90 protein-coding genes, 1 tRNA gene, 1 rRNA gene and 1 pseudogene (1 of these 93 running past the window's edge) are annotated in these 115,343 nt (G+C 72.9%); 32 read left to right on the top strand and 61 right to left on the bottom strand.

Annotated elements, in window-relative coordinates; translation table 11 throughout:
• Window positions 1-952, bottom strand: the 5' portion of a protein-coding gene (locus ABZZ17_RS10940; protein WP_356874312.1) for a citrate synthase/methylcitrate synthase. The gene continues 200 nt to the left of window position 1, outside the view; 952 of the gene's 1,152 nt are visible here — the first part of the coding sequence; its start codon is at window positions 950-952; its stop codon lies off the left edge, out of view.
• Between the two features lie 70 nt (window positions 953-1,022).
• On the opposite strand from ABZZ17_RS10940, the gene ABZZ17_RS10935 reads away from it, so the two are divergent.
• The 3 genes from ABZZ17_RS10935 (at window position 1,023) to ABZZ17_RS10925 (ending at window position 4,753) form a co-directional block, all read left to right on the top strand.
• A complete protein-coding gene (locus ABZZ17_RS10935) occupies window positions 1,023-2,258 on the top strand; it encodes a citrate synthase (protein WP_356874310.1) in 1,236 nt (411 codons plus the stop codon).
• A 183-nt stretch (window positions 2,259-2,441) separates the two neighbouring features.
• The gene (locus tag ABZZ17_RS10930) at window positions 2,442-4,058 is read left to right on the top strand and encodes a sensor histidine kinase (RefSeq protein ID WP_356874308.1); all 1,617 of its coding nucleotides are present in this window, start codon (window positions 2,442-2,444) and stop codon (window positions 4,056-4,058) included.
• 11 nt (window positions 4,059-4,069) lie between these two features.
• On the top strand, window positions 4,070-4,753 hold the full coding sequence (locus tag ABZZ17_RS10925) for a response regulator (protein ID WP_356874408.1): 684 nt from the start codon (window positions 4,070-4,072) through the stop codon (window positions 4,751-4,753).
• A gap of 6 nt (window positions 4,754-4,759) precedes the next feature.
• Here ABZZ17_RS10925 and ABZZ17_RS10920 read toward each other — a convergent pair whose 3' ends face one another.
• From ABZZ17_RS10920 to ABZZ17_RS10910, 3 genes are all read right to left on the bottom strand, one after another.
• On the bottom strand, window positions 4,760-6,352 hold the full coding sequence (locus ABZZ17_RS10920) for a cation acetate symporter (RefSeq protein ID WP_356874306.1): 1,593 nt from the start codon (window positions 6,350-6,352) through the stop codon (window positions 4,760-4,762).
• Window positions 6,349-6,834 (bottom strand): DUF485 domain-containing protein, encoded by a 486-nt coding sequence (locus ABZZ17_RS10915; protein WP_356874304.1) that lies wholly within the window; start codon window positions 6,832-6,834, stop codon window positions 6,349-6,351. The genes ABZZ17_RS10920 and ABZZ17_RS10915 overlap by 4 nt, the downstream gene beginning before the upstream one ends.
• A gap of 152 nt (window positions 6,835-6,986) precedes the next feature.
• Window positions 6,987-9,107 carry a DNA topoisomerase IV subunit B gene (locus ABZZ17_RS10910; protein WP_356874302.1) on the bottom strand — a complete coding sequence of 707 codons (2,121 nt, stop codon included), beginning with the start codon at window positions 9,105-9,107 and terminating at the stop codon, window positions 6,987-6,989.
• A 446-nt stretch (window positions 9,108-9,553) separates the two neighbouring features.
• Between ABZZ17_RS10910 and ABZZ17_RS10905 the strand changes: the two genes are divergently transcribed.
• Window positions 9,554-9,790: a hypothetical protein gene (locus ABZZ17_RS10905; protein ID WP_266573543.1), complete on the top strand. Its 237-nt coding sequence runs from the start codon at window positions 9,554-9,556 to the stop codon at window positions 9,788-9,790.
• 217 nt (window positions 9,791-10,007) lie between these two features.
• On the opposite strand, the gene ABZZ17_RS10900 is transcribed toward ABZZ17_RS10905, so the two are convergent.
• The 8 genes from ABZZ17_RS10900 to ABZZ17_RS10865 all read right to left on the bottom strand — a co-directional run bounded on the left by ABZZ17_RS10900 (window position 10,008) and on the right by ABZZ17_RS10865 (window position 22,756).
• Window positions 10,008-10,862, bottom strand: a complete 855-nt coding sequence (locus ABZZ17_RS10900; RefSeq protein ID WP_356874299.1) for a serine protease — start codon at window positions 10,860-10,862, stop codon at window positions 10,008-10,010.
• Window positions 10,863-10,967: 105 nt separating this feature from the next.
• Window positions 10,968-12,545, bottom strand: a complete 1,578-nt coding sequence (locus tag ABZZ17_RS10895; protein ID WP_356874297.1) for an RNA polymerase sigma factor — start codon at window positions 12,543-12,545, stop codon at window positions 10,968-10,970.
• Window positions 12,546-12,902: 357 nt separating this feature from the next.
• A complete protein-coding gene (locus ABZZ17_RS10890) occupies window positions 12,903-13,844 on the bottom strand; it encodes a FadR/GntR family transcriptional regulator (RefSeq protein ID WP_356874295.1) in 942 nt (313 codons plus the stop codon).
• Window positions 13,845-13,991: 147 nt separating this feature from the next.
• Window positions 13,992-16,121, bottom strand: a complete 2,130-nt coding sequence (locus ABZZ17_RS10885) for an ATP-binding cassette domain-containing protein (RefSeq protein ID WP_356874293.1) — start codon at window positions 16,119-16,121, stop codon at window positions 13,992-13,994.
• Window positions 16,122-16,243: 122 nt separating this feature from the next.
• Window positions 16,244-16,990 carry an NUDIX domain-containing protein gene (locus ABZZ17_RS10880; protein ID WP_356874291.1) on the bottom strand — a complete coding sequence of 249 codons (747 nt, stop codon included), beginning with the start codon at window positions 16,988-16,990 and terminating at the stop codon, window positions 16,244-16,246.
• A gap of 288 nt (window positions 16,991-17,278) precedes the next feature.
• Window positions 17,279-19,234, bottom strand: a complete 1,956-nt coding sequence (locus tag ABZZ17_RS10875) for a glycogen debranching N-terminal domain-containing protein (RefSeq protein WP_356874406.1) — start codon at window positions 19,232-19,234, stop codon at window positions 17,279-17,281.
• 647 nt (window positions 19,235-19,881) lie between these two features.
• Entirely contained in the window at window positions 19,882-21,327 is a 1,446-nt protein-coding gene (locus ABZZ17_RS10870; RefSeq protein WP_356874289.1) for a DUF4192 domain-containing protein, read from the bottom strand.
• Window positions 21,328-21,550: 223 nt separating this feature from the next.
• The gene (locus ABZZ17_RS10865; RefSeq protein WP_356874287.1) at window positions 21,551-22,756 is read right to left on the bottom strand and encodes an MFS transporter; all 1,206 of its coding nucleotides are present in this window, start codon (window positions 22,754-22,756) and stop codon (window positions 21,551-21,553) included.
• Between the two features lie 134 nt (window positions 22,757-22,890).
• Here ABZZ17_RS10865 and ABZZ17_RS10860 point away from each other — a divergent pair, with 134 nt between their 5' ends.
• Entirely contained in the window at window positions 22,891-23,793 is a 903-nt protein-coding gene (locus ABZZ17_RS10860) for a LysR family transcriptional regulator (protein WP_356874285.1), read from the top strand.
• A 120-nt stretch (window positions 23,794-23,913) separates the two neighbouring features.
• Here the strand turns inward: ABZZ17_RS10860 and ABZZ17_RS10855 are convergent, their stop codons facing one another.
• On the bottom strand, window positions 23,914-26,073 hold the full coding sequence (locus ABZZ17_RS10855; protein WP_356874283.1) for a RecQ family ATP-dependent DNA helicase: 2,160 nt from the start codon (window positions 26,071-26,073) through the stop codon (window positions 23,914-23,916).
• 484 nt (window positions 26,074-26,557) lie between these two features.
• Here ABZZ17_RS10855 and ABZZ17_RS10850 point away from each other — a divergent pair, with 484 nt between their 5' ends.
• On the top strand, window positions 26,558-27,187 hold the full coding sequence (locus tag ABZZ17_RS10850) for a hypothetical protein (protein WP_356874281.1): 630 nt from the start codon (window positions 26,558-26,560) through the stop codon (window positions 27,185-27,187).
• Window positions 27,188-27,446: 259 nt separating this feature from the next.
• Here ABZZ17_RS10850 and ABZZ17_RS10845 read toward each other — a convergent pair whose 3' ends face one another.
• From ABZZ17_RS10845 to ABZZ17_RS10835, 3 genes are all read right to left on the bottom strand, one after another.
• Window positions 27,447-28,079 carry a hypothetical protein gene (locus ABZZ17_RS10845; RefSeq protein ID WP_356874279.1) on the bottom strand — a complete coding sequence of 211 codons (633 nt, stop codon included), beginning with the start codon at window positions 28,077-28,079 and terminating at the stop codon, window positions 27,447-27,449.
• Between the two features lie 59 nt (window positions 28,080-28,138).
• Entirely contained in the window at window positions 28,139-28,849 is a 711-nt protein-coding gene (locus ABZZ17_RS10840) for a ribonuclease HII (protein WP_356874277.1), read from the bottom strand.
• 152 nt (window positions 28,850-29,001) lie between these two features.
• Window positions 29,002-29,616, bottom strand: coding sequence for a TetR/AcrR family transcriptional regulator (locus ABZZ17_RS10835; RefSeq protein ID WP_356874275.1), 615 nt, complete (start codon window positions 29,614-29,616; stop codon window positions 29,002-29,004).
• Window positions 29,617-29,758: 142 nt separating this feature from the next.
• Between ABZZ17_RS10835 and ABZZ17_RS10830 the strand changes: the two genes are divergently transcribed.
• Window positions 29,759-31,312 carry an MFS transporter gene (locus ABZZ17_RS10830; RefSeq protein WP_356874273.1) on the top strand — a complete coding sequence of 518 codons (1,554 nt, stop codon included), beginning with the start codon at window positions 29,759-29,761 and terminating at the stop codon, window positions 31,310-31,312.
• A 122-nt stretch (window positions 31,313-31,434) separates the two neighbouring features.
• Here ABZZ17_RS10830 and ABZZ17_RS10825 read toward each other — a convergent pair whose 3' ends face one another.
• From ABZZ17_RS10825 to ABZZ17_RS10810, 4 genes are all read right to left on the bottom strand, one after another.
• Window positions 31,435-32,349: an ADP-ribosylglycohydrolase family protein gene (locus tag ABZZ17_RS10825; RefSeq protein ID WP_356874271.1), complete on the bottom strand. Its 915-nt coding sequence runs from the start codon at window positions 32,347-32,349 to the stop codon at window positions 31,435-31,437.
• Between the two features lie 11 nt (window positions 32,350-32,360).
• Window positions 32,361-33,020 carry a histidine phosphatase family protein gene (locus tag ABZZ17_RS10820; protein ID WP_356874269.1) on the bottom strand — a complete coding sequence of 220 codons (660 nt, stop codon included), beginning with the start codon at window positions 33,018-33,020 and terminating at the stop codon, window positions 32,361-32,363.
• A gap of 82 nt (window positions 33,021-33,102) precedes the next feature.
• A complete protein-coding gene (locus ABZZ17_RS10815; RefSeq protein WP_356874267.1) occupies window positions 33,103-33,708 on the bottom strand; it encodes a YdbC family protein in 606 nt (201 codons plus the stop codon).
• A 32-nt stretch (window positions 33,709-33,740) separates the two neighbouring features.
• Window positions 33,741-34,625 (bottom strand): arylamine N-acetyltransferase, encoded by an 885-nt coding sequence (locus ABZZ17_RS10810; protein ID WP_356874265.1) that lies wholly within the window; start codon window positions 34,623-34,625, stop codon window positions 33,741-33,743.
• Between the two features lie 67 nt (window positions 34,626-34,692).
• On the opposite strand from ABZZ17_RS10810, the gene ABZZ17_RS10805 reads away from it, so the two are divergent.
• Window positions 34,693-35,652, top strand: a complete 960-nt coding sequence (locus ABZZ17_RS10805) for a DUF1152 domain-containing protein (protein WP_356874264.1) — start codon at window positions 34,693-34,695, stop codon at window positions 35,650-35,652.
• A gap of 116 nt (window positions 35,653-35,768) precedes the next feature.
• On the opposite strand, the gene ABZZ17_RS10800 is transcribed toward ABZZ17_RS10805, so the two are convergent.
• Together ABZZ17_RS10800 and nrdR are read right to left on the bottom strand one after the other, a co-directional pair.
• Window positions 35,769-38,660 carry a vitamin B12-dependent ribonucleotide reductase gene (locus tag ABZZ17_RS10800; protein WP_356874262.1) on the bottom strand — a complete coding sequence of 964 codons (2,892 nt, stop codon included), beginning with the start codon at window positions 38,658-38,660 and terminating at the stop codon, window positions 35,769-35,771.
• A 135-nt stretch (window positions 38,661-38,795) separates the two neighbouring features.
• The gene (gene nrdR, locus ABZZ17_RS10795) at window positions 38,796-39,308 is read right to left on the bottom strand and encodes a transcriptional regulator NrdR (RefSeq protein WP_356874404.1); all 513 of its coding nucleotides are present in this window, start codon (window positions 39,306-39,308) and stop codon (window positions 38,796-38,798) included.
• Window positions 39,309-39,799: 491 nt separating this feature from the next.
• Between nrdR and lexA the strand changes: the two genes are divergently transcribed.
• The gene (lexA, locus tag ABZZ17_RS10790; RefSeq protein WP_356874260.1) at window positions 39,800-40,591 is read left to right on the top strand and encodes a transcriptional repressor LexA; all 792 of its coding nucleotides are present in this window, start codon (window positions 39,800-39,802) and stop codon (window positions 40,589-40,591) included.
• A 68-nt stretch (window positions 40,592-40,659) separates the two neighbouring features.
• Here the strand turns inward: lexA and ABZZ17_RS10785 are convergent, their stop codons facing one another.
• The 5 genes from ABZZ17_RS10785 to ABZZ17_RS10765 form a co-directional block, all read right to left on the bottom strand.
• Complete coding sequence (locus tag ABZZ17_RS10785; protein ID WP_356874258.1) at window positions 40,660-42,630, bottom strand: ATP-dependent DNA helicase; 1,971 nt, start codon at window positions 42,628-42,630, stop codon at window positions 40,660-40,662.
• 52 nt (window positions 42,631-42,682) lie between these two features.
• Window positions 42,683-44,539, bottom strand: a complete 1,857-nt coding sequence (locus ABZZ17_RS10780; RefSeq protein ID WP_356874256.1) for an IucA/IucC family siderophore biosynthesis protein — start codon at window positions 44,537-44,539, stop codon at window positions 42,683-42,685.
• 98 nt (window positions 44,540-44,637) lie between these two features.
• Window positions 44,638-45,306 carry a GNAT family N-acetyltransferase gene (locus tag ABZZ17_RS10775; protein WP_356874254.1) on the bottom strand — a complete coding sequence of 223 codons (669 nt, stop codon included), beginning with the start codon at window positions 45,304-45,306 and terminating at the stop codon, window positions 44,638-44,640.
• 31 nt (window positions 45,307-45,337) lie between these two features.
• Window positions 45,338-47,134 carry an IucA/IucC family protein gene (locus ABZZ17_RS10770; RefSeq protein ID WP_356874402.1) on the bottom strand — a complete coding sequence of 599 codons (1,797 nt, stop codon included), beginning with the start codon at window positions 47,132-47,134 and terminating at the stop codon, window positions 45,338-45,340.
• A 2,312-nt stretch (window positions 47,135-49,446) separates the two neighbouring features.
• Entirely contained in the window at window positions 49,447-50,766 is a 1,320-nt protein-coding gene (locus ABZZ17_RS10765) for a diaminobutyrate--2-oxoglutarate transaminase family protein (RefSeq protein WP_356874400.1), read from the bottom strand.
• A gap of 343 nt (window positions 50,767-51,109) precedes the next feature.
• On the opposite strand from ABZZ17_RS10765, the gene ABZZ17_RS10760 reads away from it, so the two are divergent.
• Window positions 51,110-52,285, top strand: coding sequence for a hypothetical protein (locus tag ABZZ17_RS10760; protein ID WP_356874252.1), 1,176 nt, complete (start codon window positions 51,110-51,112; stop codon window positions 52,283-52,285).
• A gap of 195 nt (window positions 52,286-52,480) precedes the next feature.
• On the opposite strand, the gene hflX is transcribed toward ABZZ17_RS10760, so the two are convergent.
• The 6 genes from hflX to miaA all read right to left on the bottom strand — a co-directional run bounded on the left by hflX (window position 52,481) and on the right by miaA (window position 60,668).
• Window positions 52,481-53,986 (bottom strand): GTPase HflX, encoded by a 1,506-nt coding sequence (hflX, locus tag ABZZ17_RS10755; protein WP_356874250.1) that lies wholly within the window; start codon window positions 53,984-53,986, stop codon window positions 52,481-52,483.
• Between the two features lie 212 nt (window positions 53,987-54,198).
• Complete coding sequence (locus ABZZ17_RS10750) at window positions 54,199-55,659, bottom strand: M1 family metallopeptidase (RefSeq protein WP_356874248.1); 1,461 nt, start codon at window positions 55,657-55,659, stop codon at window positions 54,199-54,201.
• A 184-nt stretch (window positions 55,660-55,843) separates the two neighbouring features.
• Window positions 55,844-57,925, bottom strand: coding sequence for an HD domain-containing protein (locus tag ABZZ17_RS10745; protein ID WP_356874246.1), 2,082 nt, complete (start codon window positions 57,923-57,925; stop codon window positions 55,844-55,846).
• 140 nt (window positions 57,926-58,065) lie between these two features.
• Complete coding sequence (gene dapF / locus ABZZ17_RS10740) at window positions 58,066-58,941, bottom strand: diaminopimelate epimerase (RefSeq protein WP_356874244.1); 876 nt, start codon at window positions 58,939-58,941, stop codon at window positions 58,066-58,068.
• Between the two features lie 122 nt (window positions 58,942-59,063).
• On the bottom strand, window positions 59,064-59,561 hold the full coding sequence (locus ABZZ17_RS10735; RefSeq protein ID WP_356874242.1) for a hypothetical protein: 498 nt from the start codon (window positions 59,559-59,561) through the stop codon (window positions 59,064-59,066).
• Between the two features lie 168 nt (window positions 59,562-59,729).
• Complete coding sequence (gene miaA, locus ABZZ17_RS10730) at window positions 59,730-60,668, bottom strand: tRNA (adenosine(37)-N6)-dimethylallyltransferase MiaA (protein ID WP_356874240.1); 939 nt, start codon at window positions 60,666-60,668, stop codon at window positions 59,730-59,732.
• 186 nt (window positions 60,669-60,854) lie between these two features.
• Between miaA and ABZZ17_RS10725 the strand changes: the two genes are divergently transcribed.
• Together ABZZ17_RS10725 and ABZZ17_RS10720 are read left to right on the top strand one after the other, a co-directional pair.
• A complete protein-coding gene (locus tag ABZZ17_RS10725) occupies window positions 60,855-61,085 on the top strand; it encodes a hypothetical protein (RefSeq protein WP_356874238.1) in 231 nt (76 codons plus the stop codon).
• A gap of 24 nt (window positions 61,086-61,109) precedes the next feature.
• Window positions 61,110-61,355: an antitoxin gene (locus ABZZ17_RS10720; protein ID WP_356874236.1), complete on the top strand. Its 246-nt coding sequence runs from the start codon at window positions 61,110-61,112 to the stop codon at window positions 61,353-61,355.
• 70 nt (window positions 61,356-61,425) lie between these two features.
• On the opposite strand, the gene ABZZ17_RS10715 is transcribed toward ABZZ17_RS10720, so the two are convergent.
• Both ABZZ17_RS10715 and miaB read right to left on the bottom strand, forming a co-directional pair.
• The gene (locus ABZZ17_RS10715; RefSeq protein WP_356874234.1) at window positions 61,426-62,133 is read right to left on the bottom strand and encodes a hypothetical protein; all 708 of its coding nucleotides are present in this window, start codon (window positions 62,131-62,133) and stop codon (window positions 61,426-61,428) included.
• A gap of 74 nt (window positions 62,134-62,207) precedes the next feature.
• Window positions 62,208-63,713 (bottom strand): tRNA (N6-isopentenyl adenosine(37)-C2)-methylthiotransferase MiaB, encoded by a 1,506-nt coding sequence (gene miaB, locus ABZZ17_RS10710; protein WP_356874232.1) that lies wholly within the window; start codon window positions 63,711-63,713, stop codon window positions 62,208-62,210.
• A gap of 121 nt (window positions 63,714-63,834) precedes the next feature.
• Between miaB and ABZZ17_RS10705 the strand changes: the two genes are divergently transcribed.
• Window positions 63,835-64,830, top strand: a complete 996-nt coding sequence (locus ABZZ17_RS10705; RefSeq protein WP_356874230.1) for a TAXI family TRAP transporter solute-binding subunit — start codon at window positions 63,835-63,837, stop codon at window positions 64,828-64,830.
• Between the two features lie 15 nt (window positions 64,831-64,845).
• Here the strand turns inward: ABZZ17_RS10705 and ABZZ17_RS10700 are convergent, their stop codons facing one another.
• Entirely contained in the window at window positions 64,846-65,769 is a 924-nt protein-coding gene (locus ABZZ17_RS10700) for an ROK family protein (RefSeq protein ID WP_356874398.1), read from the bottom strand.
• 90 nt (window positions 65,770-65,859) lie between these two features.
• Window positions 65,860-66,888 (bottom strand): LacI family DNA-binding transcriptional regulator, encoded by a 1,029-nt coding sequence (locus tag ABZZ17_RS10695; RefSeq protein WP_356874228.1) that lies wholly within the window; start codon window positions 66,886-66,888, stop codon window positions 65,860-65,862.
• 380 nt (window positions 66,889-67,268) lie between these two features.
• On the opposite strand from ABZZ17_RS10695, the gene ABZZ17_RS10690 reads away from it, so the two are divergent.
• Window positions 67,269-68,528 (top strand): glycosyl hydrolase, encoded by a 1,260-nt coding sequence (locus ABZZ17_RS10690; RefSeq protein ID WP_356874226.1) that lies wholly within the window; start codon window positions 67,269-67,271, stop codon window positions 68,526-68,528.
• Window positions 68,529-68,551: 23 nt separating this feature from the next.
• On the top strand, window positions 68,552-70,708 hold the full coding sequence (locus ABZZ17_RS10685) for an endo-beta-N-acetylglucosaminidase (RefSeq protein WP_356874224.1): 2,157 nt from the start codon (window positions 68,552-68,554) through the stop codon (window positions 70,706-70,708).
• A gap of 16 nt (window positions 70,709-70,724) precedes the next feature.
• Here the strand turns inward: ABZZ17_RS10685 and ABZZ17_RS10680 are convergent, their stop codons facing one another.
• Window positions 70,725-72,137 carry a HAMP domain-containing sensor histidine kinase gene (locus tag ABZZ17_RS10680; protein ID WP_356874222.1) on the bottom strand — a complete coding sequence of 471 codons (1,413 nt, stop codon included), beginning with the start codon at window positions 72,135-72,137 and terminating at the stop codon, window positions 70,725-70,727.
• A 12-nt stretch (window positions 72,138-72,149) separates the two neighbouring features.
• Window positions 72,150-72,866: a response regulator transcription factor gene (locus tag ABZZ17_RS10675; protein ID WP_356874221.1), complete on the bottom strand. Its 717-nt coding sequence runs from the start codon at window positions 72,864-72,866 to the stop codon at window positions 72,150-72,152.
• Window positions 72,867-73,151: 285 nt separating this feature from the next.
• On the opposite strand from ABZZ17_RS10675, the gene ABZZ17_RS10670 reads away from it, so the two are divergent.
• From ABZZ17_RS10670 to ABZZ17_RS10635, 8 genes are all read left to right on the top strand, one after another.
• Window positions 73,152-73,937: an amino acid ABC transporter ATP-binding protein gene (locus ABZZ17_RS10670; RefSeq protein ID WP_356874219.1), complete on the top strand. Its 786-nt coding sequence runs from the start codon at window positions 73,152-73,154 to the stop codon at window positions 73,935-73,937.
• Window positions 73,938-74,021: 84 nt separating this feature from the next.
• Window positions 74,022-74,876, top strand: a complete 855-nt coding sequence (locus ABZZ17_RS10665; RefSeq protein ID WP_356874217.1) for a glutamate ABC transporter substrate-binding protein — start codon at window positions 74,022-74,024, stop codon at window positions 74,874-74,876.
• A gap of 84 nt (window positions 74,877-74,960) precedes the next feature.
• Complete coding sequence (locus ABZZ17_RS10660; RefSeq protein WP_356874215.1) at window positions 74,961-75,635, top strand: amino acid ABC transporter permease; 675 nt, start codon at window positions 74,961-74,963, stop codon at window positions 75,633-75,635.
• On the top strand, window positions 75,632-76,510 hold the full coding sequence (locus ABZZ17_RS10655) for an amino acid ABC transporter permease (protein WP_356874213.1): 879 nt from the start codon (window positions 75,632-75,634) through the stop codon (window positions 76,508-76,510). The genes ABZZ17_RS10660 and ABZZ17_RS10655 overlap by 4 nt, the downstream gene beginning before the upstream one ends.
• A 174-nt stretch (window positions 76,511-76,684) precedes the next feature.
• A complete protein-coding gene (locus ABZZ17_RS10650) occupies window positions 76,685-78,265 on the top strand; it encodes an FAD-dependent monooxygenase (RefSeq protein ID WP_356874211.1) in 1,581 nt (526 codons plus the stop codon).
• Between the two features lie 33 nt (window positions 78,266-78,298).
• On the top strand, window positions 78,299-78,385 hold the full coding sequence (locus ABZZ17_RS10645) for a putative leader peptide (RefSeq protein ID WP_311318651.1): 87 nt from the start codon (window positions 78,299-78,301) through the stop codon (window positions 78,383-78,385).
• Between the two features lie 78 nt (window positions 78,386-78,463).
• Complete coding sequence (locus ABZZ17_RS10640; protein WP_356874210.1) at window positions 78,464-79,009, top strand: cysteine dioxygenase; 546 nt, start codon at window positions 78,464-78,466, stop codon at window positions 79,007-79,009.
• Window positions 79,000-79,395 carry a rhodanese-like domain-containing protein gene (locus ABZZ17_RS10635; RefSeq protein ID WP_356874396.1) on the top strand — a complete coding sequence of 132 codons (396 nt, stop codon included), beginning with the start codon at window positions 79,000-79,002 and terminating at the stop codon, window positions 79,393-79,395. The genes ABZZ17_RS10640 and ABZZ17_RS10635 overlap by 10 nt, the downstream gene beginning before the upstream one ends.
• Window positions 79,396-79,473: 78 nt before the next feature.
• On the opposite strand, the gene ABZZ17_RS10630 is transcribed toward ABZZ17_RS10635, so the two are convergent.
• The 5 genes and pseudogenes from ABZZ17_RS10630 to ABZZ17_RS10610 form a co-directional block, all read right to left on the bottom strand.
• Entirely contained in the window at window positions 79,474-79,623 is a 150-nt protein-coding gene (locus tag ABZZ17_RS10630) for a hypothetical protein (protein WP_356874208.1), read from the bottom strand.
• A gap of 107 nt (window positions 79,624-79,730) precedes the next feature.
• Window positions 79,731-79,961 (bottom strand): annotated as a pseudogene (locus ABZZ17_RS10625) (hypothetical protein); the annotation flags it as partial.
• 122 nt (window positions 79,962-80,083) lie between these two features.
• Window positions 80,084-80,644 (bottom strand): recombination regulator RecX, encoded by a 561-nt coding sequence (recX, locus tag ABZZ17_RS10620; RefSeq protein WP_356874206.1) that lies wholly within the window; start codon window positions 80,642-80,644, stop codon window positions 80,084-80,086.
• Window positions 80,645-80,647: 3 nt separating this feature from the next.
• Window positions 80,648-81,760 (bottom strand): recombinase RecA, encoded by a 1,113-nt coding sequence (recA, locus tag ABZZ17_RS10615; protein WP_356874205.1) that lies wholly within the window; start codon window positions 81,758-81,760, stop codon window positions 80,648-80,650.
• Between the two features lie 255 nt (window positions 81,761-82,015).
• Window positions 82,016-82,609: an MBL fold metallo-hydrolase gene (locus ABZZ17_RS10610; protein ID WP_356874204.1), complete on the bottom strand. Its 594-nt coding sequence runs from the start codon at window positions 82,607-82,609 to the stop codon at window positions 82,016-82,018.
• 150 nt (window positions 82,610-82,759) lie between these two features.
• Between ABZZ17_RS10610 and ABZZ17_RS10605 the strand changes: the two genes are divergently transcribed.
• Entirely contained in the window at window positions 82,760-83,668 is a 909-nt protein-coding gene (locus tag ABZZ17_RS10605) for a helix-turn-helix domain-containing protein (protein ID WP_356874394.1), read from the top strand.
• A 7-nt stretch (window positions 83,669-83,675) separates the two neighbouring features.
• Here ABZZ17_RS10605 and ABZZ17_RS10600 read toward each other — a convergent pair whose 3' ends face one another.
• On the bottom strand, window positions 83,676-84,521 hold the full coding sequence (locus ABZZ17_RS10600) for a serine protease (RefSeq protein WP_356874202.1): 846 nt from the start codon (window positions 84,519-84,521) through the stop codon (window positions 83,676-83,678).
• Window positions 84,522-84,823: 302 nt separating this feature from the next.
• On the opposite strand from ABZZ17_RS10600, the gene ABZZ17_RS10595 reads away from it, so the two are divergent.
• Together ABZZ17_RS10595 and ABZZ17_RS10590 are read left to right on the top strand one after the other, a co-directional pair.
• Window positions 84,824-85,252 (top strand): hypothetical protein, encoded by a 429-nt coding sequence (locus ABZZ17_RS10595; RefSeq protein ID WP_356874200.1) that lies wholly within the window; start codon window positions 84,824-84,826, stop codon window positions 85,250-85,252.
• A gap of 64 nt (window positions 85,253-85,316) precedes the next feature.
• A complete protein-coding gene (locus ABZZ17_RS10590) occupies window positions 85,317-86,078 on the top strand; it encodes a Clp protease N-terminal domain-containing protein (protein ID WP_356874198.1) in 762 nt (253 codons plus the stop codon).
• Here the strand turns inward: ABZZ17_RS10590 and ABZZ17_RS10585 are convergent.
• Complete coding sequence (locus ABZZ17_RS10585) at window positions 86,026-87,120, bottom strand: AI-2E family transporter (RefSeq protein ID WP_356874392.1); 1,095 nt, start codon at window positions 87,118-87,120, stop codon at window positions 86,026-86,028. The genes ABZZ17_RS10590 and ABZZ17_RS10585 overlap by 53 nt on opposite strands.
• 231 nt (window positions 87,121-87,351) lie before the next feature.
• Window positions 87,352-87,546 (bottom strand): DUF3046 domain-containing protein, encoded by a 195-nt coding sequence (locus ABZZ17_RS10580; protein ID WP_073777283.1) that lies wholly within the window; start codon window positions 87,544-87,546, stop codon window positions 87,352-87,354.
• Window positions 87,547-87,627: 81 nt separating this feature from the next.
• On the opposite strand from ABZZ17_RS10580, the gene ABZZ17_RS10575 reads away from it, so the two are divergent.
• The gene (locus ABZZ17_RS10575) at window positions 87,628-88,719 is read left to right on the top strand and encodes a hypothetical protein (RefSeq protein ID WP_356874196.1); all 1,092 of its coding nucleotides are present in this window, start codon (window positions 87,628-87,630) and stop codon (window positions 88,717-88,719) included.
• On the opposite strand, the gene ABZZ17_RS10570 is transcribed toward ABZZ17_RS10575, so the two are convergent.
• From ABZZ17_RS10570 to ABZZ17_RS10560, 3 genes are all read right to left on the bottom strand, one after another.
• A complete protein-coding gene (locus ABZZ17_RS10570) occupies window positions 88,688-88,996 on the bottom strand; it encodes an AzlD domain-containing protein (protein ID WP_356874194.1) in 309 nt (102 codons plus the stop codon). The genes ABZZ17_RS10575 and ABZZ17_RS10570 overlap by 32 nt on opposite strands.
• Window positions 88,993-89,694, bottom strand: coding sequence for an AzlC family ABC transporter permease (locus ABZZ17_RS10565; RefSeq protein ID WP_356874390.1), 702 nt, complete (start codon window positions 89,692-89,694; stop codon window positions 88,993-88,995). Before ABZZ17_RS10565 ends, ABZZ17_RS10570 begins: the two co-directional genes overlap by 4 nt.
• A gap of 88 nt (window positions 89,695-89,782) precedes the next feature.
• A complete protein-coding gene (locus tag ABZZ17_RS10560; protein WP_356874192.1) occupies window positions 89,783-90,619 on the bottom strand; it encodes an AraC family transcriptional regulator in 837 nt (278 codons plus the stop codon).
• A gap of 80 nt (window positions 90,620-90,699) precedes the next feature.
• Here ABZZ17_RS10560 and ABZZ17_RS10555 point away from each other — a divergent pair, with 80 nt between their 5' ends.
• The 4 genes from ABZZ17_RS10555 (at window position 90,700) to ABZZ17_RS10540 (ending at window position 98,032) form a co-directional block, all read left to right on the top strand.
• The gene (locus ABZZ17_RS10555) at window positions 90,700-95,304 is read left to right on the top strand and encodes an ATP-dependent helicase (protein WP_356874190.1); all 4,605 of its coding nucleotides are present in this window, start codon (window positions 90,700-90,702) and stop codon (window positions 95,302-95,304) included.
• A gap of 154 nt (window positions 95,305-95,458) precedes the next feature.
• The gene (locus ABZZ17_RS10550) at window positions 95,459-96,157 is read left to right on the top strand and encodes a hypothetical protein (protein WP_356874188.1); all 699 of its coding nucleotides are present in this window, start codon (window positions 95,459-95,461) and stop codon (window positions 96,155-96,157) included.
• A 235-nt stretch (window positions 96,158-96,392) separates the two neighbouring features.
• Window positions 96,393-97,229 carry a DNA-formamidopyrimidine glycosylase family protein gene (locus ABZZ17_RS10545; RefSeq protein ID WP_356874186.1) on the top strand — a complete coding sequence of 279 codons (837 nt, stop codon included), beginning with the start codon at window positions 96,393-96,395 and terminating at the stop codon, window positions 97,227-97,229.
• A 32-nt stretch (window positions 97,230-97,261) separates the two neighbouring features.
• Window positions 97,262-98,032, top strand: a complete 771-nt coding sequence (locus ABZZ17_RS10540) for an SDR family NAD(P)-dependent oxidoreductase (RefSeq protein WP_356874184.1) — start codon at window positions 97,262-97,264, stop codon at window positions 98,030-98,032.
• Here the strand turns inward: ABZZ17_RS10540 and ABZZ17_RS10535 are convergent.
• The 9 genes from ABZZ17_RS10535 to ABZZ17_RS10495 form a co-directional block, all read right to left on the bottom strand.
• Window positions 97,980-98,204, bottom strand: a complete 225-nt coding sequence (locus ABZZ17_RS10535) for a hypothetical protein (protein ID WP_356874388.1) — start codon at window positions 98,202-98,204, stop codon at window positions 97,980-97,982. The two genes, ABZZ17_RS10540 and ABZZ17_RS10535, sit on opposite strands and share 53 nt — an antisense overlap.
• 210 nt (window positions 98,205-98,414) lie before the next feature.
• Window positions 98,415-98,792: a helix-turn-helix transcriptional regulator gene (locus tag ABZZ17_RS10530; RefSeq protein ID WP_281208997.1), complete on the bottom strand. Its 378-nt coding sequence runs from the start codon at window positions 98,790-98,792 to the stop codon at window positions 98,415-98,417.
• A gap of 90 nt (window positions 98,793-98,882) precedes the next feature.
• Window positions 98,883-99,401: a CinA family protein gene (locus ABZZ17_RS10525; protein WP_356874386.1), complete on the bottom strand. Its 519-nt coding sequence runs from the start codon at window positions 99,399-99,401 to the stop codon at window positions 98,883-98,885.
• Window positions 99,402-99,457: 56 nt separating this feature from the next.
• The gene (pgsA, locus tag ABZZ17_RS10520) at window positions 99,458-100,114 is read right to left on the bottom strand and encodes a CDP-diacylglycerol--glycerol-3-phosphate 3-phosphatidyltransferase (RefSeq protein ID WP_356874182.1); all 657 of its coding nucleotides are present in this window, start codon (window positions 100,112-100,114) and stop codon (window positions 99,458-99,460) included.
• Window positions 100,111-101,607 carry a 30S ribosomal protein S12 methylthiotransferase RimO gene (rimO, locus tag ABZZ17_RS10515; RefSeq protein ID WP_356874180.1) on the bottom strand — a complete coding sequence of 499 codons (1,497 nt, stop codon included), beginning with the start codon at window positions 101,605-101,607 and terminating at the stop codon, window positions 100,111-100,113. The genes pgsA and rimO overlap by 4 nt, the downstream gene beginning before the upstream one ends.
• 125 nt (window positions 101,608-101,732) lie before the next feature.
• The gene (locus ABZZ17_RS10510) at window positions 101,733-102,629 is read right to left on the bottom strand and encodes a RodZ domain-containing protein (protein ID WP_356874384.1); all 897 of its coding nucleotides are present in this window, start codon (window positions 102,627-102,629) and stop codon (window positions 101,733-101,735) included.
• Between the two features lie 226 nt (window positions 102,630-102,855).
• Window positions 102,856-105,615, bottom strand: coding sequence for a DNA translocase FtsK (locus tag ABZZ17_RS10505; protein ID WP_356874178.1), 2,760 nt, complete (start codon window positions 105,613-105,615; stop codon window positions 102,856-102,858).
• Window positions 105,616-105,853: 238 nt separating this feature from the next.
• A complete protein-coding gene (locus ABZZ17_RS10500) occupies window positions 105,854-106,537 on the bottom strand; it encodes a response regulator (protein ID WP_356874176.1) in 684 nt (227 codons plus the stop codon).
• Between the two features lie 242 nt (window positions 106,538-106,779).
• A complete protein-coding gene (locus ABZZ17_RS10495) occupies window positions 106,780-112,272 on the bottom strand; it encodes a HAMP domain-containing protein (protein WP_356874174.1) in 5,493 nt (1,830 codons plus the stop codon).
• A gap of 228 nt (window positions 112,273-112,500) precedes the next feature.
• On the opposite strand from ABZZ17_RS10495, the gene ABZZ17_RS10490 reads away from it, so the two are divergent.
• On the top strand, window positions 112,501-115,023 hold the full coding sequence (locus ABZZ17_RS10490; protein ID WP_356874172.1) for a SpoIIE family protein phosphatase: 2,523 nt from the start codon (window positions 112,501-112,503) through the stop codon (window positions 115,021-115,023).
• Between the two features lie 149 nt (window positions 115,024-115,172).
• Here the strand turns inward: ABZZ17_RS10490 and ABZZ17_RS10485 are convergent.
• Both ABZZ17_RS10485 and rrf read right to left on the bottom strand, forming a co-directional pair.
• Window positions 115,173-115,245: transfer RNA gene (locus ABZZ17_RS10485), tRNA-Thr, on the bottom strand.
• Window positions 115,246-115,250: 5 nt separating this feature from the next.
• Window positions 115,251-115,343, bottom strand: a 5S ribosomal RNA gene (rrf, locus tag ABZZ17_RS10480); the annotation flags it as partial.

The raw sequence follows: 115,343 nt of genomic DNA, 5'->3' as shown, positions 1-115,343 counted from the left end.
TGTGCAGTTCGCGGCCCGGCTTGAGCTCGGCGAGGATCTCCTCCACCTGCCGTTCGACCTCGACGGCGAACTCCACGAGCGGTCCGCCGAACTGCCCGGCGATCTCGCGGAGCATCCGTGAGCGCGGGTCCTCGGTGCGGTAGACGGGGTGTCCGAAGCCCATGATGCGGTCCCCGGCGAGGACCCGTTCGCGGATCCACGGCCCGATGCGGTCGACGGTGCCGATGGCATCGAGGGTGTCCAGGGCCCGGCTGGGGGCGCCGCCGTGCAGCGGGCCGGAAAGGGCTCCGATCGCGCCGGTGAGGCAGGCGGCGACGTCGGCTCCGGTGGAGGCGATCACGCGGGCGGTGAAGGTGGAGGCGTTGAAGCCGTGGTCGACGGTGGAGATCAGGTACCGCTCGACAGCGCGGGTCCGCACGGGGTCGGGTTCCCGCCCGGTCAGCATCCAGAGGTAGTTGGCGGCGTAGGGGAGGTCGTCGCGCGGGTCCACGGGTTGCAGGCCCTGGCCGAGCCGGTGGAGCGCGGTGAGCAGGGTGGGCACCGCGGCGGAGGCGGCGAGGGCGTCGGTGGTGCGGCGTTCCCCGTCGAGGTCGAAGACGGGACGGAATCCGGCGGAGGCTCCGAGGAGCGAGAGCGCGGTGCGCAGTCCGGCGAGCGGTCCGGAGGCGGCGGTGGCGCGGGCGAGCGCGGGCAGGGCCTCGCGGACCTCGGCGGGCAGGTGCCGCAGCGGGGCGATCCGTGCGGTGAAGGCGGCCCGTTCGGCGGCGTCCGCGGGCAGTGCGCCGTGGAACATCAGGTGCCACACGTCCTCGAAGGTGCGGCTCGCGGCGAGCTCGACGGCCGAGTACTGGCGGTAGTGGTAGAAGCCCTCCAGGCCGCGGACGTCACCGAGCCGGGTTTCGGTGACCACGACTCCGGCGAGGCCACGGGGTACTGCGACGGTGGTGTTCATGGATCGACCATCCATGCTTGAATCATTCCTTGTCAATATTGATCGAATCAACATATGTAGGCTGTGCATCATGACCGAACAGCCAGCCGCCGACGGCACACGCCGGCTCACCACCCAGGAGGCCGCGCTCACCCTCGGGGTGAAACCGGCGACCGTGTACGCGTACGTCAGCCGGGGCCAGCTCAGCAGCCGCCGCGACCCCGTCGGCCGCGGCAGCACCTTCGACGCGGGCGAGGTGGAGGCGCTGGCCCGGCGCAGCCGGCGCGAGGCGGCGGCTCCCGCCGGGGAACTCTCCGTACGCACCTCGCTCACGCTCATCGAGGCCGACCGGTACTACTTCCGGGGCGTGGACGCCGTCGAGCTGGCGTCCCGGCACCCGTACGAGGAGGTCGCCGAGTGGCTCTGGACCGGCGGCCTGCCGCGCGGGGCCCGCTTCACCGCTCCGCCCGAGGCGCTCGCGGCGGCCCGCCGGTCGGTGGCCGCGCTCCCCGAGCACAGCGGGCCGGTCGACCGGCTGCGGGTGGCCGTGGCGGCCGCCGCGGTGACGGACCCGCTGCGCTTCGACCTGTCCGAGGAGGCCGTACTGGGCTCCGCGCGCTGCCTGGTCCCGACGCTGGCCGGCGCCCTGCCCGGGCTGGGCCCGGCCCCCGGGGACGGCGCCACGGTCGCCCGGGAACTGTGGTCCCGGCTGACCGAGGCGGATCCGGAGCCGCGGGCCCTGGAGGTGCTGGACCTCGCCCTGGCCCTGCTGGCCGACCACGACCTGGCGGCCTCCACCCTGGCCGTACGGGTGGCGGCGTCGGCGCGGGCCCATCCCTACGCGGCGGTCTCGGCGGGGCTCGGCGCGCTGGAGGGGCCGCTGCACGGCGCCGCCGGGCGGCTTGCCCACCGGATGCTGGTGGAGGTGCTGGAGCGGGGTGGGGCGGCGCCGGTGGTGGCGGAGTACCTGCGCGCGGGGCGGCGGGTGCCCGGGCTCGGCCACCGGCTGTACCGGGGCGAGGACCCGCGGGCCCGGGCGCTGTTCGGGCGGCTGGACGGCCTGGCCCAGGCGGGTCCGGCGCTGGACGCGGCGCGGGACGTGGCGGCGGTGATGGCCCGGCACGGGCTGCACCCCAACGTGGACCTCGCGCTGGCGGTGTTCACCGTGTCCTGCGGGATGCGGGCGGAAGCCGGGGAGACGGTGTTCGCGGTGGCCCGGACGGCGGGCTGGATCGCGCACGCCCTGGAGGAGTACCAGGAACGGCCGCTGCGGATGCGGCCGAGCGGGCAGTACCAGGGCCCCCGCCCACCACAGCCGGTGCCGTGACGGGCGAGCCCTCCGGCCGGGGGCGGTCCGGCGGCGGCGTCAGATCCGCAGCCAGACCGCCGTGTCCTGCGCCGGTACGGGCAGCCACCGGAGCCCGGCGGATGCCCAGCGCCAGGCGGACGCAGGCCTTTTGCGTAGACGAGGGAATTCCGCTCAGGCCGAAGCCGACCTACGGTGCTAGTCATGCGGTTCCTCCCCACCAGCGCTCGGCGCCTCGGGCTGCCCAGACGGGCCGTCTCCCAGATCCTGCTGACCCAGCTGGCCATCGCCGCCGGGGTCCTGGCGCTGGCCACCGGGCTGTTCCTGGCACCGCTCAGCGCCCAGCTGGACGACCAGGCGATGCGCCGCGCCCTGGCCATCGCCCAGAGCGCGGCGGCCGACCCGTCCCTGGCCGCCGACCTCCTGAGGTCCGGCCCCACGGCGGACTCCGCCGTGCAGTCCGCGGCCGAGCGGATCCGCCGGGCGACCGGAGCCGAGTACGTGGTCGTCCTCGACCTGGACGGCATCCGGCGCTCCCATCCGAGCACCGACCGGATCGGGCTTCCCGTCTCCACCGACCCCAGCGACGCCCTGGCCGGCCGCGAGGTCATGGAGATCGACGAGGGCACTTTGGGGCGCTCCGCCCGGGGCAAGGTCCCGCTCGTCGCCGCCGACGGGGAGATCGTCGGAGCCGTGTCGGTGGGCATCGCCTACGACAACGTCCGGGACCGGCTCCTCGGAGCCATCCCCGGCCTGCTCGCCTACGCCGGCGGCGCCCTGGCCGCCGGGGCGCTCGCCGCCTACCTGCTGTCCCGCAGGATCCAGCGGCAGACCCGGGACCTGGCCTTCTCCGACATCGCCGGGCTCCTCGCGGAACGCGAGGCGATGCTGCACTCCATCCGGGAAGGCGTCATCGCCCTCGACGGGAACGGCCGGATCCGGCTGGTCAACGACGAGGCCGCCCGGCTGCTCGGACTCACCCCGGACACCGCGCACACCCTCGCCGGCCTCCCCCTGGACGAGGTCCTCGGCTCCGGCCGCACCACCGACGTCCTCTCCGGCCGCGTCACCGGGCGCGACCTCCTCGCCGTCCAGGGTCCCCGGGTCCTGGTGGCCAACCGGATGCCCACCGCGGACGGCGGCGCCGTCGCCACCCTGCGCGACCGCACCGAACTGGAGCACCTCGGCCGCGAGCTGGACTCCACCAAGGGACTGATCGACGCCCTGCGCGCGCAGGACCACGAGCACGCCAACCGCCTGCACACCCTCCTCGGCCTGCTCGAACTGGGCCTGCACGAGGAAGCCGTCGAGTTCGTCACCGAGGTCGTGGGGGTGCACCGCACCACGGCCGAGCAGGTCACCGAACGGGTCCAGGACCCCCTGCTGGCGGCCCTGCTGGTGGGCAAGGCCACCGTGGCGGCCGAGCGCGGCGTCCCTCTTCGGCTCGCCCCGACGGCCCTGCTCCCCGACCGGCTGGTGGACCCGGGCGGCCTCGTGACCATCCTCGGCAACCTGGTCGACAACGCCCTGGACGCGGCGGCGGGCTCGCCCGCGCCCCTGATCGAGGTCGACATCCGCGCGGAAGGCCGCACCGCCGTCCTGCGGGTGCGCGACAGCGGCCCCGGCATCCCCGCCGGACGCCGCGAGGAGATCTTCACGGAGGGCTGGTCCACCAAGCAGCCCAGGGCCCACCGCGAGCGCGGTCTGGGCCTCGCCCTCGTACGCCGCCTCGCGGAACGGCAGGGCGGCAGCGCCCGGGCCGGGGAAGCAGCGGACGGAGGGGCGGAGTTCTCCGTCGTACTCCCGGAGGCCCTGCGGTGAACGAGACCCCGATGCACGTATTGGTCGTCGACGACGACGTGCGTGTTGCCCTGATCAACGCGGCGTACGTGGCGAAGGTTCCCGGGTTCCGGGTCGCCGGCCAGGTCCATTCGGCGTCCGAGGCACTGGAGTTCCTCGCCGCCCACCGGGTGGACCTGGTCCTCCTGGACCACTACCTCCCCGACGGGAACGGCCTCGACCTGGTCCGCCGTCTGCGCCAGCTCGGCCACCACACCGACGTGATCATGGTCACGGCCGCCCGCGACCTGGCCACCGTGCAGGCGGCCATGCGCCTCGGCGCCCTCCAGTACCTGGTCAAGCCCTTCACCTTCGCCGGCCTGCGCGGCAAGCTCGAGGCCTACGCCACCCTCCACCGCTCCCTCGCCGCCGGCGGCGAGGCCGAACAGGCCGAGGTCGACCGGATCTTCGGCGCGCTCGCTGCGGCCGGCACCCCGAACGAACTGCCCAAGGGCCACTCCCCCACCACCGCGGAACTGGTCCGCCAGGTCCTGCGCGCCGCCGAGGGCCCCCTCTCGACGCAGCAGGTCGCCGACCGCGCGGGCATCAGCCGGCAGACCGCCCAGCGCTACCTGAAGCTGCTGGACCGCGCCGGCCGCGTCACCCTCGCCCTGCGCTACGGCGAGACCGGCCGCCCGGAGCACCGCTACGCCTGGCTGCCGCCCGGCGGGGCCTGAGCGGGCTCATACCGCCCCGGCACCCGTCAGCGAGCGGACCTCGGTCTGGGCGTGCTTGCGCTCGTCCGGCTCCTCACCGGAGGTGACCGTGCCCAGCCAGCCCGCCAGGAAGCCCAGCGGAATCGAGACGAGCCCCGGATTCTGCAGCGGGAAGTACTGGAAGTCGACGCCGGGGAAGAGGGATTCGGGACTCCCGGAGACCACCGGCGACAGCGCCACCAGCAGGACCGCCGGGACCAGCCCCCCGTACACCGACCAGACGGCCCCCCGCGTGGTGAACCCGCGCCAGAAGAGCGAGTACAGCAGCACGGGCAGGTTCGCCGAGGCGGCCACCGCGAAGGCCAGCCCCACCAGGAACGCCACGTTCAGGTCCTGGGCGAGGAGCCCGAGGCCGATCGCCACCGCACCGATCCCCACGGCCGCCAGCCGCGCCACCGTCACCTCGCTGCGCTGCCGGGCGTGCCGGCGCTTGAGGGAGGCGTAGAGGTCGTGCGCGACGGAAGCCGACGAGGCCAGGGTGATCCCGGCGACCACGGCGAGGATGGTGGCGAAGGCGATGGCCGCCACGAAGGCGAACAGCACCGCGCCCCCGGTGGACCCGGCGCCCCCGCCGAGGAAGGCGGCCAGCAGCGGGACGGCCGTGTTCCCCGAGGCGTTCGAGGCCCGCACCTCGTCCGGCCCCACCAGCGCGGCCGCACCGAAGCCGAGCACGATGGTCATCAGGTAGAAGCCGCCGATCAGGCCGATCGCCCACACCACCGACCGGCGGGCCGCCCGCGCGGTGGGGACGGTGTAGAAGCGCGACAGGATGTGCGGCAGCCCCGCCGTCCCCAGGACCAGGGCGAGGCCCAGGCTCATGAAGTCGAAGCGGGAGGTCCAGTCGCCCCCGTACTTGAGCCCGGGGGCCAGGAAGCGGCTGCCGTGCCCGCTGCGGTCGGCGGCGGTCGTGAGCAGCTGGTCGAAGTTCCCGTGGAAGCGCAGCAGCACGAGGACGGTCAGGGTCACCGCCCCGCCCATCAGCAGCACGGCCTTCACGATCTGGATCCAGGTGGTGGCCCTCATGCCGCCGAAGGTCACGTAGACCACCATCAGCGCGCCGACCCCGACCACGGTCAGGGTCCTGGCCCCGGGGCCGGAGTCCGCGAGCAGCAGGCCCACGAGGCTGCCCGCGCCGACCATCTGGGCGACCAGGTAGAGCACCGAGACCACGACCGAGGAGGTCCCGGCGGCGATCCGCACGGGCCGCTCGGCCATCCTGGCCGCGACCACGTCGGCGAGCGTGAAGCGCCCGCAGTTGCGGACCAGTTCGGCGACCAGGAAGAGGACCACCAGCCAGGCGACGAGGAAGCCGACCGAGTACAGCAGGCCGTCGTAGCCGAAGAGGGCGATCAGCCCGGAGATCCCCAGGAAGGACGCGGCGGACATGTAGTCGCCGGCGATGGCGAAACCGTTCTCCAGTGGGGAGAACAGCCGCCCTCCGGCGTAGAACTCCTCGGCCGAGCCGTGCCGGTTGCGGCTGACCCAGGTGGTGATGCCGAGGGTGACGGCGATGAACGCGCTGAACAGGATCAGCGCCAGCGTCTGGTGTTCGGTGGTCACCGGCCCTCCCCCCGGGCCCGGATCCGCTCCTGGTCGCGCTCCTGCTCGAACACCGTCCAGCGCAGGTCGAGCGCGGCCCGGTCCCGCCGCAGCCGCGCGTGCCGGGCGTAGGCCCAGGTCAGCAGGAAGGTGCTGAGGAACTGGCCGAGCCCCGCCAGCAGGGCCACGTTGACGGCGCCCGCCACGGGCCGGGCCATCAGCCCGGGCGCCGCCGTGGCCGCGATCACGTAGGCGACGTACCAGAGGAAGAAGGCGGCGGTCGCGGGGACGACGAACCTTCGGTAGCGGCTGCGGACCTCCTGGAAGGCGGCGCTGCGCTGCACTTCCAGGTAGATGTCGGATGCACCGGGCGCGGGACCGCCCGTCGGGGCCTGGCGCGGCGGGACCGTTTCCTCAACCTCGCCCCAGCCCACGGCCAGCGCGTCGTACCAGGGGTCGTCCAGCCGGATCGTTCCGGCATCGCGACCATCGTGCTTGTCCACCGAACTCTCCTTGTCCGCTGCCGCATTGGCCGCGTGCCCACAAGGATGTGCGGAATGAACGGTTTCCGGACTGGTGTCCCGGTGCTCTTCACTCCTTCAGGTGATGGAGTGAAGAGCACCGGTGTGCCGTGGAGCCGGAGGGTGTCCGCGTGTCAGGCGTCGATGCGCGAGCGGTCCAGGGTCGCCGCCGAGCTGGTGATGAACTCCTTGCGCGGGGCGACCTCGTTGCCCATGAGCAGGTCGAAGACCTGCTCGGCCGAGTCGAGGTCGCCGATGTTGATCCGGCGCAGCGTGCGGAACCGGGGATCCATGGTGGTCTCCGCGAGCTGGTCGGCGTCCATCTCACCGAGGCCCTTGTAGCGCTGGATGGCGTCCTTGTACCGGATGTTCTTGCGCTGGTACTCCAGGAGGGTCTGGCGCAGCTCGTTGTCCGAATACGTGTAGACGTACTTGTCCTGGCCCTTCTTCGGCTGGACGAGCTCGATCCGGTGCAGGGGCGGCACGGCGGCGAAGACCCGGCCCGCCTCGACCATCGGCCGCATGTACCGCTGGAAGAGCGTGAGCAGCAGGCAGCGGATGTGCGCGCCGTCCACATCGGCGTCGACGAGCAGGACGATCTTGCCGTAGCGGGCCGCGTCCAGGTCGAAGGTGCGGCCCGACCCGGCTCCTATGACCTGGATGATCGCCCCGCACTCGGTGTTCTTGAGCATGTCCGAGACCGACGACTTCTGGACGTTGAGGATCTTGCCGCGGATCGGCAGCAGCGCCTGGAACTCGGAGTTCCGGGCGAGCTTGGCCGTGCCGAGGGCCGAGTCCCCCTCGACGATGAAGAGCTCGCTGCGGTCCACGTCGTCGCTGCGGCAGTCGGCCAGCTTGGCCGGCAGCGAGGAGGACTCCAGCGCGGTCTTGCGGCGCTGCGCCTCCTTGTGCTGGCGGGCCGCGATCCGGGTCCGGGCGGCCGCGACGATCTTCTCCATCACGGCGCGGGCCTGCTGCTTGTCGTCGCGCTTGGTCGAGGTCAGGAAGGCCTTGAGCTCCTTGGCGACGACGGCGGCGACGATCCGGGTGGCCGCCGAGGTGCCGAGCACCTCCTTGGTCTGGCCCTCGAACTGCGGCTCGGCGAGGCGGACGGTGACGACGGCCGTCATGCCCTCCATCGCGTCGTCCTTGACCACGTCGTCCTCGGCTACGCGCAGCAGCTTCGCCGAGCGCAGGACCTCGTTCACGGTCTTGGCGACCGAGCGCTCGAAGCCGGACACGTGGGTGCCGCCCTTGGGGGTGGCGATGATGTTGACGAAGGACTTGACGTTGGTCTCGTACCCCGTGCCCCAGCGCAGCGCGATGTCCACGCCCAGCTCACGAGTGACCTCGGTGGGGGTCATGTGGCCGCGGTCGTCCAGGACCGGGACGGTTTCCTTGAAGGTGCCCGTGCCGGTCAGGCGCAGGACGTCGCACACGCCCTTGTCCTGGGACAGGTACTCGCAGAACTCGCTGATCCCCCCGTCGAAGCGGAAGGTCTCCTCCGTCTTGCCGGCGCCGTCGATGGCGCGCTCGTCGCGGACGACGAGGGTCAGGCCGGGCACGAGGAAGGCGGTCTGGCGGGCGCGCTGGTAGAGCGTCTCCAGGTTGAGCCGGGCGTCCTTGAGGAAGATCTGGCGGTCGGCCCAGTAGCGGACCCGGGTCCCGGTCTTGCCCTTGGCGATCCGCTTGGCCTTGCGCAGGCCGTTGGCGGGGTCGAAGGGGCTGTCGGGGCCCTGCTCGGTGAACATGCCCGGGACGCCGCGGCGGAAGCTGATCGCGTGCGTCGAGCTGCCCCGGTCGACCTCGACGTCGAGGCGGGCCGACAGGGCGTTGACGACGGAGGCGCCGACGCCGTGCAGGCCGCCGGAGGCCGCGTACGAGCCACCGCCGAACTTGCCTCCGGCGTGCAGCTTGGTCATGACGACCTCGACCCCGGAGAGGCCGGTCTTGGGCTCCACGTCGACGGGGATGCCGCGGCCGTTGTCCCGGACCTCGACCGAGCCGTCCTCGTGGAGGATCACCTCGATGTGGTCGCAGTACCCGCCCAGGGCCTCATCGACGGAATTGTCGATGATCTCCCAGAGGCAGTGCATCAGGCCTCGACTGTCGGTGGAGCCGATATACATCCCGGGGCGCTTGCGAACGGCCTCGAGGCCTTCGAGGACGAGCAGGTGCCGCGCGGTGTAGTTGGAACCGTCCCGGTCTGCTCCGGACAGCAGCGCGCTGGAAGGCACGGACGTGTCGGCGGTCACGCAGTTCGCTCCTCGCTGAATTTCTTTTCTGGCCCGGTCGGGCGCAGGGGTGGCTCGGGTGCCGGTCAGAGGGTACCGAGGCCTGGTAGAGCCGATGCAACGCCACCCTCGTGGGTTCCTCAGCCTAGTCCAGATCCGCACGGCTGTTCGATCCCCCGGGAGGGTGAAGCAAACATCACGTTCCCTTCCGCGCATGAACCATTTAGGGTTCGGGCACGTCCTCATGCACAACCGGCACTCACGCCGGCGAGGACGGAACTGCTACAAGCGAACGACTGACAACGCGAAACCGTAAAGCAACGCAATACGGCTCCTTCGCCGCCAACCGGCAACAGCCGGCCAGCTTCGGAAGGAAGTTTCGAGGAAAAGCCGCGAGCGGGAACGTTTTCGGCCTGGTTGGATGTTGACCCTGGTACGACAGCTCGTCGAGCTAGAGAAGAGGCGACGTGACTACTGTTCTGACACCCGCGACCCCGCTGACGGCCGCTGACCGATGCGACCGCTGCGGCGCCCAGGCATATCTGCGCGTCGTCCTCCTGAGCGGTGGTGAACTGCTCTTCTGCGCCCACCACGGGCGTAAGTTCGAGCCGGAACTCAAGAAGATCGCCGCGGAAATACAGGATGAGACCGAGCGGCTCACGTCCGCTCCGGCGGCCGCTGCCGCCGATACCGAGGACCGCTGACACAGGCCTGCACCTCGCATCCGACGAGCAAGGACCGGCCAGGCCGGTCGACGGGCGGCATCTCTGAGACCCAGGGATGCCGCCCGTCCTCATGCCCGGACACTTCCTCATGCCCAGACACTTCCTCCCGCCCTCCGGGCGCGCCGCTCGGCCCACGTCACCCCGCGTAAGGCCGTGAGGGGTGCCTGAGGGCCCTCCCGCCCCTCCCGGGGTGTCCTTACACCCCGCGCCGCCGCGCGCCGCTCTCGGGGCCGCTCACGAACGCGGCCAGAGGGGCGATCCGGGTGTAGACGCCCGGGCTGTCCGCGCGACCGCAGCCGCGCCCCCAGGACACCAGCCCGATGAGCCGCCCCTGGGCCACCAGCGGCCCGCCGCTGTCTCCCTGACAGGCGTCCTTGCCCCCGCCGGAAGCGCCCGCGCACACCATGGAGTCGGCCCGGTACTGTCCGTCCCGGTCCCCGGGGTACGCCCGTCGGCAGGTCTCGTCGTCCAGCACCGTGACCGTGGCCGCCCGGAGCCCGTACGCGTAGTCACCGAAGCCGCTCGTGTCCCCCCAGCCGTAGACGGTCGCCTCGGTACCGGCGGCGTAGGCGGGGTCACCCGCCCCGGCCATGGGGAGCACGTGGTCGGCGGGAAGGGCCTCGGCCAGCTCCAGTACGGCGAGGTCCCCGGCGTTGCTCGCCGCGTCGTAGTCCGGGTTCACCCGGGCCGCGCTCACCGCGACCTCCCGGCCGTCGGCGGTGCGCAGCTCCGTACGCCCCGTGATGACCCGGAAGTCGGCGACCGATTCGACGGGACCGCCCAGCACCTGGCTCCCGAGGCAGTGGGCCGCCGTCACCACCGTGGTCGGTGCGACGACGACGCCCCCGCAGAACTGTCCGTCGCGGGTACCCCCGAACCGGTCACGGCTGGCGAGGGCCACCACCCAGGGGTTGTCGCCCGAGGTCACGGGCTTCCCACCTATGACCACGCTGTCCGCGACCGCCCGGGGCGCCTGGGTGAGCGGTGCGGCGGCCGCTCCCGCCACCAGCGTCAGCGCGCCCGCCAGGGCGCGGGCAAAGGGACGACGCATGAGGCCTCCTGACTCTGAGTGTGTATGACTCCACCCAGAGTGGGTTGCCCGGTGGCCGTGCGCACCCGCGCGGCCACCGGCGTACGCCCCTGCGGTCCGGTCCGGTCAGTCCAGGTAGTCGCGCAGCACCTGGGAGCGGGAGGGGTGGCGCAGCTTCGACATGGTCTTGGACTCGATCTGCCGGATGCGCTCGCGGGTCACCCCGTAGACCTTGCCGATCTCGTCGAGGGTCTTCGGCTGGCCGTCGGTGAGGCCGAAGCGCATCGAGACCACGCCGGCCTCGCGCTCGCTGAGCGTGTCCAGGACCGAGTGGAGCTGCTCCTGCAGGAGCGTGAAGCTCACGGCGTCGGCCGGTACGACCGCCTCGGAGTCCTCGATGAGGTCACCGAACTCGCTGTCGCCGTCCTCGCCGAGCGGCGTGTGCAGGGAGATCGGCTCGCGGCCGTACTTCTGGACCTCGATGACCTTCTCCGGGGTCATGTCGAGTTCCTTGGCCAGCTCCTCCGGGGTGGGCTCGCGACCCAGGTCCTGGAGCATCTGGCGCTGCACACGGGCGAGCTTGTTGATCACTTCGACCATGTGCACCGGGATCCGGATGGTGCGGGCCTGGTCGGCCATGGCGCGGGTGATCGCCTGGCGGATCCACCACGTGGCGTAGGTGGAGAACTTGTAGCCCTTGGTGTAGTCGAACTTCTCGACCGCGCGGATCAGACCCAGGTTGCCCTCCTGGATCAGGTCCAGGAAGAGCATGCCGCGGCCGGTGTAGCGCTTGGCGAGGGAGACCACGAGGCGGAGGTTGGCCTCCAGCAGGTGGTTCTTGGCACGGCGGCCGTCCTCGGCGATGATCTCCAGCTCGCGCTTGAGCTTGGGCGCCAGCTTGTCGGAGTTCGCGAGCTTGTCCTCGGCGAACAGGCCCGCCTCGATGCGCTTGGCGAGCTCGACCTCCTGCTCCGCGTTGAGGAGGGGGACCTTGCCGATCTGCTTGAGGTAGTCCTTGACCGGGTCGGCGGTGGCGCCGGCGACGACGACCTGCTGGGCGGGGGCGTCGTCCTCGTCGTCGGAGATGACGAAGCCCTTGTTCTCGCCGCCCTCCTCCTCTTCGTCGGCCTCGGCCTTCACGGCGTCGGGCCCCTCCTCCGAGGTGTCCCCTTCGCCCTCGTCGGAGTCCTTCTTGGCCGCGGTCTTCTTCGCCGCCGTCTTCTTGGCGGCGGTCTTCTTCGCGGGTGCGGCCTTCTTGGCCGCCGTCTTCTTCGCCGCCGCCTTCTTCACGGCGGGCTCGGTTCCGGGCTCCGCCGCGAGGGCGTCGGCGGCGTTGTCCGTCGCCCCGGCCCCGGCCGGAGCGGCGTCGTCGGCCGCGGTCCCGGCGGCGGCCGTCGTCTTCGCCGCGACGGTCTTGGTCGCCGTCCGCTTCGCGGGGCTCTTCGCCGGCACGCTCTTGCGGGTGGTGCGCTTGGGCGACTCCGCGGCACTGACCATCAGCGTCACACCCTCTTCCTCGAGGATCTGGTTGAGGCTGCGCAGAACATTCTTCCACTGGGTCGCGGGAATCTGGTCAGCCTCGAAGGCCCGACGCACGTCATCGCCGGCGATCTGCCCCTCGGCCTTGCCCCGCTCGATGAGCGCCATCACAGACTCGGAATCGGCGATCTCCGGCGGGAGCGTACGGGATGTGCTGGCCGACACGAACAACCTCTCGGAACGATGGGAACGGCTTCCGACCCCGGTCTGGTGCTGGACCGGAGCCGACGACCACCGACTGGGGATGGGCCGGGGGCGCGGGCAGGGGCCGGGAGCTGCACAGCACCCCAAGGGCTGCTGTCTTCCCTCCGTCGGCCATCACCTCTTACGTCATCGCGTGACGTCGCGGAGCGTTACGCCCAATCTTCGTGGCCAGGGTCACACCGGGTTCCCGCCGACGCCGTTCGTACGGTCACACAGGCCCGTCCGGGGGCTTCGAACGACCCCGGACGCCGGTGTCGCCGGACCCGAACCGGGCCCGGCGACAGGTGCTGCACCCCCGCGCCCCCGCGCGTCGGCGCGTCAGTGCTCGCGCGGGGCGGGGACCACGCGCTCGACCTCCGGATGCACCGTCAGGAGCTGACGCATGGAGTTCTCCGCTCCCATGGCGTCACCGGCCGCGAGGGCCTCGACCATCCGTGCGTGGTGCGCCACGCAGGTCTCGCTCGGACGGTCGCAGGCGGTGACGGGGCTGCCGGAGACCTGGAGGGCGGCGGAGACGATGCCGGAGAGGTGTTCCAGCATGCGGTTGCCGGCGACCTGGATCAGCAGGGCGTGGAACTCGTTGTCGGCGCGCCCGAAGGTGATCACGTCCCCCTGCCCGAGGGCGTGGCCCATGATCTCGACCATGTCGGCGAGGCGCTGCTGGACGTCGGGACGCCCGTGACCCGCGGCGAGGCGGGCGGCGAGCGGTTCGATGGTCAGGCGGAGCTCGCCGAGCTCGCGGCGCTGGTCGTCGCGCTGGGGGCCGAAGGCGCGCCACTCGATGATGTCCGGGTCGAGCAGGTTCCAGTCGGCGACGGGACGGACCCGGGTGCCCACGTTCGGACGGGCGCTGACGAGGCCCTTGGCCTCCAGGACCCGCAGGGATTCGCGGACGACGGTGCGGGAGACCTCGAAACGCTGGCCGATCTCCTCGGGTACCAGCGGGCGGTCCGCACCGAGGTCACCGGAAACGATCATCTGGCCGAGCTGCTGGACGAGTTGGCCGTGCAGTCCGCGGCCGCGGCTGCCCGCGGCCCGGCGGCCGACACGGCTCAACTCGACGTCGGCGCCGTCCCAGTGGGGAGGTCCGACCCGGTCTGACCCGGAGGCCTCCGGGTAGGGGTAGCGGTCGAGTTCGCCCGGGCCGGCGAGGCCGGTGTCGGCATGGCGGGCGGCGGTCATCATGGTGTGCGCAAGGGTACTCACGAATCCTTTGTCGGCCGTGCCTCCATCACCCTTGAGGTCTTTGGTGAAAAGCACACGAAAGGGTGATCGGTGCCACCTACGCAATTGACGACTTATCGGAAAGAACCGGGCCTTTTGCGGGGAGTTGCGGTCCGCTTCACGTGATTTCGCGTGATCCGGTCTTCCGCGGTCCCCCGGGAGTCTTCTCCCGCACCGGAACGATCACCAACGGACGCGGGAGCGCAGTCCTGTGAACCCATAGGCGCACAACAGGACCATCAGCGACAACAGCAGTGCGGTGCCGACGGGTTGGGCCATCACCCGAAGGGCTCCCAGCACGAGCCGGTCGGTCTCCGGGGGCCACTGCGCCCAGGACAGGCTCCGCAGCCGGGAGCCGATTCCGTTCATCGGGTACGCGGACGGCCCGTCCAGGGCCTTGCGCAGGAGCGGTACGACCATCACGGGTACGGCGAACACGGCGGCGAGGCCCGCCGTGGCGGACCGGAACACGCCGGAGGCGAGCACCCCGGCCCAGGCGCAGCCGACGAGCAGGCCCGCCCAACTCGCGGCCGGGGCGATCCATTCCGCGGGCGAGTGCAGGGGGGCGGCCCCGAAGACGAGCCGCAGGGCCGCCGCGTCGGCGGCGACGGCGAGGGCGCCGAGCAGCAGCGCGAGGGCGCCGCACACCCCGAGTTTGGCGGTGAGCAGGCCCATCCGGCGCGGCACGGTGCCGCGGTCCGCGGCGAGCGCCGGGAAGCGGTACTCCTCGCCGAACGCCAGGGCGCCGAGCAGTCCCGCGCCGACCGCGGCGGGGGGCAGCGGGAGCAGCTCGGGCCAGGCCGCGAGCAGTCGGCCCTGCGGGGTGTGGCCCGCCCGCGCCAGTACGAGGGAGATGAGTACGGAGGCGGCGAGGACGGCGGCGGCCGTCAGGACGGGGGTCGCGGTGCCGAAGACCCGGCGCAGCTCGTAGCGCAGCGGCCGCAGCGGTCCGCCGACGCGGCGCACCGTGGAGACGGGCCGCCCGGCACTCGCCTGGCGACGCGGTGCCGCGCTTCCTGCGTCCCCGGCCTCCCGACTCCTGCCTTCCAGGCCCCAGCACTCGGGGTTCACGGCTTCCGAGTCCCGGTCCTGCGGGCCCGGAGCCGGCGCCCCCCACCCCTCGGGTACCGCGCCGGGGCCGGACGGGGTGTCGCCCGTCCCCTCCGTACGGGCCTCGGAGTGCGGGTCAAGGCGGGGGTGGGGGCCGGGGTGGGGTCGGGGGCCGGTGCCGACATCAGCGGCGGTGTCGGGGCGGACGCCGGCGGCGCTCTGGAAGCCGGTGCCGGTGCGGGTGGCCTGGACGCCGACTTCGAGCCGGACCTCGGAGCGTAGTTCGGAGTGGAGTTCGGAGCGGGCCTGGATGGCGGGTCGGGTGCGGGCCTGCGGGACGGGCGGAACCGGCGTTCCGGCATCACCGTGGTCTCCGCCGTCGCGGGCGTCGCCGGTCTGCCCGGTCTCGTCGGCGAGCTGGTGGACCAGTACGCCGTGACGGTAGGCCGCCTCGCCGATCTCCGCGCAGTTGCTGCCGTACACCGAGAGGCGGCTGCCGCTCTCCGCGACGATCTCCACCGCACGCTGGGCCGCTCTGGCTTCGCGGGTCAGCACGTCGGCCAGTCTTGCCGCGTGCGGGGTGCGCACGGCGACGCGCGGCCGCAGGCGGGTGCGGGCGAAGTCGGTGGCGTCCTGGTCGGCGACGAGCCGGCCCGACGCGATCGAGACGACCCGGTCGGCGTTGACGGCGGCTTCCTTGGCGTCGCCAGTGGTGAACAGCACCGCGCCGCCGAGGGAGGCGTGGCCGCGCAGCATCCCGTGCAGCCAGCCGCGTTCCTTCGCGGAGAGTCCGTTGCCGGGCTCGTCGAGGAGGAGGGTGCAGGGGTCGGCGAGCAGGGCGGCGGCCAGCCCCACCCGGCGTTCCATGCCGAGGGAGAGCGAGCCGAGCCGCTCGTCGCGCAAGCCGGCGATGCCGACGACCTCCATCATCGTGTCGGCCCGGGAGGCCGCCACACCGGCGGCGGCGCACAGCATGCGCAGCTGGTTGCGGACGGTCCGCGCGGGGTGGCCGGGGACGTCGCCGAGGAGCACGCCGACCTCACGGCCGGGATGCGGGATCCGGTGGAGCGGGCGGCCCCGGAAGTACGTGACTCCGCGACCCGGTTCGAGTTCGAGCATGAGCCGCAGCGCGGTGGTCTTGCCCGAGCCCGGATCGCCGAGGAGCGCGGTCACGCACCCCGGGCGGGCCTCGAAGGTGAGGCCGTCCACGATGGGCGGGAGTTGTCGACGGGGTGTGCTGGTGAGTCCGATGGCCTGGAGCATCGCTTCTCTCGCGGGGTGTGAGACCGCTCTGCGGCAGTGTGAGTACCACAAGCAAGATACCGCGATATGTCCGATTTTCTACGCAACCGGTCCGCCGTGGCGCCGATGTCGCAGCCGGATGCTCAGACTTCGGGACGCAGCATGGGCGGGTTGAGCAGGGTCGCTCCACCGGCCCGGAACAGCTGGGCGGGCCTGCCGCCCTGACGGGTCGTGGTTCCCCCGGCGGGCACCAGGAACCCGGGGGTCCCGGTGACCTTGCGGTGGAAGTTCCGCGGGTCGAGAGCCACGCCCCACACCGCCTCGTACACCCGGCGCAGCTCGCCGACGGTGAACTCGGGCGGGCAGAAGGCCGTCGCCAGGGAGGAGTATTCGATCTTCGACCGGGCCCGTTCCACCCCGTCGGCGAGGATCGTCGCGTGGTCGAAGGCGAGTCCGGCGGAAGCCTGGTCGGGCGCCTCGAGGAGTTCCCCGACCGGTGCCCAGCGGGCGCTGTTGGCATCACCGCCCGCACGCGGGGCGGGCAGGTCGGGGGCCAGCACCAGGTGCGCCACGCTGACCACCCGCATGCGCGGGTCGCGCTGGGGGTCTCCGTAGGTGGCGAGCTGTTCGAGGTGCGCCCCGTTGCCCACCTCCGGGGCCGCCGGGTCGTGGGCACACAGGCCCGTCTCCTCGGAGAGCTCGCGGGCCGCGGCGCCCGCCAGGTCCTCGTCCTCGCGGACGAAGCCGCCGGGCAGGGCCCAGCGCCCCTGGAACGGCTGCTCACCCCGTCGCACCACGAGCGCGCAGAGCGCGTGGCGCCGTACGGTGAGCACGACCAGGTCGACGGTGACGGCGAAGGGCGGAAAGGCCGACGGGTCGTAGGGCGACATGCCGCGATCATAGTCGTCTGCCTGACGATAAACAGAGCTTTGGTGATCCCGGAGACCGTGATCTGGAACCCAGCGCGGATCTTCCCGATCACACGGCGCCGGCCGGCGCTCGGGACCGGCCTCGCCACGGCGCCCGCCACCCGGACTTCCCGGTCGGCGCCCCACCCCCGCCGGTCCCGATCCAACCCGCTGGGTCGACGCGGTGAAGGGGTCTGACGAGGCGACGTCCGGAACTTCGCCGCAGGAGCACCGGAACCCGCTGACCGGGCAGGACTTCGGCGGAACGGCTCAGCCTCCGAGTTGGAGCGCATCGGCGGCCTCCTCCACCATGCCGACGCCGAGCCGGCTGATCCGGACGGTGAACGGCTCCCCGGCCACGCGCAGGCCCGAGAGGCGCAGGGCGCCGAGCGGGGCGCCGGCCGAGGGTGCCACCGCGACCGTCGCCTCCGGGGCGTCCGGCCGGATCCCGGCCAGGGCCGTCAGCGCGTGGATCCCGGCGGCCGCCGCCACGGCCGCGGGCCGGCAGGCGGCCGGATGCGGGAGCGGGGCGCTGCCGGCGGTGCGCTGCTCGGCGGCGTACATCTCCGGCAGCCGGTACCCGAACGTCTCCGCCGCGTCCAGCAGGCCGCGGAGCAGACCGGCGGCCTCCTTCTCGAAGCCCGCGTGGACGAGGCCGGCGACCGCGACCGCGCTCTCGTGAGCCCTGACGGCACCCGACCGGTGGCCGAACGGGTTGTGGCCCGGCTCGCGGGCGGCCATGCTCCGCAGCCCCCACCCGGAGTCCATCGCGGGGGCACCGAGGAGCCGGGCCAGCTGTTCGGTACGGACCGGGTCCAGCAGGCCGGGCGCGAGCCGGCCGCCGCCCAGCAACCCGGTGTCCAGCAGGTGCGCGGCGGCCCCCGTCAGCCGGGGCAGCGGCCGCCCGTCGGGGTGCAGGGCCGCGGCGGGGCGGCCCCCGTCCGGTCCGTCGATCCAGAAGCCGGCCCGGAACCTCTTCCTCAGCTCGGCCGCCCATTCCCGCCACTCCCCCGCTCCGGGCCGCCCGCACCCGTCCAGCAGGTCGGCGCCGAGCAGCGCGGCCCGGTGGGCGTGGGCCTGGGTTTCGAGGCGCCGTGGCCCCGGGTCGGGATCGGCCAGGAAGCCGTCCTCACCGAGGGCCCCGCGCAGCCAGTCCAGGCATCGTTCCGCATGCGGGAGCAGCCGGGCCGCCTCCTCCTCGGGGAGCCCCCACCGCCGCGCCTCGGCGAGCAGGACCGGGAAGCCGAGGGTGGCTTCCGTGCCGGTGCATCCCGGCGGCAGCTGCGGTCCGGCCGCGCGCAGCGGACCGGGGATCTTCCCCGCATCGGGGCCCCGCCCGGCGGTCTGGCTCCGGGCCAGCGTGCGCAGGGTGGCGGCGGCCAGCCCGGTACCGAGCGGCAGCGCCATCCGCGCGGCCCACAGCGACTCCGCCGGGGCCAGTCCGAGCCGCCACGGCACTCCTGCCGCGGCGAAGGCGTCGCCGGGTGTCACGGGGTCCCGCAGGAGCAGTGCGCCCAGGTCGTCAAGGCTGGTCCGGAACCAGGTGTCGGCCCTCGGGTCGTCGCCCTCGGCGCGGGCTGCGGAGAGGGGGTTCGCGACCTGTCCGGCGGGGGCCCGGCCGGTGCGGTCGCGCGTGGTCCGCAGTTCGATTGCGCGGGACTCGCCGGGCGCCAGTTCGAGTTGCCAGCGCAGCAGTCCGGCCGAGGCGAGGGCGTCGTCGGGAGCCGGGTCGGCGGTGGTGACGGCCCGGGCCTCGCCGCTGCTCCAGCGGAGCCCGGCGGCGTGGACGGCGGCGGGCAGTTCGGGCCCCGGTCTGCCCGCGGCTACCGCGGCCAGTTCTGCCAGGTCGGTGCCGAGGGAGACCTCGACGGCGAGGCGCATCGGGCGGGCGGCGAAGCTGCGCAGGGTGATCCGCTCGGTTCCGTCGGCGTGCCGGACGCGTTCGACGCCGACGTCGGGATCGGGGCCCGGCTCGACGCCGGTGCGGACGGTGGCGGTGAAGGCAGCCCGGTCGGCGCCGAGGCTGCGCCCCTGGACGGCGACCGGGTCCCGGCCCGCGACGCGGAGCACGCACCGGGACAGCAGGCGGCGCCCGGCTCGGTAGATCCCGTCGATCCCCCGCCCGGTGAGCTGGCCGTGCTCGGGGGAAATGGCCAGGCAGGGTGCGGAGACGCAGATGACGGCTCCGTGCACGGGTGGCAGGTCGGCCCTGCGCGCGGCCGGCACCCCGGGTCCCGCCGTGCCGGGCCGCGCCGGACCGGCTCCCGGCGCCTCCACGGTGCCGGAGTGCCCGCCGCTACTCCCCGCTGTACCCCGGGTCCCGGCGGTGCCCGGGACTTCGCCTCCTCCCCCGGCGGCGGCTCCTGCCTGACGTTCCGCAGGGCCGGACGGCGAGGCGGCACCGGCGGGCGGGCTCCCGGCGCGGCCCGGGGCCGGGGCCGCTGTGTTGCCGACGGGCCACGGAACGGAGGGCCCTGCCGCGACCGTCCCACGTTCCGCAGGACCCGCTACCGGGGCGGCACCGTCGGGCGGGCTCCCGGCGCGGCCCGGGGCGGGGTCGGGGCGTCTGCCGTAGGGCCGGCCCGCGGGGGTTCCCGGGGGGTGGGCCGGTGGTGCGGGCGGGGGTCCGGAGGGATCGGTTTCGGGTACGGGGGGAGCCATGTGCCGCCTTGTCTGCGCTCCGGCCGGTTCGGCTGGGCGGCAGCTCGGCCGGGCCCCCACCGCCCTCCAGGGGAACGCCCCGGCCCCCGCCCGGGTCACGGGCCCCGGTGGTGACTGCCCCCGCAGGGCGGGACGGCATGGGCGGAACGCCGCACCCGCCACGTCCCGGAGCCGCTGTACGGTGCTGCCTCGGCACGGGTCCCGGCGGGCGCTCACTGCCCGCTCCCCTCGGGGCGGCGGGACTCGGGGCGGTAGGACTCGGTGCCGTGGGCTTCGGAGCGACGGGCTTCGGAGGTGCGGGATTCGATGCTGTGGCCGTCGTGGGCGTCGTCGGGTGAGAACGCGGGACCAGCGGTTCCCTGGGATGCAGGACCAGCGGACCCAGGCCGGCGAGCGTCTGGTCCGCCGGACCCCGGGCCGCGGGATTCCGGGCGCCGTCGGCCGCTCCGACGCCCTGGCGGGCGTGTGGTGGCGGCGGCCCGCTTCCGGCGGGGTTCGCGGCGCCTGCGTTCCTCCCTCAGGCACTCCCGCAGCCCTTCCGGGTCGATGCCCTCGTTGCAGGCGTGGTGGAGCAGCTGGGCGAAGCGGTACTCGGAGTCTGCCCGCAGAGCCATTCCGAGGGCGATCCGAGCCGTCGGCTCGTCCCCGCTGGACCAGGAAACCCAGCCCGCGAGGGTGAGCGGGGCCGCCGCGTGCTCTCCGTAGGCCCCGACGCAACGCCGTGCCAGAGCCCGCCACAGCCGCAGGGCCGGAGCGGCCTCGTCGTCCTCCATCCACTCGGCGGCGATGTCGCGGATCTCGCGGTCCTGGAGGCCGATGATCACGGCGGCGGCCTCGTCGTGGCCGAGCAGGGCGTCGTCGCGGCCGTCGGCCCCGGCTCCCCCTTCGGCGGGCGGGGCGAGGGCCAGGCGCCGCAGCAGGGTCCTTGCCAGACTGATGGTCTCGGCACCGACCTCCTCACGGGTGGCGCCGTCGAGGATCTTCGGCACCAGGGCGATGGCCGCCCGCTCCAGGGCGTCCTCCTGGTCGGCGGCCAGCGGCCCGCGCAGGGGGGCGAGCCGGTTCTCGATCTCCCGCAGGGAGCCCCGCACCTGGAGCCCGGCGAAGGTCGCGGCCGCTGCCATCACGGAAGTGCCGGGCGGGGCCAGCGGATTGCCTTCGGCCGGGCAGCAGTCGGCGTCGTGACAGGTGTAGGACCAGTAGCGGCCGCCGGAGAGGCACAGGGCCTCCAGTACGGGGACGTCGAGTTCCCCGCAGGCGGTCCGCAGCCGCTGAGCGAGGGGCCGGAGCCTGGTCATCACCCGCTGGCCGCTCTCCCCGCCCTGCGGGTCCCGGCAGAGGAAGACCACGATGCCGTCGGGCTTGGCACCGCGCCGTTCGCTGCCGCGGACCAGGCATTCGGCGACCTGCCGGGCGGTTTCCTCCCATTCGCCGGGCGCCGCCGGGATCCCGACGCGGAGCCGGCCGCCGAAGCGTCCTCCCTCGCCGTGTACGGCGACCATGACGAGGGAGTCGGTCGGGTGGAAGCCGAGCATGTAGGGCAGCGCGTCGGCCAGTTCGGCCGGGCTGCGCAGGGTGATCTGGGGTTCGGTCGGGGACCCGGACGGGCTGAGGGAGGGCCGGCCGGCCGGGCTGGTTGATTCGTGGTTCGTCGTCATGCGTCGACGGTCCCGTGCCTGGTCCCATCCGGAAACCCCTGTGGATAACTCGTCCAGCTTTCAATATCCACAGGTCGGGAGCGGTGATGGCGCGATGTCAGGGGCATCCGGTTCCATGGAGCCATGAACACAGATCCCAGGCCCCCGGCCCGCCACGCACGCGAAGCCTGCCCACCCCATGACCACCGGAAAACGAACGACGGACTTCGCGCCGGACCCTACCTCAGGGGCGCCCGGACGACGGGGACTTGCCCAGCGCGGTCACCGCGAGGGCGGCCGCCGCGAGCCCGCCGCCCCACCACATCACCGCCATGACCCCGGCGCCGTCCGCCGCCAGCCCGCCGGCCAACGCACCCAGCGCGATTGCCCCGTTGAAGACGCCGACAAACAGGGCGGACGCTGCCTCGCGCGCCCCGGGCGCCGAAGCCAGCAGCCATGCCTGGGTGCTGACGGACACCCCTCCGTAGGACAGCCCCCACACCGCGAGGAGCACACCAGCGGTCAGGACGGAGCCGCCGAGCACCGGTACCAACGCGATCGTGGACGCCAGCACCGCACTGATCACCAGCAAGGTGGAACGCGGGGAGCGGGCGGCGCCCGCACCGGCCGCGAAGTTGCCCGCCACGCCAGCGACTCCGTACACCAGCAGCAGTGTCCCGATCGTGCCGGCGCGCACCCCGGAGACCTCCTCCAGCACGGGGCGCACGTACGTGTAGGCGGCGAAGTGACCGGTGACCAGCAGGGCCACCACGGCCAGCCCCGTCCGCACCCGCGCGTCGCCGCACAGCCTCATCACACCACCGAGCCGTACCTCTTCCTCGGCGGGCAGTCGAGGCAGCAGGACCGCCAGGCCGACCAGCACCACCAGCCCCAGCACGCCCGCCGCCGCGAACGCAGCCCGCCACCCGGCCAGTTCACCGACGTACGCACCGGCCGGGACCCCGAGCACCGACGCCACCGCGATCCCGCTGAAGATCAGGGAGGTCGCGGAGCCGACCGACCTCGACGGGACCAGCCGCACCGCCAGCCCCGCAGCGATCGCCCAGACACCGCCCATACCGATACCGACCAGCACCCGGGCCGCCACCATCACCGCGTAGTCCGGCGTCCACGCGGCGAGCAGGTTGCCGGCCGTCAGGAGGCCCATGAGCGAACACAGCACCGTTCGCCGGTCGAACCGCCCCAACAGCGGTGTCAGGATCGGCGCCGACACCGCGCCCACCAGGCCGGTGACGGTCAGGGTCAGTCCGGCGGTGCCGTCGGTCACCTCCAGCGCGTCCCCGATGGGAGTCAGCAGCCCCACGGGCAGCAACTCCGACGTCACCACCGTGAAGGTCGCACCCGCGACGGCCACGACGCCCGGCCAGCCGCGGCCCGCCGGTCGCTCGCGCACCCCGCCGATGTCCGCGGTTTCCTCTGTCTGTGCCATGCGGCCAGCCAACCCGCCCCGCTCCGGGGGAACAACGGCGGATCTCTCATCCTTCGATGAGCGGGACTACTCGATCCGCCGCACCGGTGCGCTGTCGACGGCGGTGCGCAAGAGAACGCCATGAAGGGACCTGCATGAGCGGTGTGGAGATACGCGAGCTGGAGGCGTTCCTCGTCCTCTCCGAGGAGTTGCACTTCGGCAGGGCGGGCGAGCGGCTGTACGTCTCCCAGAGCCGGGTCAGTCAACTCCTGCGGTCGTTGGAGACCCGCATCGGCGCACCCCTCCTCGAACGCACCAGCCGCCGGGTGGGCCTGACCCCGCTGGGGGAGAGCTTCCTCGCGGGTCTGCGCCCCGCGTACGACGCCCTGCGCGCCACCGTCGAAGACGCCCGCACCGCCGCGCGGGGAACGGGCGGGGTGCTGCGCATCGGTTTCCAGGGCGCCGTCGACGACCACCTGAGCCGGGCGATCGCCTGGTTCGGGGACCGGTATCCCGACTGCGCGATCGGCATCGTCGAGATCCCGCTCTCCGACCCGTTCGGTCCGCTGCGCCGCCAGGAGGTGGACTGCGCGGCGGTGCTGCTGCCGGTCGCCGAGGACGACCTCGCCCTCGGGCCGGTCTTCTCCCGGCATACGCAGACCCTCGCGGTGTCCGTCCGGCATCCGTTCGCCGCCCGGGAGTCGCTATCCGCCGAGGAGCTCGCCGACTGCCGTCTCATCGGGATCGACGGCGACGCCCCCGACTACTGGCGGCACGCCCAGGCCCCCCGCAGGACCCCGGGCGGCCTCCCCGTGCCGGCCGGGCCCGGCGTCAACACGCTCCAGGAAGGACTGAGCCTGGCCGCCGGAGACCGGGGCGCGATGCTGCTGTGCCGGTCCACGGCCGGCTACCACGCGAGCCGCGACTCCCTGGCCTTCGTCCCGGTACGGGGCCTGCCCGACTCCGAGCTGGGCCTCGTCCGCCCCCGCCTGCGGCCTTCCGCGCAGGCGCAGGCCTTCGCCTTGGCGGTCGCCGAGACGGCCGGACCGGCGGCCTGATCCCGCACCGCACCCGACACCACGCCCGTGGCCCGGCCCGGCCACGCACCCGACACCACGACCCCACAGCCCGCAGCCCGCAGCCCGCAGCCCGCAGCCCGCCAGGATGTCGCGCAGGGATCAAGCGGCCGAGGCCAGGACCAGCGGAAGGACCTGTTCGGCGCCCGCCTGCCGGAGCAGCCGGGCGGCGACCGCGAGGGTCCACCCGGATTCGGTGGAGTCGTCCACGAGCAGGACGGGCCCGGGAGCGGCCGCCAGGGCGGCCGCCAGGTCCTCGGGGACGGCGAAGGCGCCGGAGAGCGCCCTGAGGCGCTGGGCGGAGTTGCTGCGGCGCGCCGCGTGCGCGCCGTCCGGTCCGGTGTACGTCAGGCTGCCCAGGAAGGGGAGCCGGCCGATGGCCGCGATGCCCTGGGCGAGGGAGCCCACCAGCTGAGGACGGGTCAGGGAGGGTACGGCGACGACTCCCACCGGCCGGGCGGTGGCTTCGGACACGTTCGGCGCCCAGCCGCCCGGGGAACGCGCCCAGTCGGCGAGGACGGCGACCGCGGCCTGCAGGACGTCGTCGGGGACGGGTCCGTCGGGTGCGTTGTCGGCGAGGAGCGGGCGCAGCCGGTTGCCCCAGCCGATGTCGGAGAGCCGCCCCAGGGCGCGCCCGGCGGAGCACTGCTCCTTGACCGGGATGCGGCCCTTGAGGTTGATGCCCAGTGCGGGCATCCCCGTCGGCCACATCCGGCGCGGCTCGACCTCCACCCCCGGGCGGTCCAGTTCCTTCGCCGCGCCCGTCAGGATCTCGGCCGAAACGGTGGAATCGGCCCAGGTGCCCGCGCAGTTGTCGCAGCGGCCGCACGGGGCGGCGCCCTCGTCGTCGAGCTGCCGGCGCAGGAACTCCATCCGGCACCCGGTCGTCGTCACGTAGTCGCGCATGGCCTGCTGCTCGGCGGCCCGCTGGCGGGCGACCCAGGCGTACCGCTCGGAGTCGTAGGCCCACGGCTCGCCGGTGGAGGACCAGCCGCCCTTCACCCGCTTGACCGCCCCGTCCACGTCGAGGACCTTGAGCATGGTCTCCAGTCGGGTGCGGCGCAGGTCGACCGCGGCCTCCAGGGCGGGCACGGACACCGGCCGTCCGGCGTCGGCGAGGGCCGCCAGGGTCTGGCGTACCTGGGCCTCGGGCGGGAAGGCGGTGTCGGCGAAGTAGCGCCAGATCGCCTCGTCCTCCTTGCCCGGCAGCAGCAGCACGTCGGCGTGCTCGACCCCGCGGCCCGCGCGGCCGACCTGCTGGTAGTAGGCGATCGGCGAGGACGGCGAACCGAGGTGGATCACGAAGCCCAGGTCGGGCTTGTCGAAGCCCATGCCCAGGGCCGAGGTCGCGACCAGCGCCTTGACCCGGTTCTCCTGGAGGTCGATCTCGGCCTGGAGCCGGTCGGCGTTCTCCGTGCGCCCCGTGTAGGAGGCCACGTTGAAGCCGCGCTGGCGCAGGAAGGCGGTGGCCTCCTCGGCGGCGGCGACGGTGAGGGTGTAGATGATCCCGGAGCCCTGCAGTTCTTCGAGGTGCTGGGCGAGCCAGCCCAGCCGGTGCGCGGCGTCCGGCAGCCGGACCACGCCCAGGCGCAGGCTCTCCCGCTCCAGCGGGCCGCGCAGTACGAGGGCCTCGCCCGTGCCGGTGCCCAGTTGCTCGGCGACGTCGGCGGTGACCCGCGCGTTGGCGGTCGCGGTGGTGGCCAGCACCGGTACGCCGGGGGCGAGCTCGGCGAGCATCGCCCGCAGCCGCCGGTAGTCGGGGCGGAAGTCGTGTCCCCAGTCGGAGATGCAGTGCGCCTCGTCGACGACGAGGAGGCCGGTCGTGGCCGCGAGCTTGGGGAGCACCTGCTCGCGGAAGTCCACGGAGTTGAGGCGTTCCGGACTGACGAGGAGGACGTCGGTCTCGCCGCGTTCCACCTCGCCGTAGATGGTGTCCCACTCCTCCGGGTTGGCGGAGTTGATGGTGCGCGCCTGGATGCCGGCCCGCGCGGCCGCCTCGACCTGGTTGCGCATGAGGGCCAGCAGCGGCGAGATGATCACGGTGGGGCCGGAGCCGCGGCGGCGCAGCAGAGCGGTCGCGACGAAGTACACCGCCGACTTGCCCCAGCCGGTGCGCTGTACGACCAGGGCCCGCCTGCGCTCCTCCACCAGGGCGGACACCGCCTGCCACTGGTCCTCGCGGAGCCACGCCGAACCCCCCGGGGCACCGACGAGCTCAGCGAGGATGGCATCGGCTTCAGTGCGGAGCTCCAGGTTGTCCATCCCCCCATGCAACCCGATGGCACGGACAATCGGCCAACTCACCCAGCGTGACGTACCGCCCACGCACCGGCGGCCCGACCTGCGCCGGGGCCTCCAGCGGGCCTCTGCCGCGCCCCCGGCGGCGGCAGCGAACATGACGGAGGCCTCGGGGGTGGCACCCTCCACGACGACCGCGCGACCGGATGACCCCGCCACCGCGCGAGAGCCCGGCCGTTCCGGCGGACGGGTGCCGAGGACGCGTTCGCGCTGGTGCTCGCGCTCCGGCCGCACCGAATGCGTCATCTCCGGCGCGACGGGGCAAGGATATGAACGGCATACCGGCGAATTCCGGTCGGCGGCCGCAAATGCTCATTGCCCCACCCTCGCGGGCCACGCGAGAATCGGAGTGCTCCCGCTCGGCTCGTCGGCACTCTCCAGGGCCGTGCTGTGGCGCGCCCGCATCCCAGCCGTGCCCGTTCACGGGCGTGTACCCGAAGGGAGGACCGTGACCTTCGGATTCGCCTCGCCCTCGACCACGTCCCTGACAACGGCCACCGGCGGCGCCAGCCGGCACGGCAGACTGCTCGAACCCTCCGAGTGGACGGCGGCGGGGGTCCCCCTGCTGCGCAATCCGCGCGAGCTGGTCGACGGGCTCCACTCCCGGCACAGCCCCGTGCCCGACACCGCGGTGATCGCCGTCCTCGGTCCCGAGGACCGGCTCGTCGCGAGCGCCTCCTTCGTCCAGCGGTCGGCCTCTGCCGACGGCTGGGAGTACCGCAACGCCCTGTTGTCGCGGCTGCGCCGGGTCCTCCCGCACGACCTGCGGCGGCGGACCCCGGTACGGACGGCAGTGCTGTTGTACTGCCGGGACGGCGACGAGCGGTGGACCGAGGAGGACGGGGCCTGGATGTGGGGGCTGCGGGACGCCTGCACCCTGCACGGGCTGCGCTGCGGGGCGTACATCACGCTGACGCACGGCGGCTGGCAGGTGCTCGGGGAGGGCCGCGGCGGGCGGCGGCCCAGCTCGGACTCCCGGCCGGAGCGGCTCGGCTCCACGATGGGTGAGCTCACGCCGCTGCCGCTCCGCACGGGCGGCGGCGCGACCGAGGCCCTGCGGCGCACCGCAGCCCGCTGAGCCCCGGGACCGCGTACGACGCGCACCGCGCGCGGAGCCCCGTACGACCGGGCCCCGTGGGGTGCGCGTGCTCGCGCGGACGGGCACGGCACCACCCCGGCGCCACTCAACGGTGCCGTGTCACACGAGCTACACGGCATCACGGAACGGCCCTCGCGGCCGCACTCCCGCGGACGGGTGTACAGCAGTCCGGGCTCCGGGCTTCAGCGGGGCCGGCACCCGGCCCGCCCCGCCCCTCGCCCGTGCGGGATACGGGGCGTCAGACGCCCGCACCCAGCACGGAGTTGATCTGCTGTACGTCGCCGCACACGATCAGCAGCGCACCGGCACGCGCGAGCGCGACCGGCAGTGCGTTGGCGACCGTTCCGGCCGGTCCGCCGTTGGCCGCGAAGACCACGACGGGACGGCCCGCGGCACGCTGCACCTGCGCCGCGTCCGCGTAGAAGACGTCGTCCCCGGCCTCGTGCTGGGCCCAGTAGGAGGCCTCGCCGAAGGACAGCTCGTGAGCGGCCCACGGGTGCGGGTCGCCGGTCGTGAGGACCAGGATGTCGCCGGGCGCGCGCCCGGTGTCGAGCAGCAGGTCCACGGCCTCGTCGGCCGCGTCCAGCGCACCCTCGGCGGAGGCCGGGATCAGCTGGACCTGCGGCACCGCCGCGGAGACGGACGGGGCGGCGGGGGCTGCGGAAGCGGGTCCGGGGGCGGCCTGCGCCGCGCGCTGCGCGGGCGGGGCGGGCCGGACGGGACCGGGGCGTCCGGGCCGGGGTACGGCGGCGGGACGCGGACCAGGTACGGGGCGGGGGGTCTGCGCGGTGCGGCCGGCGGCCGGCGTGACGCGGGGACCCTGGGCACTCTCGTGAATCTGAGGCTCCTCGATGGCGGGGGTGAGAGGCATGAGTTGATATCTATCAAACACCGGTACGAAACGTACCGGTGGGTGGCACGTGGGTGCGATCAGAAATCGAAGCCGAGTTGGCCTCCGTCTTCCAAAGCCGCCGCCTCCTCGCTGCGGCGCACCTTCTTGAGGTGCCGCCACCGGGGCAGTGCGTCGAGGTACGACCACGAGAGCCGGTGGTACGCGGTGGGACCCCGCTCCTCGAGCGCGGCCCGGTGCACGGGCGACGGATAGCCGGCGTTGGCGGCGAAGGCGAAGTCCGCTGTTCCGTCGCCCTGTTCGCCGAGTTCGGCCATCATCCGGTCGCGCCGGACCTTGGCGATCACCGAGGCCGCGGCGACGGCGACGCAGGACTGGTCACCCTTGATCACCGTACGGACCTGCCAGGGTGCGCCGAGGTAGTCGTGCTTGCCGTCGAGGATCACCGCGTCGGGCCGCACCGGGAGGGCCTCCAGGGCGCGCACGGCCGCGAGCCGCAGCGCGGCGGTCATCCCGAGCTCGTCGATCTCCTCGGGGGAGGCGTGCCCGAGGGCGTGGGCGGTGACCCAGTCCTCCAGGACGTCGAGCAGCGCGTCGCGTCGTCTGGGGGTGAGCAGTTTGGAGTCGGTGAGCCCCGCGGGCGGCCGGCGCAGGCCGGTGATCGCCGCGCAGACGGTGACGGGACCGGCCCAGGCCCCTCGTCCGACCTCGTCGACCCCGGCGATGATCTTGGCGCCGGTGGTTGCACGGAGGGAGCGCTCGACGGTGTGGGTGGGTGCTTCGTACGGCATGGCGCCAGCAAGGTTACGCCGCTCGCGGCCGCCTGCACACCCCGGCCTGCGGCAAGCCGTCTCCGGCTCGCCGCGGGCCGGCGGCCGGAGCCCGCGGACGCTCCCCGTCCGCTGCCCTGCGCCGGGCCGCCCGGGCGGGGGCGGGCCGGGCCTCAGGCGGCGTCCGCCCGGACCATCGGCACCATCACCCGGTCGATCATGTCCCCGATCTCCTGGTCCTTCCATTCGCTTCCGCACACCTTGCTGCGGTACATCAGCATCGCCGGAATCACGTCGACCACCAACGGGTCCACCGCGTCCGGCCGGACGTCACCGCGCTCGATCCCCCGTCGCAGAAGCGCTCGGATCAGGTGGTGGGCGGGTTCGTGGACGCCGTTCCAGATCACCGCACGGAACCGGTCCGCATGGGCATGGTCGCATTCGTGAAGCACCGCACGCAGCGCCTCCCCGGCCTGCGAATGCATGACGTCCCGCATCCGCACGCACAGCCGGAAGAGGTCGTCGCGGACCGCGCCCTGGTCCGGGACCTCCCCGAGCGGCGGCAGCCCGGCGCGCAGCACCTCGGCCACGAGATCCGCCTTGGAGGGCCACCGCCGGTAGAGCGCGGCCTTGCCGGTGCGCGCGCCGGCCGCGACGCCCTCCATCGTGAGCGCGTTCCACCCGACGGTGCTCAGCTGCTCCAGGGCCGCGTCCAGGATCGCCCGTTCGAGTTCCGGCCCGCGCCTGCGCCCCGGCGCCGCCCCCGCCGACCAGCGCGAACCCGTCATACCCCGCTACCTCCGACCCGCACGTGCGTCAGACGCACACATTTTCAGCCGTAGGGAACGCTTGCGTTCCCTACGAGCGGGCTCCTACCTTGGTCCCGCAGTGAACGTATGCGTTCACTATTTCACTATGGGGGGATCCACAGTGACAAGCACTCAACTCGCCACGTCCCGAATACCCGGAGCGGCCCGCCGGCCCGGGCGCCCGGGTGTCGCCCTCGCCGTCATCGCCGCCTGCCAGCTCATGGTCGTCCTCGACGCGACGATCGTGAACATCGCCCTCCCCCACATCCAGACCGCCCTCTCCTTCTCCACCACCGACCTGTCGTGGGTGCTCAGCGCCTACACCCTCACCTTCGGTGGCCTGCTGCTGCTCGGCGGCCGGGCCGGTGACATCCTCGGCCGGCGCCGTGTCTTCCTGACGGGGATCCTGCTGTTCACCGCGGCCTCGCTCCTCGGCGGATTCGCCCAGGAACCCTGGCAGTTGCTCGCCGCCCGTGCGCTCCAGGGGGTCGGCGGCGCGATCGCCTCGCCGACCTCGCTCGCCCTCATCACCACGACCTTCGCCGAGGGCCCCGAGCGCAACCGCGCCTTCGGGGTGTTCGCCGCGGTCTCGGCGGGCGGCGGCGCGATCGGCCTGCTGACCGGCGGCATGCTCACCGAATGGCTGGACTGGCGCTGGGTCCTGTTCGTCAACGTGCCGATCGGCGTCCTGATCGCCGTGCTCACGCCGCTATACATCACCGAGTCCGAACGCCATCCCGGCCGCTTCGACGTCGCCGGGGCGCTCACGTCCACCGGCGGCATGGCCGCGCTCGTCTACGGGTTCATCCGCGCCTCCGAGGACGGCTGGCGCGACCCCCTCACCATCGGGTCGTTCGCCGCCGCGGTCGTCCTGCTCGGCCTGTTCGTCCTGATCGAGTCCCGGGCCGCGGAACCGATCATCCCGCTGCGGATGTTCGCCGACCGCAACCGCGCAGGCACCTACCTGATCATGCTGGGGCTGGCCGCCGCCATGTTCGGGATGTTCTTCTTCATCGTCCAGTTCGTGCAGAACGTGCTGGGCTTCTCCCCGATCGAGGCCGGGCTCGGCTTCCTGCCCGTGACCGTCGCCATCGTCACCGCCGCCGGACTCTCGCAGCGCTTCCTGCCGCGCTTCGGACCGAAGCCGTTCATGGTCGTCGGATCCGCCCTCACCGGCTCCGGCCTGGCCTGGCTGACCTTCATCCGGACCGACAGCTCCTACCTCTCCGGCGTGCTCGGCCCGATGCTCCTGTTCGGCTTCGGCATGGGCCTCAACTTCGTGACCCTCACCCTCACCGCCGTCTCGGGCGTGGCCCCGCACGAAGCGGGCGCGGCGTCCGGACTGCTCAACGCCAGCCAGCAGGTCGGCGGCTCGCTCGGGCTGTCCATCCTGGTCACGGTCTTCGGCACGGCGGCCCGCGGCGAGGCGGAGCAGCAGGTGCCCGACTTCCTGGCCCGGGCCGACCCCGCCCAGCTGGCCGCGTTCCGCGAGACCGGCGCGCTGGCCGACCCCTGGGGCGACCTCGTCCTGACCCAGGGCATCTCCACCGCCTTCACCGCCGCCGTCGCGATGGCGGGGCTGGCCCTGGCCAGCGCACTGCTGGTCATCCGGGTCCGCAAGAGCGACCTGGAGGCCCTCGGCGGGACCGCCGCCAAGGCCGGTCCGGTGGCCTGAGCAGGGCACGTCGTACGGCCCCGGGCAAGGGTGCCCGTACGAAGCCCCGGGCGCGGGAACTACCCCGCGCCCGGGGCCTTCGTACTACCCGCCCACCCGGCCCGGGCCGCCGGACGGGGCTGCTAGGCGGCTTCCTGCGGAAGCCAGGCCGGGAGTTCCTCGGTGCGTGCCAGCCAGGCCTGCGGCAGCACTTCCCCGCCGCGCGCGCCGAGCACGCCCCCGACGATCGCGCAGGTGGTGTCGACGTCCCCGCCGACCTGCGCGGTGGTCCAGAAGGCCTTCTCGTAGTCGTCCAGCGACCGGGCGGCCGACCACAGGGCGAACGGCACCGTGTCGTGGGCGCTCGTGCGTCGCCCGCAGCCCAGTACCGCCGCGACCGTGGTCGCGTCGCCGTAGTCCAGCATGTCCCGTGCCCGGCGCACCCCGGCGCCGACCGCACTGCGCGGGACCAGCGCGATGACCCCGTCCAGCAGCTCGGCGGGCGTCGGCCGGCCCGCCGGGGAGGCCGCCAGCGCGGCCGCGGCGGCGACGGCCATCGCCCCGCACACCGCCTCGCGGTGCTGGTGGGTGGTGTAGGCGGAGATCTCCGCCTGGTGGGTGGCCTGCTCGGGGTCGTCCGCGTACCAGGCGCCGAGCGGAGCGATCCGCATCGCCGCGCCGTTGCCCCACGAACCCTGCCCGTTGAAGAGCTCGGCGGCCAGCGTGCGCCAGTCCTCGCCCTCCCGGACCAGCCTCAGCATGCGGTTCACGGCGGGGCCGTAGCCGCGGTCGAAATCGTGGTGGGCGGCGAAGGAACTCGCCAGCGCGTCCTGGTCGATGCGGCCGTGCAGGGCGAGCACGGCCACCACCGAGCAGGCCATCTCGGTGTCGTCGGTCCACTGCCACGGCTCGCTGCCGGCCGGCAGCTCGCGCCGCTTGAGCAGCGGGTAGTTCACGGGGACGAAGTACTGGGAGCCCAGGGCGTCCCCCAGGGCCAGCCCTCTGAGGCTGGACACGGCGCGTGCGTAGCGCGTTTCGGGAGCGGAATCAGCGGTCATCGCGCGTCACTCTAGCCGTCCAGGTCATAAGGCTCGGGTGTGGTCCACCGCTCAAACGGGCGGTCCATCCGGTACCGGCCGTCCGGGCCGAGGAGCAGCACCCGGTATTCGCCGTTGCCCGGGTTGGACAGGGCCTCGAACTCGGATACCGACCAATGGAACCAGCGCATGCAGAACAGCCGCATCGTCAGCCCGTGCGTCACCAGGAGCACGTTCTCGGGATGGTCCGGGGCCTCGAAGCTGCGGTAGAGGCTCTCCAGGAAGGACCCGACGCGGTCGTACACGTCCGCGCCGGACTCCCCCTGGGCGAACCGGTAGAAGAAGTGCCCGTAGGCGTCCCGGTAGGCCTTCTGCAGGCGTACGTCGTCCCGGTCCTGCCAGTTGCCCCAGTCCTGTTCGCGCAGGCGCGGCTCCTCGCGCATCCGCACCCGCGTCGGGTCCAGCCGCAGCTCCCGGAAGGTCTGCAGGGTCCGGCGGTAGGGGGAGACATACGCGCTGATGTGTTCGTCGCCGAAGAGCGCGCGCAGTCCGGCGCCGGCCTCGGCGGCCTGTTCGCGGCCCCTTCGGGTCAGGCGCAGGGCGTGGTCGGGTTCCCGCTCGTACACCGTGTCATCGGCGTTCCCCTCCGATTCCCCGTGCCGGACAAGGACGATGCGCCGTGGTCGTACCATCCCACGACCTTATTCGGCCACCGACGGCCCCGCCGACCGGGCGCGCCGTCCCGCCCGCCCCGGGCCGGCGATCGTCGGACGGTCATACCGTCCAGGCGGGTTCGAGGTCCACGACGTCACCGGTGAGCGCCTCGACGTCGGCCTCCGTCTGGGCGCGCAGCGAGAGCCGTTCCACCCGCTCCTGCCGGTACTTGCCGTGCTCGGCCGCCGCCCGCCACATCGACAGCACCAGGAACTCCCGGCCGGGGGCCTCGCCGAACAGGCCCCGGACCATTCCCGGCGAGCCGGCCATGGCCGGGTTCCACACCTTCTCCTGCATGAGGGTGAAGTGCTCCTCGCGCCCCTCCCGGACCCGGGTGTGCGCGACCCGGACCACGTCGGCGTCGCTGAAGCGGGGCTGGAAGCCGGTCTTCACGTCGAAGCGGTGGTCGAAGAGCGTGACCCTCGCGTCGGTGAAGGTGCCGTTCTGGGAGGCTGCCAGCCGGTCGTGCGAACGGGCCATGAAGGAGTCGTAAAAGGCACGGCTCTCCCAGAACGCGAAGACGTGCGCGACCCCCTGCCGGCCCCGGCTCCAGCCGCCGCCCTGCCCCCGGAATCCGGGTTCGCCGGGCAGCCCCGCCCATTTTCGCTGCCCGCGCTCGAACCCGCGTCGGTCCGTCACCGTGCAGCGAATCCACTTGACCAGCACCGCGCCATCGTACGGGCCGGGCGGGGCCCGGGTCAGTCCCCGGAGCGGTGGATCCGCACCAGTTCCGCCGCGTCCCGATCGGACAGCCGGAGCCCGAACTCCCGGTCGAGGACGCCGATCAGCTCCTCCGGTGCGACGTTCTCCCGCTCGGTCCGACCGTCGGGGTACAGGCGGGTGAGCTCGCTGCCTACGAGGGTCTGCCGCACGGCGTCGCCCGGGAGCTGGACGAGGATCCGCCCGACGAACGAGGAGAGGGGGTGAGTGGAGCTGTAGTGGTTCAGCACCACGTAGTCGACGGGGTGGTAGCGCTGCGGGGAGAAGGCGTACAGGTCCCTCCAGGCCCCTGCGCGCAGGGCGCTCAGGACGAGGATGCCGTCCTCCTCCTCGCGGACGCGGAACGTCCACGCCCCCTGACGGATCTCGCGGCCGGGCCGTGCGAGCGGGACGGGCTCGCGCGGGCCCTGGTAGCCGAAGCCCGCGTCGCAGAGCCACGGTTCACCGTCGACGGTGACGACGAGGACCGCGTGGGTGACCGCGAGCAGGCTGTCGCCCCGGGTGCGGTTGCGGGCTCCGCGCGCGGAGACCTCGAAGCCGATCCGCTCCAGGGCAGCGGCCAGCAGCGAGTTCTGCTCGTAGCAGTAACCGCCGCGGCGGTCGTGCACGAGCTTGTCCTCCAGGCCTTTGACGTCCAGCGCGACGGGGCGGCCGAGCAGGACGTCCAGGCTCTCGAAGACGATGGAGGCGGTGTGGGCCCGGTGCACTGCGTACAACGTCTCCAGGTCCGGCCGGAGTTCCCCGACTCCGGGCCTGCTTCCGGCCCCTGCCCCACCACCGGTCCCGTCTTCTTCCGGGCCCCCGGCCCCCAGCCCGATCCGCGTCAGGTACGCGTCCAGGTCCAGCTCGTCACCGTTCCACATGGTTCCCCACTCCCCCGTCGTGAAAATCCCGGGCCCGCGGTCGGGCGCGCCCCGCACAATGATCGCCATGACCGCCTTGCACACCAACCCGCTCTTCGCCCGGCTCGCCACGGCCGAGCGGATCCTCGTCGCCGGGGCGGGCGGGGGCTTCGACATCTACTCGGGTCTGCCGATCGCCCTCTCCCTCCTGCACCAGGGCAAGGAGGTCCACCTGGCGAACCTCTCCTTCAGCGCCCTGGCGGGCCTCCCCACCACGGACTGGCTCGCTCCGGACGTCGCCGTCGTCACCCCGGACTCCGCACCCCACCAGTCCTACTTCCCGGAGCGCACCCTGGCCCAGTGGCTCGCCCTGCACCGCTACCCCTCCACCGTCCACGCCTTCCCGCAGGTCGGGGTGCAGCCGCTGCGCGCCGCATACCGGGCGCTGATCGACCGCCACGACATCGACGCGGTGGTGCTGGTGGACGGGGGCACGGACATCCTGATGCGGGGCGACGAAGCCGGCCTGGGCACCCCGGAGGAGGACCTGACCAGCGTCGCCGCGCTGGCCGCGCTGGACGACGTACCGCACCGGCTGGTCGTGTCGGTCGGCTTCGGGGTGGACGCGTACCACGGGGTGAGCCACGCCCTCGTACTGGAGAACATCGCGGCGCTGGAACGGGACGGGGCGTACCTCGGGGCGTTCTCGATACCCCGCGCCACGCGCGAGGGCGCGCTGTTCCTCGATGCGGTGGCCCACGCCCAGGACCACACTCCGGACCGTCCGAGCATCGTGGCCGGCTCGGTCGCGGCAGCGGTGCGCGGTTCCTTCGGCGACGTCCGGTTCACCAGCCGCACCCAGGGCAGCGAGCTCTTCGTCAACCCGCTGATGTCCCTGTGCTTCGCCTTCGACCTGCCGGGGCTGGCGGCCCGTTGCCTCTACCTGGACCGGATCGAGGACACCCACCTCTTGCGGCAGGTCCACTCCCGGATCGCGGAATTCCGGGAGGAGCTGGTCACCCGCCCCTCCCGCCCCATCCCCCACTGAGCCCGGAGGGTGACAGCCGGCCGTCCGGCCCGGAAACGCCGAGGGCGGTGGAGCCGGGTCACCGGCTCCACCGCCCTCGCGGGCCGGCCGGGGCGTGCCCCGGCCGGCGTCGTACGTCAGCTGCAACCGCTGGTCGAGCCGCAGCCCTCGCAGATGTAGCAGGAGCCGGCGCGCTGCATCTTCGTACCGCAGGAGAAGCAGAGCGGGGCGTCGGCGGAGACGCCGAGCTGCATCTCGACCAGTTCGGCGTTGCTGTGCGCCGTCTTCGGAGCCGGGACCGGGGCGACCGCCACCGGCTTCGGGGCTGCCGGAACGGCCGCGACCGGCGCCGACTGGGCGAGCGTCTCGGTGTCCAGCTGCTCGTCGTCGAGCGGCTCGTAGGAGCCGGTGTCGAGGTGGCGCTGACGCTCCTCGGCGGAGTGGATGCCGAGGGCGGAGCGGGTCTCGAACGGCAGGAAGTCGAGCGCCACGCGGCGGAAGATGTAGTCGACGATCGACTGCGCCATCCGCACGTCCGGGTCGTCCGTCATGCCGGCCGGCTCGAAGCGCATGTTCGTGAACTTCGCGACGTACGTCTCCAGCGGGACGCCGTACTGCAGACCCACCGAGACGGCGATGGAGAAGGCGTCCATCATGCCCGCGAGGGTGGAACCCTGCTTGGACATCTTCAGGAAGACCTCGCCCAGACCGTCGTCCGGGTAGGAGTTCGCCGTCATGTAGCCCTCGGCGCCACCGACGGTGAAGGAGGTGGTGATGCCCGGGCGGCCCTTCGGCAGGCGCTTGCGGACGGGGCGGTACTCGATGACCTTCTCGACCGCCGCGCGGATGGTCTCCTCGGCCTTCTCGGTGACCTCGGCCTTCTCCTCTTCCTTCTTCTTCGCGGAGAGGGGCTGGCCGACCTTGCAGTTGTCGCGGTAGATCGCGAGCGCCTTGACGCCCAGCTTCCACGCCTCGAAGTAGATCTCCTCGATCTCCTCGACGGTCGCCGTCTCCGGCATGTTGACCGTCTTCGAGATCGCGCCGGAGATCCAGGGCTGGATCGCGGCCATCATGCGCACGTGACCCATCGCCGAGATGGAACGCTCGCCCATGGCGCAGTCGAACACCGAGTAGTGCTCGGGCTTCAGGCCCGGGGCGTCGACGACCACACCGTGCTCGGCGATGTGGGAGACGATCGCCTCGATCTGCTCTTCCTGGTATCCCATGCGGCGCAGGGCCTGCGGGACGGTGCCGTTGACGATCTGCATCGAGCCGCCGCCGACGAGCTTCTTGAACTTGACCAGGGCCAGGTCCGGCTCGACACCGGTGGTGTCGCATGACATCGCGAGACCGATGGTGCCGGTCGGCGCGAGGACGGAGGCCTGGGAGTTGCGGAAGCCGTTCTTCTCGCCGAGGCGCAGGACGTCCTGCCAGGCCTCGGTCGCCGCGGCCCAGATGACGTTGTCGAGGTCCTCGGTGCGGGGCGCGACGGCGTTGGCGTCGGCGTGCTGCTTCATGACGCGCTTGTGCGAGTCGGCGTTGCGGGCGTAGCCGTCGTACGGGCCGACGATGGCGGCCAGCTCGGCGGAGCGCTTGTACGCGGTACCGGTCATCAGCGAGGTGATCGAGGCGGCGAGGGTGCGGCCGCCGTCCGAGTCGTACGCGTGGCCGGTCGCCATCAGCAGGGCGCCGAGGTTGGCGTAGCCGATGCCGAGCTGGCGGAAGGCGCGGGTGTTCTCGCCGATCTTCTGCGTCGGGAAGTCCGCGAAGCAGATGGAGATGTCCATCGCGGTGATGACGAGCTCGACGACCTTGGCGAAGCGCTCGGCGTCGAAGGACTGGTTGCCCTTGCCGTCGTCGTTCAGGAACTTCATCAGGTTCAGCGAGGCGAGGTTGCAGGACGTGTTGTCCAGGTGCATGTACTCGCTGCACGGGTTGGACGCGGTGATGCGGCCGGACTCGGGGCAGGTGTGCCAGTTGTTGATCACACCGTCGTACTGGATGCCCGGGTCGGCGCAGGCCCACGCGGCCTCGGCGAGCTTGCGGAAGAGCGCCTTGGCGTCGACCTTCTCGATGACCTCGCCGGTCATGCGGGCGCGCAGGCCGAACTCGGTGCCGTTCTCGACGGCCGTCATGAACTCGTCGTTCACGCGGACGGAGTTGTTGGCGTTCTGGTACTGGACGGACGTGATGTCGTCGCCGCCCAGGTCCATGTCGAAGCCCGCGTCGCGCAGGGCGCGGATCTTCTCCTCTTCCTTCACCTTGGTGGCGATGAAGTCCTCGACGTCCGGGTGGTCCACGTCCAGGACGACCATCTTGGCCGCGCGGCGGGTGGCGCCGCCCGACTTGATCGTTCCTGCGGATGCGTCGGCACCGCGCATGAAGGAGACGGGGCCGGAGGCGTTGCCGCCGGAGGAGAGGAGCTCCTTGGAGGAGCGGATGCGGGAGAGGTTCAGGCCGGCGCCGGAGCCGCCCTTGAAGATCATGCCCTCTTCCTTGTACCAGTCGAGGATCGACTCCATGGAGTCGTCGACGGCGAGGATGAAGCAGGCGGAGACCTGCTGCGGCTGGGGCGTGCCGACGTTGAACCAGACCGGCGAGTTGAAGCTGAAGATCTGGTGCAGGAGCGCGTACGTCAGCTCGTGCTCGAAGATCTCCGCATCGGCGGGAGAGGCGAAGTAGTCGTGGTCCTCGCCGGCCTTCGTGTAGGTCTTCACGATCCGGTCGATGAGCTGCTTCAGACCGGTCTCGCGCTGCGGGGTGCCGACCGCGCCGCGGAAGTACTTGCTGGTGACGATGTTGACCGCGTTCACCGACCAGAAGTCGGGGAACTCGACGCCACGCTGCTCGAAGTTCACCGAGCCGTCGCGCCAGTTGGTCATGACGACGTCACGGAGCTCCCAGCTCACCTCGTCGTACGGGTGCACGCCCGGGGTGGTGTGGATGCGCTCGATACGCAGGCCGCTCTTGGCAGCCTTGGTCCCCTTGGTGCGGGAACCTCGCGCCGAGCCGCTCGCCGTCTCAGTCATGCCGCTTCCTCCCATATGCGGGCAAAAACGCCCTAAAGTGCCAGCGTTATTCCGCGGGCACGGTGCTGTGTGTCTTGTATCTACGAATCTCGCCCAGCCGGCCGGCCGGGCCGCGCCGAGGTGCGGCCTGTCCGGTCAGTCGGCGGCGGAGGCGGGCACGGGGACGACCGGGGGGGTCCCTCCGGGCTCGCACTCGTGGGGAGGCCGGGGCTCGCGGAGTTCCGCGATGGCGGCCTCGAAGTCTTCAAGGGTGTCGAACGCTCGGTAAACGGATGCGAACCGCAGGTACGCGACGAGGTCGAGCTCCTGCAAGGGGCCGAGTATGGCCAGACCCACGTCGTGGGTGGTCAGCTCGGCGCTGCCGGTGGCGCGCACCGCCTCCTCGACCCGCTGGCCGAGCTTGGCGAGGGCGTCCTCGGTGACCGGTCGCCCCTGGCACGCCTTGCGGACGCCAGAGATGACCTTGGTACGGCTGAAGGGTTCGGTGACCCCGCTGCGCTTGATCACCATCAGCGAGGCCGTCTCCACCGTCGTGAAGCGACGGGAGCAGTCGGGGCACTGACGGCGCCTGCGGATCGACGTTCCGTCGTCCGTGGTGCGGCTGTCCACGACCCGGCTGTCGGGGTGCCTGCAGAAGGGGCAGTGCATGGTTCCCTCACCCTTCATCTGGCACGACTGAATCACCCCACGGAGCCCCTGAACGACAGGGACGGGTCTCTGCCGGGGGCTCGTGAAGCAGCCACAAGCATATGCGATGCCGGAGACCCTGACCGACCCGGGGACCACAACTTCTGGGTGGCAGCGCTCATCCAACCACTAGATCTTGGGTTGGGATGGATTTACACCGCTCCGCGTGTCGCGGTGTCCGGCAGGCGGATACGGGCCTTTCCGGTGCCACACTGGGCCTCGACCCACCCGGCCGCGGCCGCACCGGAAACGGTACCGTAAGGAGGGGAGGCGGAGCCGAACCCGCGTTCGGTCCGCACGGCCGAGGAGGCCCCGCTCCGGTCCGGCTATACACCCGTCGATCTAACCCAGGTGGACGATCCTCGATTTTTCACTCGAACGTGTGTTTGGCGCAACCTTTCGAAAGCAACTACCGTTGTCCAGCTAGGGAGAACATTTCGAGAGGGGCCGACGTGACCACCACCGCAGACAGTGCCACCATCACTGCCCAGAACCGCTCCCAGAGCCGACTCGAGCCGGTGCATGCCATGAACGACGCAAGCCTGAACCCGGAGGCGGAGCCCGCGCGCCCCGCACGCTCGCTGCCAGGGCGGCCTCCAGGCATCCGCGCCGACAGCTCCGGGCTCACGGACCGGCAGCGGAGGGTCATCGAGGTCATCCGGGACTCGGTGCAGCGCCGCGGTTACCCGCCGTCGATGCGCGAGATCGGCCAGGCGGTCGGCCTCTCCAGCACCTCGTCGGTGGCGCACCAGCTGATGGCCCTGGAGCGCAAGGGCTTCCTGCGCCGCGACCCGCACCGGCCCCGGGCCTACGAGGTACGGGGCTCGGACCAGCCCAGCTCGCAGCCCACCGACACCACCGGCAAGCCCGCCGCGTCCTACGTTCCCCTGGTAGGCCGGATCGCGGCCGGCGGCCCGATCCTCGCCGAGGAGTCGGTCGAGGACGTCTTCCCGCTCCCCCGCCAGCTGGTGGGAGACGGCGAGCTCTTCGTCCTCAAGGTCGTGGGCGACTCCATGATCGAGGCGGCCATCTGCGACGGCGACTGGGTTACCGTCCGTCGTCAGCCCGTCGCGGAGAACGGCGACATCGTCGCCGCGATGCTGGACGGCGAAGCCACCGTCAAGCGCTTTAAGCGGGAGGACGGCCACGTGTGGCTGCTCCCCCACAACGCCGCCTACCAGCCCATTCCCGGTGACGAGGCCACGATCCTCGGCAAGGTCGTCGCCGTCCTGCGCCGGGTCTGACCCCGCCGCCCCTCAGCCAGCTCCGGGACCCACTGCGCCGGTCCCGGAGCTGTTGTGTGTCCCGGGCCCTACTTGCCGTCGGCCTGAGCCGTGGCGTCGATCGCCGCCAGGGAGCGGCGGACCTGGTTGCGGTCCGTGGTGTACCAGAAGTCGGGCAGCGTGGCCCGCAGGAAGGTCCCGTAGCGGGCCGTGGCCAGCCGGGGGTCCAGTACGGCGACGACACCCCGGTCGCCTGAGGCGCGGACGAGCCGGCCGGCGCCCTGGGCCATCAGCAGCGCCGCGTGCGTGGCGGCGACGGCCATGAATCCGTTGCCTCCGTGCTCCTCGACCGACTTCTGTCGCGCGCTCATCAGCGGGTCGTCGGGGCGCGGGAAGGGGATCCGGTCCATGATCACGAGCTGGCAGCTGGGTCCGGGCACGTCCACGCCCTGCCAGAGGGACAGCGTCCCGAACAGGCAGGTCTTCGGGTCGGCCGCGAAGGTCTTGATCAGCTCGCCGAGGGTCTCCTCGCCCTGGAGCAGGATCGGGTTGTCGAGCCGGCCCCGCAGTTCCTCGGCGGCCGCCTTCGCGCCCCGCATGGAGGAGAAGAGGCCGAGGGTGCGACCGCCGGCCGCCTCGATCAGTTCGGCGAGCTCGTCCATCATGTCGCCGCGGGTGCCTTCCCGGCCCGGCGTGGCCAGGTGCTTGGCGACGTAGAGGATGCCCTGCTTGGGGTAGTCGAACGGGGAGCCGACGTCCAGGCCCTGCCAGACCGGTACGCCCTCCCCTTCGACTCCTTCCGCGGCGAGGCCGAGTGAGGCAGCGACCCCGTTGAAGTCGCCGCCCAGCTTGAGGGTCGCCGAGGTGAGGACCACCGAGCGGTCCTCGAAGAGCTTCTCGCGCAGCAGCCCCGACACGGAGAGCGGGGCGACGCGCAGGGTGGCGCCGAAGCGGTCGTGGCGTTCGTACCAGACGACGTCGTACTCGGACCCGGTCATGATCCGCTCCGCCACCGTGTGCACGCTCTCCACGGCGGCCAGGGCCTGCTTGCGGACGGCGTCCTCGTCGTGGACGGACTTGTCCCGGGTGGCGCCGATCGCGGAGATCACGTTGCGCGCGGCGTCCCGCAGGGCCATCAGCGCGTAGCCGAGGTCCTCGGGGACCTCCTCCAGGCGGCCGGGGAGCGCCAGCTCCATGACCCGCTCGAAGGACTCGGACGCAGTCTGGAGCGAATCGGCGCTCTTCTCGTCGACCAGCTTGGCCGCGCGCTTCACGGCCCGGTTCACCTGGCCGGGGGTGAGCTCGCCGGTGGCGACGCCGGTGACGCGGGAGACCAGTTCGTGGGCCTCGTCGACGATCAGCACCTCGTGCTGCGGGAGCACCGGCGCGCCCTCGATGGCGTCGATGGCGAGCAGCGCGTGGTTGGTGACGACCACGTCGGCGAGTTTGGCCCGCTCGCGGGCCGCCTCCGCGAAGCATTCGGCCCCGTAGGCGCATTTGGTCGCGCCCAGGCACTCCCGGGAGGAGACCGAGATCTGACTCCAGGCCTTGTCGGAGACGCCCGGGGTGAGGTCGTCGCGGTCACCGGTCTCGGTCTCGTCCGCCCAGTCGCGCAGGCGGATCAGGTCCTTGCCGAGCTTGCTCGTGGGGGCGGCCGCCTCGAACTGGTCGAAGAGGCCCTCTTCCTCGTCCTGCGGGGCGCCTTCGTGCAGGCGGTGCAGACAGAGGTAGTTGGACCGGCCCTTGAGCATGGCGAACTGCGGGCGGCGGCGCAGCTGCGGGTGCAGCGCCTCCACGGTGCGCGGCAGGTCACGCTCGACGAGCTGGCGCTGGAGTGCCAGCGTCGCCGTCGCCACGACCACGCGCTCGCCGTGCGCGAGGGCCGGCACCAGGTAGCCGAGGGACTTGCCGGTGCCGGTGCCGGCCTGGATCAGCCGGTGGGAATTGTCGTCAATCGCTTCGGCGACGGCTTCGGCCATGGCCACCTGGCCGGGGCGCTCCGTGCCGCCGACGGCGGTGACGGCGGCGTGCAGCAGGTCGGGGAGGGAGGGCTTCGTCATAGCACTGCCAACCCTACGGGGCGCCACCGACAGCGGCCGCATCGATCGGGGATCACGGGCGGTACAGGGGGTTGGGCACAGTGCCGTGGCTGACCGCGTGCGGCCGGTCCGGGCGGTCTCGGTAGCCGTCCTCGTGCAGCCGGTTCCGGTTGAGGCAGAGTCGGTCGATCCGCTCGGTGAGCAGGTCGAACTGTTCGTGGCGGTCCTTGTCCTCGGGGAAGCGTGCCTGGTGGCGGAGGATTTCCGCCCGTACGAGGGACCAGAAGTCACCCTCGGGGACGGCGAGCCTGTCTTCGCAGATCGCCGCCAGGTAGCGGAAGACGCCGATGAACAGCCCGGAGTGGATGAACTGGGTGAGGAAGGCCGGCGGCTCGGTGAGCAGGGCGCCGCGGACCTCGTCGGGCAGGGAGGCGTGCTCGGGGAGGGGTGCGCTGCTGATGTTGATGTCGTCCACGAAGTCCTTGACCGCGAGGCGGACGGGCACGTCGTGCTCGTCGAAGATCACGATCGTGTTCTCGCCGTGCGGGGAGAAGACGGTTCCGTAGCGGTACAGGAAGTGCAGGAGCGGGGGCAGGAGGGTGGCGAAGAGCCGTTGCAGCCAGGCCTTGGGGGTGAGGCCGGAGCGGGCGACGAGCTCGGCGGTGAAGGAGCGGCCGCGCGGGTCGGTGTGGAGGAGCGAGGCCAGGGTGCGGGCGCGCTCGCCGGGGGCGAGGCGGCCGGTCAAGGGCTCGCGCCAGATCGCCCCGAGGAGTTCCTTGTACTGGTAGGGAACCTCGGGGAGCTGGTCGTAGACGGGGTGGCGGACGGTGACGGAGGCGACCTCGCCGAGCAGGACCACGCGGCATTCGTCGCGGAGGAAGGGGTCGGCGTCGCGGAGCGAGTGGATCCAGGCGGTGACGGCGGGGGCAGCGAGGGTGAGGTCGTTGGGGAGGCCGCGCCAGACCATGGTGTTGAAGACGGACAGCGGGAGTTTCACGCTGTGGCGGTCGGGGTGGGTGATGTTGAGGAAGGTGCGGATCGACTGCTGCGGGAGCCGTACGTCGGGGTCCGCGGGCAGCGGGACGAGGAGGTCCGAGGCGAGGGCCGGGGCGAAGAGCGGGAGCACGACCTCGTCCCACTGCCAGGGGTGGACCGGAAGGTAGAGGTAGTGGAGCGGGTCGAGTCCCCGGTCGCGCAGGACCTGGTCGAAGGCGGCCCGGGTGACGGGGTCGAGTTCGGCCGAGTAGAGGCGCGCGGGGTCTTCGAGGCCGGCGGTCCCGCGGTACTCGGCGAGGGAGGTGCGGGCGGCGAGCCACGGCAGGCGCTGTGGGGTGCGGGCCTCGGGGGCCCAGGCGGCGGCGTCGGACGCGGACCATCCGACACGGCCCTTGTTGAGGACGAGCCAGGGGTGGCCGGTCTGGTGGCCTTCGAGCGCGGCGTAGTCGAGGTCGGCGAGGACGTCGGCGGTGAGCGCGTGGTGGTCGAGGCGGGCGTCGGCGGCGAGGGTGGCGCTGAGCTCGCGGATCAGGTGCCCGAGGGTGGAGCCGTCGAGGCGCAGGTGGGTGCGGGCGCGGACCAGGAACGCGTACGGGTCCCCGAAGGCGACGGGCGGCTGCCGGGAGGGGGGCGGCGGGGTGAGGGTGATGGTGTCCGGGGTGACCTGCCAGCTGCCGTAGGCGCGGCGGCGGGCGCGGAAGCCGAGGCTGCTGCCGTCGTCGAGGGTCAGCGACCAGGCGTCGCCGGCGGACGCGGGGGCCGGGAGGGGGCTGACGATCTCCTCGTACGCGAACTCGCCGAGCATCTTCGCCAGCAGCCGCCTGGACGCGAAGTCCCAGGTCGGACGGTTGAGTTCGGGTGGGGTGCGGGGGTGCTCGGGCGAGGGCGGCAGGGCGGGCTCCGCGGAGTCGGGGGCGGCGGGAAAAATCGGCACGGGACTCCTCGATGATCGGGAACTTTGCTGCGTCGCGCAGAGTTTTCGAAGGGAGAGGCGTTGCTGGACGGAAGTGGTCGGGGACCGCGGGGCGGCTGTCAGAGGAGATTGCGCAGCGCTCGGTCCCGGATCATCAGGGCGGCGCGCTTGTCGGGGAGGTCGATTTCCGCGGCGTAGCGGAAGCCGGCGGTCAGGAAGGCCGATACGGAGGGGGTGTTGGTGATGGCGGGTTCGGCGATGACGCGTGTGCACCGGGGACGGTTGTCGAGGACGAGGTCGGCGACCGTGCGCAGCAAGGTGGTGCCCAGACCCCGGCCGCGGTTCGCGCCGTCTCCGATGAGCAGGTGGATACCCGTGTCGTGGGGGTGCGCCGCGTAGTGGCGGGCCACCGGGTCGAGATCGGCCCGGTAGATCTCCCAGTAGCTCATCGGCGTGCCGTCGAGGAGGCCGATGCAGGGGGTGCTGCGGCCGTCGCCGTCGAGTTGTGCCCGCAGGTGCGCGGCGGTCACGGTGGAGGGTCCGGCGAGCTCCCAGTAGTCCGCCACCTCGGGGTCGTTCATCCAGCTCGTGAGGAGTTCCAGGTCCCGCCCCGGGCGCACGGTTTCGAGGCGGAAGGCGCCGGCCCGGGTGGCGACGGCGCCCCAGCCGGCCGGAGAGTCGAGGAGTTCGGCCTCGGCGAGCAGGGGCAGCAGTTCGACGGCGAGCCGGCGGCCGGCGGGCGGGGTCTGTACGACGAGGGAACCGGCGGGGGTGTCGGTGGAGGGCATCGGGCTCTTCTCCGGGTCGGTGGGGAGCACGTCAGTCGTGGAGGGGGTTGGTGATGGTGACGTAGACGGACTGGGTGTCCACGGGGCCGACGAGCTCGTCGAGGCCGCCCAGGCGGGTGAGCAGGTTGGCCTTGCAGCGGAGGGTGGGTGAGTCGAGCAGCTGGGAAGGGAGCGGGCCGAGGTGCGCCGCCTTGCCGAGGAAGCGGCGGAACGCGGCGAGGAGGACGCGTTCGTCGGCGAGCCGCTGGGACCCGAAGGCCCCGATGAGGCCGAGCACGTTGTTGATGCCGAGGTAGTAGGCGAAGCGTTCGTCGGTGACGGCGTCGGCCACGAAGGTGTCGCTGGTACCGCCGATGCCGGGGAGCCGTTGTTCCAGCTCCGCACGGCGGGAGTCGCGGAAGTAGTAGCCCTGGTTGTCGCGGAAGCGGCCGCCCACCGGCCAGCCGGCCGGGTCGAGGAGCACCAGGGTGTTCTGCTGATGCGCTTCGAGGGCGATGCCGGCGAGCGCGTCGAAGGCGAGGACCGGCAGGACGACGTGGTCGAGGTAGCGCAGGAACCACTCGGCGGATACGGCGGAGGTGGAGCGTCCGGTGGCGGTGGCGAGCCCGGTGACGATTTCGGAGAGCCGGGAACGCATGGTGGTCCGGCCGGGCCACGGGCGGGGAGCGGTGAGCGCGGCGATGCAGACGGCGTCGTCGTCGGGACGGAAGGGGTTGTGGCGCAGGAGGACGTCGAGTCCTGGGACGGGGGTGCCGTCCGGGGCGTCGACGGCGACCCAGGCCGGGTCGCGGACGATGTCGAAGCGCGGGTGGGCGGCTTGCCAGTGCTCGGCGAGGCCGGTGCGCAGCAGCCGGTGGACTTCGACACCGCGGTGGAGTTCCTTGCGGAGGTTCTCGCGGCGGGAGTTGGTGATGCGCAGGCCCAGGGAGAGCTTGAGCATCGCGGGGGCGCCGGGGCGGTGGACGGTCCGGACGGAGGAGGTGGGGTACCAGGGTGCGCCGTGCGGGCCGAGGTCGGTGAGGAGTCCGGCGTCGCGGAGGGCGGCGACGGTCGGGCGCTGGAGCAGGTCGTGGGCCTGCCAGGGGTGCAGGGGCAGGGGGGTGGTTCCGGAGGGCAGCGGGAGGTCCGGGGCGAGGCGGCCGAGGAGCCGGGCGGCGGAGACCGGGCGGCCGCGTTCGGTCCAGGCGGAGTCGGTGGCGAGGACGGTGGGTGCGAGGGCGAACCAGTGCAGGGGGAAGGAGCCGTGGAGTTCGGGTGAGTAGCGGCGTACGTCGGCCTCTGAGAGTCCTTCGCGGCTCTTCGGGTCCGGCTGGAGGGGGTGACCGAGGAGGAGGGACTGCTCGGCGGTGAGGAAGCGGTCTCCACCGATGGGGGTGGGGGCGGTGGGGCGTTGGCGCCGGTCGGCGATGAACTCGGTGGTGCGGCGTACCGAGTCGGCGACCCGGCCGACCAGATCGACGCCGGCGCGGCCGGTGCCCTCCCGGGCGATCAGGGCGGCGAGGGTGACGGCGTCCAGGGCGGGGGCGGTCGTGGGAGCGCCCTCGATCCGGGCGGGGGCGAAGCGGTGCCAGCCCGCCGGGGACCAGTACCGGACGGGGACGAGCAGGGTGGCGCCGGACGCGGGAAGGGGGATGCGGAGCAGGGTGCCGGCGGGGCCGTCGGGGCGGCCGATGCCGCTCTCGCGGACCCAGCACCGCAGGAGGTTCTCCACCGTCGCGGCCTCGGCGGCGATGGCGGGGGCGGCGTGGTCCAACAGGTCGGGCAGCGCCGCCGGTTCGGGCCCGACCGGGCCGTGCCGGCCGACCCGGTGCCGGAGGACGCCGTCCATCTGCCTCGGCACGCCGACCGTGCGGGCCGGTTCCGGGGCAGGAGTGGGCGTGGCGGGGGTCTGGGTGGGCGTGGGCGTGGCGGGGGTGATCGCCTCGCCGCGTGCTGCGAGGGGTTCGGTGTGGGGGGCGGCACCCGTGGGCTCCGCCGAGTAGGAGCCGGCCCCTGCCGACGGGACGCTCCCCGCAGGGGGTGCGGGCGCCGGGGACGGTGACAACGGCGGCGACGTCGGGCGGGCCCACGTGTCCCCGTCCGGCGAGGCGTCCCCGGCAGGGTGCGCCGGAAGCGGCGGCGTCGCGCCCGCCCATGGGGTACCCACGGGCGACGGCCCGGGCGGCCCGGCCCACGGGGCGCCTGCCGTGAGGGTCCCGGCCGGTGGGTTCTCCGCCTGGGGGTACTCCGCCTGCGGAGTACCCGCGGACGGCAGAGTCCCCGCTGCCGTCACCCCGGCCGCCGGAATCCCGACCGACGGGGGGCTGGCCGACGGGGTGCCGGTCGACTGGGGGCTGGCCGACGAGGTCCCGGTCGACGGGATGCCGTCGCCTGGGGTGCCTGTCAACAGGGTGTCGGCGGACGAGACCTCCGCCTCTGGAGTCCCGGCCGACGAGCTCCGGGCCTGCGGGGCTCCGGCCGACGGCGCCCCGGCCTGCGAGGTTCGTGCGGATGGCTCCAGTCCGGACGGATCCCCGACTGGTGCGGTAACAGCTCCCTGGGTCCCGGCGGACAAGGCCCCGGTAGGCAAGGCCCCCGCATGTGAAGGTCCGGCCGACGGGGACCCGGCAGACGGGAACTCAGCCCAAGGAGGTCCGGCCGGATGGGATGCGGCCTGCGGGGACCCGGTGGACAGGATCCCGCCGGATTGCGTCCCTGCCGCCGGGGTTGCGATCTGTGGGGTCCCCGCCAGGGGCGGCTCGACCGGCTGGGGTCCTGCGAATGGGGCCCCCTCAGAAGATGGTTCGGCCCGCCGGATTCCGGCCTGCGGGGGCTCGGCGGACAGGCTCGCGGCCGATGGAGCCCCTGCCGATGGAGCCCATACCGTGGGGGGCGCGACCTGTGAGGTCCCCCCGGCCGCAGGCGCGGGCCGCTGGGAGGCAGCCTGTGGGGTGGATGCGGTCGGCTGGGGCCGGGCGTTGAGGGACGGGGCGGCGGCGGGGGCGAGCGGGGGGCGCTCGTGCGGGGCCTCAGGGCCTGGCAGGGCCTCCTCGCGGGAAACCCTGGCGGTGTCCGTCCGTCCGGCTCCCTCCGGGTGGGTTCGTGCCGTGGCCCGGGCGTGCGACGGGCCGGGTTCCCTGGAACGGAGCGGGGCCTGCGCCGAAGCCCGGTCCACCGCGTGGGGCGGGGCGGGCATCGGGTCCGGAGCGTCCGATCGCAGCGGGGCGGACATGGGGTCCGGAACCTCCAAGTGCAGCGGGACGGACGCCGGGACCAGGTCCTCCGGCTGGAGCGGGCCGGACGCCGGGACCGGAGCATCCGAGTCCTGCGGCCCGGGCCCCGGGGCCGAAGCCTCCGAGTGCAGCGGCGCGGACCCCCGCACCGGGACGTCCGCGTACGACGGGGAGCGCGTCGGCACGGGGCCCTCTGCCTGAGCCGGGGTGCGCGTCGGGACCCGGGGCTCCGCGGGGAGCAGGGTGGACACCGGGACGGGGGCCTCTGGGTGAAGCGGGGTTCGCGTCGAGCCCGGGGACTCCGGGTGGAGAGGCCCGGACCCCGGGACCCGGACGTCCGAGTACGACGAGGCGCGCATCGGCGCCGGGCCCTCTGCCTGAGCCGGGGTCGACGTCGGGACCCGGGACTCCGCGGAGAGCGGGGTCGACATCGGGGCCGGGGCCTCGGCGCGGAGCGGGGTCGACGTCGGGCCCAGGGCCTCCGAGTGGAGCGGGGTGCGCATCGGCGCCGGGCCCTCCGCCTGAGCCGGGGCCGACGTCGGGACCCGGGACTCTGCGGAAAGCGGGGTCGACATCGGGGCCGGAGCCTCCGAATGGAGCGGGGTGCGCATTGGGGCCGGGGCCTCCGAATGGAGCGGGGGCGGTGTCGGGGCCGGGGACTCCGCAGGGAGCCGGGTCGACGTCGGGCCCAGGGGCTCCGAGTGGAGCGGGGTCCGCACCGGGGCCGGGGACTCGGCGCGGAGCGGGGTCGACATCGGGGCCGGGGCCTCCGAATGGAGCGGGGTGCGCATCGGGGTCGGGGGCTCCGCGGGGAGCCGGGGCGACGTCGAGGGCGGGGTTGTTGGCTGGGGCGGGGATTCGGGGTGAGGGGGGTGGGGGGTGGGGAGGGAGGGGGACGGGTCGGGCATCGGGGTCCTTCGCGTGCGGGTCAGTGGGGCCGGCGGGCCGCGGCGGGGACGGCGTCGGCCAGGCGGTCCAGGACGGCCGTCGCCTGCTCGTCGGTCAGGGTCAGCGGGGGCAGCAGGCGGACGACGCTGGAGTGGCGGCCGCCGAGTTCGACGATCAGGCCGCGGTCCAGGCACGCCTGGCGGACGGCGGCGGCGAGGTCGGGGGCGGCGGCTCCCGTTTCGGGGTCGACGAGTTCGACGCCGATCATCAGCCCGCGCCCCCGGACGTCCCCGACGCAGGGCTGGTCGTCGGCGAGTCCGCGCAGCGCGGTCAGCATCCGTGCGCCCAGGACGGCCGCGCGTTCGGCGAGGCCGTTGCGGCGGACGTATGCCAGGGTGGCGGTGCCCGCGGCCATGGCCAGCTGGTTGCCCCGGAAGGTACCGGCGTGGGCGCCGGGCGCCCAGACGTCCAGTTCGGCCCGGTAGACGATGACGGCGAGCGGCAGGCTCCCGCCGATGGCCTTGGACAGGACCATCACGTCGGGGACCACTCCGGCGTGGTCGACGCCCCAGTAGGCCCCGGTGCGGCCCACCCCGGTCTGGACCTCGTCGGCGATCAGCGGGATGCCCCGGGCCGCGGTGATCTCCCGCATCCGGCGCAGCCAGGCGTCCGGGGCCGGGTGGACCCCGCCCTCCCCCTGGACGGGCTCGACGATCATGCCGGCGGGGGCGGGAACCCCGCCCTTGGGGTCGTCGAGGAGGTACTCGGTCCAGTGGGCGGCGATCCGTTCGCCCTCGGGGCCGCCGACGCCGAAGGGGCAGCGGTGGTCCTGCGGGAAGGGCAGCCGGGTCACCCGTACGTCGGTGGCGTGCCCGGAGGCGTCCAGGGATCCGGCGGTCATGCCGTGGTAGGCCCCGGTGAAGGCGAGCAGCCCGGTGCGGCCGGTGGCGGCGCGGACCAGTTTCAGCGCCGCTTCCACGGCGTCGGTCCCGGCGGGGCCGCAGAACTGGATGCGGGCGTCGGCGGCCAGCCCGGCCGGCAGGTTCGCGAAGAGCTCGGTGGTGAAGGCGTCCTTGACCGGGGTCGCCAGGTCGAGGACGTGCAGCGGTGCCCCGGAGTCGAGGACGCCGCGGATGGCTTCGAGGACGACGGGGTGGTTGTGCCCGAGGGCGAGGGTGCCCGCGCCGGAGAGGCAGTCGAGGTAGCGCCGCCCGTCGGCGCCCTCGATGGTGAGTCCGCGGGCGCGCACCGGGACGATGGGCAGGGAGCGCGCGTACGTACGGGCGGCGGATTCCCTGAGGGCTTGTCTGCGGAGGATGCCTTCCGCGACGACGGGGCCCCTGTTTCCCTGGGTCGGCACGGGGGCCGCTGCTGCGGCCGGCTCGGTCAAGGCCACGACTGTCGGTCCTCCCGCACGGTTTCCCTTCCGGATTGCGTCTCGAACATGAACGCTGTCGCACCATCCCCCGTACGTACCAACGACGGTGGGGGCGACGGATCACGGGTGGACGGAAGATCCTTGGCCGCGATCGGACAAGTCCGGGACGGCGGAAGCGCGGGCGTGAGGCGGGCGGGCGCCCGGCGGCAGGGAGGAACCGCGGACCCGGCAACGGCCGTCCCTAGGGGCGGCGGCATAGTGGGGGGCTGCACGGCACCCGTTCGACTCCGCTTCAACACCTCGAAACTCCAGGGGGACTGACGACATGCGACCGAACCGACCGGTCACCGCGATCCTGTGCGCGGCCGCGCTCGCGCTGACCGCCGCGGCCTGCGGACCCGGTGACGGTGAGGCCGGCGGCGACGCCAAGCCGACCGTCGCCGGGAACCTTCCGTCCGGCGCCACGGACGGGATCAAGATCCCGGACGAGCTCAAGGACAAGCTCAAGGAGCACGGCTTCGACCTGGAGAAGTGGAAGGGGGGTGAGTGGAAGAACTGGAAGAAGGAGGACTGGCTCCGCGAGGCGGGCGACTACATCAACCCGATCATCGAGGGGCTGTGGGACCCGGACCGGATGCGTGACGCGGAGCAGCCGCAGCGTCCCGCCGTGGATCCGGACGCCGGCAAGGACCAGGGCGTCACGGACCCGACCCCGGCGCCGGTGACGGCCAAGCCGGCGGCGGTGCCGTACCACTCGACCGTTCCGGCGTCGGGGAAGGTCTTCTTCGACGGACCCGAGGGTTCGATGGTGTGCTCGGCGACCGTGGTGAAGGACCCCGCCCACCCGGGCAAGTCCAACATGGTCTGGACCGCGGGCCACTGTGTGCACGCGGGCAAGGCCGGCGGCTGGTACCGCAACATCGCCTTCGTGCCGTCCTACAACAACGCGGGCAAGCCGGCGGCCGAGCTCAAGGGCGCGCCGCGCGAGCAGGTGGCTCCGTACGGCGTGTGGTGGAGCGACTGGGCGCAGACCTCGGACCAGTGGATCGCGACGGGCGGTCCGACGGGCGGTGCGGGTGCCCCGTACGACTTCGCGGTGCTGCACGTGACGCCGGAGAAGGGCGGCGGCAAGTCGCTGGAGGAGACGGTCGGTACGGCGCTGCCGGTGGAGTTCGCGGCTCCCGCGGTGCCGAAGGTCGCGAGCATCACGGCGACGGGTTACCCGGCGGCGGCTCCGTTCGACGGGCAGAAGGCGTTCCAGTGCGCGGACAAGCCGGGGCGTCTGTCGCTGAAGGCGGCGGACCCGGTGATGTACCGGATCGGCTGCACGATGACGGGTGGTTCCTCGGGCGGTGGCTGGATCGCCGCGGGCAGCGACGGCAAGCCGGCGCTGGTGTCGAACACCTCGATCGGTCCGGCCAAGGCCGGCTGGCTGGCGGGTCCGCGGCTGGGACCTGAGGCCAAGGGGATCTTCGACGCGGTGAGCGGCAAGTTCAAGTAGGACGGCCTCAAGCAGGACGGCCCTCAAGCAGGACGGCTGCAACAGGCCGGCTTCAAAGTAGGACGTACTGCAAAGCAGGACGGCCGGGCCGGGCGCCGGAGCGCGCGGCCCGGCCGGACGGAGCCGCCGTACGGACGGCGGACACGACGGAGGGCCCCCGCGGAAGCGGGGGCCCTCCGTCGTGCGTGCGCTCCGTTACCGCTTGGCGGGAACGTACGGCGCCAGGTCGGCGGCCAGTTCCTGATGGACGCGGGCCTTGAGCAGGGTGCCCTCCGGGGTGTGCTCCTCGGAGATGACCTCGCCCTCGGCGTGCGCCTTGGCGATGAGCGAGCCGCGGGTGTACGGCACCAGGGCCTCGATCTCGACCTCGGGCCGGGGCAGCTCGGCGTCGATGAGCGCGAGGAGTTCCTCGATGCCCATCCCGGTGCGGGCCGAGACGGCGATGGAGTGCCGCTCGATGCGCAGCAGGCGCTGCAGGACGAGCGGGTCGGCCGCGTCCGCCTTGTTGATCACGACGATCTCGGGCACGTTGACGGCGCCGACCTCGCGGATGACCTCGCGGACCGCCGCCAGCTGCTCCTCCGGCGCCGGGTGCGAGCCGTCCACGATGTGCAGGATGAGGTCGGAGTCGCCGACCTCCTCCATCGTGGAGCGGAACGCCTCGACGAGGTGGTGGGGCAGGTGCCGGACGAAGCCGACCGTGTCGGCCAGGGTGTAGACCCGGCCGGACGGGGTTTCGGCGCGGCGGACGGTCGGGTCGAGGGTGGCGAACAGTGCGTTCTCCACCAGGACGCCCGCGCCGGTGAGGCGGTTGAGGAGCGAGGACTTGCCGGCGTTGGTGTAGCCGGCGATGGCGACCGAGGGCACCTTGTTGCGGCGTCGTTCCTGCCGCTGGATGTCGCGGCCGGTCTTCATCTCGGCGAGTTCCCGGCGCATCTTCGCCATCTTCTCGCGGATGCGGCGCCGGTCCGTTTCGATCTTGGTTTCACCGGGGCCTCGGGTGGCCATGCCGCCACCGCCGCCGCCACCCATCTGCCGGGACAGCGACTGACCCCAGCCGCGCAGTCGCGGCAGCATGTACTGCATCTGCGCGAGTGCGACCTGCGCCTTGCCCTCTCGGGACTTGGCGTGCTGGGCGAAGATGTCGAGGATCAGGGCGGTGCGGTCGACGACCTTGACCTTGACGACGTCTTCGAGGGCGATGAGCTGGCCGGGGCTGAGCTCGCCGTCGCAGACGACGGTGTCGGCCCCGCTCTCCAGCACGATGTCGCGCAGTTCGCGGGCCTTGCCGGAACCGATGAAGGTGGCCGGGTCGGGCTTGTCGCGGCGCTGCATCACGCCGTCGAGCACGAGGGCGCCCGCCGTCTCGGCGAGGGCGGCGAGCTCCGCGAGGGAGTTCTCCGCGTCCTGCACCGTGCCGGAGGTCCAGACACCGACGAGGACCACGCGCTCCAGACGGAGCTGGCGGTACTCGACCTCGGTGACGTCCTCGAGTTCGGTGGAGAGTCCGGCGACGCGGCGCAGGGCCGCGCGCTCGGAGCGGTCGAGCTGGTCGCCGTCCCGCTCTCCGTCGATCTCGTGGCTCCAGGCGACGTCCTCTTCCATCAGGGCATCGGCCCGAAGGCTCTCGGTGAAGCTCTGCGGGTCCCGCACGTTCTGCGCGTCCCGCGGGTCCTGGGAAGGGGAAGAAGAGGAGGTCATTGGATCCTTACGTCGATTCGAATGCGTCGCGCCGGCTGCGGCCGGAGCCGGTTGCCGGGGCCTGTCCGGCGAAGCCCGGCCCGGTTATGGCCAAAGGTACCGCCGCGCGTGACATCACACTGTCACGTGCAACGCGTCACCCCGTCCGGTGATTCCCCGGGAAGGGGTCCCCTGACGGCCTCGTCGATGGTGACATGCCCGTTCCTCGCCCGTCATACCGTTTTCCCGCCGGCCGATGCCGGGCCGCTCCATTCCGGGTGCCCCGGCATGGGCGGGGTCTTCGCCCCGTAGAGCCACGGCTCCAGGAAGGCCCCGAGGTCCCGTCCGGCTTCCTGCGAGGCCAGGCGTACGAAGTCCGCCGTGCCCGCCACCCCGTCCTTGTGCTCGGCGACCCAGCGGCGCTCGACGCGGTCGAAGGCCGCCGTACCGATCTCCTGCCGCAGCGCGTAGAGGATCAGCGCGGCGCCGTCGTAGACCACCGGGCGGAACAGTCCGATCTTCTCGCCGGGCCCGGAGGCCTTCGGTGCGGCCGGGGGGCCGCCCGCCGCCCGCCACTGGTCGGAGCGCTGGTACGCCTCGCGCATGCGCCGCTCCAGGGAGTACTTGCCCAGCCCGTCCGCGTACAGGGCCTCGTACCAGGTCGCGTGGCCCTCGTTGAGCCACAGGTCGGACCAGGTGCGCGGGCTCACGCTGTCGCCGAACCACTGGTGGGCGAGCTCGTGGACCATGACGGCCTCGACGTACCACTCGGGGTAGCCCGCCCCCGTGAAGAGCCCGTGCTCGAAGAGGGAGAGGGTCTGCGTCTCCAGCTCGAAGCCGGTGGCGGCCCGGGCGATCAGCACCCCGTAGTTCTCGAAGGGGTAGCGGCCGACCCGCTCCTCCATCCACGCGACGTGCCCGGGGGTCTTCTTCAGCCAGGGCTCCAGCTTCTCCCGGTCGACGGCGGGCACCACGTCGCGCAGCGGCAGCCCGTGCGGACCGGTGCGGTGGACGACGGCGGACCGGCCGACGGAGACCTGGGCCAGTTCGGTGGCCATCGGGTGCAGGGTCCGGTACGTCCACTGCGTGGCACCGCCGGCCCGGGCGGCGGGGAGGGCTCCCGGAACCCCGTTGGCGACGGCCGTGAGGCCGGCCGGGGCGGTGATCCGGAACGTGAACCAGGCCTTGTCGGCGGGGTGGTCGTTGCAGGGGAAGACGCGGTGGGCGGCGTCGGCCTGGTTGGCCATGGCCAGGCCGTCCTCGGTGGGGACCCAGCCGCCGTCGGCGCGCCCGCGCGGGTCGCTGGTGTGCCGGACGGTGATGCGCAGCGGAACGCTCGCCGCGACCGCGTGCGCGGGCGTCAGTACGAGGTCCTCCCCGACGCTCTCGAACCGCGCCGGTTCCCCGTTGACCTCGGCGGACGCCACCGTGCCGTGGGTGAAGTCGAGGTTGATCCGCTCCAGCGGCTCCAGGCTCCGGGCTTCGATGACGGTGACCGCGTCCAGGGGGCTGCGATTGTCCTTGTACGTGAAGGACAGGTCGTAGGAGAGGACGTCGTACCCGGGGTTGCCGAGCTCCGGGAACAGCCGGTCGCCGATGCCCAGCGGCTTCGGCGGGGGCAGCACGGCGGCGACGAGGGTGAGGGAGGCCGCGGCGAGCAGGGCGGCGCGCAGGCGCGGGGAGGTGAGCTGCATCCACCACCGCTTACCAGCGGCTGGCGCGGGCCCGCGCGCGACGCGCGACGCGACCACCCGAACGAGGCTCTCCGGCCACGGACCGGCCTATGCGCGCCCCCACCGCGCTCCCCCTGCGCCCCCAACTCCCCCACTCCCCCGGCCCCGGTCCCGGCCCGTCCGGCCGCCCGACCGGCAAGGCCCCCTACGCGCGGCGCACGTCGTAGACGCCCGGTACGTCGCGCATGGCGCGCATCAGGGCGGGCAGTCCCGCCGCGTCGGGCAGTTGCAGCGTGTACGTGTGGCGGACCCGCTGTTCGACGGGCGGTTCCACGGTCGCGGAGACCACCTCGACGCCCTCGCGGGCGATCGCCTCGGTGAGGTCGGCCAGCAGGTGCGGGCGGCCGAACGATTCGGCGCGGAGCGTGACGCGGCAGTCCGCCGTGGCCCGCCAGTGCACGGCGACGGACGTACGGCCCACGGACCGCATCTGGTCCACGGCCGGGCACTGGACGCGGTGCACGGTGACGGCCCCGCCGCGTACGAGGAACCCGGCGACGGCGTCCGGCGGTACCGGGGTGCAGCAGCCGGCGAGGCGCACGGTGGCGTCGGGCAGGTCGGCGACGGCGTTGCCCCCGCCGCCGCGCGCCCCGATCACGGAGAGCGGTGCGCGGGGGGCGGCGGTGGCGGGGCCGGCCCCGTCCGGGTGGGACTGGAGCCAGCTGCTGATGGCGATCCGGGCGGCGGGGGTCTTGGCGTGGTCCAGCCAGTCGGCGGCGGGCCCGGAGGAGGCGTCCTGGGCGAGCAGCAGCTGGACGGTGTCCCCGTCGGAGAGGGGGGAGGACAGGGAGGTGAGGCGCCCGTTGACGCGGGCGCCGATACAGCCGTGGGCCGCCTCGCCGTGCTGGGCGTAGGCGGCGTCGATACAGCTGGCCCCTGCGGGCAGGCTGATGGTGCCGGAGGCGCTGCCGTCCTCGCGGAAGACGGTGATCTCGCGGTCCTGGGCGAGTTCGGCGCGCAGGACGGTCCAGAACGTGTCGGGGTCGGGCGCGGACTGCTGCCAGTCGAGCAGCCGGGACAGCCAGCCGGGCCGGGTGGGGTCGACGCGTTCCTCGTCGCAGTCGGCGGGCTCGCCGGTGGCGTAGGGATTGCCGAGGGCGACCACGCCGGCTTCGGCGACGCGGTGCATCTGCCGGGTGCGGACGATGACTTCGGCGACGTAGCCCTCGGGGACGGCGACGGCGGTGTGCAGGGACTGGTAGAGGTTGAACTTCGGTACGGCCACGAAGTCCTTGAACTCCGAGACGACGGGCGTGAAGCAGGTGTGGAGTTCCCCCAGCACGGCGTAGCAGTCGGCGTTCTCGGCGACGAGGACGAGGATGCGGCCGAAGTCGGAGCCGCGCAGTTCGCCGCGTCCCCGCGCGATCCGGTGGACGGAGACGAAGTGCCGCGGCCGGACGAGCACCTCGGCGGTGATGCCGGCCTCGCGCAGGACGGCGCGTACGGAGTCCGCGATGGCGGGGAGCGGGTCGGCCTCGCCGGCGTGGGCGGCGATGAGGGAGCGCGTGTGCTCGTACTCCTCGGGGTGCAGGATCGCGAAGACGAGGTCTTCCAGTTCGGTCTTCAGGGCCTGGACGCCGAGCCGTTCGGCGAGGGGGATCAGGACGTCGCGGGTCACCTTCGCGATGCGTTCCTGTTTCTCGGGGCGCATCACGCCGAGGGTGCGCATGTTGTGCAGCCGGTCGGCGAGTTTGATGGACATGACGCGGACGTCGTTGCCGGTGGCGACGAGCATCTTGCGGAAGGTCTCGGGTTCGGCGGCGGCGCCGTAGTCGATCTTCTCGACCTTGGTGACGCCGTCGACGATGAAGCAGACCTCGTCGCCGAACTCCTCGCGGACCTGATCGAGGGTCACGTCCGTGTCCTCGACGGTGTCGTGGAGGAGGGAGGCCGTCAAGGTCGTCGTCTCGGCGCCGAGTTCGGCGAGGATGAGGGTGACGGCGAGCGGATGTGTGATGTACGGCTCACCGCTCTTGCGCATCTGACCGCGGTGGGAGGTCTCCGCGAGCAGGTAGGCCCGCCGCAGAACGGACAGATCGGCGTCCGGATGGTGGGCGCGGTGGGCTTCTGCTACGTGCCCGATCGCGTCCGGGAGCCGGTCGCGGGACGTGGGACCGAGCAGGGCCGCCCGGCCGAGCCGCCGCAGATCGAGCCGCGTCCGGCCCCGTCTGCGCAGCTCAGGACGCACTTCGGCATGTGCTTCGGGGTTCGTGGCCTCTGCACTCATGGGCACCTCCGGCGGCTTCGACCGGCGGTGGCGGGCATGGGGTGAGCCCTCAGGGCCGGTGCCTGATGTTACCGACCCCACCACGTGGCGCAGTCCACCTCTCGCTCAGCGTGAAACGGATCACCCATGCGAGGGAATCTTCAGGCGAAAGCCGTTTCGCTGAGCCAGGTGGGTTCGAACTCGCCGGAGGCGACGATGACGGCGGGTCCGGTCATGTCGATCCGCCCGTCGGGGTGCTCGGTGATGACGAGGGTGCCGCCGGGCAGGTCGACGGTGTAGCCGACCGGTTCGCCGGTGAGGGCGGGGTCGGCGCCGTCGCGCCGGATGGCGGCCACGGCGACGGCGCAGGCACCGGTGCCGCAGGAGCGGGTCTCGCCGGAGCCGCGCTCGTGGACGCGCATGGCCACGTGGCGGGGGCCGCGGTCGACGACGAACTCGACGTTGACCCCGGTGGGGTACGCGTCGGCGGGGCTGAAGGGCGGGGCCGTGTACAGGGTCCCGGCGTCGTCGAGACTGTCGACGAAGGCCACGGCGTGCGGGTTGCCCATGTTCACGTTCCGCGCGGGCCAGGAGCGGTCGCCGACCGAGACGGTGACCTCGCCCTCCGGGAGGGTCGCGCGGCCCATGGAGACGGTGACGTCGCCGGTCTTGTCGAGGTGGACCTGCTTGACGCCGCCACGGGTGGCGACGGCGAGGTCGCCGGGCTCGACGTGGCCGGCGTGGTGCAGGTAGCGGGCGAAGACGCGTACGCCGTTGCCGCACATCTCGGCGACCGAGCCGTCGCTGTTGCGGTAGTCCATGAACCACTCGGCCTCGTCGGCCAGGTGCGCGGCGTCGGGGTGGGCGGCGGACCGCACCACGTGGAGCACACCGTCGGCCCCGATGCCGGCCCGCCGGTCGCACAGGGCGACGACGGCGGATGCGGGCAGCTCGATGGCGTTGTCCGGGTCCGGGACGATCACGAAGTCGTTCTCGGTGCCGTGACCCTTGAGGAAGGAGAGGGTGGTGTGCGTCACCGGGCCATCGTACCGAGGCGGCGGCGCAGGCGTCGGGCGGGATCAGCGCGGCGTCAGCCCGTACGACACGAGCTGGTGCCGTGACCGGAAGGGTCCACCGGGTCGCGGCGCCCGGCACGGCACTAGCGGAGCCGGGCCACCCGGTACACGGCGAGTGCTACGACGGCCAGCGCGACCAGCGCGTACAGCGCGGCCATCCGCCAGTCGGGGCGGCGGCCGCTCCCGCGCGGCGGGAGCCCGGGCCAGGAGTAGCCCACGCGGCGGGCGGCCATCATGCCCCAGCCGCCGGCGCAGCAGCAGATGAGGAAGCCGAGCATGGCGACCACGGCTCCGCCGTCGCCGAACTCGAAGGCGAGGGGGAAGGCGAACATCAGGGACCCGGAGGCGGCCAGGATCACGATGGGGGCGATCTGCCAGATCCGCAGGCGCCGCTGCGGGCGCAGCTCGACCTCGAACTCGGGGGCGGAGGCGGCCTCCGCACCGGGCTCCGGGGCGTCGGGGCCGTCGGTGGTCAGCCGTGCGGGGTCGGCGGGCAGGCCGAGCCCGTCGGGGGTGTCCGGTCCGCCCGGCGCGTCCGGACCGGGGCTGTCGCCGGTCCGCCCGGGCCCGCTGTGAAGCATCGGGTCCGCTTCCCGCCTGATGTCGTCCCGCCCGGTGTCACGAGGGCCGGCCTCCATAGCCACGCGCCCTCCCCACTCGGACTTCGTACGTCGCTGTTCAGAAGTTTGATGATGGCACGGTCCCGGGCCCCGGACGGGCTCGCGGGGCGTCCCGATGCCATCACGTGATCAGGCTGTGACCGCTCGTTCGACCAACGACTGCGCGAGTCCGGGGAGTTCCCGGCGGTCCGCGGCGGCGCCGCTGAGCCAGTGCACGCGGGGGTCGCGGCGGAACCACGAGTCCTGGCGGCGGGCGAAGCGCTTGGTGGCCCGTACGGTCTCGGCGCGGGCCTCGTCCTCGGTGCACCCTCCCGCGAGGGCGGTGAGGACCTGTTGGTAGCCCAGCGCGCGGGAAGCGGTGATTCCGTCACGCAGGCCGCGGGCCTCCAGGGTGCGGACCTCGTCGACCAGGCCCGCCTCCCACATCCGGTCGACGCGCAGCGCGATGCGCTCGTCGAGTTCCGGGCGGGCGACGTCCACGCCGATCTGCACGGTGTCGTAGACCGAGTCGTGGCCGGGCAGGTTCGCGGTGAAGGGCCGGCCGGTGATCTCGATGACCTCCAGGGCCCGGACGATCCGGCGGCCGTTGCTGGGCAGGATCGCGTGGGCGGCGGCCGGGTCCAGCGCCGCGAGGCGGGCGTGGAGGGCTCCGGGGCCGCGGAGGGTCGCCTCCTCCTCCAGCCGGGCCCGGACCTCGGGGTCGGTGCCCGGGAACTCCATGGCGTCGAGGGCGCCGCGCACGTACAGCCCGGAGCCGCCGACGAGGACGGGGGTGCGGCCCTCGGCGAGCAGGGCGTCGATCGCGGCGCGGGCGAGGCGCTGGTACTCGGCGACGCTGGCGGTCTCCGTGACGTCCCAGATGTCGAGGAGGTGGTGCGGGACGCCGCCGCGTTCCTCGGTCGTCAGCTTGGCGGTGCCGATGTCCATCCCCCGGTACAGCTGCATGGAGTCGGCGTTGACGACTTCGCCGTCGAAATGGCGGGCCAGGGCGACGCCCAGGTCGGACTTTCCGGCCGCGGTGGGACCGACGACGGCGATGACCCGCGGGGCGGGGGCTGCTTTCCTCACCGACACAGTCTCGCAGCCCCCGGTCAAGGCACGGCCATGTACCCGATCGAGTTACGTGACGGGCCGCCGGCGGGGTCGTTGCCCCCCAAGAGGTTCCGGCCCGGCGCACGCCTTGTGTGCGCCGGGTGGAGGCCGGTTCGGCCGGGGCGGAACTTCACTCCCACGAGTAACGTTATAGGAGCAGACATGGGCGTTTTCAGCCGGTTTTTTGGCCGTAAGGACGAGGTAGCGACCGAGACGGTCGCGGCCGAGGCCGAGCCGGCGGAGACGCCGGCGGCTGAGACCGAGCCGGCCGGACGGGCCGCGGAGGCCGAGCCGGCGGCCGGGGCTCCGGCGGCGGAAGCCGTGGAGATCCCGAAGCAGCAGTCGGTGGAGGCGGCCGCGGACAGCGAGGCCGGCGAGGGCGCCCGTACGTAACCGCTCACCACTGGAAGGTGGCCCATGGGCCTGCTCGACAACCTCAAGGCCAAGCTCGCTCCGGCGAAGGACAAGGTCGGCGACCTCGCGCAGCAGCACGAGGGCAGGATCGGCGAGGGTCTGGACAAGGTGGCGAAGGCCGTCGACTCCAAGACCAAGGGCAAGTACAGCGGCCAGATCACGAGCGGCACGGGCAAGGCGAAGGACGCGCTGGGCAAGATCGCGCACAAGGACGCTCCCGGCGGGCCGACGCCGCCGGCGGCTTCCTGACGCGGTCGCGGAAGGGGCGCGGGACCGGGACGGTCCCGCGCCCCTTCGGCGTGCCGGTCGGCGCTCCGGGTCAGGACCAGGCGGCGACGAAGTAGCCGACCCCGTACGGGGCGTCCTCGTAGAGCAGGCGGCCGTCGAGGCCCGCGGTTTCGGCGGCGCCCGCGAGGACCTGCCAGGGGGCCCGGCCGGCGGCCTGGAGCTCGTGGGCGAGCCCGGCGTCGAGGGCGGTGAGGGCGGCGGTGTCGGCGGCGCCGAGGGCCCGGGCGGCGGCCGCGTCGAAGGCGGCGGCGCGCTCGTCGAGGTAGCCGGGGGCCTTCAGGGTCCGGCAGGCGCTGCCGTCCCCCATGACGAGCAGCGCGACGCGTCCGTCCCGTGCGGCGAGTTCCCGGCCGGCTTCCAGGCAGTGCTCCGGTTCCAGCAGTCCGGCGACGCCCAGCCCCTCCACGGGGGCGGCGCCCCAGCGGGCGTGCCCGAGCAGCCAGGCGCCCACGGCGAGGGAGGTCGGCAGCAGGCGCGGCCCCTCGTCGCCTTCTCCGAGCGTGACGTCGGCCGCGACGCCGAAGCCGCGGAAGGTGCCCCGGGAGCCCTGGGGGTAGGGCCCGAGGTGGTCCTGGTCGGCGGCCCCGACGACGACCAGCAGGTCGGGCCGGGAGGCGGCGAGCACGGCCAGCGCGTCCGAGCAGGCGGTACGGGCCCCGCCCAGTTCGGCGGCGGCCCCCGCGGCGACCTCCGGCACGAGGAGCGGCGGGGCGGGGCAGACGGCGGCGGCTACGAGCATGATCCGCAGCCTAGGCCATCCCCTCCGGATCCCGCCGGTGAAGCCCCGACCGCCGGCACTGGGTCGTCTGACGGTCAGTCGATCGCGCAGCCCGAGGTGGCGACGGGCAGCGGGGCCGGGACTCCGAGGGTCGGGATGCCCAGCATCACGCCGGCCGGCCGGTCCGGGGCCGCGTTGCGCTTCTCCCAGGCGTCGCCGGCCCGGGTGCGGCGCACGGCGCGGGTCGGGCCCTCGGCCAGGAGGTGGTGCGGGGCGGCGTAGGTGACGTCCACGGTCACCACGTCGCCGGGACGGACGTCCTCGTCCGGCTTCGTGAAGTGCACGAGGCGGTTGTCGGGGGCGCGGCCGGACAGGCGGTGCGTGGCACCGTCCTTGCGGCCCTCGCCCTCGGCGACCATGACCTCCAGGGTGCGGCCGACCTGCTTCTTGTTCTCCTCCCAGGAGATCTCCTCCTGGAGGGCGACCAGGCGCATGTAGCGCTCCTGGACGACCTCCTTGGGGATCTGCCCGTCCATGTCGGCCGCGGGGGTGCCGGGGCGCTTGGAGTACTGGAAGGTGAAGGCGTTCGCGAAGCGGGCCTCGCGGACGGTGTGCATCGTCTGCTGGAAGTCCTCCTCCGTCTCACCGGGGAAGCCCACGATGATGTCGGTGGAGATCGCGGCGTGCGGGATCGCGGCGCGGACCTTCTCGATGATGCCGAGGAAACGCTCCTGCCGGTACGACCGGCGCATCGCCTTGAGGATCGGGTCGGAACCGGACTGCAGGGGCATGTGCAGCTGCGGCATCACGTTCGGGGTCTCGGCCATGGCCGCGATCACGTCGTCGGTGAAGTCGCGCGGGTGCGGGGAGGTGAAGCGGACCCGCTCCAGGCCCTCGATCTGCCCGCAGGCGCGCAGCAGCTTGCTGAAGGCCTCGCGGTCGCCCAGGTCGGAGCCGTAGGCGTTGACGTTCTGGCCGAGCAGGGTGATCTCGGAGACGCCCTCGGCGACGAGCGCCTCGACCTCGGCGAGGATGTCGCCGGGACGGCGGTCCTCCTCCTTGCCGCGCAGCGCCGGGACGATGCAGAAGGTGCAGGTGTTGTTGCAGCCGACGGAGATCGACACCCAGGCGGCGTACGCGGACTCGCGGCGGGTCGGGAGCGTGGAGGGGAAGGCCTCCAGCGACTCGGCGATCTCGATCTGCGCCTCCTCCTGGACGCGGGCGCGCTCCAGGAGGACGGGCAGCTTGCCGATGTTGTGCGTACCGAAGACGACGTCGACCCAGGGGGCCCTCTTGACGATCGTGTCGCGGTCCTTCTGCGCGAGGCAGCCGCCGACGGCGATCTGCATGCCGGGGCGCTTCGTCTTCATCGGGGCGAGCCGGCCGAGGTTGCCGTACAGCTTGTTGTCGGCGTTCTCCCGGACCGCGCAGGTGTTGAAGACGACCACGTCGGCGTCGCCGTCGCAGCCCTCGGGCGCCCGCGTGTAGCCGGCGCCCTCCAGCAGACCGGAAAGCCGCTCGGAGTCGTGCACGTTCATCTGGCACCCGTAGGTGCGTACCTCGTACGTCTTCAAAACAGCAGCCTCGCCCTCGACACTCACCCCACAAGGGTAAGGGTTGGTCCCGGGCCCCGGGCGCGGTCTCGGTCGCCGTCCCCGCGGGGCACCGGGGGCGGGCGGCTCCGCCGTGACAGGACGGCGGGCGGGTGGCAGGATCGCCGGCATGCCCCTCCTCCCGACCCGTCCCGGCCGGCGCCGCGCCCTACAGGGCCTGGTGGCGGTACTGGCCGTGCTCGGGGCGCTGCTGTGGTGGCTGCGGCCCTTCGGCGATTCGGAACTGAAGGGGGACCTCACCTTCAGCTCGGGCGTCCGTAGCGGCGTCTACCACCGCTACGGCCAGCTGCTGGAGCAGGCCCTCGCGCAGAACCTGCCCGGGGTGCGGGTCCGGCTGGAGACCAGTGAGGGCTCGCAGCAGAACCTGAGCCGGGTGGCTTCGGGCCAGGCCGACTTCACGGTGGCGACGGCGGACGCGGTGTCCAAGTACCGCCTCGACGGGAAGCCGGGCGCGGAGCGGCTGCGCGGCTGCGCACGGCTCTACGACGACTACGTGCAGCTGGTGGTGCCCGCCGGATCCTCGGTGCAGTCGGCCCGTGACCTGCGGGGCAAGCGGGTGGCGATCGGCCAGGACGGCTCCGGGGTGCGGTTGATCTCGGAGCGGCTGCTGACCGCGGCCAAGCTGAACCCGGCGCGGGACATCACCCCGGTCGCCATAGGGATCGACACCATGCCGGCGGAGCTGGAGGCGGGCCGGATCGACGCCTTCTTCTGGTCGGGCGGGCTGCCGACGACCGCGGTGCGGGAGCTGTCGGAGCGCTTCGAGATCCGGCTGGTGCAGCTCGGCGACCTGGTGGAGCAGCTCCAGGCCGGCGGGAGCCCGGCGCGGTACTACCGGGCGGCGGTGATGCCGCAGGACGCGTACGCGCGGGCCCGCAACACGTCGGCGGTGGCGACGGTGGCCGTGCCGAACCTGCTGGTGACCCGGGAGGACACCAGCGCGCAGCTGACGGAGCAGTTCACGCGGACGGTGATCCTCAGCCGGGACCGGATCGGGCACCAGGTGCACGCCGCCCAGCTGGTGGACCTGCGGACGGCGATCTACACGGACCCGCTGGACCTGCACGAGGGGGCCCGCCGGTACTACCGGTCGGTGAAGCCGTAGCCCGTCGGGTGACCGTCAGGCGGCGGGCAGCAGCATCATCGCCGCCGCGGCCGCGCCGATCAGGCCCGCGTGGGTGCCGAGGGTGGCCGGGACGACCTGGAGGCCCGCCACGAACCCCAGGGTCGCGTACGAGGCCAGGTGGCGGCGGACCGGCGCGAAGAGGGTGTCCCCGGCGGCGGCGACCCCGCCCCCGATGACGGCGATGTCGGTCTCGACGAGCGTGGCGGTGGCCGCGATGGCGGCGGCGAGGGCCCGGCCGGCGCGGTCGAAGGCGGCCAGCGCGACGGGGTCGCCCGCCGCGGCGGAGGCCGCGACCCCGGCGGCGGTCGGGTCGGGGCCGGTCCAGCCCTGGGCGAGGGCCCAGCGGGCGATGGCGGTGCCCGAGGCGAGGGATTCGACGCAGCCGTGACCGCCGCAGACGCAGCGCTCTCCGTCGAAGGCGACGCTGATGTGGCCGATGTGGCCCGCGTTGCCGGTGGGGCCGGGGTGGAGCTGGTTGTTCAGGACCAGGCCGCCGCCCACGCCGGTCGAGACGACCATGCACAGGGCGTTCGCGTGCCCCCGGGCCGCGCCCAGCCAGTGCTCCGCCGCCGTCATGGCCACGCCGTCGCCGGCCAGGACGGTCGGGACGCGGGCCCCGCGCGCCTCCAGCTCGGCGGCGACGCGGGCCTGGACGGGGAAGTCCCGCCAGGCGCCGATGTTGACCGGGCTCACGGTGCCCCGGGAGGTGTCCACGGGCCCCGCGCTGCCGATGCCGCAGCGGACGGCCTGCGGCCACAGGGGGGCTGCGGACAGTTCGGCGATGACCTCCGCGACCGCCGCCATCACCGCCTCGGCGTCCCCGCCGCGCGGGGTCGGGCGGCGGGTGGCCGCCGTCATGGTGCCGTCGGGCTGGACCAGCGCGCCGGCGATCTTGGTGCCGCCGATGTCGATCGCCACGCTCGGACCGGTGGCCGCGGCGGCCGCGCGGGGCGCGGGGAAGGCAGAGGTGGGAGTGGTCACGGCGGCGCTCCTGGAAGGGGTCGGTTCTCAGTATGCGGCCGTGGGCGGGGCCGTACTCTCGCGGGGTTCGAGCCGGGGCAGCTCGCTCTCCCGGGCCCGGGGGGCGGCTCCGGCGAGGACGGCGAGGAGTTCCTCGGCGGCCAGCCGGCCGAATCCGGCGGTGTCGCGGACGAGCGCGGTGAGCCGGGGGTGGGTGACCCGGCACAGGGCGGAGTCGTCCCAGGCGACGATGGAGAGCCGGCCGGGCACGGCGATGCCGAGCTCGGCGGCGACGGCGCTGCCGGCCACCGCCATCACGTCGTTGTCGTAGACGAGCGCCGTCGGCGGCTCCGGCTGGGCGAGGACCCGGCGGGTGGCGGCCGCGCCCTCGGTGTCGGAGTAGTCGGTGGTCACCGAGCTCACCCGGCCCTCCTCGAAGCCGAGGCGCCGTGCCTCGGCGTTCAGGGAGGCGATGCGGCGGGCGGTGTGGGCGAGTCCGGGCAGGCCGGCGACGTGGGTGATCCGGCGGTGGCCCAGGGCGTGCAGGTGGTCCAGGACCTCGGCCATGGCCCGGGCGTCGTCGGCCCAGACGGAGGAGGGGCCGGGCTCCCCACTGCCGCCGATCATGACGGCGGGCAGGCCGAGCGAGGCGAGGAGTTCCGGGCGCGGGTCGCGCGTACGGGGGTCGACGACGAGGACCCCGTCGACGCGCCGCTCCGCCCACCAGCGGCGGTAGACGGCGCATTCGGCGTCGATGTCCTCCACCACCTGGAAGAGCAGGGCGGTGCGGTCGGCCGCGAGCACCTCCTGGATGCCGGAGACGAGTTGGAGGAAGAACGATTCGACGCCGAGGGTGTGCGCGGGGCGGGCCAGGACCAGTCCGACGGCTCCGGAGCGTTCCCCGGACAGGGCGCGGGCGGCGCTGTTGGGCTGCCAGCCGAGTTCCTCGGCGACCTGCCGGACCCGGGCGCGCGTGCCGTCGGACACCCCGGGCCGGTCGTTGAGCGCGAAGGAGACGGCGCTCTCCGACACCCCGGCGCGGCGGGCGATGTCCTTGATGGTGGGTCTGCGGGCCATGCCTGCCTCATCCCTCGGTGACGTGGACTGCGATGGGCGGACCGTACGCGATCCCGCCCCGGCGGGCCGCCCTCCAGGTGCCGCCGACGAGGGCGCGCGGTTCGGCGCGGCCCTGCGACCGGGGTGACCGAAATTCCGCTGTCCATTTCGCCCTGCTTTCCGGGATGACATCCGGCCTCCGGCCTGATCGACACGGCCAACTAAACCGCATTAGTGTGATCACCGTCGAGGCGTGCAGCCCGCCTGTCAACGGGCCTGAAGCGCATAAGTGCCGCAGCCGGAGAATCCGTGTGGATGAATATGGAGGCCCTGTTGACTTTCCCCCGTCCGGGCGGCAGCTTGTGGCATCCGGTGAATTCCCCTGAACTCCAGGACGTTTCATGCCGCACGCCCCGCGCACGCTCCGCTTCGGCGCGAATTACACCCCGACCCGGGGGTGGTTCCACCACTGGCTGGACTTCGACCTCGACGAGGTCAGAGCCGATCTCGACTCGGTCGCCGGGCTCGGCCTGGACCACGTCCGGGTGTTCCCGCTGTGGCCGCTGTTCCAGCCGAACCGCACCCTGATCCGGCCGCGCGCCGTCGAGCAGCTGGTCGCGCTCGCCGACGCCGCGGCCGAGCGCGGGCTCGACGTCGCCGTGGACGGGCTCCAGGGGCACCTGTCGAGCTTCGACTTCCTGCCCGCCTGGACGGGGACCTGGCACCGGCGCAACCTCTTCGGGGATCCGGACGTGGTGGCCGGGCAGGCGGAGTACCTGCGCACACTGGCCGCCGCCCTCGCCGGCCGGCCGAACTTCCTCGGCATGACGGTCGGCAACGAGGTCAACCAGTTCGCCGGGGAGCCGCACCCCGACCCCGACCGCATCACCGCCGCCGGGGCGCAGCGCTGGCTGGAGCGGATGCTGGCCGCCTGCGAGGAGGGCGCCCCGGGCGGGTTCCACCTGCACGCCGAGTACGACGCCGCCTGGTACCAGGACGGGCACCCCTTCACCCCCGCCCAGGCGGCCCGCCTCGGCCGGGCCACCGCCGTGCACTCGTGGGTGTTCAACGGCACCGCGCAGCGCCACGGCCCCACCGGGACGGCGACCGAGCACCACGCCGCCTACCTGATCGAGCTGTCCAAGGCGTGGGCCCTGGACCCGCACCGCCCGGTGTGGCTCCAGGAGGTCGGTGCGCCCGCCCCGCTGATCCGGCCCGAGGACGCCGCCCGGTTCGCCGAGGCCACCGTGGCGAACGCCCTGGACTGCCCGGACCTGTGGGGGGTGACCTGGTGGTGCTCGCACGACGTGTCCCGGGACCTCGCGGACTTCCCGGAACTGGAGTACGGGCTCGGCCTGCTCACCAACGACCGCCGGACCAAGCCCGCCGGCGCCGCCGTCGCCCGGATCGCCGAGCGGTGGCGGGGCCGTGAGCACCGCCCGGAACCCCGGTCCACGGCCCTCGTCCTGGACGCCGGCGGGCTGCCGGACGCCCCGCGCCGTTCGGTGTGCGCCCCCGGCGGCGCGTTCTTCGAGGCCTGGGCCGCGCTGACGGCCCAGGGGGTGCGCCCCACGGCCGTCCTGGCGGAACGCGCCGGGGATCCGGCCCACCTGTCCGCGCGCGGCATCACCGAGGTGCTGCGCGTGCCCGACGTCACCTGACCGCCCCCCGTGAGGAGACCCGCATGTCCGAGACCGCCCCGGACGCAGCGTCCCGTACGTCCCCGGCACCCGGCGGGGGCCCGCCCGGCGGCACCGCTCCGGGCACCGCCGGGCGGCCGGCCCGGCGTACGGTGCTGGCCGCCGGGGCCGGCGCCGCCGTGCTGCTAACCGCGCCCAGCCCGGCGCGGGCGGCCCCTCCGGCCCCGACTCAGGCCCCGACCCCCAATCCCGGCCTGACCCCGTACGCCTCCTACTGGTTCCCCGACTCCCTGCCCCCGGGCGAGCCCGGCGCCGGGATCGTGTGGCGCTCGCTGAAGGCGTGGACCCCGGAGTCCGACCCCGACCTGGCCCACAACGCGGCGACCATCCCGCTGGCCCCGCGCTTCACCCCCGTGCCCCCGCACCGTGACGCCCGCGCGGGCCAGGCCCGCATCGCCTCGCTGGTCTCGTTCGGGCCCACGGCGGGGAACCCCTCCCAGGGGTCGGCGACCGCCGACTCGTACGCCCTCACGCACTGGGCGTACATCGACGAGCTGGTCTTCTGGGGCGGCTCCGCCGGCGAGGGCATCGTCCTCGCGCCGAACGCGCCGGTGACCGACGCCGCCCACCGCAACGGCGTCCGGGTCCTCGGCAACGTGTTCCTGCCGCCCGTCGCCTACGGCGGCGACCTGCGGTGGACGCGCGACCTGGTCCAGCGCGACCCCCTCGGCCGTTTCCCGCTGGCGGAGAAACTCGTCCAAGTCGCCCTGACCCACGGGTTCGACGGCTGGTTCGTCAACGCCGAGACCGACGGCGGCGACAGCGCGCTGGCATCCCGGACGCGGGAGTTCCTGCGCGCCCTGCGGGCGGCGGGCGCACCGCACGGACTGCGCATCACCTGGTACGACGCCATGAACATCACCGGGAGCGTCGGCTGGCAGGGCGCCCTCAACGCGCTCAACCAGGAGTTCTTCGAGGACCGGGCGGGGAAGGTCGCGGACACCCTGTTCGTGGACTTCCGCTGGACGCAGGAGACCCTCGCCGCCTCCGGGGCCCTCGCCGACCGGCTGGGCCGCTCCCGCCACGAACTGTGGGCGGCCGTGGACGTGGAGTCCAACGGCCGCCACTCACAGGTCCGTTGGGACGCGATCATCCCGCGCGACCGCGACCACGTCGTCAGTTACGGCTTCTACCGGCCCGAGTGGACCCGCAACCACCTCACCGACCGCTCCCCCGGTGCCTTCCACCTCTCCGACGACCTGTTCTGGACCGGCGAGTCCCTCGACCCGGCCAGACCCGCCCCCGGATCCGGCTGGCGGGCCCCCGCCACGGCCGTCGCCGACCGGTCCACCGTCACCGGGCTGCCCTTCGCCTGCTCCTTCAACACCGGGCACGGGCTGCGCTGGTACGAGGACGGCGAGGTGTCCGGCGAGACCCCGTGGAGCCACCTCGCCCTCCAGGACCGGCTGCCGGGCCGCCGCTGGGTGGTGGACACCGCCGGCGAACGCCCCACCGTCGGGCTGGACTTTGCGGACGCCTGGCGCGGCGGCTCCAGCCTCCTCGTGTCGGGCCGGCTCACCGCCCCCGCCGCCGTAGGGCTGCACGCGACCCGGCTCCCGCTGACCCGCACCACCGTCGCCGAGCTGGTCCACCGCACCGGGGCCGGCCCGGTCTCCGTCGAGTTCGGGGTCGCCACGCGCGAGCCGGCCGCTCCCGGCGACCCCGTCCCGTACACGTGGCTGCGCGCGGCGGCGCCGGCCGGCGGCCGGGGCTGGCGGACCACCCGCGTCCCCCTCGCGGCGCTGGCCGGGAGTACCGCGTACGCCCTGGCCGTACGGATCACCCCGGGCGGGAAGGAGCCGGTGTCCTGGCGGCTCGGGGCCCTGTCGGTACGCGACACCGCCCGCACCCGGCGCCCGGCCCCGCCCGCCCACCTGAAGGTGACGGCCTCGGTCCGCCGGGGTGACGAGGCCGAGCTGCGCCTGTCGTGGGACCGGGCAGCCGGGCCGGTCCGCCACTACGAGCTCCACCGCCTCCTCCCCGACGGCACCCGCCGCTTCCTCGGCGGCACCTGCGCCGCCGCCCTCCACGTCCCCCGGGTCACCCGCGCCGGGCGGGAGCGGGCGGCGGTCTTCGAGCTGCGGTCGGTCGGGGAGACGTACATGGCCTCGGCGCCCGCCCGCACGGAGCTCGCCTGGTAGGGCGCCGCGGGAGGGGTCAGGGGTTGTGCGGGTCGGTGCGCGGCACGGCGACCGTGACGCGCAGCCCGTGCGGCGGGTTCGTCTCGTAGGAGAGGGTCCCGCCGCCCCCGGCGAGCAGGGCGCGGGAGATGGACAGGCCGAGCCCGGAGCCCTTGACGTTCTGGTGGCGGCCGCTGCGCCAGAAGCGGTCGCCGACGCGCAGCAGCTCCTCCTCGGTCAGGCCGGGCCCCCGGTCGGCGACGACGACGAGCGCGCTGCGCCCGGCGGCGGAGACGGAGACCTCTACCTCTTCCCCGTCCGGGGTGAACTTCAGGGCGTTGTCGATGACGGCGTCGAGCGCGCTGGACAGGGCGATGGGGTCGGCCCAGCCGGTGACGGCGGACCGGCCCGTCTCGGTGAGCCGTACGCCCTTCTCCTCGGCGTAGGGCCGCCAGGCGGCGACCCGCTCGGCGGTGAGCGCCCCGATGTCGGTGAGGCTGATCTCGGCGGAGGCGTGTTCGGCCAGCGCCAGGTCCAGCAGGTCGTCCAGGACCTGGGTCAGGCGTTTGCCCTCGGTGCGCACGGAGGCGATCTCCTCGTTGCCCTCGGGCAGTTCGAGGGCGAGGAGCTCGATGCGCAGGAGCAGCGCGGCGAGGGGGTTGCGCAGCTGGTGGGAGGCGTCGGCGACGAACGCCCGCTGCTGCTCCAGTACCTCTTCCACGTTGTCGGCCATCTCGTTGAACGAGCGGGCGAGGCGCTGGAGTTCCGGGGGGCCGCCGGCGGCCGCGACGCGGGAGTTCATCCGGCCGGTGGCGATGCCGTGCGCGGCGGCGTCCAGGGTCCGCACGGGCTTGAGGACCCAGCTGGTGAGCCGCAGGGCCGCGCCGAAGGCGAGCAGCATGGCGGCGGCGAGACCGGCCGCGATGTACAGCCAGCCCCGCAGGATCCGGGCGCGCATCTGTTCGGTGGGCGATTCGGTGACGACGACGGCGACCACGTCCCCGTCGAGGACGACCGGGGAGGCGACGAGCAGTTTGCCCTTGGTCTGCCAGGGCCACACCTGCGGCGGATCGTGGCTGCGCCGGCCGGCGAGCGCCTCTTCGAAGGCCTGGCGGCCCTCGCGGGTGTCGGGGAGCTCCCACCAGCCGGGGGCACGGGCCATGGCGTTGTCGTCGCGGCTGAAGATGCCCACGCGGATGCCGTAGAGCTCCTGGTAGCGGGCGAGTTCCTGCTGGAGGGTCTCGCGGCGTTCGTCGGCGCCGGTGGAGCCCGATCCCTCGGCGTCGATGACGAACTGGGCGAGGGCGGCGAAGCGGGCGCTGTCGTCGATGCGGTCGACGATCACGTTCTGCTGCTGCCCGGCGGCCAGGCTCACTGCGAGGGGGAAACCGAGCGCGAGCAGGACGCCCGCCATGAGGACGACGAGGAGCGGGAGCAGGCGGGTGCGCACGGCGGGACCCCGCTAGGGCGCGGCCGGGGTGACGAGCCGGTAGCCCACCCCGCGGACGGTCTCGACGAGGGCGGGCAGGCCCAGCTTGGAGCGCAGCGAGGCGACGTGGACTTCGAGGGTGCGGCCCGTGCCCTCCCAGCTGGTGCGCCAGACCTCGCTGATGATCTGCTCGCGGCGGAAGACGACGCCGGGCCGTTGCGCGAGCAGGGCCAGCAGGTCGAACTCCTTGCGGGTGAGCGGTACGTCGACGCCGTTCACGCTGACCCGGCGGGTGGGCAGCTCGATGGCGACGGGGCCGAGCCGGACCACGGCCGGAGCCCCGGTCCCGGTGGCGGCGGCCTCTTCGGAGGCGCCGGTGCGCCGGGCGACGGCGTGGATCCGGGCGAGGAGCTCGCCGGTGTCGTAGGGCTTGGTGACGTAGTCGTCGGCGCCCATGTTCAGGCCGTGGATGCGGGAGCGGACGTCGGCCCGCGCCGTCACCATGATCACCGGGGTGGCGGTGCGCTTGCGGATCTTCCCGCAGACCTCGTAGCCGTCCTGGTCGGGCAGGCCGAGGTCGAGCAGGATCACCCCGTAGGGAGAGGCGCCGGCGGGCGCACCGGCCGGCAGCAGCGCCTGGAGGGCCTCCTCGCCGTTGCGGGCGTGCGTCACCCGGAAGCCGTGCCGGGCGAGGATCGCGGACAGGGCGGCGGCGACGTGGTCGTCGTCCTCTACGAGCAGCAGCCTCATGTGGCGTCCCCCTTTCCTGTTCACGACGTCCGGACGAAGAATGGCCCAACACGGGCCACCATGCATCCACGCCCATGAAGAGTCCCACGTCAAGGGGGTTCCGGTCCGGCGAGTCTTCCGTTATGCACCCGGTACGCGTACGGATCGCCCAGGGTGGGGCTCACGCACGGAGCGTATCCGGGCGAGGCCGTATCGTTATGCTCAATTCTCCCTCAGATGTGATGACGCTGTGCGCGCCTCGTCACTACTGTCCTCCCAACCGACGGAGGACGGAGCAAGAAGCCGATGAGCGGAGTATCAGTGACCAAGGACGTGCAGGACGCGGCCGGTGCCGCGGACGGCCTGGTCGTACTGAGCAACGTCAACAAGCACTTCGGCGCGCTGCACGTGCTTCAGGACGTTGATCTGAGCATTGCCCGCGGTGAAGTCGTCGTGGTGATCGGTCCCTCGGGATCGGGCAAGTCCACGCTGTGCCGGACCATCAACCGGCTGGAGACGATCGACTCGGGCACCATCACGCTCGACGGGAAGCCGCTGCCGGCCGAGGGCAAGGAACTCGCCCGGCTGCGCGCCGACGTGGGCATGGTGTTCCAGTCGTTCAACCTGTTCGCGCACAAGACCGTGCTGCAGAACGTCATGCTGGGTCAGATCAAGGTCCGCAAGACGGACCAGGCGGCCGCCCGCGAGAAGGCGCAGTCGCTGCTGGACCGGGTGGGTGTCGGCTCGCAGGCCGACAAGTACCCGGCGCAGCTGTCCGGAGGCCAGCAGCAGCGCGTGGCGATCGCCAGGGCGCTGGCGATGGAACCGAAGGTCATGCTGTTCGACGAGCCGACCTCGGCCCTCGACCCGGAAATGATCAACGAGGTGCTGGAAGTCATGCAGCAGCTCGCCCGGGAGGGAATGACGATGGTCGTCGTCACGCACGAGATGGGCTTCGCCCGCTCGGCCGCGAACCGGGTCGTCTTCATGGCCGACGGAAAGATCGTCGAAGAGGCCACGCCCGAGCAGTTCTTCAGCAACCCGCGCAGCGACCGCGCCAAGGACTTCCTGTCGAAGATCCTGCACCACTGACGGTTCTCGTCTGGTAGTGATCCGTTCGACGGAGCACACATCTCGCTCGTCGCTCAACCACGTCTCACCCGAGGGAAGTTCACCATGAAGATCTCCAAGGTCGGTGCGGCCGCGGCCGTCGCCGTCGCGCTCGCCATGACTGCGACCGCCTGTGGCGGCGGCAGCGACAAGGGCTCCAGTGACGCCGGTCCGTCCGGTGGCGGCGGCAAGGACAAGGTCGTCATCGGCATCAAGTTCGACCAGCCGGGCGTGGGCCTGAAGACCCCGGACGGCAAGTACACGGGCTTCGACGTCGACGTGGCGACCTACGTGGCCAAGGAACTCGGCTACCAGCCCGACCAGATCGAGTGGAAGCAGGCGGTCAGCGCCGAGCGCGAGAACCTGATCTCCAACGGCGACGTCAAGTTCATCGTCGCGAGCTACTCGATCAACGACAAGCGCAAGGAGCGGGTGGACTTCGCGGGTCCGTACCTCCTCGCCCACCAGGACCTGCTGGTCCGCGCCGACGACACCAGCATCACCAAGCCCGAAGACCTGAACAAGAAGAAGCTCTGCTCGGTCACCGGCTCCACCTCGGCCCAGAACGTCAAGACCAAGCTCGCCCCCGAGGCGGACCTGCTGGAGCAGGGCGGCTACTCCGAGTGCCTCACCGGCCTGGAGAACAAGAAGGTCGACGCCCTGACCACGGACAACTCGATCCTGGCCGGCTACGCCGCGCAGGAGAAGAACAAGGGCAAGTTCAAGCTGGTCGGGCTGAGCCTGAGCAACGAGAACTACGGCATCGGTCTGAAGAAGGGCGACAAGGACCTCCAGACCAAGATCAACGCCGCGCTCAAGAAGATGGTCTCGGACGGCTCCTGGGAGGCGGCCGTGAAGAAGAACTTCGGTCCGGCCGACTACAAGAACGAGCCGGCCCCGCAGATCACCGAAGGCAGCTGATTCACCGGTGAGGAGCGTCGTCGCCCGCCCGTCCGCGGGCGGCGGCGCACCTCACCGGCCATCCTGGGGAGAGCGCAGGGCATCGTGTTCGATTTTCTTGATTCCGGGCAGTACGACGTGCTCGGAGCCTTCTGGGTGACGGTTCAGCTCACCCTCTACTCGGCGGTCGGATCCCTCATATGGGGAACCGTCCTGGCCGGGATGCGGGTCAGCCCGGTCCCACTGCTGCGGGGCTTCGGCGCCGCTTACGTCAACGTGGTGCGCAACACCCCGCTGACCGTGCTGATCATCGCCTGCTCGCTGGGTCTCAGCCAGACCCTCGACATCTCGCTGGGCGGCGGCACCTTCAAGGAGACCGGCTTCCGGCTCGCGGTGCTCGGCCTGATCGCGTACACCGGCACCTTCGTCTGCGAGGCCCTGCGCTCGGGCATCAACACCGTGCCGGTCGGCCAGGCGGAGGCGGGCCGCGCACTGGGGCTGAGCTTCTTGCAGGTGCTCACCCTGATCGTGCTCCCCCAGGCTTTCCGGGCGGTCATCGCACCGCTCACCAACGTCCTGATCGCCCTCACCAAGAACACCACGGTGGCGGCTGCCATCGGCGTGGCCGAGGCGGCCCTGCTGATGAAGGAAATGATCGAGAACGAAGCGGACGCGCTCTTCGCCGTCTTCGGGATCTTCGCCCTCGGCTTCTGCCTGCTGACCCTGCCGACGGGTCTGCTGCTGGGCTGGGTGGCCAAGCGAGTGGCGGTGAAGCGATGACCTCGGTTCTGTACGACGCCCCGGGCCCCAAGGCCAAGGCGCGCAACTGGATCTACAGCGGTGTCTTCGTCGTGCTGCTCGGACTCGCCCTCTGGTGGGCGCTGTCCCTCATGGGCGAGAAGAACCAGCTCGACGCCGACAAGTGGACCCCCTTCGTCACCGACGGCCAGATCTGGAGCACCTTCCTGATCCCCGGCCTGCTGGAAACCCTCAAGGCCGGCGTGATCGCCATGGTGATCGCGATCCCCCTGGGCGCCCTGATGGGCATCGGCCGGCTCTCCGACCACGCCTGGGTGCGCGTCCCCGTCGGTACGGTCGTGGAGTTCTTCCGCGCCATCCCCGTGCTGATGCTGATGATCTTCGCCTCGGCCTTCTTCGTGCAGTTCACCCCGCTGTCCTCGGACGTGCGCCCGCTGTACGCCGTGATCACCGGTCTGGTCCTGTACAACGCGGCCGTCATCGCCGAAATCGTCCGGGCGGGCGTGCTGTCCCTGCCCAACGGCCAGACCGACGCGGCCAAGGCGATCGGCATGCGCAAGGGCCAGACCATGGTCCACGTGCTGATCCCGCAGGCCGTCACCGCGATGCTGCCGGCCCTGGTCAGCCAGCTCGTGGTGATCCTCAAGGACACCGCGCTCGGCGGCTCGATCCTCGGTCTCGGCGAGCTGCTGTCGATGAACCGGCAGATCTCCGCCAACTACAGCAACACCATCGCGACCCTCGTCGTGATCGCGCTGATCTACATCGCCGTGAACTTCGCCCTCACCTCTTTCGCCTCCTGGCTGGAAGGCCGGCTGCGCAAGTCCACGAAGAGCACCGGCGCAGTGGTCGGTGTCGCCGATGTCGGCGACATGGCCACGGGCAGGGCCATGTGACCCCGACCCCACCCGGGGCCTGACGTAGGGTCAGTCATAGTGCGTAGCCCGTGTGGTGCGGCGGAACTCTTCCGCCGCACCACACGGCGTTCCGGACAGGTGTCACTTGACGCAGGCACCTCCAGTGGGTTGCATACGTTCTGTGATCACATACCGGACATCGGGAGCCGCGCCATGGACCCGGTGATCGTCGTCGGCGCGGGACCCGTCGGGCTGTCCCTGTCCCTCGCCCTGGCCGGCCACGGCGTGCCCAGCGTCCTCCTCGACGAAGGGCCCGGCAAGGACGAACCCCGGCCCGCCCGTTCCGTCGTACTGCACGCCGACACGGCGGCCATGGCGCACCGGCTGGGCTGTACGACGCTGCGCGACGAGGGGGCGCACTTCGCGGCCTGGCGCACCCTGAGGCGCCGTCAGGAAGCGCAGCGGATCACCTTCGAGGACCGGCCCGCCCCCCTGCACCTGCCGCAGCACGCCCTCGCCCGCGGGCTGCGCGACGCCGCCACCGCGCACCCGCTCGTCCAGCTGGTCACCGACTGCAAGCTGGACTCCCTGGAGCAGGACGGCCGCGGGGTCACCGCGCACACCCGGGGCTCCGAGACCACCTGGTGGCGCGGCAGCCACCTCGTCGGCTGCGACGGCGCCCGCTCCACCGTGCGCAAGCTCCTCGGCATCCGCTTCCCCGGCCGGACCGCCGTCGAGCGGTACGCCGTGGCCGCGCTGCGCGCCGAACTGCCGTGGCCCGGCGAGGCGTTGCTGCACCGCAGCCCGCCGGCCGGCCCCGAGGAGGTCACCGCCCGGCCGCTGCCCGACGGCGTCTGGCGCCTCGACTGGCTGCTGCCGGCCCGCGGCGACCTCGTCACGCCGGACGCGCTCGTCACCCTGATCCGGGACACCCTGGCGGGCTGGTGCGGCGGCAGCACTCCCCCGTACGACCTGATCGACACCGGGGTGCACACCCTGCACCACCGCCTCGCCCGGCGCTGGCGCGACGGCCGGGCCTTCCTCGCCGGGGACGCCGCGCACCTGCTGGGCGCGCTCGGCACCCAAGGGGTCGAGGAGGGGCTGCGCGACGCCGAGAACCTGGCCTGGAAGCTGGCGCTGGCCTGGCACCAGGGCGCCTCCGAGGCCCTGCTCGACAGCTACGAGGAGGAACGGCGCACCGCCGTCGCGGCCCGGCTGCGCGCCGCCGACCAGGCCATGCCCGCCCTGCGCGGCGGGGGCGGCCTGCGCACCCTGGTCCCGGGGTCGGCGCGTTCCGCGCAGACCCTGCTGACCGACGGCCACCTCGGCCGGGGGCCGCTGGGCGGGGAGCCGGTGTACGCCCCGCCGGTGGCCGTGCGCGAGGTCCCGACGGCGACCGAGCCGGGCGGGCCCGTGGCGAACGTCCCCGTCACCGCCCCCGACGGCGCCACCGTCCCGCTGCGCGACCTGCTCGGCCGGGGCCGGCTGCTGGTGCTCCTCGTCGCCCCGGGCACCGGGGTCTGGGACCGGCGGCACTGGGTGGGCGCCGGGCTGATGCCCCGGCTGGCGGCGGCGGTGAGCGCGCTGCCGGTACGGGCCGAGCTGCTGGTCGCGGACGCCTACCCGGGAGCCCCCGCCCACACCGTGCTCCTCGTACGGCCCGACGGCCACCTGGCGGCCACCTTCGCGGGGGTCCGCCCGGCGGAGCTGTACGAGGCCGCCGACGCCGTGCGCGGGGGCGCCCCGGCGCACGGGGAAGCCGCCTCCACCACGCCTACAGCCGTGATCGATTGACCGTTCTCGGCACCTCGTGGTTCACTCGCGGACATGACCGGCAACGACGTACGCCTGTGGCGGAGGGTTCACATGGACCTGCTCCGCTACGCGGGCTGCGTGTGTCGCCCTTCCTGCTGATTCGCCTTCCCTCCGCGCGCCCCGTGCCCTTCCGGGCCCGCGCGCACCTTCGCGAACTCCCAGGACGGTCATCACCCCATGTCTGCCCCGACGCACGCGCCTGCGCCCACGCACGCCCCCGCGCCCTCCGCCGCCCCGACCGCGGCGGAACTCCTCGCCTTCGCCCGGCGCACCGCCGCCGACCCCGCGGTCGTCGACTCCCTGCCCCTCGATCCGCAGGGCCGCACCTGGATCCGCCTGGAGGGACCGGGCGGCAGTGAGGCCTGGCTGATCGGGTGGCCGCCGGGCACCGGCACCGGCTGGCACGACCACGCCGAGTCGCGCGGCGCGTTCGCCACCGCGCGGGGCGCGCTCACCGAACACTCCCTGGCCGTACGCCTCCCCTCCGAGGGCTGGCAGAGCCTGGTGCTGGCCGACGGCGTGGACCGCACCCGCACCCTGGAAGCCGGGACCGGCCGCGCCTTCGGCGAGCACCACGTGCACGAGGTGCTCAACGAGTCCGCCGCGGAGCACGCCGTCTCCGTCCACGCGTACTACCCGCCGCTGCCGCTGATCCGCCGGTACAGCCGCAGCGGCCCGGTCCTCACCCTGGAGCAGGTCGAGCGTCCGGCGGACTGGCAGTGAGCGCCCCCGTCGGCATCGACGAGCTCTTGGAGCGGATCCGCGAGGGCTACACCCGTGTCGACGCGCGGGCCGCCCACGAGGCCGCCGGGGCCGGCGCCCTGCTGGTGGACATCCGCTACCAGGCGCTGCGCGAACGGGACGGACTGATCCCGGGGGCGGTGGTCATCGAGCGCAACGAGCTGGAGTGGCGCCTCGACCCGCGGGGCTCCCACCGCATCCCGCAGGCCACGGACCACGACCTCCGGGTGATCGTGATCTGCAACGAGGGCTACGCCTCCTCCCTCGCCGCGGTCTCCCTGCACGCGCTGGGCCTGCACCGGGCGACCGACCTGACGGGCGGCTTCCAGGCCTGGAAGTCGGCCGGGCTGCCGGTCTCGCCCGCCTGACGCGCCCCCGCGCCGCCGGGGCCGGGTCCACACCGTGGACCCCGCCCCGCGGCCGGTTCCCCGTACCCTCCCGGAGGGCTACGACTTCGCCCTGGTCGCGTCCATCGGCGGCACCCGCAGGGCGACCCGTCCCGGCACGCCGGTGGCGGCCAGGGCGATCAGACCGGCCACCCCGACGACGACCCCGTACGCCGGGCCCCGCAGCACCGGGGCGAACGACCCGGTCATGCCCACGCTGAAGCGGTGAGGACCGCCAGCGCGATCCCGGAGCCGAGCACCACCCCGGTCAGCAGGACGGCGAGGGCCTCCGTACGGATCATCCGCAGCACCTGGCGCCTGGTCTTGCCCTTCTTATCCGTGACCGTGGTCCGGTGGACGTTCTGGTCCGCGGAGACGACGACCGGCGCGGCCGCGTACCGCTCGGTGGCGATCCTGCCTCGCAGTCCGGTCTCCAGGAACGTGCCGCAGGCGGTGATCAGGGCCGCGGCGCACATGAGGGCGACGAAGGCGCCGAGGAAACCTGCCTTGCGGTACCGGACGGTCCGGAGGGCGTAACGCAGCATCATGCGGGCAACTCTGCCGCCGGGCCCGGTACCTGGCATGGGAGCACTCCGGCGTCCCCGACCGGGGGCTACCCCCACCCCGGTCCCCCGGCTCGGACGCCCGGCCCGGGCCCCGGGCCCGCGCCTCAGCCCGCCGGGTACCCCAGGTCGTCGGCGTCGTCGCCCTCCGCTTCCAGGGCGCGGCGGACCACCCGCAGGGCCATGCCCTCCGGGTATCCCTTGCGGGCGAGCATCCCCGCGAGGCGGCGGATCCGCTTGTCCCGGTCCAGGCCCCGGGTCGCGCGGAGCTTGCGCTCCACGAGTTCCCGGGCCGTGTGTTCCTCCTGGTCGGAGTCCAGCTGTTCCAGCGCCTCCTGCACGAGGGTGGTGTGCACCCCCTTGGTCCGCAGTTCCTGCGCGAGCGCCCGGCGGGCCAGGCCGCGGCCGCGGTGCCGGGACTCGACCCAGGCCCCGGCGAAGGCCGCGTCGTCGATCAGGCCGACCTCCTCGTACCGGGAGAGGACCTCCTGAGCCACCTCCTCGGGGATGCCCCGCTTCTCCAGGGCGTCCGCGAGCTGCTTCCGGGTACGCGGCATCCCGGTGAGCAGGCGCAGGCAGATCGCCCGCGCCTGCTCCTCGGGAGTCTGGGGCGGCAGTTCCTGGCGGCCTTCACGGCCGCCCGTACCACCCCGTTCCTGCTCCCGCACGGGTCAGCTCTTGGCGACGGCGGCCTTGGCCGTCGTCTTCGCCTTCGATGCCGGGGCGGGCACGGCCGCGGCGCCGTCCGCCGGTGCGGCGGCCGTCTCGTCGGCGGCCGCGGCGTCCTTGCGCACGCCCACGCCCAGCTTCTCCTTGATCTTCCGCTCGATCTCGTTGGCGAGGTCGGGGTTGTCCTTCAGGAAGTTACGGGCGTTCTCCTTGCCCTGGCCGAGCTGGTCGCCCTCGTACGTGTACCAGGCGCCGGCCTTGCGCACGAAGCCGTGCTCGACGCCCATGTCGATCAGGCCGCCCTCGCGGCTGATGCCCTGGCCGTAGAGGATGTCGAACTCGGCCTGCTTGAAGGGCGGCGCGACCTTGTTCTTGACGACCTTGACGCGGGTGCGGTTGCCGACCGCGTCCGTGCCGTCCTTGAGGGTCTCGATGCGGCGGATGTCCAGACGCACGGAGGCGTAGAACTTCAGCGCGCGGCCACCGGTGGTGGTCTCGGGCGAGCCGAACATCACGCCGATCTTCTCGCGGAGCTGGTTGATGAAGATCGCGGTGGTCTTGGACTGGTTGAGCGCACCGGTGATCTTGCGCAGGGCCTGGCTCATCAGACGGGCCTGGAGACCCACGTGGGAGTCGCCCATCTCGCCCTCGATCTCCGCGCGCGGCACGAGCGCCGCCACGGAGTCGATGACGATCAGGTCGAGGGCGCCGGAGCGGACCAGCATGTCCACGATTTCGAGCGCCTGCTCGCCGGTGTCCGGCTGGGAAAGGATGAGGTTGTCGGTGTCGACGCCGAGGGCCTTCGCGTACTCGGGGTCGAGCGCGTGCTCGGCGTCCACGAAGGCGACGGTGCCGCCGGCCTTCTGCGCGTTGGCCACGGCGTGCAGGGTCAGGGTGGTCTTACCGGAGGACTCCGGTCCGTACACCTCGATCACGCGGCCGCGGGGCAGCCCGCCGACGCCGAGGGCGATGTCCAGCGCGGTCGACCCGGTGGGGATGACCTCGATGGGGTCGTTCGGCTTGTCGCCGAGGCGCATGACCGCACCCTTGCCGAATTGCCGTTCAATCTGTGCGAGCGCGGCGTCGAGAGCCTTCTCGCGGTCGGTGCCTGCCATGGGTTCCACCCGGTTTGCTTGAGTCGATCGCTTCACGCCATTGACGCTAACGCCTGCCACTGACAATGCGCTCCCACACCCGGCGGGGCTGTGGATAACCCATCCATCAGAATGGATGTTCGAATTCCGTGTCAAGCGCACCACGCCGCGCTCGCGGCGCACGCGTTCCGCCCCGTTCCGGGGGACACAGCATGACATCCACCACGTTTCGCATCGGCGGGGATCCGGGGGGGCGCACGCACGCCCCCGGTCCCCCTACAGCGGCGCGGTGGCGTCCGCCGCGAACGGGCCGCCGTGGCCGGGGACGATGAGGTCGGCCGCGGCCAGGACGCGGAGCCGGGACGAGCGCAGGAGCCCGTGGTCCGGGGCCACCGGGTCCTCGACGGGGCCGTTGGGGCGCCACCACAGGTCGCCCACGAAGGCGACGACGCCCTCGCCCGTGCCCGCCAGCAGCGTGATGTCCTCGCGGCTGTGGCCCGGGGTGCGGATCAGCCGCAGCGACGGGGTGAGCTCGTGGCCCTCCGCGTCGCGGTCGGTCCACTGGTCGTGCCGGTAGACCGCCTTGTGGTCGTGGACGCGGGCCTCGCCGAAGAGGCCGACGTTCATGGTGTTGTCCGGGTGGTGGTGGCTGAGCACGACGTCGGTGATGTCGTCGGGACCGAGCCCCAGGTCCGCGAGCGGGCCGAGGATCCGGTCGCGGCCGGCCACCATGCCCGGGTCGACGATGACGTGGCGGTCCCCGTCGCGGACGTAGGAGACGGTGGCGGCGACCCCGGGCCCCGTGGAGAGGGTGTAGCCGGTGGTCAGGATCGTGTACGTGGCGCTACGGGCCAGCGGTGCGTCTGTCATGCACACCATGATCCCGGTGGGCCCGGGCCTCCACGAGTGGCAGTGTTGCCAGTGATCGTGGGAATCGTGCCACACCCGCGGCGGGCCTGCGATACTGCCCGCGTGCCGCCCTTCGAGACCGTCGCCGCGTACGTACCTCCCGGAGTCGGCATGCTCGCCGTCGGCATCGTGGCCGAGGTGTTCGGCCCGCACGGGGAGGGGTTCCCCGGCTTCGACTTCGCCCTGTGCGCCGACCGCCCGGGGCCCGTACCCACCGATCTCGGCGTACCGCTCTCGGTGGCGCACGGCCTGGACCGACTGGCCGGCGCCGATCTGGTGATCGCCCTGCCGGGGGCCGGATTCCGTACGCCGCCCGGGCCGGCCGTGCTCGACGCGCTGGCGGCGGCCCACGAGCGGGGCGCCCTGGTCGCGGCCCACTGCGTCGGCACGTTCGCGCTCGCCGCCGCCGGGCTCCTCGACGGCCTGCGGGCCACCACCCACTGGCGGTTCGCCGGACTGCTGGCGGGCCGGCACCCGGAGGTGACCGTCGACCCCGACGCCCTGTACGTCGACGAGGGGCGGATCGTCACGGGCGCGGGCGCCGCGGCCGGCTTCGACCTGTGCCTGCACCTGCTGCGGCGGGAGCACGGCGCCGCGACCGCCAACGCCGTCGCCCGGGACATGGTGCTGCCCTCGCACCGCGACGGCGGCCAGGCCCAGTACCTGGCCGCCCCCGTCCCCGGGGACGGCCACGACGAGCGGCTCGCCGAGGTCCTCGCGTGGGCGCGGGAGAACCTCCACGAGCCTCTCCCCGTCGCGGAACTGGCCCGGCGCGCCGTGATGAGCAAGCGCTCCTTCGCCCGCCGCTTCGCCGCCGCGACCGGCACCACCCCGCACGCCTGGCTGCGGAGCCTGCGGCTGAGCGCCGCCGAGGAACTGCTGGAGACCACGGACCTGCCCGTCGAGGAGGTCGCCCGCCGGGTCGGGTACGGGAGCGCGGCCGTCCTGCGCGAACAGTTCGTGCGCCGCCGGGGAGTTCCGCCGCGCTCCTACCGGCGTTCCTTCAGCCGCACTCCCTGAGGGAGGGTCACGGCTTCGGCAGGGCGCAGCCCGGCCGGTTCAGGTCGATCTGGTTGCCCGCGCCGATGCAGGGCACCAGGGTGTAGGTCTGCTGGGCGTAGTTGATGCCCCGGCGGACCGTCACGTTCCCGCTCTGGTCCACTTCGCAGGGGTTGTTGTCCGTGCAGCGCCCGCCGTCCTCGTTGCCGGTGTTGTTGACGGCGACGACCTTGCCCGTGGCGGTGTCGATCACGGGCGAGCCGGAGGTGCCGCCGATGGTGTTGCAGGACGAGGTGTAGCGGACCGAGTCCTTCCAGGTCCAGGCCCCCTCCTTGAGGCGGTACGCGAACCCGTCGACGTTGCAGCTGTAGGTCCGCTTCCAGTACCCGGACACCACCTTGATCGCCGAGCCCTGCGCCGGGCGGGCGTCGTCGAGGGTGAGCGCGGAGATGCCGTACCGGCTCTGGATCTGCGCGTACGTGGTGGTCAGTTGGTACAGGGAGACGTCCGTGTCGGTCATCGTCCCGTACGCGATCTTCCCGGCGCGGAGCGTCGCGACCTTGGAGCCGGACGCGTTGAGCAGGGAGAACGAGCGGGAGGAGGAGCGGTTCACGAGGACCTCGCCGGCGGCGGGGAAACCGGTCTCCAGGCAGTGCCCGTTGGAGAGGACGAGTGCGGGGTCGTCGGGCAGGGAGGCGGGGGTGCGCACGACGGAGCCGGAGCAGTTGCTGAGCGCGACCGTGCCCGCGTAGGTGACCGCGACGGCCCGCCCGGGCGCGGCCCGTTCCGTGTCCTGCGCCGAGGCCGCGGCGGGTGTCGCCGCCGCTCCGGCCAGGAGGACGGAGAGCAGGGCGGCGGCGAGAGGCTTGTTCATGTGGGGGTTCCCCTCTGATGACGATGCGACCGAAGATCCTTCGGTGGTGCTTGTCATGTGCATTGTCATTGCCTCGGGAGCCAACCCACAAGAGGGCGTGGCGCGTTGCGGAATCTGACGGTCCGCAAGACGCCGGCACCCCTCGCACCCCTACCCGCCCAACCCCCCACGAGCCGGACGGCGGTGTCCATAGCGGTGCACTTGGACCACCGCCCCAACCTGCCCCGAGAGCAACCCCGCCCGGCCGGTACCCTGCGGTGCCCCCGACGACGGGGGACGTGAATTTCCGCTCAGGAGGACCCATGGCCATCAAGAAGGCCACGATCCAGCAGCAGGTGGCAGAAGCCCTCGCAGAGGCCAACCCCGCCGACCGGCCCATCGTCACGATCCAGGCCGTCGCCGGCCCGAGCGTGTGGCTGATGAGCATGCTCGGCCTCATCGGCCAGGCGTTCCTCACCTACTACTTCGTCACCGTGACGGAGCAGGCCGTGGTGCTCCACCGGGCCAGCCGGATGAGCAACCGGCCGCAGGAGATCGTCTTCGCGATACCGCCGAACGAAGCCGTCGGCGCCGTCAGCGACGTCAAGCGCAACGCCATCTGGAGCTCCTTCCGCCTCCAGCTCCCCGGCCAGGCCACCCCGACGCGCATGAACGTGCACCGCACGTGGCGCAACGAGATGGACCAGCTGCTCGGCCTCCTGACGGGTCAGAGCCAGCCCGCCGCCCAGTAACGCGGGCCACCGACTGACAACCACGGGTTGACACCCTTCGGGGTGTCAACCTAGGGTTGCCTCCATGACGAACCCTCCCGTGGAACCCGTTCGCATGACCAACCCGGTACGCCTCGACGACCTCATCGAGGCCATCAAGAAGGTCCACACCGACACCCTGGAGCAGCTCAGCGGCGCCGTCGTCGTCGCCGAGTCCCTCGGTGACGTGGCCGACCACCTGATCGGCCACTTCGTGGACCAGGCCCGCCGCTCCGGCGCCTCCTGGACCGACATCGGCCGCAGCATGGGCGTCACCCGCCAGGCCGCCCAGAAGCGTTTCGTCCCCAAGGCGGACAAGGAGGGCGAGCCCGGCCTCGACCCCAACGAGGGCTTCGGCCGCTTCACCCCCCGCGCCCGCAACGTCGTCGTGACCGCCCAGAACGAGGCCCGCGCCGCCGGCAACACCGAGATCCGCACCGAGCACCTGCTCCTCGGCCTGCTGTCCGAGCCCGACGGCCTCGCGGTCCGCGCGCTCACCGCCCAGGGGATCGCGGCGGACGACGTGCGCACCGCGGCGACCGCCACCCTGCCCCCGGCCGCGGGCTCCGTCCCCGACCTCGTCCCCTTCGACGCCTCCTCGAAGAAGGCCCTGGAGCTCACCTTCCGCGAGGCCCTGCGCCTCGGCCACAACTACGTCGGCACCGAGCACGTCCTGCTCGCGCTCCTGGAACTGGAGCACGGCACCGGTCCGCTCAGCGGCCTCGGCGTGAGCAAGGACGCCGTCGAGTCCTGGGTCACCGACGCCTTGGCAGCCGTACTCGCCGCCCCGGACGAGAACGGGCGGTAGACGCGTCCGCGTGCTCCGTCAGCGCGTACCGCTTCACGTACGCGCCGAGGAACGCCTGCAGCGTGGCGACGGCCGGGATCGCGATGAGCGCACCGACCGCGCCCAGCAGGGCGGTCCCCGCGACGACCGACCCGAAGGCCACCGCCGGATGGATGTCGACGGTCTTCGAGGTCAGCTTGGGCTGGAGGACGTAGTTCTCGAACTGCTGGTAGACCACCACGAACCCGAGTACGTACAGCGCGTACCAGGGGTTGACCGTGAAGGCGATCAGCATCGGCAGCGCGCCCGCCAGGTAGGTGCCGATGGTGGGGATGAACTGGGAGACCAGCCCCACCCACACCGCCAGGGCGGGCGCGTACGGGATGTCGAGGAACACGAACAGCACGTAGTGCGCGACCCCGGAGATCAGCGCCATCAGCCCGCGCGAGTACAGGTAGCCGCCCGTCTTGGCGACGGCGATCTCCCAGGCGCGCAGCACCTCCCCCTGCTTGGCGGGCGGCAGTACGGAGCACAGCGCGCGCCGCAGCCGCGGGCCGTCGGCGGCGAAGTAGAAGGAGAACAGCCCGACCGTCAGGAGACGGAAGAGCCCGCCGATCACCGTCGTGGACACGTCGAGCACCCCGCTCGCGCTGTTCTGCACGTACTTCTGGAGCCAGTCGGAGTGCAGCAGGCTGTCCTGGATCTCCAGCCGGGACAGCTCGGTGTGGAAGGTGTCGTTGATCGACTTGATCACCGAGTCGAGGTAGCGCGGGAAGCCCTCCACCATGGCGACGATCTGCCCCGCGAGCATCGAGCCGAGCAGGGCGAGGAAGCCCGCGGAGAAGACGAACACCCCGAGGAACACCAGGAAGGTGGCGAGCCCGCGGCGCATGCCGCGCGCCGCCATCCTGGCCACGGCCGGTTCGACCGCGAGCGCGAGGAAGAACGCGATCAGGACGTTGACCAGCAGCCCGATCAGCTGGTGGAAGGCCCAGCTGCCCAGCTGGAAACAAGCCACGAGCGCCAGGACGAGGACCACCGCGCGCGGCAGCCAGCGCGGCATCCGCGCGTCCGCACCCGCCGGTGCGGCGGGCGGACCGCCCGGGCCGCCCGGGTCGGCCGGCCAGGGCCGCGCGCCGGGGTCACCGGGCGTCCCGCCGGCCGGCGCGCCCGTCACGGGCGCCGCCTCGGGGGCGTCTGCGGGCTGGTCGGTCGTCTCGTCTGTGGCTGCCACGCCGCCAAGTCTGGCCCACCGGCCACCCGTACGACGAAGCGGCGGCCCGGCGGCGCCCCGTCAGCGCAGCGCGGCGGGCACGTCCATGGCCGAACACACCGCGCGCCACACGTCCTTGGCCTCCCAGCCCGCGTCGAGCGCCTGGTGGACGGTGCGCCCGCCCAGTTCCGTCATGACGTGGTCCCGTGCGAAGGAGTCCGCGTAGCCGGCACCGAAGTGCTCGGCCATCCGCTCCCAGAAAATCGTCAACCGCATGCCTCCAGTATCCCGCTCCGGAGAGTGCACCCGCCCCGTTCGTGCCCTGCGGCCGCGCCCCCGCGCCCTACGGTGTCACGCATGCCTGGAGACGAAGCTTCCACGCCGGCCCCGTCGGGCCCACCGGCCCCACAGGCCGCACGAGCCCCGCAGAGCCCGTCCGCGGCTCAGGCCCCACAAGCCCCGCAGACACAGCTGACCGAGGGGACCGGGGGGACGGAGCGGATCCAGCCCTCCCCGCAGGCGCCGCTGGCCCGCGCCGAGCAGTTCATCTGGCTCACGGCCCGGGTCCTGGAGCAGCGGCGGTTCGCCTTCCACTTCCTCGGCGGGGAGGCCGACCCGGTGGACGCCGCCCTCGGCGCGTACCTGGGCGGTGACGGCGGCTACGGGCACGGCCTCGACCCCGATCTGCGCGGCCCCCTGAGCCAGCCGCTGCACACCGCGCACGCCCTGCGGATCCTCGACGGCCTCGGCCGCTGCGCGGGACAGCGCATCGAGCGGCTCTGCCGCCACCTGACCCGGGTCTCCACCCCGGACGGGGCGCTCCCGCTGGTCTTCCCGGCGCCGCTCGACTACCCCACCGCGCCCTACCATCCGGTGCGCGACGATCCGCCGGGCGAGCTGCTGACCACGGGGCCGGTCGTCGGGCTGCTGCACCGCAACCGGATCTGGCACGCCTGGCTGTTCCGGGCCACGGACTTCTGCTGGGACCGGGTCGAGACCCTGCGCCACTCGCACCCGTACGAGGTCCAGAGCGCGGTGGCCTTCCTGGACGGCGCGCCCGACCGGGCCCGGGCGGCGGCCGCCGCGGACCGGCTGGGCCGGCTGGTGCGCGAGCAGCGGCTGGTGGTGCTGGACCCGGCCCGGCGCGCGGAGTACCCGCTCGCGGCCGGGTACGCGCCGGACGAGCGGCTGTTCCCGTACGACTACGCGCGGCGCCCGGAGTCGCTGGCCCGGAGCTGGTTCACGGACGAGGAGATGCGGCGCTCGCTGGACTTCCTCGCCGCGCAGCAGCGGCCGGACGGTGGCTGGCCGGTGCTGCGCCGGGCCTGGGCGCCGGGCAGCTCACTGGAGCGGCGGCCGATCGCCACCCTGGAGGCCCTGCTGACGTTGCGGGCGTACGGCCGGCCGGTCGCCGGGGTCAGCCTCCCAGAGCCCGCACGCCCGCGGTGACCGCGACGGCGGCGCCGACCACGACGAGGAAGGGGGCGCGCAGCAGCAGCGCGGCTCCGGCGGCGGCCAGCCCGGCGGCCCGGGCGTCGAGGACGAGCTCGTGCCCGGTGCTGAAGGTCTGCTGGGCGGTGAGCGCGGCCAGCAGCGCGACCGGCAGCAGTGCGGCGAGCCGGCGCACCAGGGGCTTCTCCAGCGCCCCGGCGGGGACGAGCAGTCCGGCGAGCTTGACGGCGTAGCAGCCGACGACGGTGATCCCGATGGCGATCCAGACGTTCACGAGCGGCGTCCCTTCAGCCACAGTACGGCGGGGGCGGCCAGCGCCGCGATCAGTACCGGCACCCCGGAGGGCAGGACGGGCAGGAAGCCCAGTCCGAGCACGACGGCGAGCGCGGCGACGGCCCGCTCGGTGCCCGTCTTCAGCATCGGCGCGAGGAGGGCGAGGAACACGGCGGGCCCGGCGGCGTCGAGCCCCCACGCGGCGGTGTCCCCGATGGCCTCGGCGCCCAGCGCCCCGAGGAAGGTGGTGAGGTTCCACAGGAGGTACAGGGTGATCCCGGTGACGGTGAAGCCGAGCCGCGCCGACTTCCGGTCGGGCTGGGCCAGCGCGACGGCGGTGGTCTCGTCGATCACCCAGTGCGCGGCGAACGGGCGCACGGCGCGGGGCAGCGCGAGGAGCTGCGACAGCCGCAGCCCGTAGAAGGCGTTGCGGGTCCCGAGGAAGAAGGCCCCGGCGGCCGCGGTGAAGGGGTTGCCGCCCGCGGCCAGGGCTCCGACCAGTGCGAACTGCGAGGCGCCGGTGAAGACGAGCAGGCTCAGCACGCAGGCCTGGAGCAGGCTGATCCCGGCTCCGGCGGCGGTCACCCCGAACGCGAACCCGGACAGGCCGACGGCCACTCCGACCCCGAGCGCGTCCCGTACGACGGCCGCGCGCGGGCGTCCGTCGTCGACCCCCTCGGGGGTCTCCTGCATCACCATCCGATGTTCTCCCACGCCCCGAAGGTACGCAGGCCGGAGCGGGCCGGTCTTGTACGTTCTTGCACGTCCGGCCCGGTCCGGGCGCCCGCTATCCGGGGGCCCGCTCCCGCCGGTACGCGCCCGGCGTGACCCCCACGATGCGGGTGAAGTGCCGGTTCAGGTGCGGCTGGTCGGTGAAGCCCACGGCGACGGCCGCCTCCGCCGGCGCCGTCCCCGCGTCCAGGAGCAGGCGCGCCCGCCGGACGCGGGCGTCGGTCAGCCAGGTGTGGGGCGGCATGCCGAAGCGGGCGCGGAAGGCCCGCAGCAGGGCGAAGGGGCTGGTGCCCAGCTCCGCCGCGAGCTGCTCCAGCGACGGGGGCCCCGCCATCCGCTCCTCCAGGACGGCCCGGGCCCGCTCGGCGTCGGCGGCGCCCGCCCGGCGCGGCGTACGGGCGGGCAGCGGGCCCGCGTGCCGGGTGAGCATGCGGGCCACGACGCCGCGCAGGAGGGTGTCGGCGGCCAGGGCGTTGCCCTCCTCGGCGGCCCGGTGGACCTCGGTGATCGCCCGCGAGCCCGGGAGGTCGGCGACCAGGTCGGCGGTGAAGCCGGGGGTTCCGCGCAGGGCGCCGATCTCGGCGGCGACGTCGGTGATCAGGCCGCGGGAGGGGTAGAGGGTGGCGTACGCCCAGCCTTCGGGGACCCCGGCCCGCGCGGTGTGCGCGACCTCGGGGTTGATCAGGACGACGCTGCCCGGGCCGGCCCGCAGGGTGCCGCCGGGCAGGCCGATCTCCTCGATGCCCCCGGTGACGGCGGCGATCACGTAACCGTCGTGGGCGTGGCGGGGGAAGGTGTGGCGCACGTAGTGGGCGCGCAGCAGGTCCAGCCCGGGCAGTTCCGCGTACTGCCAGTGCCGGGCCCACTCCCCGCGTCCCTCGTCCGACCCCATCTCCCCATTTTGCGCCCGGGCGGGCCGGGGCGTTCTCGCAGGTCCGGCCGTATGTCAGTGCCGGGGTGCACGATGGGGGCATGTCCGGCTCCGCGCTCGCCTCGTTCTCGCCCGCGACCCGCTCCTGGTTCACGGGTGCCTTCCGTACGCCCACCGCCGCGCAGGAGGGTGCCTGGCGGGCGATCGGGGAGGGGTCGGACGTGCTGGTGGTGGCGCCCACCGGCTCCGGCAAGACCCTGGCCGCCTTCCTCGCCGCCCTCGACCAGCTGGCCTCGACACCGCCGCCCGCCGAGCCGAAGAAGCGCTGCCGCGTCCTGTACGTGTCCCCGCTGAAGGCCCTCGCCGTCGACGTCGAGCGGAACCTGCGCAGCCCGCTGACCGGGATCCGGCAGGAGTCGGCCCGCCTCGGCCTGCCCGAGCCGGAGATCCGCGTGGGGATCCGGTCGGGGGACACCCCGCCGGCCGAGCGGCGCGCGCTGGCCACCCGGCCCCCGGACATCCTGATCACCACGCCCGAGTCCCTGTTCCTGATGCTGACCTCGGCGGCCCGCGAGGCCCTGGCCGGCATCGAGACGGTGATCCTGGACGAGGTGCACGCCGTCGCCGGGACCAAGCGGGGCGCCCACCTGGCCCTGTCCCTGGAGCGGCTGGACGAGCTGCTGCCGCGCCCCGCGCGCCGCATCGGGCTGTCGGCGACGGTCCGGCCGGTGGAGGAGGTGGCCCGGTACCTCGCGCCGCGCGGCCGGGTGGAGATCGTGCAGCCGCCGTCCGACAAGGAGTTCGACCTGTCGGTGGTCGTACCGGTGCAGGACATGGGCGAGCTGGGCGGCTCCCCCGCCACGGACGGCAAGGAGGGCGGCGACAAACCGTCAATCTGGCCGCATGTGGAGGAGCGGATCGCGGACCTCGTGCAGGCCCACCGCTCGACGATCGTGTTCGCCAACTCCCGCCGCCTCGCGGAGCGGCTCTGCAACCGGCTCAACGAGATCGCCCACGAGCGGGCGACCGGCGAGCCCCTGCCGGAAGGCGCTACCCCGGCCGAGGTCATGGCCCAGTCGGGGGCGGCCCGCGGTGCCCCGCCGCTGCTGGCCCGCGCGCACCACGGCTCGGTGTCCAAGGAGCAGCGGGCGCTGGTCGAGGAGGACCTGAAGGCGGGCCGGCTGCCCGCCGTGGTCGCCACCTCCAGCCTCGAACTGGGCATCGACATGGGCGCGGTGGACCTGGTGGTCCAGGTGGAGTCACCGCCCTCGGTGGCCTCCGGGCTCCAGCGCGTCGGCCGCGCCGGCCACCAGGTGGGCGCGGTCTCCACGGGCGTGGTCTTCCCCAAGTACCGGGGCGACCTGGTGCAGGCCGCCGTGGTGACGGAGCGGATGCGCACCGGCTCCATCGAGGCCCTGCGGATCCCCTCCAACCCGCTCGACGTCCTCGCGCAGCAGCTCGTCGCGATGACCGCGATGGACACCTGGCAGCTGGACGACCTGCTGGCCCTGGTGCGGCGGGCGGCGCCGTTCGCCGCGCTGCCCGAGTCCGCGTTCACGGCGGTGCTGGACATGCTGGCGGGCCGCTACCCGTCGGACGCGTTCGCCGAGCTGAGACCCCGCGTGGTGTGGGACCGGGTGGCGGGGACGATCACGGGCCGCCCCGGGGCCCAGCGCCTGGCGGTCACCTCCGGCGGCACCATCCCCGACCGGGGCCTGTTCGGGGTCTTCCTCGCGGGCAGCGCCGCGTCCGAGGGGAAGGGCCGGAAGGGCGGCGGCCGGGTCGGGGAGCTCGACGAGGAGATGGTCTACGAGTCCCGCGTGGGCGACGTGTTCACCCTGGGCACCACCTCCTGGCGCATCGAGGACATCACCCGCGACCAGGTCCTGGTCACCCCCGCGCCGGGCGTGCCGGGCCGGCTGCCGTTCTGGAAGGGCGACCAGCTGGGCCGCCCCCTCGAACTGGGCCGTGCGGTCGGCGCGTTCCTGCGCGAGCTCGGCGCCCTGAGCGACGAGGACGCCCGGCTGCGGCTGCTGGCGGCCGGCCTGGACGCCTGGGCCGCGGAGAACGTCCTCGCGTACCTCGCCGAACAGCGCGAGGCCTGCGGCCACGTACCGGACGACCGGACCATCGTCGTCGAACGCTTCCGCGACGAACTGGGCGACTGGCGGGTCGTGGTCCACTCCCCCTTCGGCGCCCAGGTGCACGCCCCGTGGGCGCTGGCCCTCGGCGCCCGCCTCGCCGAGAAGTACGGCATGGACGCCCAGGTGATGCACGCCGACGACGGCATCGTGCTGCGCCTGCCGGACGCCGACCTGCTGTCCATGGACCTCCTCGACCACGACCCGGCGCACACCGGCTCCTTCGGGTTCGACGACGACCAGCCCCCGCTGGGCGCCGCCGACGTCGCCTTCGACCAGGGCGAGATCAACGGGATCGTCACCGACCAGGTCGGCGGATCCGCCCTGTTCGCCTCCCGCTTCCGCGAGTGCGCGGCCCGCGCGCTGCTGCTGCCGCGCCGCAGTCCGGGCAAGCGCACCCCCCTGTGGCAGCAGCGCCAGCGCGCCTCGCAACTGCTCCAGGTCGCCTCGGAGTTCGGCTCCTTCCCGATCGTGCTGGAAGCCGTGCGCGAATGCCTCCAGGACGTGTTCGACGTACCGGGCCTGACCGAGCTGATGGGCGACATCGAGGCCCGCCGCGTGCGCATGGTGGAGGTGACCACCCCCGAGCCCTCCCCCTTCGCCCGTTCCCTCCTGTTCGGGTACGTCGCCCAGTTCCTCTACGAGGGCGACTCGCCGCTGGCCGAACGCAGGGCGGCGGCGCTGTCGCTGGACTCCCGGCTGCTGGCCGAGCTGCTCGGCCAGGCGGAGCTGCGCGAGCTGCTGGATGCGCGGGTACTGGAGGAACTGGAGGCGGAGCTCCAGTGGCTGACGCCGGACCGGCGGGCCAAGGACGCCGAGTCGGTGGCCGACCTGCTGCGCCTGCTGGGCCCCCTGACCGACGCCGAACTGGCCGAACGCGGCGCGGAACCGGCCTGGGCCCGCGAACTCGGCGCCGCCCGCCGCGCGGTGTGCGTACGCATCGCGGGCGCGGACCACTGGGCGGCGATCGAGGACGCGGGCCGGCTGCGGGACGCCCTGGGCACCGCCCTCCCCGTCGGGGTCCCCGAGGCCTTCACGGAACCGGTCAAGGACCCCCTCGGCGACCTCCTCGCCCGGTACGCCCGTACCCACGGCCCCTTCACCACCGCCACCGTCGCGGCCCGGCTGGGTCTGGGCACGGCGGTGACCGACGGCGCCCTGCACCGGCTCGCGGCGGCGGGCCGGCTGGTCCAGGGCGAGTTCCATCCGGCGGGCATCGGCCAGGAGTGGTGCGACGCGACCGTGCTGCGCCGGCTGCGCCGCCGCTCCCTCGCGGCGCTCCGCCAGGAACTGGAGCCGGTCCCGCCCACCTCGCTGGCCACCTTCCTCCCCCAGTGGCAGCACCTGGGCGGGGCCCTGCGCGGCATCGACGGCCTCGCCCGCGCCGTCGAGCAGCTGCAGGGGGCCTCGGTCCCGGCCTCGGCGCTGGAGCGGCTGATCCTGCCCTCCCGCGTCACCGGGTACTCCCCCACCCTGCTCGACGAGCTCACCACGACCGGGGAGGTGGTCTGGGCCGGCGCGGGAGCCCTGCCCGGCAAGGACGGCTGGGTCTCCCTCTACCTGGCGGACGCGGCTCCGCTCCTGCTCCCCGCACCGCACCCGCTGGAACTCGGCGAGCTCCACCAGGCCGTCCTCGACGCCCTCTCGGGGGGCTACGGGCTCTTCTTCCGCCAGCTCGGCCAGTCCGTCCGGGCCCGCCACCCCGAGGCCTCCGACCCGGAGCTCGCCGCGGCCGTCTGGGACCTGGCATGGTCGGGCCGGCTCACGAACGACACCCTGGCCCCGCTGCGCGCCCTGCTGGGCTCCGGCCGGACGGCCGGCGCGACCGCGCACCGGGCCCGCCGCACCGTCCCGCGCGGCCGCTACGGCACGCTCGGCGCCACCGTCTCCCGTACGGGCCCGCCGACGGTCTCGGGCCGCTGGTCGCTGCTGCCCGCGGCCGCCCCCGACCCGACCCACCGGGCCCACGCCCTGGCCCGCACCCTGCTGGACCGGCACGGGGTCGTCACCCGGGGCGCGGTGGCGGCGGAGGGCGTGGAGGGCGGCTTCAGCGCGGTCTACCGGGTCCTGTCCGCGTTCGAGGACAGCGGCCAGGCCCGCCGGGGGTACGTGGTGGAGGGGCTGGGCGCGGCCCAGTTCGCGATGGACGGAGCCGTGGACCGGCTCCGGGCCGCCGAGCGCACCCCGCCCCCGCTGGCGGCGGTGGTCCTGGCCGCCGCCGATCCGGCGAACGCGTACGGGGCGGCCCTGCCCTGGCCCGAGCCGCCGGCCGGCGCCACGCACAAGCCGGGCCGCAAGGCGGGTTCCCTGGTGGTCCTGGTCGACGGGGAGCTCGTCCTGTACCTGGAGCGCGGCGGCAAGACCCTGCTGGCGTGGCCCGAGGCCGGTGACCCGCGGCTCGCGGCGGCCACGGCGGCGCTGGTGGCGGCGTCCCGCGCGGGCACCCTTCCGGCGCTCACGGTGGAGCGCGTCAATGCCGCACCCGCCCTGACCTCCCTCCTGGGCCGGGACCTGGAAACGGCCGGCTTCCACGCCACCCCGAGGGGGCTGCGCCTGCGCACCTGAGGACTCGGTCCGGTCTCGACTGTGCCGCCCATGTTCTGGCCATGTCACGAAACTGCTGCCGACCGCCGCTGAGCTGGCACGGGCACTTATCCGTGCTTTATCAAGATGATCACAGCACCGCACGGGCGGTGCACCGTCATGGGGGACATGAACAGTGAGCACCATCAGCATGCGCGGAACCACCCTGGGCGCGGTCGGCCTGGCGGTCGCCGGCACCCTGGCCCTGACCGGCTGCAAGAACGGCAACGAGGAGCTTCCCGCGGCGCAGCCGAGCGCTCCGGCCGCCCAGTCCTCGCAGCCGTCCGAGCCCTCGGCCCAGCCCAGCACCCCGAGCGCCCCGAGCTCCTCGGCCGCCGCCGGCGACGCCCCCGCCCCGGGAGCGAACGGCACGGCCAAGTCGGGCCAGGTCTTCAAGATCGGCGAGGCCGCGCAGGTCCCGTTCAACTACGGCAGCACCAAGGGCGGCCAGATCGCCATCACCGTCACCGCGATCGAGCAGGGCAACCCGGCCGACCTGGAACCGCTGAAGCTCGGCGACAAGGTGAAGGGGATGATCCCCTACTACGTCCGCTACTCGGTCAAGAACACCGGCACGGTCGACCTGTCGCACACCTCCGTGGGCCACATCAAGGGCCTGCTCGCGGACGGCAGCGAGGCGCAGGGCGTGTCGATCATCGGCAAGTTCGAGAAGTGCCCGAACGAGTCCCTGCCGAAGGGCTTCACCAACGGCCAGACGCAGACCAGCTGCGCCCTGGCCCTCGCCCCGTCGGCCCAGACGAAGGTCACCGCCGCCCAGTACTGGGGCGAGCCCTACAACATCCTGAGCAAGAACAAGGAACTCGTCTGGAAGTAGGAACCACCCCCTCGCGGAACCCCCTGCGCGGCCCTGCGCCCCAGGGGGTTCCCGCGTCCGCCCACCTCCCCGCCACCCACCCGCACCCCGCCCGGCGGAACCCACGGCCCCGGAGAACACCTCAGTCCGGCCGGCCCACCCACGCGAATCGGCATGCGACCGCCGGCCTGCACCACGCACCCCAGCCGCCCCGGCAGCCGCCCCCGCGGCAGCCGACCCGCGCGACAATGGCCCCATGCCCGAAGGAGACAGCGTCCACCGCGCGGCGAGCCGCCTCCACGCCGCCCTCGCCGGGAAGCCGCTGACCGTCAGCGACCTGCGCGTGCCCCGCTTCGCCACCGCCGACCTCACCGGCCGCACCACCCTGGACGTCACCCCGCGCGGCAAGCACCTCCTCACCCGCCTCGAAGGCGGCCTCACCCTGCACAGCCACCTCCGCATGGACGGCGCCTGGCACGTCTTCGCCCCCGGCGAGAAGTGGCGCGGCGGCCCCGCGTACGAGATCCGCGCGGTCCTCGGCACCGCCGACGCCACCGCCGTCGGCTACCGCCTGCCCGTCCTGGAACTGCTCCGCACCGCCGACGAGGACCGCGTCGTCGGCCACCTCGGCCCGGACCTCCTCGGTCCCGGCTGGGACGCCGCCGTCGCCGCCGCCAACCTCCTGGCGGACCCCGCCCGCCCCCTCGGCGAGGCCCTGCTCGACCAGCGCAACCTGGCGGGCATCGGCAACATCTACAAGGCCGAGCTCTGCTTCCTGGCCCAGGTCAGTCCCTGGACCCCGGTCGGCGCGCTCCCCGACCCCGAGACCACCCTCCCCCGCCTCGCGGCCGCCGCGCACCGCCTGCTGGCCGCCAACACCGGGGAGAACGGACGCCGCAGCACCACCGGCAGCCGCCTCCGGGGCCGGGAGCTGTTCGTCTACGGCCGCGCCCGCCGCCCCTGCCTGCGCTGCGGCACGCCCGTCCGCGAGGCCCCGCAGGACGACCGCCCCACGTATTGGTGCCCCCGCTGCCAGCCCGGACCCGCCCCGTCCGCCGGGGCCCGTCCACGGCCGCACACCCCCACCGGTTGACGCCCCGTCAGATCCACTCGTACGGTCCCTGCATGCCCACACCCGCCATCGCGCACGACCTCACCGGCCGCACCGCCTTCGTCACGGGGGCCGCCAGCGGCATAGGCCGCGCCACCGCCGTGCTCCTCGCCCGGGCGGGCGCGGCCGTGCACTGCGCGGACCGCGACGCGCACGGCCTCGCCGCGACGACGGCCCTGATCGCCGCGGCCGGCGGATCCGCCCGCGCGCACCCCCTCGACGTCACCGACCGCGCCGCCCTGCGGGCCGCCGTCGCCGCGGCCGGGCCGCTCGACGTCGTCGCCGCGATCGCCGGGGTCATGCACACCAGCAGCGTCCTGGAGACCAGCGACGAGGACCTCGACCGGGTCCTGGACGTCAACTTCAAGGGTGTCCTGCGCACCTGCCAGGAGGGCGTCCGGGCCATGATCGCCGCCGGCCGGCCCGGGTCGGTGATCACCATGGCCTCCGGGGCCGTGGACGCGGCCCAGCCCGGGCTCCTCTGCTACAGCGCGGCCAAGGCGGCCGTGGTCCAGCTGACGAAGACCCTCGCCACCGAGAGCGGCCCGCACGGCATCCGCGTCAACGCCGTCGCCCCCGGCTGGATCCGCACCCCCATGACCGGCCGGCACAGCGCCGAGGTCCTTGAGCGGACCGAGGCGGCGATGGTGCGGATGTCCCCGCTCGGCCGGGTCGGCGAGCCCGAGGACATCGCCCAGGCCGTGCTCTACCTGGCCTGCGACGCCTCGTCCTTCATGACGGGCCAGATCCTTCGCCCGAACGGTGGAGTGTCGATGCCCTGGTAGCCCCGGCGGCGGCCCCCGCCGTCCGGTCCCGCCTCGGTACCGGTCCGCGCGCGCAGTGCACCGGCAGCAGCCCCAGCCCCCAGCCGCCCACCGCCACCGCGCCCTCCACGGGCCCGGACTCGGACGGCGCCAGCGCCAGCCGCAGGACGGCCCACCACCACAGCACGCCCATCGCCAGGGCGAGGGGTATGAGCAACCGCCGCACGGCCACCTCCCAGCGGGCCGGGTCCCGGACGGGCCCATCCTCCCGCACCGCCCCGCCGCCCGCACCCAGAACACCCCGTCACGGACCCCACCGCCACGCCCCCCGAACGGCAAGGAGCCCCGGCCGGTGCTTCACGCACCACCCGGGGCTCCCGCCACGCTCACATGCTGTACAGGCTCAAGCGGCTACGACGTTCACCGCTTCCACGGGTGCCTTGATGGTCACCCGCTCCGGGCCCGTGACCGAGGCCACGGAGACGGAATTGAGCATCGGGCGCACCGGTGCCGGCACCGGTTCGCTTGCAGCTGCCGACTGCGCAAGCTCGGCCAGCGACAGCTCGTCGCTGACTTCGCGCATCAGCTCGGACATCCGTACGTCCAGCGCGTCGCAGATCGCGGAGAGCAGCTCGGAGGATGCCTCCTTCTGCCCCCGCTCCACCTCGGAGAGATAGCCGAGCGAAACTCGGGCGGACGAGGAGACTTCGCGCAGAGTACGGCCCTGGCGCTGGCGCTGCCGACGCAGCACGTCACCCAGCAGGCGACGGAGCAGAATCATCGGTGGCTCCCTCCTCTGACCGTGTAGCCGTAACCTTCACGCCCCACCGTACCGCCTCGCGCCGCGGCCGTGCGGGGAGCGATGTCGTGTTCACTCAGGGCTGCAAACATCAAATCCCCCCTTCTGTTCCGTATCCTGCCCCCGCAGATTCTCGCGGAGTTCGCTCGAGAGGAGTTCGAGCACTGTCCGTGCACTCTCCCTACGAATTTCCTCACGGGAGCCGTTCAACCGCAGCCGGGCCGTTTTCCTGCCCCCCGGACCCGCCACGGCGATGAAGACGGTGCCCACCGGCTGCCCGTCCTGAGGGTCCGGACCGGCCACTCCGGTCGTCGCGATCCCCCACGAAGCGCCCAGGACGCGCCGTACCCCGTCGGCCATCTCCTGCGCGACCTGCGCGTTCACCGCGCCTTCGGCCGCGAGCAGCCCCGCGTCCACTCCGAGGACGAGATGTTTGAGTTCCGTGGCGTAGGCCGTGACCGAGCCGCGGAAGGAGCGGGAGGCGCCGGGCACCGCCGTGAGCTCGGCGGCCACCATCCCTCCGGTCAGGGACTCGGCGACGGCGACCGTCTGGTCACTCTCCGCGAGCAGCCGCAGTACGTCCTCGGCCACACCGGCGGTGCCTTCCGCCGCGCGCGCGGCCTCCGGCACGTCCCCCGCCCCGTTCGTCACTTCGAGGCCCGCTCCGCGGCCAGTCCAGCGCGGCGCAGGACGACGGCCTGCCGGATGTAATCCAAACCGGTGACGACGGTCAGCACGACGGCGACCGCCATCACCCAGAACCGCAGGGTCGCCAGCGGCCCGGTGAGTGCGAGGACGTACATGCCGACGGCCGTGCCCTGGGCGAGGGTCTTCAGCTTGCCGCCGCGGCTCGCCGGGATCACGCCGTAGCGGATGACCCAGAAACGCATGAGCGTGATCCCGAGTTCCCGTCCGAGGATCACCCCGGTCACCCACCAGGGCAGGTCACCGAGCCAGGAGAGACAGATGAGCGCCGAGCCCATGATCGCCTTGTCGGCGATGGGGTCGGCGATCTTCCCGAAGTCCGTGACCAGGTTGTAGGTCCGTGCGAGGTGGCCGTCGAAGATGTCCGTGATCATGGCGACCGCGAAGGCCGCCCACGCCCAGGCCCGCCAGACGGGGTCGTATCCCCCGTCGGCGAGCAGCAGCATGACGAATCCCGGCACGAGGACGAGCCGGATCATCGTCAGGATGTTGGCGATGTTCCACAGGCTGGCCTGGTTGACGGCCGCAGTCCCGAGCTTGGTGCCGGGCGCGGGCCGGCGGCCGGTCCCGCCCGCCGCCGATGCCGGGACTCCGGTCATCCGGCCGCCTCCTCAAATTCCATGCCCAGGGGCTCGGCCACCAGGTCGACGCCGAGGGTGCCGACCACCTTTGCCGTGACGATACGCCCGGGGACCAGGCCCGTGCCGTCGGTGAAGACGACCTGGCCGTCGGTCTCGGGAGCCTGGTGGGCGGCGCGCCCGTAGGCGCCCTCGCCCTCCTCGGCCTCGTCCAGCGGCACGACCGTCTCGACGAGCACCTCCAGGGTCTCCCCGATCCGCTCCTCCGCGCGCTGCGAGGTGAGCTCCTCGGCGAGCCGCTGCATGTGCGCGAGCCGCTCGGCGATGGTCTCCTCGTCCAGCTTGCCGTCGTACGTGACGGCCTCGGTGCCGTCCTCGTCGGAGTAGCCGAAGACGCCGATGGCGTCGAGGCGGGCGTGGGTGAGGAAACGCTCCAGCTCGGCGAAGTCCGACTCCTTCTCGCCGGGGAAGCCGACGATGAAGTTGGACCGGACGCCGGCCTGCGGGGCCTTGGAGCGGATGGTGTCCAGCAGCTCCAGGAAGCGGTCGGTGTCCCCGAAGCGGCGCATGGCGCGCAGCACGTCGGGGGCCGAGTGCTGGAAGGACAGGTCGAAGTACGGGACGACCTTGGGGGTCGAGGTCAGTACCTCGATCAGGCCGGGCCGCATCTCGGCGGGCTGGAGGTAGCTGACGCGGACGCGCTCGATGCCGTCGACGGCGGCGAGCTCCGGCAGCAGGGTCTCCAGCAGCCGGATGTCGCCGAGGTCCTTGCCGTAGGACGTGTTGTTCTCGGAGACCAGCATGATCTCCTTGACGCCCTGCTCGGCGAGCCAGCGCGTCTCGCCCAGCACGTCGCTGGGGCGGCGGGAGATGAAGGAGCCGCGGAAGGACGGGATGGCGCAGAAGGAGCAGCGGCGGTCGCAGCCGGAGGCCAGCTTGACCGAGGCGACGGGGCTCTTGTCGAGCCGGCGGCGCAGGGGTGCGCGCGGTCCGGAGGCGGGGGCGAGCCCCTCGGGCAGGTCGGCGGGCGCCTCGGCGACCGGCTCCTGCGCGTGGCCGGGCAGGGCCACCTCGGCTTCCTGACGGGCGGCCGGGCTGATCGGCAGCAGCTTGCGCCGGTCGCGCGGGGTGTGGGAGGCGTGGATGCCGCCGTTCAGAATGGTCTGGAGGCGGTCGGAGATGTCGGCGTAGTCGTCGAAACCGAGGACTCCGTCGGCCTCGGGGAGCGCTTCGGCGAGTTCCTTGCCGTAGCGCTCGGCCATACAGCCGACGGCGACGACGGCCTGGGTCTTGCCGTGATCCTTGAGATCGTTGGCTTCCAGCAGGGCGTCTACGGAGTCCTTCTTGGCGGCTTCGACGAAGCCGCAGGTGTTGACGACGGCTACGTCCGCGTCGGCGGCGTCCTCGACGAGCTCCCAGCCATCCGCCGCCAAGCGGCCTGCGAGCTCCTCCGAGTCCACCTCGTTACGGGCGCAGCCAAGAGTGACAAGGGCGACGGTACGGCGTTCGGGCATGGACTCAAGACTACTTCGTCCCGGCGCCGGCCCCCGCCTCACGTCCCGGCACGAGAAGATCCCCGGGGCCGGCGGCGGATGCCGCGCGACGTCCCGGGGATCTGGAATTTCTTATTCCGTGCTGGTCAGCCCGCCTGGGCCTCGTCCTGGGGCGGGTCGTTCTTGGTGTAGGTGAGACGTTCGACCTGTCCCGGCTGGAAGCTCTCCTTGATCTCCTTGCCGTTCACGAACAGGTTCACGGCTCCGGCGTCCCCGAGCACGAGGTCGATGGACTCCTTGTCCGTGAAGGTCTTCGACTCGCCCTGCGCGAGGGTTCCGTCGAACAGCAGTCGCCCGCTGTGGTCCTTCGCGGAGATCCAGCTCTGCCCGTCGCTGGCCGTGAGGACCACGGTGACGAGGTCCTTGGGGGCCGCGGCGATGGCGCTGTCGGACGGCTCCGGCTTGGGTGCCTGCGGGGTCTGCTGGGGCTGTGCGGCGGGCTTGCCCGCCGGCTGCTTGGGTGCGGGCTTGGGGGAGGCGGAACCTTCCGCCACCGGACGCTTGCTCTGGGCGTCGCCGCCGCTGAAGGCGGTGAAGCCGACGAAGCCGATCACGGCGACGATGGCGGCGACCATGGCGGCGGTCCAGTTGGGCCGCTGCCGTTCGGGGCGGATGCGCTCGGCTTCGAACATCGGCGCGGCGGGGGTGGGTGCCGGCCGGCCGCCGTGGGCCGCGTCGTAGCTCTCGACCAGGGGTGCCGGATCGATGTGTACGGCGCGGGCCAGGGTACGGATGTGACCGCGGGCGTAGACGTCGCCGCCGCACCGCGTGAAGTCGTCCTCTTCGATCGCGTGCACGATCGGGATGCGCACGCGGGTGGTGGAACTGACCTCGTCGACGGTGAGCCCGGCGGCGATCCGGGCCTTCTTGAGGGCCGTCCCGATGGACGGTCCTTCGACGGAACGTTCGACGATGCGGTCCTCGGACCGGTCGTCGGTCGAAGGCCGCTCTTCTTCGGGGGAGTTGGCGTTGCCGATGGACACGAGGGCGCCTTTCGAGCGTGTAGCCACCTGCTGGATTACCAGTCTAGGGGGGTGACGAAAGGGTGGGGCAACCGGAGGGTCCTCTTCCTACGCCATCCGAATGGCTTCGGGAGGACCCACCGCTGTCTCCTCAACTTGACGCACGCCCAAGGGAAACGGTTGCCCGCCGATCCCATACGGTCGAGTGAGCCGGACGGGCGGCGTCCCGGGCGCTCCCGAGGGCCCCCTAGGCGGGGTCTTCGCCCCGGATCACGGCGAGGACCCCGTCCAGTTCGTCGGGTTTGAGGAGCACGTCCCTGGCCTTCGAGCCCTCGCTCGGGCCGACGATCCCCCGCGACTCCATCAGGTCCATGAGCCGGCCGGCCTTGGCGAAGCCGACCCGCAGCTTGCGCTGGAGCATCGAGGTGGAGCCGAACTGGGTGGAGACCACCAGCTCCGCGGCCTGGCACAGCAGGTCCAGGTCGTCGCCGATCTCCTCGTCGATCTCCTTCTTCTGCTTCTGCCCGACCGTGACGTCGTCCCGGAAGACGGGCGCCATCTGGTCCTTGCAGTGCTGCACGATCCCGTGGATCTCGTCCTCGGTGACGAAGGCGCCCTGGAGGCGGACCGGCTTGTTCGCGCCCATCGGCAGGAACAGTCCGTCACCCTTGCCGATCAGCTTCTCCGCGCCCGGCTGGTCCAGGATGACCCGGCTGTCGGCGAGGGAGGAGGTGGCGAAGGCGAGCCGCGAGGGCACGTTGGCCTTGATCAGGCCGGTCACCACGTCCACGGAGGGCCGCTGGGTGGCGAGCACGAGGTGGATGCCGGCCGCGCGGGCCAACTGGGTGATGCGGACGATGGAGTCCTCGACGTCGCGCGGGGCCACCATCATCAGGTCGGCGAGCTCGTCGACGATCACCAGCAGGTACGGGTACGGGCTGAGCTCCCGCTCGCTGCCCGGCGGCAGCTGGATCTTGCCGTCCCGGATCGCCTGGTTGAAGTCGTCGATGTGCCGGAAGCCGAACGCGGCCAGGTCGTCGTAGCGCAGGTCCATCTCGCGCACGACCCACTGGAGGGCCTCGGCGGCCCGCTTGGGGTTGGTGATGATCGGCGTGATCAGGTGCGGGATGCCCTCGTACGCGGTCAGCTCCACCCGCTTGGGGTCGACGAGCACCATCCGGACGTCCTCCGGGGTGGCCCGGACCATGACCGAGGTGATCAGGCAGTTGATGCAGGAGGACTTTCCGGAGCCCGTCGCGCCCGCGACGAGCACGTGCGGCATCTTGGCGAGGTTGGCCATGACGTAGCCGCCCTCGACGTCCTTGCCGAGCGCCACCAGCATCGGGTGGTCGTCCTCGGCGGCGTCCGCGAGGCGCAGGACGTCGCCCAGGTTGACCATCTCCCGGTCGGTGTTCGGGATCTCGATGCCGACCGCCGACTTGCCCGGGATCGGGCTGATGATCCGTACGTCCGGGGAGGCCACGGCGTAGGCGATGTTCTTCGCGAGCGCCGTGATCCGCTCGACCTTCACGGCGGCGCCGAGCGTCACCTCGTAGCGGGTGACCGTCGGCCCCCGGGTGAAGCCCGTGACCTGCGCGTCGACCTTGAACTCGGTGAAGACGTTCGTCAGCGAGGCCACCACCGCGTCGTTCGCGGCGCTGCGGGTCTTGCCGGGCCCGCCGCGTTCCAGCAGGTCCAGGGAGGGCAGGGCGTACGTGATGTCCCCGCGCAGCTGGAGCTGCTCGGCGCGCGGCGGCAGCGGCTGGGCCTCGGGCGGGGCCTTCGTCAGGTCCGGCACCGACAGCGTCCCGGAGGCCGCGGCGGTGCGCTCGTGCGGCGGGTCCCCGGCTGCCGGCGCCGCCGGGGCGGCGGGCGCCTGCTCCCGGGCGGGCGGCACCGGCGCGGTGACCTCGACGCCCGCGCGCTCGGCGGTGATGCCGTGGGTGAGGTCGGCGACGACCGGCGAGGGCGGCAGTCCCCCGTAGACGACCCCGTCCAGCGCGGCGGCGGCCGCCGCGGCCACGTCGACGGCGTCCATCTCCCGCTCCCCCGGCCGGGCGGTGCTCCGCCGCGGCCGGCGCCGCCGGGCCAGCGCTGCCTCCTCGGCGGACCCCGCCGGATCCGCGGGCTCCCCGGCGCGGGCCTGCCACTGCTCGGGATCGTGCCGGTCCTGGCGGCCCGCGCCCTCCGGCTCCCCGTACCCCTCGTCGTACTCGTTCGGCGCGATGACGCCCAGCCGGATGCCGAGGCGGCGCAGCCGCTGCGGGATCGCGTTGACCGGGGTCGCGGTGACCACCAGCAGCCCGAAGACGGTGAGCAGCACCAGCATGGGGACGGCCAGCGGCGCGCCCATGGTGAAGATGAGCGGCTTCGAGGCGGCCCAGCCGACGAGCCCGCCCGCGTTCTGCATGGCGGTGGTGCCCTCGTCCCGGCCGGGCGCCCCGCAGGCGATGTGCACGAGCCCGAGCACGCCGACGACGAGGGCGGACAGGCCGACGCCGATGCGCCCGTTGGCATCGGTCTGTTCCGGATGGCGGATGAAACGTACCGCCATGACGCCGAGCAGGATCGGCACGAGCAGGTCCAGGCGTCCGAAGGCGCCGGTGACCAGCATCGTGACGAGGTCCCCGACGGGCCCGCTCAGGTTCGACCAGGTCCCGGCGGCCACGATCAGCGCCAGGGCGAGCAGCAGCAGCGCCACCCCGTCCTTGCGGTGGGCCGGATCGAGGTTCTTGGCACCCCGGCCGACCCCGCGGAAGACGGCTCCGACCGCGTGCGCGAGACCGAGCCAGCAGGCGCGCACCAGCCGCACCACGCCCCCGGTCGGGGACGGAGCGGGCTTGGCGGCGACCTTCTTCACCGGGGCGCGCCGGGCCGCCGCGGCCTTCTTCGCGGGGGGCTTGCCCGCGGGAGCCGACTTCTTCGCCGGCGCCGTCGTCCGGCCGGTGCGGCCCTTCGCGGTGCCCGCGCTGCTCTGGGAACCCTTGCCGGACGTACGTGAGGCCATGGGGGCGAGGTTACCGGTGCGCGCGCCGGTGGACACGCGTGCCCACCCCTTCACCCGTTCGTGTCGCCCGTTCTGTACGTGCTTTGACGCCCCGGCAGACCTGACGGGTCCCCACTCCGCCCGCCGGAAGCGCAGGTTCCGCGCAGCGGTGCGCGGGGCCGCGCACGAGGCACGGCAGGCGGCCGCCCCGTACGGGACGGGGCGGCTCACCCGCGGCGGCGGCCCCGCCGCCGGCGGCTCAGCCCTGCGCGGGAAGGACGGCGGTCGGCCCGCCGGTGCCCGGCTCCAGCGCGTCGAGCGCGCGCCGCAGTCCGGTGAGCTTGCGTTCCAGATGGGCGGCGGTGGCCACGACCGCGGCATCGGCCGAGTCCTCGCCGAGCTGCTTGGTCAGCGCCTCCGCCTGCTCCTCGACCGCCGCGAGCCGCGCGGAGAGCTCGGCCAGCAGGCCCGCGGTCTCCTTGCTGCCGTCCGCGCCGTTGGAGCCGCCGCCTTCCAGCTGGAGCCGCAGCAGCGCCGCCTGTTCCCGCAGTTGGCAGTTCTTCGTGTAGAGCTCCACGAACACCGAGACCTTGGCGCGCAGCACCCACGGGTCGAACGGCTTCGAGATGTAGTCCACCGCGCCCGCCGCGTAACCGCGGAAGGTGTGGTGCGGACCGTGGTTGATCGCGGTGAGGAAGATGATCGGGATGTCCCGGGTCCGCTCCCGCCGCTTGATGTGCGCGGCGGTTTCGAATCCGTCCATGCCCGGCATCTGGACATCCAGCAGGATGACCGCGAAATCGTCCGTCAGCAGCGCCTTGAGCGCTTCCTCCCCCGACGACGCCCTGACCAGTGTCTGATCGAGCGCGGAGAGGATGGCCTCCAGCGCCAGCAGATTCTCCGGCCGGTCGTCGACCAGGAGGATCTTGGCCTTCTGCACCATGCCTCCTCCTCGCCCCGGCATGGGGCCTCCCCGGCTCCAGGCTCCGGCCTGTGTGCCGGGCCCCGCCCCAGAGAACGGCATCCGTGCGCCGTCCGTCCTTGTGCCGGTCATCGTAGCCCCAGTCCCGAGATCGCCACACCCTGTCACCAGGATGTCACTGTGCACGAAGCGGAAACGTGATGGGAGGGCAGAAGGTTCCCCCTCCGCCCCCGCTCACCGCGCGACCACCATCCGGTCGGTGATCAGCTTTTGCGCATGTGCTGCTCCATGACCGACAGTAGGTAGTCGGGTTCCACCGGCTTGGTGACGTAGTCGGACGCACCGGAGTCGATGGCCTTCTCCCGGTCGCCCTTCATCGCCTTCGCCGTCAGCGCGATGATCGGAAGACCCGCGAACTGCGGCATCCTCCGGATCGCCGACGTCGTCGCGTACCCGTCCATCTCCGGCATCATGATGTCCATCAGGACGAGCGCCACGTCGTCGTGCTGCTCCAGGACCTCGATGCCCTCCCGCCCGTTCTCGGCGTAGAGCACCGCCAGCCCGTGCTGTTCCAGCACGCTGGTCAGCGCGAACACGTTGCGCACGTCGTCGTCGACGATGAGCACCCGCTCACCGTGGAAATCGTACGTCCGCGGCGCGGCCGGCAGCGGCTCCTCCACGTCCCACGCGCCCGCGTCCGCCTGCCCCGGCACCTCGCCGCGCGACAGGGTGTCCGGCTGCTGCTTGCGGCGCCGCCGGAACAGCGCCGACGACCCCTGGCCGGCCGGCTCGGCCGCGGGCAGCGCCGTCCGCACCGGCCCGGCGGCCACAGGCGCCGGCGGGTGCTCCACCGGCTCGGGCCGCGTCTCCTCGGCCGCCCTGCGGTACTCCGCGCGCGCGCCGCCGGGCGTGGGCGGCGCGTACCCCTGCGGGGGCAGCTCGCTCGGGTGCAGCGGCAGGTACAGCGTGAAGGTCGAACCGCGGCCGGGCTCACTGGCGGCGTGGATCTCCCCGCCCAGCAGCCGGGCGATCTCCCGGCTGATGGACAGCCCGAGTCCGGTGCCCCCGTACTTGCGGCTGGTGGTGCCGTCGGCCTGCTTGAAAGCCTCGAAGATCACCAGCATCTTGCTCGCCGCGATCCCGATGCCGGTGTCGGTCACCGAGAAGGCGATGAGGTCCGCGTCCGCCTCGCGCAGCGACCCGGCTTCCAGCAACTGCTCCCGGATCGCGGTCGGCACGTCGCCGCCGGCCGGCCGGATGACCAGCTCCACGGCCCCGGAGTCGGTGAACTTCACCGCGTTCGACAGCAGGTTGCGCAGGACCTGGAGGAGCCGCTGCTCGTCGGTGTGCAGGGTCGCCGGCAGCTCCGGGGACACCCGTACCGAGAAGTCCAGGCCCTTCTCCGCGGTCAGCGGCCTGAACGTGGCCTCGACGTAGTCCACGAGCTGGACCAGCGCGATCCGCGTCGGCGAGACGTCCATCTTGCCCGCCTCGACCTTCGACAGGTCGAGGATGTCGTTGATGAGCTGGAGCAGGTCCGAACCCGCCCCGTGGATCGTCTCGGCGAACTCCACCTGCTTCGGCGAGAGGTTCTCGTCCGCGTTGTCGGCGAGCAGCTTGGCCAGGATCAGCAGCGAGTTGAGCGGCGTCCGCAGCTCGTGGGACATGTTCGCCAGGAACTCGCTCTTGTAGCGCATCGAGACCGCGAGCTGCTCGGCGCGCTCCTCCAGGACCTGCCGGGCCTCCTCGATCTCGGTGTTCTTCACCTCGATGTCCCGGTTCTGCTGGGCCAGCAGCTCGGCCTTCTCCTCCAGTTCCGCGTTCGCGGCCTGGAGGGCCTTCTGCCGGTTCTCCAGCTCGTCGGAGCGCTCCCGCAGCTGTTCGGTCATCTCCTGCGACTGCTTGAGCAGCATCTCCGTCTTGGAGTTGACGGAGATGGTGTTGACGCTCGTACCGATCATCTCGGCGATCTGGCTGAGGAAGTCCTTCTGGATCTGCGTGAAGGGCTGGAAGCCCGCCAGCTCGATGACCCCGAGCACCTTCCCCTCGAACAGCACCGGCAGCACGATCACGTGCGCCGGCGGTGCCTCACCGAGCCCGGAGGAGATCTTGAGGTAGCCCGGCGGGGTGTTCTCGACGAGGATCGTCCGCTTCTCCTCGGCGACCGTCCCGATCAGCCCCTCACCCGGACGGAACGCGATCGGCATCTGACCGCCCGCGTACGCGTAACTCCCGCGCATCCGCAGCTCGTACGAACCCTCCGCGCCGCCGTCCGTCCCGATCTCGGTGGACCCGCCGGTCGGCAGCGCCAGGAAGAAGGCACCGTGCTGCGCGGAGACCACCGGGGTCAGCTCGCTCATGATGAGCGAGGCCACGTCGTCCAGCTCCCGGCGGCCCTGCATGAGGGCCGAGATCCGGGCGAGGTTGCCCTTGAGCCAGTCCTGCTCCTTGTTGGCCAGGGTGGTGTCCCGCAGGTTGACGATCATCGTGTTGATGTTGTCCTGGAGCACCTGGATCTCGCCCGCCGCGTCCACGTCGACCTTCAGGCTCAGGTCGCCGCGGGTCACCGCGGTGGCCACGGCCGCGATCGCGCGCACCTGCCGGGTGAGGTTCCCGGCCATCTCGTTCACGGATTCGGTGAGGTCCCGCCAGGTGCCGTCGACGTCGCGCACCCGCGCCTGGCCGCCCAGGATGCCCTCGGTGCCCACCTCGCGGGCGACCCGCGTCACCTGGTCGGCGAACGACGACAGCTGGTCGACCATCGTGTTGATCGTGGTCTTGAGCTCCAGGATCTCGCCGCGCGCGTCGATGTCGATCTTCTTGGTCATGTCGCCCTTGGCGATGGCCGTCGTGACCATGGCGATCTGCCGCACCTGCCCGGTGAGGTTGGAGGCCATGAAGTTCACCGAGTCGGTGAGGTCCTTCCAGGTCCCCGACACCCCCGGCACGTGCGCCTGACCGCCGAGACGGCCCTCCGTACCCACCTCGCGGGCCACGCGCGTGACCTCGTCCGCGAACGAGGACAGGGTCTTCACCATCGTGTTCACGGTGTCGGCGAGCTGCGCGACCTCGCCGCGCGCCTCGACGGTGACCTTCTTCGTCAGGTCACCGTTGGCGACCGCCGCCGAGACCTGCGCGATCCCGCGCACCTGGGCCGTCAGGTTCCCCGCCATGGTGTTGACGTTGTCGCTGAGGTCCTTCCAGATGCCGGTCACCCCGCGCACTCGCGCCTGACCGCCGAGGATGCCCTCGGTGCCCACCTCGCGGGCGACCCGCGTCACCTGCTCCGCGAAGGAGGACAGCTGGTCGACCATCGTGTTCACGGTCGTGACGAGTTCGAGGATCTCGCCCTTCGCGTCGACGGTGATCTTCTTCGAGAGGTCGCCCATGGCCACCGCCGTGGTCACCTCGGCGATGTTGCGCACCTGGGACGTCAGGTTGTTGGCCATGAAGTTGACGGACTGCGTGAGGTCCTTCCAGGTCCCGGAGACCCCCTTCACCTCCGCCTGACCGCCGAGGATGCCCTCCGTACCCACCTCGCGGGCGACCCGGGTCACCTGCTCCGCGAAGTTCGAGAGCTGGTCGACCATCGTGTTGAGGGTGTTCTTCAGCTCCAGGATCTCGCCCCGGGCGTCCACGTCGATCTTCTGCGACAGGTCACCGCGGGCCACCGCCGTCGCGACCTGCGCGATGTTGCGGACCTGCGAGGTCAGGTTCCCGGCCATGCCGTTCACCGAATCGGTCAGATCGCGCCAGACACCGGCCACCCCGGGCACCTGCGCCTGACCGCCGAGCCGGCCCTCCGTACCCACGTCCCGGGCCACCCGGGTCACCTGCTCGGCGAAGGCCGAGAGCTGGTCGACCATCGTGTTGATGGTGTTCTTCAGCTCCAGGATCTCGCCCCGGGCGTCCACGTCGATCTTCTGCGACAGGTCACCGCGGGCCACCGCCGTCGTCACCTGGGCGATCTGCCGCACCTGGGACGTCAGGTTCCCGGCCATGAAGTTGACCGAGTCCGTGAGTTCCTTCCAGGTTCCGGAAACCCCCTCGACCCGCGCCTGGCCGCCCAGGCGTCCCTCCGTACCCACGTCCCGCGCCATCCGCGTGACCTGGTCCGCGAAGGACGACAGCTGGTCCACCATGGTGTTCACGGTGTTCTTCAGCTGGAGCATCTCACCGGAGACGTCCACGGTGACCTTCTGCGACAGGTCGCCGTTCGCCACGGCCGTCGTCACCTGCGCGATGTTGCGGACCTGTCCGGTCAGGTTCCGGAAGGCGGTGTTCACCGAATCGGTGAGGTCCTTCCACGTCCCCGCCGCACCCGGCACCTGCGCCTGACCGCCGAGCTCACCCTCGACACCGACCTCACGCGCCACTCGCGTCACTTCGGCACCGAAGGACTGGAGCTGGTCGACCATCGTGTTGACGGTGTTCTTCAACTCCAGCATCTCGCCGGCCACGTCCACGGTGACCTTCTGCGACAGATCGCCGTTCGCCACCGCCGTCGTCACCTGCGCGATGTCCCGCACCTGCGTCGTCAGGTTCCGGAAGACCGTGTTCACCGAATCGGTGAGGTCCTTCCACGTCCCCGCCGCACCCGGCACCTGCGCCTGACCGCCGAGGAGACCCTTGGCCCCGACCTCGCTGGCCACGCGCGTGACCTCGTCCGCGAAAGTCCGCAGGGTTTCGGTCATCTGGTTGATCGTTTCGGCCAGCTGCGCGACCTCGCCGCGCGCGCTGACCCGCACCTTCTGCGACAGGTCGCCGTTCGCGACGGCCGTCGTGACCTGCGCGATCCCGCGCACCTGCGCCGTCAGGTTGCCGGCCATGGTGTTGACCGAGTCCGTCAGGTCCTTCCAGACACCCGCGACCCCGGGCACCTTGGCCTGGCCGCCGAGCTCACCCTCCGTACCCACCTCGCGGGCCACGCGGGTCACCTCGGAGGAGAACGACGACAGCTGGTCCACCATCGTGTTCACGGTGTTCTTCAGCTGGAGCATCTCGCCGGCCACGTGCACCGTGACCTTGCGCGACAGATCGCCCTTGGCCACCGCCGTCGTGACGAGAGCGATGTCACGCACCTGGGCGGTGAGCCGGTACGCCATGGTGTTGACGGAGTCGGTCAGGTCCTTCCAGGAACCGGACATTCCGCGCACCTGCGCCTGACCGCCCAGCTTGCCCTCGGTACCCACCTCCAGCGCCACGCGCGTCACCTCGTCGGTGAACGCGGACAGCTGGTCGACCAGGTTGTTGACCGTACGCCCGACCTTGAGGAACTCCCCGCGCAACGGATGCCCGGCGCCCTCCGCCGCCTGCGTGCGCAGGTCCATCCGCTGGTCCAGATCACCCTCGGCGACCGCCGAGAGCACCCGGCCCACTTCGGACACCGGCCGGGCCAGATCGTCCACGAGCTGGTTCGAGGCGTCGATCGCGGCCGCCCAGGAGCCCTCGCAGGCACCGGTTTCCAGCCGTTCGCTCAACTTGCCCTCACGGCCCACCATCCGCCGGACCCGGGACAGCTCCCCGGTCAGGTGAAGGTTCCGGTCGGCGACCTCGTTGTAGACGGCGGCGACCTCCGCCATCACGCCTTCACCGGACACCGTCAGCCGCTTGCGGAAGTTCCCGTCACGCATCGACACCAGTGCCGTGAGCAGCCGGTTCAGAGCGGCGGTATCGACCTCCGTCGTCCCGCCGCGCCGGGACCGTCCCCCCTTGGGGCGCGTTCCCGTACGCCGCACCGCTGCTCCAGACTCCACCGTGTCCCTCCCGAAAGGGTCGACCACTGTTCCACCGGACATCCGACTATCCAAAATCCGGCTCTCCAAGCCTGCCCAGTGTTTCACCCCGGCCGAACCCGGCCATAACACTCCGGCACCATCGCACACCGGCCGTACCCTGCGGGTGGAATCCCCCACGACGGCATCCTGGCGACCGCGAAGGTAAGTAACCTGGCATCCGATGTCCAACCGCGTCGAAGGAGACTTGTGATCACGGCACGGGCGGCTGCCAGTTTCGATCCACAGGGGCGCTCGGTCGCCGGTGCCCGCGCGTTCGTCCGCGACACCCTCCAGGGCTGGGGATTCGCGGACATCGTCGACGACGCCGTGGTCCTCACCAGCGAGCTCGTCACGAACGCCGTGGTCCACGCCGGAACCCGGGCCGAGGTCCTGTGCCTGCGCGCCGAGGACGGCGTACGCGTCGAGGTCGCCGACCGGTATCCGGAGCGCGAACTCCCGCTCGCCCATCCCGGCGAGCGCCCCTACGCCGACCCCGACCGCGAGAGCGGGCGCGGCCTGATGCTCTGCGCCGCCCTCGCCACCCGCTGGGGCGTCGAGTACACGGCCACCCAAAAACACGTGTGGTTCCGCCTGGACCTGCCGGACCGTCCGGTCGGTACCCGCTCCGCGGGGCCCGTCGTACCGGACCAGTTCCTGCCGCTGACCGACAGCCGGGTCCGCGTCGCCGTGCTCCAGATCGACGCCGCCGACGCCGTCTCCGGCTGGAACGACGACGCCGAGCACATCTTCGGCCACCCCGCCGAGAAGGCCCTCGGCCGCCCGCTCGCCGAACTCGCCGCCTGGCCCCAGACCCCGGGCACCGGCACCGGCATCGCGGAGGCGCTGCGCCTGTCCCGCTGGGAGGGCAGCTACGGCATCCGCGGCGCCGACGGCCGCGTCATCCCCGTTTACGCGTCCCACCTGCGGGTACGCGACGCCCACGGGGAGCCGTCGATCGTCTGCCTCCTCGTCCACGACGACGAGCGCGCCCTCCTCCAGACCCCGGTGCGGATCCCCGCCGACGGGGGCCAGCCCGGCGACAGCCGGCCGGTGGACCCCTTCGAGGTGTTCATCGGCTCGCCCGCTCCCGACGATCTGGAGAGCCTGCTCCAGCGCACGGTGGAGCGCGCCCGCGACATGCTCGACGCCGACGCCGCGTTCCTGCTGCTCGCCACGGACGACGAGACGGAGCTGGAGGTCCGCGCGACCACCGGCCTGCCCTCGACCCGCCAGCGCTTCGCCCGCGTGCCCGTCGAAGCCGGCACCAACCGCTACGGTTCCGCCCGCATGCCCGCCGTCCACGACGACCTCGCCGCCGTCCCCGGAGCCGTACCGCTCCTGGAGTCCACCGGCATGCGGTCCGTGATCACCGTCCCCCTCAAGGTCGAGGGCCGCCTCACCGGCTCCCTCGGCGTCGCCACGGAGAACCCCGGCCGCTACACCAACGAGGAGGCCCTGCGCCTCCAGTTCGCCGCCGACCGCATCGCCCTCGCCGTCGAGTCCGCCCGGCTCGGCGAGCTGGAACGCCTGCGCCGCGGCTCCCTCTCCTTTCTCGTCGAGGCCTCCGACCTGCTGGCGGGCACCCTCGACCGGGACCAGACCCTGGCCCTCATGGCCCAGATGACCGTCCCGACCCTCGCCACCTGGTGCGCCGTCTACACGATCGCCGACCAGGCCTCGGACCCTTACCTCGCCTACGTGCTGCACGAGGACGAGGAACGCATCGACGGTCTCAAGGCCCTGCTGTCGCGGGTCAGTCCGCCCGAGCCGGTCCGCGAGGCCGGCGCCCGCCCGTGGGCGGCCGCGGCCACCGCTGTCGGCGGCGATTCGGTCGTCCTGCCCCTCCTGGCGCGCAACCGGGTCATCGGCATGCTCACCCTGGGCAAGCCGCGCGAGGAGCACTTCCGCCAGGAGATCCTCGAACTGGCCGACGACCTGTCCCGCCGGGCGGCCCTGGCCCTCGACAACGCCCGCCTCTACTCGGAGCGCACGGCGATCAGCCGTTCCCTCCAGCGCAGCCTCCTGCCGCCCGGTTCCCCGGCCATCCCGGGCATGGAGGTCGAGGTCATCTACCGCGCCGCCGGCGAGGGCAACGAGGTGGGCGGCGACTTCTACGACGTCTTCCCGATCCGCGACGGCGCGTACGGCTTCGCCATCGGCGACGTCTGCGGTACGGGCCCCGAGGCGGCCGCGGTCACCGGCCTCGCCCGGCACGCCCTGCGCCTGCTGGCCCGCGAGGGCCTCGGCGGCCCGGCGGTCCTGGAGCGCCTCAACGCGGCGATCCTCGACGAGGGCGCCCGCAGCCGGTTCCTCACCCTCCTGTACGGCGAGCTGCACCCGCAGCCCGACGGCGGCGCCCTGATGAAGGTCGTCTGCGCCGGCCACCCGCTCCCGCTGCGCCTGCGCCCGGACGGCGAGGTCACCTCCGCCGCCGAACCGCAGCCCCTGCTGGGTGTCATCGAGGACCTGGACCTGTACGAACAGACCCTCACCCTGGACCCGGGCGACGTCCTCCTCTGTGTCACGGACGGGGTGACGGAACGCCGCGAGGGCAGCCGCATGCTGGGCGACGACGGCCTCGCCGAGGTCCTGACGACGTGTACGGGCCTCACGGCCGGCGCGGTCGCCTCCCGTGTGCTGCGCGCGGTGGAACGCTTCGCCGCCGAACCCGCCTCGGACGACATGGCCATCCTCGCCTTCCGCGTACCCCAGCAGCGCGAAGGCTCCTGAGGGGCCCGCGGCACAGCCGGCGGTGAGGCGGATCCTCCCGGACTCGGGAAGTCCGGTCCGGGAGGATCCGCCCCATCCGGTTCCCGAAAATGGTCCTGGAACGCAAAAAGGCCCCCGCCAAGAGGCGGGGGCCTTTTCGTCTTCATCAGAGCCCTTTAACGGAATCGAACCGTTGACCTTCTCCTTACCATGGAGACGCTCTACCGACTGAGCTAAAAGGGCGGGTTGTTCGGCGGCGTCCTACTCTCCCACAGGGTCCCCCCTGCAGTACCATCGGCGCTGAAAGGCTTAGCTTCCGGGTTCGGAATGTAACCGGGCGT

The organism is Streptomyces sp. NPDC006512, from assembly GCF_040611935.1.
Lineage (GTDB): Bacteria > Actinomycetota > Actinomycetes > Streptomycetales > Streptomycetaceae > Streptomyces.
Note: the sequence above shows the minus strand (reverse complement) of the source record. Positions and strands in the feature narration are given on the sequence as shown.

Bases quoted from the DNA above. Each gene is read 5' to 3' on its own strand.
- ABZZ17_RS10935 (WP_356874310.1), top strand. From the start codon at position 1,023: ATGACCGAACAGCCAGCCGCCGACGGCACACGCCGGCTCACCACCCAG.
- ABZZ17_RS10930 (WP_356874308.1), top strand. From the start codon at position 2,442: ATGCGGTTCCTCCCCACCAGCGCTCGGCGCCTCGGGCTGCCCAGACGG.
- ABZZ17_RS10925 (WP_356874408.1), top strand. From the start codon at position 4,070: ATGCACGTATTGGTCGTCGACGACGACGTGCGTGTTGCCCTGATCAAC.
- ABZZ17_RS10900 (WP_356874299.1), bottom strand. From the start codon at position 10,862: ATGCGTCGTCCCTTTGCCCGCGCCCTGGCGGGCGCGCTGACGCTGGTG.
- ABZZ17_RS10885 (WP_356874293.1), bottom strand. From the start codon at position 16,121: ATGCTCCAGGCCATCGGACTCACCAGCACACCCCGTCGACAACTCCCG.
- ABZZ17_RS10880 (WP_356874291.1), bottom strand. From the start codon at position 16,990: ATGTCGCCCTACGACCCGTCGGCCTTTCCGCCCTTCGCCGTCACCGTC.
- ABZZ17_RS10870 (WP_356874289.1), bottom strand. From the start codon at position 21,327: ATGACGACGAACCACGAATCAACCAGCCCGGCCGGCCGGCCCTCCCTC.
- ABZZ17_RS10865 (WP_356874287.1), bottom strand. From the start codon at position 22,756: ATGGCACAGACAGAGGAAACCGCGGACATCGGCGGGGTGCGCGAGCGA.
- ABZZ17_RS10860 (WP_356874285.1), top strand. From the start codon at position 22,891: ATGAGCGGTGTGGAGATACGCGAGCTGGAGGCGTTCCTCGTCCTCTCC.
- ABZZ17_RS10855 (WP_356874283.1), bottom strand. From the start codon at position 26,073: ATGGACAACCTGGAGCTCCGCACTGAAGCCGATGCCATCCTCGCTGAG.
- ABZZ17_RS10845 (WP_356874279.1), bottom strand. From the start codon at position 28,079: ATGCCTCTCACCCCCGCCATCGAGGAGCCTCAGATTCACGAGAGTGCC.
- ABZZ17_RS10840 (WP_356874277.1), bottom strand. From the start codon at position 28,849: ATGCCGTACGAAGCACCCACCCACACCGTCGAGCGCTCCCTCCGTGCA.
- ABZZ17_RS10835 (WP_356874275.1), bottom strand. From the start codon at position 29,616: ATGACGGGTTCGCGCTGGTCGGCGGGGGCGGCGCCGGGGCGCAGGCGC.
- ABZZ17_RS10825 (WP_356874271.1), bottom strand. From the start codon at position 32,349: ATGACCGCTGATTCCGCTCCCGAAACGCGCTACGCACGCGCCGTGTCC.
- ABZZ17_RS10820 (WP_356874269.1), bottom strand. From the start codon at position 33,020: ATGGTACGACCACGGCGCATCGTCCTTGTCCGGCACGGGGAATCGGAG.
- ABZZ17_RS10810 (WP_356874265.1), bottom strand. From the start codon at position 34,625: ATGTGGAACGGTGACGAGCTGGACCTGGACGCGTACCTGACGCGGATC.
- ABZZ17_RS10805 (WP_356874264.1), top strand. From the start codon at position 34,693: ATGACCGCCTTGCACACCAACCCGCTCTTCGCCCGGCTCGCCACGGCC.
- ABZZ17_RS10800 (WP_356874262.1), bottom strand. From the start codon at position 38,660: ATGACTGAGACGGCGAGCGGCTCGGCGCGAGGTTCCCGCACCAAGGGG.
- nrdR (WP_356874404.1), bottom strand. From the start codon at position 39,308: ATGCACTGCCCCTTCTGCAGGCACCCCGACAGCCGGGTCGTGGACAGC.
- ABZZ17_RS10785 (WP_356874258.1), bottom strand. From the start codon at position 42,630: ATGACGAAGCCCTCCCTCCCCGACCTGCTGCACGCCGCCGTCACCGCC.
- ABZZ17_RS10775 (WP_356874254.1), bottom strand. From the start codon at position 45,306: ATGCCCTCCACCGACACCCCCGCCGGTTCCCTCGTCGTACAGACCCCG.
- ABZZ17_RS10770 (WP_356874402.1), bottom strand. From the start codon at position 47,134: ATGGACGGCGTCCTCCGGCACCGGGTCGGCCGGCACGGCCCGGTCGGG.
- ABZZ17_RS10760 (WP_356874252.1), top strand. From the start codon at position 51,110: ATGCGACCGAACCGACCGGTCACCGCGATCCTGTGCGCGGCCGCGCTC.
- hflX (WP_356874250.1), bottom strand. From the start codon at position 53,986: ATGACCTCCTCTTCTTCCCCTTCCCAGGACCCGCGGGACGCGCAGAAC.
- ABZZ17_RS10750 (WP_356874248.1), bottom strand. From the start codon at position 55,659: ATGCAGCTCACCTCCCCGCGCCTGCGCGCCGCCCTGCTCGCCGCGGCC.
- ABZZ17_RS10745 (WP_356874246.1), bottom strand. From the start codon at position 57,925: ATGAGTGCAGAGGCCACGAACCCCGAAGCACATGCCGAAGTGCGTCCT.
- ABZZ17_RS10735 (WP_356874242.1), bottom strand. From the start codon at position 59,561: ATGCTTCACAGCGGGCCCGGGCGGACCGGCGACAGCCCCGGTCCGGAC.
- ABZZ17_RS10725 (WP_356874238.1), top strand. From the start codon at position 60,855: ATGGGCGTTTTCAGCCGGTTTTTTGGCCGTAAGGACGAGGTAGCGACC.
- ABZZ17_RS10720 (WP_356874236.1), top strand. From the start codon at position 61,110: ATGGGCCTGCTCGACAACCTCAAGGCCAAGCTCGCTCCGGCGAAGGAC.
- ABZZ17_RS10715 (WP_356874234.1), bottom strand. From the start codon at position 62,133: ATGCTCGTAGCCGCCGCCGTCTGCCCCGCCCCGCCGCTCCTCGTGCCG.
- ABZZ17_RS10705 (WP_356874230.1), top strand. From the start codon at position 63,835: ATGCCCCTCCTCCCGACCCGTCCCGGCCGGCGCCGCGCCCTACAGGGC.
- ABZZ17_RS10695 (WP_356874228.1), bottom strand. From the start codon at position 66,888: ATGGCCCGCAGACCCACCATCAAGGACATCGCCCGCCGCGCCGGGGTG.
- ABZZ17_RS10690 (WP_356874226.1), top strand. From the start codon at position 67,269: ATGCCGCACGCCCCGCGCACGCTCCGCTTCGGCGCGAATTACACCCCG.
- ABZZ17_RS10685 (WP_356874224.1), top strand. From the start codon at position 68,552: ATGTCCGAGACCGCCCCGGACGCAGCGTCCCGTACGTCCCCGGCACCC.
- ABZZ17_RS10675 (WP_356874221.1), bottom strand. From the start codon at position 72,866: ATGAGGCTGCTGCTCGTAGAGGACGACGACCACGTCGCCGCCGCCCTG.
- ABZZ17_RS10670 (WP_356874219.1), top strand. From the start codon at position 73,152: ATGAGCGGAGTATCAGTGACCAAGGACGTGCAGGACGCGGCCGGTGCC.
- ABZZ17_RS10665 (WP_356874217.1), top strand. From the start codon at position 74,022: ATGAAGATCTCCAAGGTCGGTGCGGCCGCGGCCGTCGCCGTCGCGCTC.
- ABZZ17_RS10655 (WP_356874213.1), top strand. From the start codon at position 75,632: ATGACCTCGGTTCTGTACGACGCCCCGGGCCCCAAGGCCAAGGCGCGC.
- ABZZ17_RS10650 (WP_356874211.1), top strand. From the start codon at position 76,685: ATGGACCCGGTGATCGTCGTCGGCGCGGGACCCGTCGGGCTGTCCCTG.
- ABZZ17_RS10645 (WP_311318651.1), top strand. From the start codon at position 78,299: ATGACCGGCAACGACGTACGCCTGTGGCGGAGGGTTCACATGGACCTG.
- ABZZ17_RS10640 (WP_356874210.1), top strand. From the start codon at position 78,464: ATGTCTGCCCCGACGCACGCGCCTGCGCCCACGCACGCCCCCGCGCCC.
- ABZZ17_RS10630 (WP_356874208.1), bottom strand. From the start codon at position 79,623: ATGACCGGGTCGTTCGCCCCGGTGCTGCGGGGCCCGGCGTACGGGGTC.
- recA (WP_356874205.1), bottom strand. From the start codon at position 81,760: ATGGCAGGCACCGACCGCGAGAAGGCTCTCGACGCCGCGCTCGCACAG.
- ABZZ17_RS10610 (WP_356874204.1), bottom strand. From the start codon at position 82,609: ATGACAGACGCACCGCTGGCCCGTAGCGCCACGTACACGATCCTGACC.
- ABZZ17_RS10605 (WP_356874394.1), top strand. From the start codon at position 82,760: ATGCTCGCCGTCGGCATCGTGGCCGAGGTGTTCGGCCCGCACGGGGAG.
- ABZZ17_RS10600 (WP_356874202.1), bottom strand. From the start codon at position 84,521: ATGAACAAGCCTCTCGCCGCCGCCCTGCTCTCCGTCCTCCTGGCCGGA.
- ABZZ17_RS10595 (WP_356874200.1), top strand. From the start codon at position 84,824: ATGGCCATCAAGAAGGCCACGATCCAGCAGCAGGTGGCAGAAGCCCTC.
- ABZZ17_RS10590 (WP_356874198.1), top strand. From the start codon at position 85,317: ATGACGAACCCTCCCGTGGAACCCGTTCGCATGACCAACCCGGTACGC.
- ABZZ17_RS10585 (WP_356874392.1), bottom strand. From the start codon at position 87,120: ATGCCGCGCTGGCTGCCGCGCGCGGTGGTCCTCGTCCTGGCGCTCGTG.
- ABZZ17_RS10580 (WP_073777283.1), bottom strand. From the start codon at position 87,546: ATGCGGTTGACGATTTTCTGGGAGCGGATGGCCGAGCACTTCGGTGCC.
- ABZZ17_RS10575 (WP_356874196.1), top strand. From the start codon at position 87,628: ATGCCTGGAGACGAAGCTTCCACGCCGGCCCCGTCGGGCCCACCGGCC.
- ABZZ17_RS10565 (WP_356874390.1), bottom strand. From the start codon at position 89,694: ATGGTGATGCAGGAGACCCCCGAGGGGGTCGACGACGGACGCCCGCGC.
- ABZZ17_RS10560 (WP_356874192.1), bottom strand. From the start codon at position 90,619: ATGGGGTCGGACGAGGGACGCGGGGAGTGGGCCCGGCACTGGCAGTAC.
- ABZZ17_RS10555 (WP_356874190.1), top strand. From the start codon at position 90,700: ATGTCCGGCTCCGCGCTCGCCTCGTTCTCGCCCGCGACCCGCTCCTGG.
- ABZZ17_RS10545 (WP_356874186.1), top strand. From the start codon at position 96,393: ATGCCCGAAGGAGACAGCGTCCACCGCGCGGCGAGCCGCCTCCACGCC.
- ABZZ17_RS10540 (WP_356874184.1), top strand. From the start codon at position 97,262: ATGCCCACACCCGCCATCGCGCACGACCTCACCGGCCGCACCGCCTTC.
- ABZZ17_RS10535 (WP_356874388.1), bottom strand. From the start codon at position 98,204: ATGGGCGTGCTGTGGTGGTGGGCCGTCCTGCGGCTGGCGCTGGCGCCG.
- ABZZ17_RS10530 (WP_281208997.1), bottom strand. From the start codon at position 98,792: ATGATTCTGCTCCGTCGCCTGCTGGGTGACGTGCTGCGTCGGCAGCGC.
- pgsA (WP_356874182.1), bottom strand. From the start codon at position 100,114: ATGACCGGAGTCCCGGCATCGGCGGCGGGCGGGACCGGCCGCCGGCCC.
- rimO (WP_356874180.1), bottom strand. From the start codon at position 101,607: ATGCCCGAACGCCGTACCGTCGCCCTTGTCACTCTTGGCTGCGCCCGT.
- ABZZ17_RS10505 (WP_356874178.1), bottom strand. From the start codon at position 105,615: ATGGCCTCACGTACGTCCGGCAAGGGTTCCCAGAGCAGCGCGGGCACC.
- ABZZ17_RS10500 (WP_356874176.1), bottom strand. From the start codon at position 106,537: ATGGTGCAGAAGGCCAAGATCCTCCTGGTCGACGACCGGCCGGAGAAT.